The sequence below is a fragment of the Hymenobacter coalescens genome, assembly GCF_054783195.1.
Genome location: NZ_BAAGRA010000003.1, coordinates 1 through 115,343 on the forward strand (window position 1 = coordinate 1; position 115,343 = coordinate 115,343).

Genomic DNA, 115,343 nt, shown 5'->3' on the forward strand with positions numbered 1-115,343 from the left:
CTTCACCAAAAAGTTAATTAGGCATTAAACCGGAGAGCCATAGCAAAACCCCAACACGCTCTAAGTGACAGAAATACAACTTCATCGGATAATTTGTAGGATTATTCCGAAATTATATTTTGCTTTTTCTATTACGAATACTTGACTTGTTATTATTCTAATATATATTTGTACTGTTCCTCCGGAGGGAACCCCACATTTCCCCTCTAACCCCAACGCAACCGATGAAACGTATCACAATTGTACTGGCAGCCCTGCTGGCAGCAGGATTCGCCAATGCCCAGAATAACACGAGCCGTCTGAACCAAACGGGCAACGGCAACGATGCTAACGTAACGCAGACCGGCTTCTCGAACGAGGCCCGCGGCGTGCAGACCGGTGACGATAACCGCCTGACGCAGACCCAAACCGGCCGCTACAACGAGGCCGCCAGCCGCCAGGTAGGCGACGCTAACCGGGCCACGCAAACCCAGGAGGGCCGTTACAACGAGGCCCGGAGCCGCCAGAACGGCGATGACAACCGTTCGGAACAAACCCAGACCGGTTTCTTCCACGACGCCCGCGTTACTTCCACCGGCGACGGCAACCGTTCGGTGCAAACGCAGACTGGCTTGGGCAACAGCGCCGTCGGCACCCAATCCGGCGATGCTAACCGAATCACCCAGGTGCAGGGCCTGCTCGGCGGCAACGAAGCCACGGCCCGCCAGATCGGTGACCGGAACCGGGCCGAGCAAACCCAGATCGGCGAGCTGAACCAGGCTACCATCATCCAAGGCGACGGCACGCCCATGGATGGCGACAACACGGCTACGCAGTACCAGCGCGGCTCGCTCAACCGGGCTTCCGCTCGGCAGCTGGGGGCGCGCAGCACTTCCATTCAGGAGCAGTTGGACGCCCTTGGTGACGAAGCCATCGTGATTCAGGAAGGTGGCGATGACAACTACGCCCGGCAAAGCCAGCGCCGCGTGTCGGAAGGCAACAGCCTCAATTTGACCCGCATTCAGCAAGTCGGTTTCCGTAACCGTGCGGAGCAGGATCAAATCGGCAGCCGCAACGTGTCGAGAGCCCTGCAGGCCGGTGCTGATAACCGGTCGACCCAGACCATCGGCATCGGTGGCTCGGATGACAACGTGGCCCTGGTAGAACAACTCGGCGACCGGAACCGCGCCAGCCAAGTCATCATCAACGATGATAACCGCCAGACCATCGAGCAGGACGGCGACGACAACCGCGCCCGCCAGTACACCGATGGCTTCCGCAACGTGGCTTACATCGACCAGGACGGCGACGACCACCGCGCTACGCAGACGCAGATCGGCAACGATAACACCGCCAAAGTATGGCAAGGTGCCAACGGCCAGACCAGCGTGATTGAGCAGTATGGCAACAGCAATACGGCCAACGTGCACCAGGATCATCCCTAAGCAGCCCGCAGCGAATCAGCTGCCGCAAACCCTGTCCCGGTTTGGCCCCGCGCCACCGGGACAGGGTTTCAGGGTTCCCGATCGGACTGAAATATGAATCTTCTTATGCAAGCTGCCGACCGGCAAATCCCCTGGCAGGCTGATTGGTTAACTCTTAATGGAGCTGCAATGAAACGGCAAATATGCGTGGTGGCAGTGGGCGTGTTAAGCGCCTTGCCGCTTCTGGGACTGGCCCAGGGCGCTGACCGGGGCGAAATGTCCGGCGAACAACAACTCGCGGAGAGCCTCGGCACTGAGCGCCTGCCCTTGAGCGGCGGCGAGCAGTTGCTGGGGCCAAACGCTGTGCGCCTGCTGCAGGAAGGCAGCCGTAACGAGGCCGCCGTGCAACAGCGCTACTCCGGCGAAGCTGCGTTGGGCAACTTGGTGCGGATCGTGCAGGCCGGTGCGGCTAACGTGGTTGGCGTGAGCCAGTACGGCGCCGCCAACCAGACGACAGTCGAGCAGTACGGCATCGGCAACCGGGTGGAAAGCCAGCTCAACGGTACCGGCATCGAATCGGACATCCGGCAGCAGGGCAACCAGAACGTGCTACAGCAGGAACTGAGCTTGGACAACCGTCGCTACCTGGTCGAGCAGCAAGGCAATGGCAATGAGCTGCTGCAGCGCGAAACCAGTGCCGCGCCCGGGCCCGGCTACGAGGTGCGGATGCAGGGCAACGGCATCCGCATCATCATTGAACGCGGACAGGCTTTGCCCTAACGACCTGTCCTGGGCGCAGTCGCGCCCAGGACAGGTTAAGGTTGTTTTCTGCCTTTTTACACTTTATTAATATGTTGAACGCTTCTGTACTGGTCTCGGTGGTAGCCGCGGCCTTGCTCACCACCGCCGACAACCCCGCCTGCCAGGCTCGCCTGGAAGTGCAGCAGGCGGGCGCACAACTTACCGTAATCGGTCATTGCCGCAACGGCGCACCCGACGCGGCGCGCTGGTACTACGAACTGCGTACCGAGAAACAAGGTCGGAGCGGTTCGGCGCAGAACGCACAATCGGGGCGTTTTGTGGCCCAGCCCGGGCAGGATGTAATCCTGTCGAGCACCACGATGAATTTGAGCGCCCAAGACATCTGCCGCCTGCAATTGCGGGTGCTTGATGAGCGGGGCACCGTGCTGGCCATCGATTCGCTGCAACTACCCGCGCCCCGCTGATTCGGGTTGCTGTTGGCGCCTTGCTGCCGCACGCCACGGTGGCGGCAGGGTATTTACTTGTTCACATTCATGCTCTCCACCACATGATTGGAAACCTTACCCGGCCCACCTTATGGGTGCTGCTGTGGGTCATCAGCTTTTGGCTGACGGCCTGCGAAGAAAATACCATTGAGCCGGCGCGCTACGGTGCCCTGAGCGGGGTGGTGCGGGACAGCCGCACCAATTCGCCGCTGAGCAACGCCGTCATTACGACCAATCCGGCCACGACTTCCTTCACCACCGACGCGGAGGGGCGCTTCTCGCTGCCCAACATCGCCGCCGGACCGTACGCACTATCGGTGCGCAAAACCGACTACAAAACCGAAACGCTCAACGTGAGCGTGGCCGAAGGCCCCGCCACCAGCGTGGAGGTGCGGCTGGAAAAATCCACGGGCAACCAGCGCCCGAACGCGCCTGCCCAACCAACGCCCAGCGCCGGAACCACCAATCAGCTCACGGAGCTGACGTTGCGCTGGCGCGGCACCGACCCCGACCGCAGCGACTCGCTCCGCTACGACGTGGTGCTGTATGAAGGCAGCTCGTCGGCGCGGCAGCAAGTGCTGAGCAATAGCCGCGACACCAGCGTGGTCGTCAGCGGCTTGAAGTACAATACCACCTACTTCTGGCAAGTGACCGTGCACGACAAAGCAGGCGAGACAGCGCGCGGGGACGTGTGGACCTTCCAAACCAAACCTTTTCCGGAGTTGCGTTACCTCTTCACCCGTGAGGTTGGCGGCAATACCGATGTCTACGCATCCGATGGCCTCTCCAACGGCGTCGTGTTGCGGCTCACTAGCTCGCCCCACGTTGAAAGCGTTCCTCAGCTAAGCCCGACGCGTGACCGAATTGCTTATACGAGCAATGCCACGGGGCAATTTCAGCTGTATACCATGAACCGGGATGGATCGGATGCCCGCCGCATTACCACCATCCCCGTTGAGGGCTACGCCAATAACGGGCTGGCTTACCGCTGGTCGCCCGACGGGGCCCAGCTGGTTTACGCCCGCTACGATCAGCTCTACCGCATCAACCGGGACGGAACAGGCTTGGTGCTGTTGGCCACGGCGCCGGCCGGCCGGCACTTCCGGGAGCTGGATTGGTCTGCGCTCAGCAATAAAATCGTGGTGCAGACCGTCGGCGCCCAACTTTTCGACGCGGAGCTTTATCAGCTCAACCCCGATGGTACAGGCTTGGCCCAGGTCGTTGGAAACCTGCCCGGGCGCATGGATTCCCCCAGCTACAGCATTGACGGCCGCCAACTGATCTACACCCGTGACATGTCGGGTATTGATGACGCGAGCGGACGCCAGCTCAATGCCCGCATCTTTGTGCAGCGCCCCGACGGATCTGGCCTGCTGGACCTCTCGACCCGCAAGCCGGCCGGTACCAACGACTTGAACCCGCGCTTTTCGCCGGATGGCTCAAAGATTATTTTTGTCAACATGGTGAACGATAACATCTCGCCGCCCGAAGTATGGATGATGGATGCGGCTGATGGCAACAACCGGGTCCGGTTGTTTCAGAACGCGGCGGCACCAGATTGGCGCTGAAATAGAGGAGGGCTTATACCAACGAAGCCGCGGCCATTTCCTTCGGGGAGTGGCCGCGGCTTCGTTGGTATAACCTATTCAGAATACGCCCGTAAAGGGGGCCGAATTTGACCGCAGACCTGGCGTAAAATGCCTCTTAGAATACTCTTCTGTCTGAATATTAGCAACAACTGCTGAAAAGTGGTGCGAACTTTGCCAAGTCTCTGGCTTATCTTTGGCAGGAAATTCAAACGATAGTGGAATAACAATATTGTGGACTTCCTATTATCTATGCGGCTCATCTGCTTACACACCTGCTCACACTCTTAAGAATAAGAAAAACAAATTTTTTTATGGCTATTACGTTCGCACCTTTGTGTGGCACGAAATGTGTTGACGGGCGCCGGCCTCAGGATCAGGGCAAAGACCGATGTAAACTAAAAAAATTACAACAATAAATGTAGAAACCAATCATCCACAGTCCCGGTTTCTGCGTAATGTGCCCCTGAAGGCGATGCCAACGGCCGAGCCTACTCGTTTCTTTCCTTTGTAACCATTCCTTGCTTTTTCATATGAAAAACGCTTACCAAGTCGCCTTGCGTTCTGCCTCCTGGCAGCGCCTGTGCGCGATGCTTTTCACGCTCCTGAGCTTTACGCTCGTTAGTCAGGCCCAAACCGTCACGCTAACTCCTACTCAGGTCGGCAATCCGCAAAACTTTGGCACTGTAGTAGTGGGTCAAGTGTCGGGTAACCGTTCCTTCGTAGTGGAAGGCAATGGCCTCATCGACATTATCAGCGTTGCTGTTCCCACGCGGTTCGAGGCTAGCTTAAGCCCCACCGGACCTTTCAGCGGCACCACATTGGAGTTTAACCCAGATGGCAGCGGTAATGTGGCCCCCACAACGATTTACCTGCGTTTTCGCCCGACTGTTGCGGGCTCCATCAGCCGTCAGTTCGTCGCCACGACCCAGAGTACGGGTGGCGGCACGGAAACCTCGACTCCTCCGATTTCCCTAACCGGCACCGGGCAAGCGGGTACCCCCACCATTACGACCACGCCGAGCCCGGCTACGCTGGGCTTCCCCAACACGGTCATCAACACGCAGTCGGCTCCGCAGTCCGTACAGATTACCGGCAGCTCGCTCGCGGGTCCGATTTCGGTAACGGCCCCGGCCGGCTTCTTGGTGAGCTACAACGGTAGCGCTTACGCCAGCACCACCACGCTGCCTGCTACGGGTGGCCAGCTGGACGTGGTATTCCAGCCGACGGCTGTACAGGATTACGACGACAACATCGCCCTGAGCAGCGGCAGCGCCACGGCTTCGGTGCGCGTGGTAGGTCGCGGCTTGGCTGTTCCGGCCACGCTTACGGTAACGCCCAGCAGCACGCCCCTAAACTTCGGTACGGCTCAGGTGGGTACGGCCACGGCTTCGCAAACCTTTACGGTAAATGCCAGCGGCCTGGGTACCAACAACCTGACTGTAACCGGCACGGCTAATTACCAAGTGCGCGTGGGCTCGAACCCCTTCAGCACCATCGCTACAATTGTGCCGGTGAACGGCACGGTTAACAACGTAACCGTTGACGTACGCTTTACGCCCAGCACCACGGGCACGCTGGCCGAGAACGTGACGGTAGCCGCCGCCAACGCGCCGACGCGCACGGTTGCCGTGACCGGCGAAGGTACGCCTGCTCCGGTAGGGGCTAACCTGAACGTTTCGCCGACTTCCATCACGTTCGGTAACGTAACCCAGAGTGGCTCGGCAGATACCCGCACCCTCACGGTGAGCGGCACCAACCTCGGAACCAACCCCATCACGCTGACACCGAGTGTAGCCAACATTCAGATCCGCAACGTGTCGGCCGGCGGCTCCTTCTCCAGCGCTCCGCTAGTACTGGCTTCGACGAACGGTACGGTTGCGCCGACCACGATTGAGATTCGCCTGGTATCGCCGATTTCCGGTGGGGCCTTCACGCAGCGCATCGACGTGACCAGCCCCGGCGCTACGCCGGTTACGGTTGGGGTAACGGCTACTTCGAACGGCAACGTGTCGGATATCTCCATCACGAACCCGACGAACAACACTTTTACCTTCGCTACGCGCCCCTCCACGTTCTCCCGTTCGCAGTCGTTCCTGCTGGCCGGTACCAACCTGCTGCAGGCGCTGACCGTGGCCCCCGTTGGCCCGAATGCCAGCTACTTCCAGGTGTCGGAAGACAACCAGAACTTCTTCAGCTCGATTTCCTTCACCCCGGACGGCCAGGGTAACGTGACGCAGCGTCCGATCTACGTACGCTTCGTACCGGGTGCCGGTGCCATCACGGTTAACGCCATCATCCGCGCCACCAGCTCGCCGGCTCCCGACCGCGACGTATCCGTAACGGGTATCAGCGAGCCGACCGTGCGCCTGAGCCGCACCATTGGGTTCTTCGGCGACGCCATCGTGAAGAACACGACTTCGGCCCCGGTGAACGTACGCTTGGAAACCTTCCTGCTGACCGGCCCGCTGAGCCTGTTCTTCCCGAATGACACGGAGGATGCCGAGCGTAACCCGCTGCAAACCCCGCAATTCGAATTCTCGACGGACGGCGGTGCTACCTTCGTGAAATCGGATACGCTGATGAACAACTCGGAAGGCAACCGGATTCTGGACCTGCAGGTGCGCTACGCACCAACCCGCGTGGGTAATGCCGTACAGGATCTGACGTTCCGTAACCAAGCACTCGGCACCAACTCGTTCGTGCTGCTCAGCGGTACCGGCCGCGCTTCGGGCTTCGCCATTGCGGAGGTGCCCACGGCCCAGTCGACGGCGCAGGTGATTCGCCCGCTCGGCAGCACCACGGCTACCATCCGCTTTGACCTGAGCAACCCGCCCGCGGGCCAGAGCTTCGGTCAGAACCGTCTGGTAATTGCCTCGACTACCTACCTGCAGCTGCCGGTGAACCTGTTCCCCCGTGCCAAGCAGAACTTTAACCCCGGTGTAACCCAAGGTGGGGCCTACCAGTTCGGTACCGGTACGACCATCGAAGCCAGCTCGGAAACCTTCGTGGTGTTCAGCGGCGCTGCCAACCAGTTCACGGTAGGCAACCTGGATCCGGCCAAGAACTACTACTTCTTCGCTTTCGAATTCAACGACGACGGCCTGCTCAACGCGGAGAACTACCGCGTACCGAACAACCAGCCGCAAGTGCCCTTGCCCGTGGAGCTGATTTCGTTCACGGCTAAGCTCAGCAACGGCCGCGTAAACCTTGACTGGGCTACCGCTCAGGAGAAGAACAACCGCGGTTTTGAAGTGGAGCGCAGCCAGAATGGTGTTGACTTCGTAAGCCTCGGCTTTGTGGGCGGCCACGGCACGACGAGCGTGCGTCACGAGTACAGCTTCGTGGATGCCAAGCCCCTGGCCGGCCTCTCGTACTACCGCCTGAAGCAGGTAGACCTCGACGGCAAAACGATGGACTCGCCGATGGTAGCCGTGAAGAACGGCCGCACCGCCGAAGTAACGGTGTTCCCGAACCCGGTGGTCGACGTGCTGAACGTGCGCCTGGCCAACCCCGGCACCGAAGCCCAGGTAACGGTATCTGACTTGCTGGGCCGCGTGCTGGTGCGTGGTAAGCTTTCGGCCAACGGCACGTTCGACCTGAGCGGCCTGAAGTCGGGCAACTACATTGTCACCATCAGCAACGGTGCCGAGAAGACCAACCACAAAATCGTGAAGCAGTAACCTGCTGCCACGTTCTGGAAAAAGCTCCCCGCACCACGCGGGGAGCTTTTTTTTGTGCCATTGGCAGCAACGAGAAACGCTATAATCCAGTATGAGGCCCGGGGCCCGGCCGCCGCCAAGCCGGGTCCGTTTCCAACATTTGTTTTTTCCACCTTTTTATTACTTACACGCCCGTGAAAACAACCTTTACAACTGGCAAAGCTGGCTTATGGCGTTCGTGCCGTGCGGCGGCTCTGCTGCTGGCTGCTTGGCCGCTGACAACCCAGGCGGCGCCCTTAGCCGTCGGCAACGTGGTGGTAGTCCGCATCGGCGACGGCTCGGCTGCCGTGCCCAACGGGACTGCCGCCGCCGTCTTTCTGGACGAGTACACCACCAACGGCAACCTGGTCCAAAGCGTAGCTCTGCCTACCTCGGGCAGCGGCGCGCAGAAGCAGTTTACGCTGACGGCCAACGCCTCCTCTGAAGGCATGCTGATGATGTCGGCAGACCGGCGCTACATCACCCTGATCGGCTACGACGCCGCACCGGCTACTGCTTCGGTTGTGGGCTCGGCGGCAGCCCGCGTAGTGGCCCGCATCGATGCCAACGGCAACGTGGATACTTCCACCGGCCTGACCGACGCCTTCCTGGCCAGCAACCCCCGTGCCGCCGTGACCGACGACGGCACCCGCTTCTGGGTGGTGGGCAACGGCTCGCCGACGAGCAGTGCGGGCACTCGTTTCGCCACGCTGGGCGCTACTACCTCCACGCAACTGAGCACTACCCCGACCAACGTGCGTTCGGTGGGCATCTTCGGTGGACAGCTGTACAACACCTCCGGCTCGAGTCCCTTCGTGGGCCTCAATGCCGTGGGAACGGGCCTGCCGACCACGGCGGGCCAAACCACGACGCTCGTTATTCCGAGCACGGGCAACAGCCCGTCGCCCTACGGCTTCGTGCTGCTGGACCTGAGCAGCGCCGTACCAGGCCCCGACGTGGCCTACATCGCCGATGACCGCTCCGGCGCCGGCGCTGGCATCAGCAAATACTCCCTGGTAGGCGGTACCTGGACGCTCGACGGCACCATCGCCTCGACCGCCGGCGTGCGCGGCCTCGCCGGCCAAGCGTCCGGCAACGCCGTGACCTTGTTCGCCACGTCGACCAGCACGCTCTACACGACGCTGGACGTAACGGGCTACAACGCGGCGCCGAGCGCCACGGCCGGATTGACCAGCGTGGCGACGGCACCGACCAACACCGTCTTCCGCGGCGTGTCGTATGCACCCATGGCCGCGCAGGCCCCCATCATTGCCAGCTTCTCGCCCAGCAGCGGGCCGGCCGGTACGGTGGTGACCATTCTGGGTAGCAACCTGACCGGTACCACGGCTGTGACCTTCAACGGCGTGGCCGCCACCAGCTTCACGGTGAATTCGGCTACGTCCATTTCGGCCACCGTGCCGACCGGCGCCACCACCGGCACCATTGCCGTAACCAACTCGGCCGGTACCGCTACTTCCAGCAACAATTTCACGGTGACGGCGCCCAACCCGGCGCCAACGCTGACGAGCCTCTCGCCGAACACGGCTGCTGTGGGCAGCGCCGGCTTTACGCTGACGGTGAACGGCTCAAACTTCCTGGGAGGCTCGGTGGTGAATTTTAATGGAGCTCCGCTGCCGACGACCTTTGTAACGGCCGCCCAGCTGACAGCTGCCGTGCCGGCTACGGCCATTACCACGGCCGGCGCTTACAACGTGACGGTGACCAACCCCGCGCCCGGCGGCGGCACCTCGGCTCCGCTCTCCTTTACCGTTACGTCGGCCAACCCGGCGCCGACGATTTCGGGCTTCACGCCGGCCAGCGGGCCGGTGGGCACGGTGGTGACCATCACGGGCACGGACCTGACCGGCGCCACGGCGGTAACCTTCAACGGAGTGGCCGCCACCAGCTTCGCGGTGGTCAACGCCACGACCGTCACGGCCACCGTACCGACGGGCGCCACCAGCGGCGTCATCGCCGTGACCACGCCCAACGGCACGGCCACCTCGGCCGCCGGCTTCTCCGTGACGGTGCCCAACCCGGCCCCCACCATCACCAGCCTCTCGCCGAACACGGCCGTGGCTGGCAGTGCTGGCTTCACCCTGACGGTGAATGGTACGAACTTGCTGAGCACCTCAGTGGTGAGTTTCAACGGTACGGCCCTGCCGACCACTTTCGTCTCGGCCACGCAACTGACGGCTACCGTTCCCGCTTCGGCCATTGCCACGGTGGGCAGCTACGATGTGACGGTGACCAACCCGGCTCCGGGCGGCGGCACCTCGGCCGCCGCTACCTTCACGGTAACGGCCCCGCCGACCCCGGCGCCGACGATTTCGGGCTTCACGCCGGCCAGCGGGCCGGTGGGCACGGTGGTGACCATCACGGGCACGGACCTGACCGGCGCCACGGCGGTAACCTTCAACGGAGTGGCCGCCACCAGCTTCGCGGTGGTCAACGCCACGACCGTCACGGCCACCGTACCGACGGGCGCCACCAGCGGCGTCATCGCCGTGACCACGCCCAACGGCACGGCCACCTCGGCCGCCGGCTTCTCCGTGACGGTGCCCAACCCGGCCCCCACCATCACCAGCCTCTCGCCCAATACCATTCTGGCGGGCAGCACCGGCTTTACGCTGACGGTGAATGGCACGGGCTTCCTGAGCACGTCGGTCATCAACTTCAACGGTACGGCCCTGCCGACGACCTTCATTTCGGCCACGCAGCTGACGGCCCCGGTACCGGCTTCGGCCATTACCACGGCCGGCGCTTACAACGTAACGGTAACCAACCCCGCGCCCGGCGGCGGCACCTCCGCCGCGGCCACCTTCACGGTGACGTCGCCCACGGCTCCGGCCCCGACGGTGGCCAGCTTCACGCCGGCCAGCGGGCCGGTGGGCACGGTGGTGACCATCACGGGCACGGACCTGACCGGCGCCACGGCGGTGACTTTCAACGGCACGGCTGCCACCAGCTTCACGGTGGTCAACGCCACGACCGTCACGGCCACCGTACCGACGGGCGCCACCACGGGCACCATTGCGGTGACGACCACCGGGGGCACGGCTACTTCCACGGGTACCTTCACGGTGACCCCGGCCCCGAACCCGGCCCCGACCATTGCCAGCCTCTCGCCGAACACGGCCGTGGCCGGCAGCACCGGCTTTACGCTGACGGTGAACGGCACGAACTTCGTGTCGGGCTCGGTGGTGAACTTCAACGGCTCCGCCTTGCCGACGACCTTCGTTTCGGCCACGCAACTGACGGCTACCGTTCCCGCTTCGGCCTTGGCTATGGCCGGTACCTACAACGTAACGGTAACCAACCCCGCGCCCGGCGGCGGCACCTCCGCCGCGGCTGCCTTCACGGTAACGCCGGCTCCGGTGCCAGCCCCCACCATTACCGCCGTTTCGCCCTCAACGGGCGCAGTGGGTACGCTGGTGACCATTACGGGCACCAACCTGACGGGTGCCACGGCCGTGGCCTTCAACGGGGTGAATGCGCCGAGCTTCACAGTGGTTAGCGCCACCAGCCTTACCGTAACGGTGCCCGCCGGCGCCACCAGCGGCACCATCACGGTGACCACGCCGGGCGGTACGGCCACCAGCGCCAACGTCTTCACGGTGGTGACGGCTACCGCCGCCGCTTCGGCCAACAAGCTCGACGCGCTGACGGTGTACCCGAACCCGGTAGAGAACGTGCTGAACGTGCGCTTCGCCGGTGCGGTGCCCGCCGCTGAAGTGGTGGTGACCGACCTGCTCGGCCGCACTGTGCTCAGCGGCAAACTCGGCGCCGACGGCCGCTTCGACACCAGCCGCCTGCCCGCCGGGCAGTACCTGGTGAAGTTCGTGACCAAAGACGGCAAAGCCACCCGCAAGGTGACCAAGCAATAGGTCCGCGAGAATGGCAACAAAAAGGCCCTGCCCACCCGGCAGGGCCTTTTTGTTTTAGGCAAATAATGCCAGCATAACAATTCATTAATATTAATCCGGCAGGGTTGGCAGGAGTGAAAAGTACCTTTGTAACTTAGTTCGCCTCAACTCTTTCCACTTCAGCCTGTTTGCATGAACCGAACGTTTACTCTCAGTTTCGCGGGACCCAGCCGATGCCTTCGATGGCTCACGGCGCTGTTGCTTCTCTGCTCGCCACTGGTGGGGTGGGGGCAGGTGGTAACCTATAATATTTCTGCAAATGCAGGAACTGCATCCACGCTTACTGCTACTCCAGCATTGAATGTTAGTGCGACTGATCTAACCAAGGTCAACGTTACTTCCACATCTAGCTCAGGTAATTTTCGCGCATCGGAATGGCCAATCGGAGCAACTACTAGCTCGAATACATTCACTGGCGCGGTTGACCTTAGTAAATACATAGAATTTTCAGTTGGGCCAGCCTCAGGATACACCATAAGTATTACCAGTTTATCTTTTGGTCTGGGAAGAAGTGCAACCGGGCCGCGGCAGTTTCAATGGCGTTCAAGCGCTGACAACTTTGCTGCCCCAATAGCTACTGGTACAGCAGGTACAAGTGTGACATTTGCGAATGGTGTATACACTATCCCAGATCAAAACAGCAATTACACAGGTAACACCATTACACTCAGCGGCAGCTCTTTCACAGCTATTGCTAGCTCTAGAACCTTCCGGTTATATGCTTATAACTCGGAAGGAACAGCCCCTTCGAGTGGCACCGGGGGATTAAGCGGCAATCTTGTCGTAAACGGCAGTGTTACTGCTTCTTCATCTAACACCATCAGCGCCCCGACGCTGAGTCTGACCGAAATCTGCCCCGGCCAAGCAGTGGACGTATCGTTCACGACCAGCGGCACCTTCGATGCCGCCAACTCCTTTACCATAGAATTGTCGAACGGGGCCGGTGTGTTCCCGGCGACCCCCAACGTGCTGGCTACGGCTACCAGCACCACGCCCCAACCCATCCAGGCGACCATTCCGGCGGCCACGGCCAGCGGCACCGGCTACCGGCTGCGCGTGGTGTCGAGCAACCCGGCCGTAACCAGCGCCGCCTCGGCGGCCTTCACGGTAAGCGGGGTTAGCGTCGCACCCCTTGCCACGCAAAACATCCTGACCGGTGCCAACGGCGCGCCGCTCACGGCCACGGAAGTGGGCGCCGCCAGCGCCCGGCAGTGGGCCTACGCCACCACGCCGGGCGGCACCTACACCGCCTTCAGCCCTGCCGCCACGGGCACCACGTTCACGCCCAGCTTTGCGGCGGCCGGCACTTATTACGTGGTGGTGCAGTCGACCTTCGGCTGCGGCACGATTACCAGCCAGGAGGTCCGCTTCAACGTAACCGACCCGGTGCCGGCTCCCACGGTGGTGGGCTTCACGCCCCCGAACGGCCCGGTGGGCACGGTGGTCACCATCACCGGCAGCGATTTCGTGGCCGGCACTACCACGGTGCGCTTCAACGGCATGCTGGCCACGGGCGTCACCGTGGCCTCGGCCTCGCAGCTCACGGCCACCGTGCCCGCGGGCGCCACCACCGGCACCATTTCGGTGAGCACGCCCAACGGCACGGGCACCAGCACCGACGTGTACACCGTCGACAACCCGGCGCCGGTCATCACCGCCCTCAATCCGAACACCCGGCCGGCCGGCGGCACGGCCTTCACCCTGACGGTGAATGGCACGGGCTTCTTGGCGTCTTCGCAGATCAACTTCAACGGCGGTGCCCTGACGACTACCTTCGTGTCGATGACGCAGCTGACGGCAACCGTACCGGCTTCGGCCCTGGCCACGGCCGGCACCTACGACGTGACGGTGACCAACCCGGCTCCGGGTGGCGGCACTTCGGCCGCGGCCACGTTCACCGTCACTGTCGGCGGGGGCATGGAGACCTTTACGCTGCTGCCCATCTCCGGCTCCAGCTACGTTGACGGCAGCTACGTGGGGGACAACGGCATTACTTGGAACTACGTGCGCGGCCGCGGCAGCGTCACGCTCAACGGCAAGGCCATTACCTTGGAGGACGTAGCTTCTTCCACCGTGTACAGCGCCCCGGTGCCGGGCGGCCTGTCGAGCCTGTCGTTTTCGTACAAGCGCGCGTTTTCCAACGACGTCAACGCCGACGTGCGGGTGAACGGGGTATCGGTGGGCACCCTCACCACCACGACCTCGGCCACGCAGACGTTCTCGGTGAGCAACCTCGCTTTTGCGGGCGACGTGGAAATCCGAGTGATTCAGAACGCCAGCGGCAACCAGGTCACCATCGACGACATCAGCTGGGCCGGCTACACGCCGACGGGCCCCGAAATCAAGGTGACGCAGGCGCCGGCTGCCACCAACGTGAACACCGGCGCGACGGTGAGCGTGGCTTCCACGGCCGTGGGCGCCAGCACCGACGTGACGTTTACCATTCTCAACGAGGGCGTGCTGCCGCTTACGCTGGGCACCATCACGGCCTCGAACGCTGAGTTTGCCCTGACCGGCGCCGACCCCTCCGGCAGCAGCCTCGCCGCCAACGGCGGCACAGCCAGCTTCACGGTACGCTTTGCCCCCGCGCAGGCCGGCAGCCGCACCGGCGCCATCAGCATCCCCAGCAACGACGCGACGGGCAACGAGAACCCCTTTGTCATCAACTTCAGCGGCGCGGCCACCGTGGTGTACTACGCCAAGGCCACCGGCGACCTGAACGACCCGGCCACCTTCGGCCTGAACCCCGACGGCTCGGGCGCTGCGCCGGCCGATTTCACCACCGACGGGCAGGTGTTCACCGTGACGGGCACGGGCCGCAGCATCGCGGCCAACCTGACCATCTCGGGCACGGCTTCGCGCCTGGTGCTGGCCCCGAACGCGGAGCTGATCATCCCGGCCACCTTCGGCTACACCGGCCCGCTGGATCTGGGGGCAGGAAGCCTGCTGACGGTGCGCAACAGCACCCTCGGCTACACCCTCGGCGCGGTGGACGCGAGCAGCACCATCGACTACGCCCAGGCGGGCAGCTTCACGGTGCCCATCGTGGGCGGGCCCGGCTACGGCAACCTGAAGCTGACCAACGGCACCAAAACCCTGGCCGGCGGCACCACCACCGTACGCGGCAATTTCACCGTCGACAACGTGAGCAACCTCGGCGGACCGGGCTCTGCGCCCTTCGCCGTGCTGAGCCTGCTCGGCCACTACACCGCGCAGGGCACCGTGACCAGCGCGCCGATTGCCAACGGCTTCACCCTGCTGCTCGACGGCAACAGCCTGCAGACGCTGACCGGCAACGGCAACACGCTGAGCTTCTACCGGCTGATTCAGAACAACCCGGCCGGGGCCGCGCTGGCTACGGCGGGAGGCAGCACCAATGTCGCGCTGGGCAACGCTACGACCGGCAGCAACGGCGGCGGCCTGGTGCTAAACGCGGGCACCTCGCTTACGCTCAACAGCAATACCCTCAGCATCGTGGCCAACGGTACCATCTCGGGTACCGGGCAACTGGCTGGCACCGCCTCCGCCTCCGTGCTGATCAGCAAGACCGGAGCGGCCGAACCGGGCACGCTGTACGTCAATCCGGCCGAGCCACTGGGTACGCTCACGCTGAACTCTTCCGGCAGCGGCGACGAGCTGAGCCTGGGCAGCAGCCTGACGGTAAACAACCTGAACCTAACCAACGGCATCTTGGCGCTGAACGGACAGACGCTGACCCTGAACGGTCCGGTGGCCATGGCGGCCGGCACGGCCGGGCAGCTGCGCGGCTCCGATACCAGCTCGCTTATCTTCACTGGCAGCGGCAGCGTGTCGGCCTTAAACTTTGTCAACACCGCCGCCGCGTCTTCGTTGGCTTCGCTGGTACTGAACCGCTCGGCCAACGTGACCATTCCGCTCAGCTACAGCCTGACAGTGGGTGCCGCCACGCTGACCCGCGGCGCGCTGCAGTTTAGCGGCTCCACCCGCCTGATCGTGTCGGGCACGCTCACCGGCGGCAATGCCGACAGCTACGTGAATGCCCTGACGCTGCCGACGCCCGCCACCGCCACCGCGGCCACGCTTGCCTACCCGCTGGGCGGCGCCCTGGGCTTCTACCGCCCGCTTACCCTCGACCTGACGCAAACCAGCAATGCCGCCGTGACCAACTACACGGCTCGCATCGTGGATCAGTCGGCCAACGCGCGCGGTGTGACGGCGCCGCTTACCAACGTGTCGGCCATCCGCTACTTCACGCTGACCAAGGAAACCGGCGGGGCCTCTTTCGCCAGCGGCACCCTCACGCTCACCTTCGGCACCGACGACGGCGTGAACGATCAGGCTACGCTGCGCCTGGCCCGTTCCTCGGGTGCTTCGGCCTTTGCCGACCTCGGTACACCCGTCGTCAACGGCACTTTCCCCAGCAGTGGATTTGCCTCGGGCACCATCGCGGCCAGCATCGCAGCCCTGGGCGACTTTGCCCTGGCCACCGACGCTGTCACGCCGGGCGTCAACCCGTTGCCGGTAGTCCTGGCGGCCTTCACGGCCCGGCGCCACGCCGATGGCGCCCTGCTGAAGTGGACCACGGCCCAGGAAAGGAACAGCGCCCAGTTTGAGGTGCTGCGCTCTACCGACGGCGGTCGGGAGTTCCGCGTCATTGGTACGGCACTGGCGGCCGGCAACAGCAGCTCAGCCCGTCAGTATTCCTTTGTGGATCCGGCCCTGCCCGCCGGCGCCACGTACTACCGCCTGCGCCAGATCGATCTGGATGGAACAGCGGTGGAATCCGACATTCGAATGGTGGACGCCAGCGCAGCCACCCGGGTACGACTGTACCCAAACCCGGCTACCACCACGCTCAACGTGGCGCTGGCCACACCGGCTAGCGGCTACCGGGTGCTGAACTCGTTGGGCCAGCCGCTGCTGCAAGGCCACGGTACCCCCAGCCGCATTGACGTTTCGGCGTTGCCCAAGGGCGTGTACCTGCTGGAGCTGCACCTGCCCAATGCTGGTCGGTTAGTGCAACGCTTTGTGCGGGAATAATCCACTCCCTATCTTTGTGGGAAGCCCTCGGCTGCGGCAGTAGTCGAGGGCTTTTTTTGCCCATTTCATAATGAATGGATGCAATAAAACGTGCTGATGAACAGGCTCCTGAGCCACGGAGAGTGGGTATTCCTAGGGAAAAATGTAATTGCATTTAAGGCATAAGATATTATCAGTATATTGTTCGGCTTTTAGCTTGTGCTGTCAAGCATCCAAATTCATAGCCACTATATCAGCCTCTCCAAACTGCCTTCACACTTACTCGCGCAACCTTCCAACAAAAGATCATAGAGGATGACCAAACGGTTTACTAGAATTGCAGTGGCCCTGCTTAGCGTTGGCTTTGTCAGCGCTGCTGAAGCCGCAACGGAGCCGACCACCCAACCCTCCGCCAGCTACCATCCGGCTAGCGGCGCCGCGGCCAACACTCCCTCCGCTGTATTTAAGCTTACTGGTGGCGACGGTGGCCGTTACTTGGTGGTGATGCGCTTAAGCACCACTGCCCGTGTAGCACCCGCCGACGGCGCTACCTACAATCCGAGCTCGGTATACGGTACGGCTGGGGCCGGCCGCATCACCGGCACCGGCAACTTTGTGGTGTACGCCGGCACGCCGCCCGTCAGCGCGTCACCGACGCTGAACAAGATTACCGTGACGGGGCTGGCCGCCGGCACTAACTACGTGGTGGACGTGTACGCCTACAACGAGGATTCGTCGACGGATTACCTGCAGACCAACCCGAGTACGGTAGCTTTCCTCGCCCTGCCCACCTATACCTGGAACAACCCCAACTCGACTACTCCCCAGGATTTTGGCACCGCTTCCAACTGGACGCCGGCGCGGACGCTTTCCAACACGACCGGCGCCAACGCCAACCACGTCCTGATCTTCAATGGAATTACCACGGCCAGCCCGGCCGTGCAGATTTCCCGCGGTTTCGGGGGCAACCAAACGCAAGAGCAGATTTTTGGCCAGCTCTACTTGGTCAACAACGTTAATGCCTCGTTCTACGCGCCCAGCACGGCCAACACGGCCGGTACGGTGCAGATCGGCAACGCTACTACGGCAGGCGACGACTTCGTGGAAGAAGCCGGCTCGACGCTGACCATGACCACCGGCTCGAACACAGACAACCGCTACATCGTACTGACCATGCCCACCGGCACAACGGCCAGCCTCAGCGGTACTGTCCAGAACGTACTCGGCACCAGCCTCAACATTCCGCAGCGTTTCGTGGCCGCTGATGCCGGTGCCATTCGTTTCAAAAGCGGTGCGGTCTTCAGCTCGACCGAAGTAGTGGGCCACCCCTTCGGCACCACGGGTACCGAAACGCAGGCCGGCAACAACCCGAACGAAGCATCCGGCAAGGCTGGGGCGGGCTCTGTCGTGTTCGAAGCCGGGGCCACGTTTGTGCAGAACAGCGGCCTAGACCCCTTCGGCAACGGCGCCTCGGCCGTCACAACGTTTCAGAGCGGCAGCACCTACCGCTACTTCGGCGGCACCTTCTCGGAAGCTGCCCGCACCTACGGCAACCTCGACTTCCGCGTTACCTACGCTACGTCGGGTACCTTCGCTACCACCATTCAGAACAACCTGACGGTGACCGGCACGGCCTCCACCTCGCCGGCCGTCAGCCTGAACAATACCGGCGGCGTGAACATCGGCGGCAACATCAGCGTCGACGGCACTTCGGAGTACGGCGCGGCGTTGGAATTCTCGCCCGCCTCGGCAGCCAACGTTACCCTGAACGGTACCTCGGCGGTGCAGACCATCGGCGGGATCAGCCAGCTGACCTTCGGTACCAACGCTACGTTGGTGTTGAACAACCCGCTCGGCGTGCGTCTGCTCAAGGCTATCCGCGTGCCGAAAGCCCTGACCTTCGGAACCCAGAGCGGCCGCCTGTTCACCAGCATGTCGGCCCTTCTGGTAATGCCCACGACGGCTGTGGCCTCGGGTGCCGATGACAACAGCTACGTGGAAGGTCCGGTAGCCCGCCTGACGGCTGGTCCCGGCGTGATTACCTCCACGGCTACTACCGGTCTGTTTTTCCCCATCGGTACCTACAACGGTTACGGACCGGCTACGCTCAACCTGACGCAAGCTGCGGGCACCGCATCCGGCGCCTTCATTGCCACGGCCATTGCCGACCGCGCGCCCGCCTACAGCCTGCCGGCGGGCCCCAACGACCTGCAGCGCGTATCGGGCGTGCGTTATTACACGCTCAGCGCCGACGTGCCCTTTACTGCTGGGCAGCTCTCGCTTGGTTTCCGCGCTATCGACCAGGTAGACGCGCCGAGCACCTTGCGTATCGCGCAGGGCGTAGCCGGCACCTGGACCAACATCGGCGGCGTCGTCACGCCTCCGCAGCCGGATGGTACCACGTTCCTCTCGGGTACCATCAGCAGCAACCCCGGTTTGACTTCGCTCGGCGACTTCGTGCTGGCTACTACGAACCTGAGCAATGCCCCCGGCAACAACCCGCTGCCGGTAGTGTTGACCTCGTTTACGGGTGTGCGCCAGGGCGAAGGCAGCTTGCTGCGCTGGACCACGGCCCAGGAAAAGAACAGCGCCCGGTTTGAGGTGCAGCGCGCCAGCAACGGCAACGCCGAATTCCTGACCATCGGCACGCTGGCCGCTGCCGGCAATAGCAGCTCCGCCCGCCATTATACCTTCGTCGACCGCAACCTGCCGGCCGGTACGGTGTACTACCGTCTGCGCGAGGTCGACACCGACGGCACCGAAACGCTGTCGGAAGTGGTTACGCTGAAAAATACCAAGCAATTGGAGGTAATGGTGCGCCCGAACCCCGTGCACGACCAGCTGCGCGTGGATGCTGGTACCGAGCCGCTGCAGTGGCGCGTGTTGAACCTGCCGGGCCAGACCCTGCTGCAGGGCAAGGCGCCCCAGGGCTCGGCCGTACTCGACTTCTCTTCGCTGCCCGCAGGTAGCTACTTGGTAGAAATCGTATCGGGTCAGCAGCGCACGGTGCGCAAGGTGCAGAAAGCCGACTAAAGGTTCGCTGTTAAGAATGCCCACCAAAAAGCCCCCACAGGTAATGTGGGGGCTTTTTGGTGGGCATTTGCGTAAGCAATTTCCGATAGTATGGGGGCAGGATAATCGGCGTCAGCCTCGCCTCAACATCATCTGCTAACAGGAAAACACCTGGTAAAAAGAATAAACCGGCTGGCGATTGAGCAAGTCCTTATGCCCGGTATCACCAGAGGTTTTAACGCTTTGGGGCGTATAACTTATAAAAATGATAATATTTGCTATTAAAATATAAATATTATATTTTGTCTATAAATACGGCCACAACCAGTTGGCGCAACTGCTTTTACCCGTATGCCTACCGCCGTGTACACCTCCCGACAGCGGCTTCAAACATGGGGCCTGGTACTCAGTGCGTTCTTTTTCTTGCTGCTGCCTGGCAGGCTGGTGGCTCAGCAACGATCTGGCCGGGCAGTTGCAGTAAGCGGCACCCCGCCCGGAGGCGTTGCGCCGGCCAACCATACTTCCGAGCGGCCCATTGCCAGCACCTCAACGCCGGTGTCATTCACGGCCACCGCTTCGTCCAGGGGAGTGGAGCTGAAGTGGCCGCCTGCGGCCACCGGTCGGTACGAAGTAGAACGCTCCGCCGACGGAGTTGCGTTCGAGCAGCTCGGTACGGTACTGGTTCGCAGCCCCGCCAGCTCCGCTGAGTACTTGTTTGTCGATACCAAGCCTGTTACCAGTCCCGTCTATTACCGCCTACGCCACCTCGCAGGCAGCGGGGCGGCCACAACGTCGGAACTGCTGCGGCTGGAACCACGCGCGGCTGATTGGGACGTCACTCCCAACCCCGCCGCCGATTGGGTGTCCTGTGGCGAGGTCACCGGCGAATACCGTATTCTCGACGCGACGGGCCGGATGGTGCTCAGCGGCCGGCTGGCACCCAAGCAGCGCGTGGACATACGGCGCCTGCGCAATGGTCATTACACCTTCGAGCTGAAAAGTGGCGCTGAGCGCAAAACGCGCAAGTTTCTCAAGTACGCCCCGTGATGTTCCTGCCTTTTCACGCAAAAAGCCCCGCCAACGATACAGCGGGGCTTTTTGCGTGGAGCGCATGGCCTTCCGGCTCATGCCGGTTGTTATTTTTCGACGTGGTTGCTGCGCTTCACCATGCGGGCGGCTGACTGAAAGCGGCTCCACAGCGCGGGGTCTTCCTGTTCGTACACGCGGAAGTAGGTGCGCAGTTGCTCGATCAGGCGGGCGTTCTGTTTGATGAGGCGTTCCAGCCCCTGACGGCCCGTAGCAGCTTCGCCGTCGTTGAGGCGGCTTTCGCTGAGGCTGCGCCGCAGCTCGCTGAGCAGGCTTTGGGCCTGCTGGTAATGTTCGGGCATAAAAAAGCGCTTGCTCAGGGCCGCGCTGCGCTCGGGAGCTAGGCTCAGCAGTCGGCGCGCCTCTTCGGTGAAGCTGGTCTCGCCGAGGCGCTTGAGGTTGCTGACCTGGCCCGACAGGGCCAGCAGGCGGTTGTCCTTAGTGCTGGTGGCCTGGGCGTGCAACGCAACCGTGAGCCGACGCAACAGCTGGGTCAGCTGGTGGCGGATGCCTTTCTTGCGCGCGGTAGCGCCGTCGTTATCAGCCGCCAGCACGTCCTGGGCCAGGTTTTGGGCAGCGGCCAAGGCTGCGGCCAACTGCTGCCGCAGGGGAGCCACATCGGTTTCGATGGCAGCATAGTTGGCGGTTTCGGCCGTCAGGAAGCTGCTCAGGGCTTCGTCGCGACGCAGACGGGCTTCCACCAAGTCGTTTTTCATGTGGGGTAGGGTAGGGGTGAAAAAGAGGGCACCAAGGCAAGTAAAAGCTGCGCGGCGCCTGCGCCTGCTGCCGGGGCGGAAGCCACCGACAAGTAGTGTCTGGCCCGGCCCAACTGCACCTGCACTGCCCGTTCCCGGTGCTTGCTGCGTCGGTTCGGCTCTTGGTCGGACCAGTCCTTGGCTTTTCCGAACCGCCGCATCGGGGGGGCAGGCGTAGCCCGCAGCGCGCCGTGGGCTACGGCCTGTTGCAACGCTTAACTAGTGCATACGGCGGTCAACCACGTGGCGGGCTCTGGTGCATGCAGCCACGAAAAACCCCTTCCGCCGCAGGGCAGAAGGGGAGCATATCGAGGAGCGGCTGGTGGCGCTTACACGGAGAAGCTCTCGCCGCAGCCGCAGGTGCGGGAAGCGTTGGGGTTGTTGAAGAAGAAGCCCTTGCCGTTGAGGCCGTCCGAGAAATCCAGCTCGGTGCCGGCCAGGTACAGGAAGCTTTTCATGTCGACCACCACGCGCACGCCTTTGTCCTCAAACTCCTGGTCCATAGGCTTCACCTCGTCGTCGAAGTCGAGTTTGTAGCTCAGGCCCGAGCAGCCGCCGCCCGCCACCGAGGCGCGCAGGCGGAAAGCGTCGGTCAGGCCCGCATCGGAGCGCAGGGCAGCTACTTTCTCTTTGGCCTTGTCAGAAACGGTAATCATGGCTTTTGTTGGTTTGTTGTCGATTGCTGATTGTTAGCCGCCCAGAGCAGCAACAATCAACAACCACCAATCAACAATTAATTACGAAGAAGGATTCAGCACGACGCTAAACACCGTGATGGTGTTCAGGTCGCGGCCGTAGTAAAGTTTGTCCAGCGCCTCATAGGCGTTGTGGGCACGGAAGTAGGAGGTTTGCAGTTCCTTCTCGCCGCGGGCCCGCCACTGAATGGTGTACGAGCCTTCGCTGTCGCGGAAGCTTTGCACGTAGGCCAGCATCTTGCGCAGCGCATCCAGCTTGTCGTAGCCGAGCTCGTAGCGAAACAGGAAGCTCTGCTGGTGCCGCGGGTTGACGGTAATCAAGTCCAGGCGCGTCTGCCCGTCGATCTGCCGAAAGTCGAATACCAACTGATCGGCGGGCAAGCCCAGCGTATCCGCAATCAGCCGCTGAATGCGCGCACTTTCTACGTGCACGTCGGAGGAAACTTCCATTTATTGAGGGGGTGATTGGTGATGGCTGATGGTTAATTGTTTCGGCAACGCCTGAACGTCCAGCAATCAACAATCAGCTACCAACCTTCAATTAATGGTGCGACTTAGCGACTTCCAGCTCCGGCAGGCCGTTTTTCACGCGGTAGTCGTTGATGGCCGCCTTAATGGCGTCTTCCGCCAGCACCGAGCAGTGGATTTTTACCGGCGGCAAAGCCAGTTCTTCCACAATCTCCATGTTGTCGATGTTCAGGGCTTCGTCCACCGACTTGCCCTTCAGCCACTCGGTAGCGAGCGAGGAAGAAGCAATGGCCGAGCCGCACCCGAAGGTCTTGAACTTGGCGTCGGTGATGACGTTGGTGGCTTCGTCCACCTCGATCTGCAGGCGCATCACGTCGCCGCACTCGGGGGCGCCGACCAGGCCGGTGCCTACGTTTTTCTTGCTCTTGTCCAGCGTGCCCACGTTGCGCGGGTTGCTGTAGTGGTCGATTACTTTATCGGAGTAAGCCATGTCGCTTCGCTTGAATTAAGAATGAAGAATTAATAATTAAGAATGAGGGCTGCGAATTATAACCGGCGCTAGAACGGCCAATTGTGCATTCTTCATTCTTAATTATTAACTGATTTTAGTGTTCGGCCCACTCAATCGAGTTCAGGTCGATGCCTTCCTTGAACATCTCCCACAGCGGGGACATCTCGCGGAGCTTGGTAACGGCCTCTTTCACGTGGCCGATGGCGTAGTCGATCTGCTCGTCGGTGGTGAAGCGGGAAAGACCGAAGCGCAGCGAGGAGTGCGCCAGGTCGTCGCTCAAGCCCAGGGCTTTGAGCACGTACGAAGGCTCCAGCGAAGCCGAGGTACAGGCCGAGCCCGACGAAACGGCCAGGTCCTTTACGCCCATCATCAGGCCTTCGCCTTCCACGTATTTAAAGGAGATGTTGGTCACGTGCGGCAGGCGGTGCTCCCGCGAACCGTTCACGTAGCTTTCCTCCAGGGTCAGCAACTCACGCTCCAGCCGGTCGCGCATAGCGGAGATACGAGCCGTGTCCGACTCCATCTCCAAGCGGGCCAATTCGCAGGCCTTGCCCAGGCCCACGATGCCGGGCACGTTCAGGGTGCCGGAGCGCATGCCACGCTCGTGGCCGCCGCCGTCCATCTGAGCAGTTACCTTTACCCGGGGGTTCTTGCGGCGCACGTACAGGGCCCCGATGCCTTTGGGGCCGTACATCTTGTGGCCGGTAAAGGCCATCAGATCAATGCCGTCGGCAATCACGTCCACCGGAACTTTACCCACGGCCTGGGTGGCGTCGGTGAAGAACAGTGCGCCGTGTTTTTTGGCAATGGCCGAAATAGCCCGGATATCCTGCAGCACACCGATTTCGTTGTTGCCGTACATGATGGTCACCAGAATGGTCTGGGGCGTCATGGCGGCTTCCAGTTCCTCCAAGTTGATCAGGCCTTCCTCGTTGACCTGCAGGTAGGTCACGCGGGCGCCTAGCTTCTCGAGGTGCTTGCAGGTGTCGAGCACGGCTTTGTGCTCGGTGGTGGCGGTGATGATGTGGTTGCCCTTCTGGGCGTACATCTCAAACACACCTTTGATGGCAAGGTTGTCCGATTCGGTGGCGCCCGAGGTGAAGATGATTTCCTTCGGGTCGCAGTTGATCAACTGCGCGATTTGCTCGCGGGCGTAGTCCACGGCCTCTTCAGCCTGCCAGCCAAACGGGTGGTTGCGCGAAGCGGCGTTGCCGAAATGCTCGGTGAAATAAGGCAACATTGCTTCCAGCACGCGCGGGTCGAGCGGCGTAGTGGCGTTGTTGTCGAGGTAAATGGGCAGCTTGAGCATAGTGCTTGTTGTTGTCGGGGCAAAGGTAACCAGTAGCCAGCGGATACCAGAAGGAATCCAGTGGAGAATGATTCGCCACTAGAACACGCGGAACGGCCGGGAGGTTTACTTTTGTCCGACAAAAGTAGACACAATCCAAATAACGTGGGCGCGTGCGCCGCCGGCGTTTTTTCCTTTCCCGCAGCATGTTTACCAACCTCGAACACCTCGGCCTGGCCGTGCAAGACCTGACGGCAGCTACCGCGCTGTATACCAAGCTGCTCGGCATCGAGCCTTACAAGCAGGAAACCGTGGAGAGCGAAGGCGTGGACACGGTGTTTTTCCAGGTCGGCGGGTCCAAGATCGAGCTGCTGGGCGGTACTACGGCGGAAAGCGCCATTACCAAGTTCGTGGCCAAGAAAGGGGAAGGCATCCACCACGTGGCCTTCGAGGTCGACGATATCCGGGCGGAGATGCAGCGGCTGCGGGCCGAGGGCTTCGTGCTGCTCAACGAGGAGCCCAAGCGCGGCGCCGACCACAAGCTCGTGTGCTTCGTGCACCCGAAGTCGGCGCACGGCGTACTAGTGGAGCTATGCCAGACCATAAAGAACTAACAATGAGCACCAAGTTTCTGCGCGAAGAGGTCGATGCCGCCGTGGACGCGCTGCTGATGCAGCTGGTTATCCTGTACCCCACCGACACGGTGTGGGGCCTCGGCTGCGACGCGGAAGTGCCGCGGGCGGTGGAGAAAGTGTATCAGCTCAAGCAGCGCCCGGCCGACAAAGCCTGCATCGTGCTGGTGGCCGACGAAGCCATGTTTGCCCGCTACGCCGAGCAGGTACCCGCCAACCTCGCGGAACTGCTGGCCGGGCAGGAGCGCCCGACTACCTACGTGGTGAAAGGCAGCCGCTACCTGGCCCCCAACCTGCTGGCGCCCGACGGCACCGTGGGCCTGCGCGTGGTGCGCGGCGACGAGTTTGTATCCAAGCTGGTGCGCCGGCTGGGCCACGGCGTCGTATCGACGTCGGCCAACGTGAGCGGGCAGCCTACGCCGGCTATCTATAAGGAGATTGACGCGGCCATCGTGCGCGGCGCCGACCACGTGGTGAGCTGGCGGCAGGACGACGAAACGCGCCGCGCGCCTTCCCGCATGGTGCGGGTGCTGCCCGACGGGCAGCTGGAAGTGGTGCGCGAGTAGGAGGTGGCGAAGCCGGCGGGCTTCAGTGCTTTACAAACAGCTCCATGGTGGTGCTCATGCTCGGAAAGCGCTTCCAGCGGTTGGCGGCACCGTAGCGGTACAGGTGCGTGCCGAACGCGGGCATCAGCAGCGGCAGCGCCAGGGCATTGCCGCGGCGTGAGTGGCCGATCCACTCCACCGTCACGGCCACGTCGTCTGTGGCGAAGAGCTGGCAGGGACGCAGGTCCACGTCCACGCGCGCCGAGCCAGGCCGGGTGAGCGTGTGGTAGAGCGGCTGGGTGAGCAGCGGCTCATCCGGTACACCGCCGTGCAGGCGGTACACGTTGATGCGCAGGCGCACCGTATCGAAGGTGTTGGCGCTGAGCACGAATCGGAACCGTTCCAGCCAGGCGCCGCCGCGCGGCAGCTGAAATATGCGCCCGATTTCAGAACCCACGTTCAGGCCCGGCTGCGTGCCCAGGGCGAAGTTGGTTTGCAGGTTGGTGTGGTAGCGCCCGTTGCCGATGCGGGCCGAATCGAGGCCGCGGGCCCGCACACGCACCTCGGGCAAATCGTGCACGGCCTGAGCCAGGGCAACCTGGAGGGGGGTGGCCACCAGCCCACCCACGGGGTACTGCCGGGCCACGTAGCCGAGCAGGGCGAACCGCAGCGTGTCAGTGGGACGCACGGTACCGGCCGGCAGCTCTAGCTGAAAATGCCCCTGCGCATCGGCCACAGTGCCCACGCCCTTGCCCACCACGCCCACGGTGGCGTAGGGCAGGGGCTGGCCGGCGGTGTCGGCAATAAAGCCTTGAAGACGAGGCGGGACGGGCTGCGCGGTGGTGTGCAGGCTGCCCAGGGCCAGCAGGGCCAGCAGGGTGAAGCGAGCCTGCGCGGCACCCGCGGCCGGGCGGCGGTAGCGGCGCACGGCCCGCCCGATGAGGTAGCCCCCCAGGAAGGTAGGCGCCAGCCAACCCACGAGCCCCAGCCAACCCGGCGCCCCAGCCGGCAGCACGTGGCCCAGGTTCACCACCACAAACGCCGTGACAGCCGATATGTACGAGCCGCCCATGCGGGTGAGGTGGCGCAGCAGCCAGGCGCCCTGTGTAGACTGCGGACGCAGCAGGCGCCAGGTGTCTAGGCCGGCAAACACGCACAACAGCAGCCCAAAGAATCCCAGCAGCAGCGCCCCCAGCACCAGGCCGGCGCCCACCATCAGCAGGCCGGTGAGCAACGCCGCCACGGCCAGCAGGCGGTCGGGAAGCGGCAGGTGCAGGGAGCGGCGGCGGGCGGCGCGCCAGCCGGTAAAGCTCAGGTAGAAGCTCAGCACGGCCACGCCGGCCAGAAACAACCGGCTGAAGCGCAGTGGCTGCAGCAGGCACAGCCCCACGGCGGTAAGGGCCACCAGCACCATGCAGGCCGTGTACAGGCGACCGGCCAGTACATGGGCGGAGCCGCCCTTGCGCCCGAGCATGGGCACCAGGCCCGCGAGCAGGGCCGTAGTACCGGCCGCGATGTGAACGAGGAGCAGGAGGCGCACGGGCAGCGCGTCGGCGGGCAGGGCAAATAGCATGGCGGTAGGGCTGGGCGGAGCGTATCCGGGGTAAAACGCTGGCCTAACCTACCGCCCCGCCGCCCCGCCCGCAACGGCAGGTTGCCGGACTGCCGGATGAGCCCGACGAACCGACGGATCGGGGCGCCGAGCCGGGAGCGGCATGGTTGCTTGCGGTTCATTGCCGAACTTTGCGCCATGAAGCCGCCCCAATTGCCCGACCTGCCCCTGTTCCATACCATTGCCGAGGCTGCCCAAGAGCTGGGTTATCCGGCCTACGTCATCGGCGGCTTCGTGCGCGACCTGGCCCTGGGCCGCCCGAGCAAGGACGTGGACGTGGTGTGCGTGGGCGACGGCATCAAGCTGGCGCAGGGCGTGGGCCGGCGCCTGCCGGGCCGCCCCCGGGTGACGGTGTTCAAGAACTTCGGTACGGCCATGCTGCCCACGCCGGAGATTGAGCTGGAGTTTGTGGGCGCGCGCAAGGAAAGCTACCGCGCCGAGAGCCGAAAGCCCGAGGTGGAAGCCGGCACGCTGGAAGAGGACCTGGCCCGCCGCGACTTCACCATCAACGCTTTGGGCCTGAGCCTGAACGCGGACGACTTCGGCACGCTGGTGGACCGCTACAACGGCATGCAGGACTTGAAAGACAAGATTATCCGCACGCCGCTTGATCCGGACATCACCTTTTCGGACGATCCGCTGCGCATGATGCGCGCCATTCGTTTCGCCTCGCAGCTGAACTTCGACATCGACCCCGATACCTTCGACGCCATCGAGCGGAACAAAGAGCGCATCAAGATCGTGTCGCAGGAGCGCATCACCGACGAGCTGAACAAGATCATCCTCTCCAAGAAGCCCAGCTACGGCTTCAAGCTGCTGCTGATCAGTGGCTTGTTGCCGCTGATATTTCCCAAGATGGCCCTGCTGCAGGGCGTGGAGAAGCGCGGGCAGCACGCGCACAAAGACAACTTCTACCACACCCTGCAGGTGCTCGACAACGTGGTGGAGGCCGGCGCCGACCTCTGGCTGCGCTGGGCCGCCATCCTGCACGACATTGCCAAGCCCGCCACCAAGCGCTTCGACCCCAAAGTGGGCTGGACCTTTCACGGCCACGAGGACAAGGGGGCGCGCTGGACGCCCGGCATCTTCGCCGACCTGAAGCTGCCCCTGGGCGAGGAAATGCGCATGGTGCAGAAGCTGGTGCGGCTGCACCTACGCCCCATCGCGCTGGTGAAGGAAACGGTAACCGACTCGGCCGTGCGGCGGCTGCTGTTTGAGGCCGGCGACGACATCGACCGGCTGATGAAGCTGTGCCGGGCCGACATCACCAGCAAGGACCACCAGCGCGTGGCGCGTTACCTGCGCAACTTCGACGTGGTGGAGGAGAAGCTGAAGGAAGTGGAAGAGAAAGACCACCTGCGCAACTTCAAACCCGTCATTACCGGCGAAATCATCATGCAGACCTTCGGCCTTGCACCTTCCAAGGCAGTGGGCGAGCTGAAGGACGCGGTGCTGGAAGCTATTCTGGACGGGCAGGTGCGCAACGAGTTCGAAGAAGCCTACCCGTTTCTGCTGACGCTGGGGCAGCGCAAAGGGCTGACGGTGCAGGCCGACGCCTCGCAGAGCTAGCCTGCCCCAAGCCCCGAGGACGCACACACACGACAAGGGCGGCCCGCTGCTGTAGCGGGCCGCCCTTGTCGTGTGGCTCAAGCACCGGCTGGCTCACCCCGAGTTCGAGGAAACCGGTGCCCTCCGGTTGCAGCTCGGAAAGGCTCTGGTCTCCTCGGGGGCCAACCATTCACTCACCAAAAGGGCCCCTAAACCCAAAGTATCATCGGCGCAGATGCGCGTAAGCCGGACAGGGTTGCTTACGCAGCACGTCGGGTAAGGATGCACCAAGTTGGGAGAGGAGTGGCTGGGTACCACAGAGTAGCACAGGTGCTTGAGCCCGGCGACTACTCCACCCGGCGCACCCGGGAGGCGCCGGATTTGTTGTCGCGCACGTTCTGCGGGTTGCCGCTGTATTCGACCTGGCTGGCCCCCGATACATCGGCCTGCAACTCCTGCTCCACGTTCAGGCGGGCCTGGCTGGCCCCGCTCAACTCCACGTCGGCGCGCTGCACCGGAAACTGGCCGGCCTGCACGCGGCACACGCCGCTGCCGTCGATGGTGAGGCGCTCGGCCCGGCCCTGCAGGGCGGCGTGGCAGGCGCCGCTCAGGTCGAGGACGAGGCTGCGGCCGCTGCCCTGGAAATTCAGGTGGCTGGCGCCCGACTGGTCGATGCGCAGCGTGCCCAGCTCCTCAAACCCCATGACTTTGGCCTGCACGGCGCCGCTCAGGTCCAGGCTCTGCAGCTCGGGCGTTTCCACCACGATCAGGACTCGATTATCGGCGTCGTTGCGGGAGCCAAAGTTGAAGAAGCCGCGGCGGCGCGGGCCGATGTTCAGCTCGTTGCCCGGGCTATCGGCCTCCAGCTGGCGCAGGGCGCGCTCCGAGCCGTACGCTTCCACACGGTACTCGCCGGCGTGGCGTACCACCAGGCGGTAGGCCCCGTCCACGTCCACGTGCTGAAAATCGGTGAAGCGGAAAGTCTGGCGGCCGGTGCCGTAGTCGGCCGGATCGGTGGAGAAGTTCGTGATTTCCTCGTCCACCGATACGCGCACGTCGTCGTGGTCGGTGTCCACGTGCACGCGCATGTCGCCCACGTTTACGTCCACGTCGCCGTCGGAGAAGTCCTCGTCGTTTTCGTCTTCAGGAATGTCGCCGGGGGCGCAGCTGAGGCAGCGCAACTGGCGGCCCACCAGCTCGTAGGTGTGCTTGGCGGGCTCGTTGGGGCGCTGGTTGTCCACGAAGTCCTCGTCGTCGAGCAGGCGCTCAAAGCTGGGCGCGAGGCGGATACGCTTGTTGCGCGGAATGCGCAGGGTCAGGTCCAGCTGCTGGTCGCGGAATACGGCGCCGGGCTTGAAGGTAAACCGGTCGTCGAGCAGCACGGTGGTGTCGCGCACCACGGCGCGGTAGTTCATGCTGGTGCGGGCCAGGGCGGCGCCGATGGCCTCGGTGCGGCCGTGGGCCGAGTAGTCTTCCACCAGCGTGATGGCGTCGCCGCTGTCGGCGGCGGCCAGCGTCAGCTCCGGGCGCATGTCCCAGCCGTTGTAATCAAAGGTGCGGGCGGCCAGCGTCACGGCGGGGCCGGCCACGGTGCCCAGGTTGCGGGTGGCGGTGAAGTAGCCTTCCTCCTGAAACTCCAGCGAGTAGCGCACGCCGCCCACGATGGAGCCCACGATGCCCAGGATCCAGAGGCCCAGCAGCACCAGCGTAAGGGTGCGGCCCAGCAGCCAGCGGCGCAGCAGCAAGCCCACGCCCGAGAAGAGCAGCAGCAGCACCGGGATGCCAGCGGCCAGGAAGCCGCTCACCACAAACCACCACGGCACGCCGGCCAGCACGGCGTAGGCCGGGCCGTCGCCCAGCTGGATGTTCTGCGACTCGGGCATGAGCCCCAGCGCCACGCCGGCCAGCACCAGCAGGCCCATGAGCAGCCCGAAGCCGGTGAGCAGAAACATCAGCCCCACGAAGATGCGCACCACCGTGCCGATGGCGCGGGTGAGCGGGCGGATGGCCCGGCCGGCCTCTTCCAGAAAAGCGCCCACGGGGCGGTTGGCCGCCTGCTGGGGGTTGCGCAGGCTGTTTTCGAGGCCCGAGAGGGTCACGGCTTCACCGCGCATCTGCGCTTTTTGGCTGAGCGTAAGGGCCGGGGGCACCACCATCCACAGAATCAGGTAGAGCAGCAAGCCGCTGCCACCGAAGAGCACCAGCAGCACAAACACGATGCGCACGATGGCCACCTCAATGCCGAGGTAATGCGCCAGGCCGGCTGCCACGCCGCCCACCGAGCCGTTGTCGGTGTCGCGGAACAGCTTGCGCGTCACGTCGTCGTCGGGCATGGGGCGGTTGTCGTCGTAGCGCTTGGGCAAGGCAATCCAGAGCACCACGTAGGAGAGGATGCTGATGGCCGGCAGCGCGCCCACGAAGTCGCCGATGATGGGCGAAAACAGCGTCAGGATGAAGGCCAGGCGAATCCAGAGCGGGTTCACGTTGAAGAAGCGGGCCAGGCCGGCGGCCACGCCGGCCACGCGGCGGTTGCTCATGTCGCGGTACAGGCGGCGGGGCTCCTCCGTGAGGGGCGGCACCGTGCCGGGGCGGGCCGTGGCGCTGCCGGCGTAGGCCTGCTGGGCGCCGCCCAGGGGCTGGCCGTAGCTGGCGGCGTCGGCCACGTCGTCGTCGTCATCGAGGGCGCCGTCCTGCTGGAAGTCCTGCACGCGGCCCATCTTGGCGACCATGGCTTCCACGTCCTCGAAGGTGATGACCTGCTTGGTGGCGGAGGTGCGGGCGGCGAAGATTTCGGCGATACGGCCCTCGATGTCGGCCACGATTTCCTCGTGTCCGCGGTAGGTACTGAAGTGCGCCTTCACGTCCTGCAGGTAGCGCTGGAGTACTTCGTAGCCGTCTTCCTCGATGTGGAAGATGAGACCCTGCAGATTGATGCTGATATTCTTTTTCATCGCAGTGCTGCAACTAAGCGGTGGAGTTAGATAATAGCGTCCGGCAGGGGCGCGGGCGGCACGGAGCTGCCGGCGGGGTCAGCGGAAGCGGCGCCGTTGGGCTTGGCGCGGATGATCTGGATGGAGTCCTCGATTTCCTCCCAGGTCAGGCGCAGCTCGTGCAGGAATTCCTGCCCCACCGGCGTGAGCGTGTAGTACTTGCGAGGCGGTCCGCTGCTGGATTCCTTCCAGGTGTAATCGAGCAGGGCGGCATTTTTCAGGCGGGTGAGCAGGGGGTACAGCGTCCCCTCCACCACAATCATGCGGGCTTGGGTTAGCTCCTCCAGCATGTCGGAGGCATACACCTCGCCCCGCGCAATGATTTCCAGAATGCAGAACTCCAGGATGCCTTTCCGCATCTGCACTTGGGTGTTTTCGACTTTCATGGGCTTGCGGGCGGTAGTCGGTGAAGAATGGTACAAATATAAAAGCAGGTACTTTGTAAAGCAAGGTACTTGGTAAGAATAATTTTGGTTGCACGATATGCCAGGAAAAAAAAGTGGCCGACTGCTTTGATAATCAGTTCACAGCCGTGTGGGCTGCCGCTAGGGGAGGTCATCCGTGGGCGGCTGGGCAGCGGAGCGCAAGAGGCTTCAAACAATATTTCCCCGGAATCGGGCAACTGGCGAGGCGAGGCGGAGGTATGGCACTAAGTTCGCGGCAGTTTTGCGGCGGCGAGCCGCACTATTAATAAGTAACTTGCGTTGTGAAGCCGCTTCCAACGTCTGGCCTCTACTACCTGCTACTCTATGCCACACTTTTTCCGCCGCACCGTCATTGCCTGCTCCGCGGTTTCGTTGTTGGGCTCGGGCGCCGCGTTGGCGCAAGCCCAGCCTGATCCGAACGCCAACCGGGACACCACGCCCAAGTACAGCAACGACTTCCTTTCCATTGGGGTGGGGGGCAGGGCCCTGGCCATGGGCGGCACGCAGGTAAGCCTGGCGCAGGACGCCACCGCCGGCTACTGGAACCCCGCCGGGTTGATCGGGCTAAAAAATAAGTACGATGCTGTGCTCATGCACTCCGAGCTGTTTTCAGGCATTGTCAAGAACGACTACGCGGCTTTCGCCATGCCGCTGGACGAGCGTAGCGCCATTGGCGTGAGCCTGATCCGGGTGGGCGTGGACGACATTCCCGACACGCGGGCGCTGGTCAACGAGTACAACCAGATTTCCTACGACCGCGTCACGTACTTCTCGGTGGCCGACTACGGCCTGCTGCTTTCCTACGCGCGCAAGCTGGAGGCCCTGAACGGCCTGCAGGTCGGTGCCAACGCCAAAATCATCTACCGCAACGTGGGCGACTACGCCGACGCCTGGGGCTTCGGCGTGGACGCCGGGGCGCAGTACGCGCGCGGCAACTGGCGCCTGGCCCTGATGGCCCGCGACATCACCACCACGTTCAACGCGTGGTCGATCAACACCGACAAGTTCCAGCCCACGCAGGACACGCTGGACTTCATTCCCAAGAACAGCACCGAAATCACGCTGCCGCGCTTCGTGCTGGGCGTGAGCCGCTCCTTTAAGCTGCCGGCCGACCTGACCGCCGTGGCCGCTCTCGACCTGGAAATGACCACCGACGGCAAGCGCAACACCCCGATTTCGACCAACGCCGTGAGCATCGCGCCGCACGTCGGGGCCGAAATCGGCTACAAAAACCTGCTGTTCCTGCGCGGCGGGGCCACCAACGTGCAACAGGTGCGTTCCTTCACCGGCAAAGACGAGTGGAAGGTGCAGCCGACGCTGGGCGTGGGCGTGGCCCTGAGCGGGCTGCGGCTCGACCTGGCCCTCTCACGGCTGGCCATCGAGAAGCTGGGGGAAAGCTCCCAGGCCAATTCCATCATGGTTTCCCTCGGCTACGGCTTTAAATAACCGCCGCTTCAACGCGGATACACAACGTGCGTACACGCTTGCCATTACGTCAATTGACTATGAACGAACTATACACCCGCGGATTCAGGCGCTGGTTAGGAGTGCTACTGCTGCTGCTGGGCCTGACGGCTACGGCGCAGGCCCAGTCGGGTCCCTACGGTAACGAGTGGATCAACCCGGCGCAGACCTACTACAAGGTAAAGGTGCTGCGCGACGGCCTTTACCGCCTCGATTACAACTACCTCAACCGCGCCGGCATCACGGGCGTGAGCCCGCAGCGCATTCAGGTGTGGCGGCGCGGCCGCGAAGTGGCCCGCTACATCGGCGGCAACCGCACCCAGCTGGATGCCTCGACCTACATCGAGTTCTACGGCCAGCGCAACGACGGCCTGCTCGACCGGGAGATGTACAAAGCCGCCGCGCACCAGCCCAACAAGCTCTACAGCCTCTTCACCGACACGGCCGCGTACTTCCTGACATGGTCGGCCACGACCAACGGCCGTGACATGGCCGAGCCGGCTACCAGCGCCGCTACTGCCCATGCCAACTGGCAGGGCCAGCAGCTGGATATTTTCAAAGCCAGTTACATGTACGGCCAGATCGACGGGCACACGGCTTACGTGCCGTGGGCCGATGAAGCGGAAGGCTTCATGACGACGATGCGCGGCCGGGTAGACCCCAATATTCCGGACCCCAACGAAATCCTGACGTTGTCGCTGGACTCGCTGGCGCTGGTGGCCAGCAGCGGCGCTTCCCCGCAACTGGAGGTGGTGCTGGTGGGTAGCTCCCCGGTGACGCACAACACCACCATTTCCGTGGGCCCCACGACCACAGCGCTGCGCAGCCTGGGCACCGTGACCTACAACCGCTACGAGGTAAAGCGCGTGGTGTTCCCCATCCAGCGCTCCGATATCGGCAGCAACGGCGTGGTATACGTGCGCTGGGCCGTGACCAACGCGGCCGCTACGCCGACCGACCGGTTCAGAACCCCGCATGTGCGAATCACCTTTCCCCAGCAGCCCAACTGGACGGCAGGGCAGCGCCAACTAGCCTTCCGAAGCGATTCTACCTTGGCCGGACCGGCGTACTACCAGCTCAGCAACGTGCCGGCAACGGTGCGGGGCTTTGACGTAACCGACCCGAACAACGTGCAGCGCGTCACGGGCATTGCCCTGGCGGGCACGCAGCGCGGGTACCTTTTTCCGGCAGCCAATGGCCGTACCCGCCACCTATTGCTCTTCGATGAGGCCCAGTCGTTAGTGCCGCTGCCTGCTCAGCGCGTCCGGTTTCGTGCCATCAACCCCGCCAGCCACAACTTCCTGATTGTTTCGCATGCTCTGCTGATGCGGCCCGTAAACGGGGTGAACCCCGTGCGCGAGTACGCCAAGTACCGGGCTACCGCTGGCCCCAACCACTTGGCGTACGATACACTGGTGGTGACGTCCGACCAGCTTTACGACCAGTTTCACTACGGCGAACGGTCACCGCTGGCGGTGCGCCACTTCGCCAAGTTTATGCTCACGGCGCCGCGTACGGATCGTTACCTGCTGCTGCTGGGCAAAGGCGTGCTCATCACCGAGGACTTGGGCACCCGCGACACCGACCCGGTGTGGCCCCTCACGCTCCCATACCGACGCGAAACGGCGGCCCGGCGGGCAGTCATCCCGGACCTAGTGCCAACCAGCACCCGGGGCGGCTCTGACATTTTCTTCACGGCTGATTGGGAAACCGGTTCTTACATTCCCCGAATTCCGGTCGGGCGCGTGGCCGCCATCCGTGCCGAGCAAGTGCTCAACTACCTGAACAAACTCAAGGAGCACGAAGCCTTAGGCCCAGAACCCTGGCGGAAAAACATCCTACACATGGCCGGTGGCCAGACGCTGATTGAACACGCTACGTTCCAGGCTTTCCTGCGCGACTACCAGCGCAAAGCGGAAGCGCCCTTCTTTGGGGGACGGGTGCAAAACCTCTACAACACGACCACGGGCGGCTCGCCGGTGGTGGTGGACATCACCCCGCAGGTAAATGCCGGCTTGTCGCTCATTACCTACTTCGGGCACGGCTCGACGCGGTACCTGAACCTGATGCCAACGGAGATACTCGATCCGACCAGCACCTACAATAACCGCGGGAAATACCCGGTATTCTTTGCGTTTGGTTGTGCCGTAGGCAGCAGTTACACCATCGGGGGGTACTCGACCATCAACACGCCCAATCCCATTGGCGGATCGATTGGCGAAGACTGGGTGTTGGCGGCCAACAAAGGCGCCGTTGGTTTCTTGGCCGAAACCGATTTTGGTATTGATGGAGAACTGCATCAATACGCGCAGGAACTATACAAGCTGTTGTTCAACGAAGCCAACTGGTACGGCAAACCCATTACGGTGCTTCAGGCCGAGGTCAACCGGCGCTTGCTGGCCACTGGCCTGGCAACCACGAGCCCGTACTACGGCGTTACGATGCTGATGAATACCGCTTGGCAGGGCGACCCGGCCTTGGTGATGTTTGCGCCGGAAGCACCGGACTACCAGTTTGCCCAGAACGCGGCCACCGTGGAGGCCAGTGGCAGCGGGCCGGTGCTGGCCACCTCACCGCGCTTCAACGTGCGCTTGCGCCTGAGCAACCCCGGCAAGATCGAGCGGGTGCCGCTGCGTATCACCGTGGCGCGCACCGTCAATAGCAACCCGCCCGTGACGCTCCCCGTCACGGTGGACACCATTCCGTACTTCCGCCGCGACACCACGGTGGTGATTCAGCTGACGAATCCGGCCAATGTCTCGGTGCTGGGCCGCAACACCTTCACCGTGAAGCTGGACGACCCCAACGTCATCGACGAGTTAAATGAGAACAACAACTCGACGACGTTTGACTTCAACTTCCTCAACGGCGGGGTCACGGCGTTGAACCCGCCGGAGTTTGCCATCGTCAACCGCACCAACGTGCGCCTGGTAGGGCAGAGCAACCTGGCCCAGACGCAGCCGCTGAGCTACGAATTCCAACTGGACACCATCCCCACGTTTGCCGCGCCGCTGCGCTCGGGAACCGTGCAGGGCCTAGATGTCGCCAGCTGGACGCCCAACCTGCCCGCCCCCACGGCCGGCCGCGACTCGGTAGTCTACTACTGGCGTTTCCGTTTCTCGCCCGTCGGGGCTCCGGCTGGGTTGGATGTGTCGTGGGCCACGAGTTCCTTCCGGCTGATCAACAACAGCCCGGAAGGCTGGTCGCAGAGCCACTATGGCCAGATGGCCAGCACGGAAAAGCGCGGCATCAGCCAGGCGGCTCCGTCGGGCCGCTGGGAATTTGCCGAACGCACCGTGCCGGTGCAGCTACTTACGGCTGGCGGGGGTGCTACTGGTACGCCCGCTACCTTCCAGCTGACCTACGGTATTCAGCCCAACGGCAACTCCGTGCGGGTTGACAACTGCGGGGTATGGCGCGGTCTGAACGTTATTGAGCAGGCCAACATCATGGTGGCCGTGTTTGAAGGGCGCAACCTGCGGCAGCTCAACAGCCTGCCGGGTGGTCCTTACCAGACCTGCGGCCAGGTAGGCTCCACGACGTACTTCCACTTCGCCAGCGCCGACTTCCGCGACTTGGCCGACGACGTGAACACCCCCGCGCGTCAGCAGCAGCTGCTGCGGCTGCTGCAGAACGTGCCGGACGGAGCTTATGTGGCCCTGGTTTCGGTAAACCGCGTGAACTTCAGCAGCATGAACCCCGCCGTAAAGGCCGCTCTGGCAGCCATGGGCTCGCAGCTCATCAACACGGCCCAGGACGGCGACCCGCTGGTGATGATGCTGCACAAAGGGTTTCCCAATGACCGCCAGGAAGCAACTTTCGCGGCCAGCAGCTCTACGCCGCGTTACGATCAGGCCATCAGCCTGAACACGACTCTGCGCACCCGCGTGGGCTCGGGCACGGTGGTCAGCACCCGCGTAGGCCCGGCCCAGCAGTGGCAGACGCTGTACCACACCATCAAGAAGCCCGAAGCCGCGGACAGCTACACGCTCCGCCTGATCGGCTACGACCGCAACAACACGCGCACGGTGCTCCAGCAGAACGTCACCAGCTCCAGCTTCTCGCTGGCCGGGGTAAGCGCCACGCAGTATCCGTACCTGCAGCTGGAAGCCGACCTGCGTGACACCACCAACCTCACGCCGCCCCAGCTCAAGCAGTGGCTGGTGACCTACCGGGGCGTGCCCGAAGGCGTGGTGCGCCGCGACCACCCCCGCATCCCGGCCAATGCCTACAGCCCGGCTACGCTCAGCGCCGCCGCGGCCAATTCGGGCGTGCTCTCCATTCCCGTGTATTTCGAGAACGTGTCGAGCGTCGACTTCCCGGCCCTGACCCGCGCGCAGGCCGTCATCACCGAAACCCGCGCCGGCGGGCGGGTGGACACGGTTTCCATCCGTGCGTCACGCGTAGCTGGCTTCTCGCGTCTGCCCCGGGCCGACTCGACGGCGGTGTACAACTTCAGCCTGAACGTGGCGGCGCTGCGTGGCGACGCGACCATTCGCATCATCGCCAACTCGCAAAACCTGCCCGAGTTGGTGACTTACAACAACGAGCTGAACCTGAGCTTCACGGCCCCGACCATTACCGTGGCGCCCGTGCTGGATGTAGCCTTCGACGGGGCGCATATCCTGAACGGCGACATCGTATCGGCCAGCCCGGAAATTCTGGTGGACGTGAAGTACGAAGACGGCCGCCGTCCGCTCACCGACCCGAACAAGGTGCAGGTGTTCCTGACGCGCCCGGGCAGCCAGGTGGCCGAGCAGGTGAGCATGACCAACACCGCGCAGATTCGATTTGTGAACGATGCCGCCGCCCAGCGCAGCCGCGTGTACTACACGCCGGGCACCCTCGACGACGGGGTGTACAAGCTGGAGGTGCAGGCCCGCGACATGAACGACAACCAGGTATCGGCCCAGCGCTACGCCGTCACGTTTGAAGTGGTCAACAAAACCTCGATCAGCAACATCTTCCCGTACCCGAACCCGATTACCAACCGGGCGCGCTTCGTGTTTACGCTGACGGGCACCACGCCCCCGCGCAACATGAAGATTCAGATCCTGACCCTGTCGGGCAAGGTGGTGCGCGAAATCATGCAGGCCGAGCTGGGCAACCTGCGCATCGGCAACAACATCACCGAGTATGCCTGGGACGGCACCGACGAGTACGGCGACCGACTGGCCAACGGCACCTACCTCTACCGCGTGGTGATGGACGATGCGGACAAACCCTACGAGCACCGGGCCACCGCCGCCGACAAGGCCTTCAAGAAAGGCTGGGGCAAGCTGGTGCTGCTGCGCTAGGCCATCATTCGAATAACGCCAAGGGGCCACGACTACCGCAGTCGTGGCCCCTTGCTTTTGTCAGGCTGGTTGGCTGAACCAGACCGGATAGAGTTTGCTTGAAGCGCGGATGCCCGGCCTGCTCCGATGAAGCGTTAGCGGCGCCGCAGGGTGACGAAGCTGAAAGCGTACGCGTGTTTCTCGTCGGGCTCGTGCCGTTCGCGGGCCTCTTCGCGCCATACCTCCGCCGGAAAATCGGGCAGCACCGTGTCGCCTTCCGGGGCGTGGTGCACTTCCGTCAGGTACACGGTATCCACCGCGGGCAGGGCGGCGCGGTAGATTTCGGCCCCGCCGATGACGAACACTTGCTCATTGGTCTGCTGGGCCATTTCCAGCGCACCCAGCACCGAATTCGCCGGTTCCACGCCCTCGGCTTGCCACTCCGGCTGCCGCGTCACCACTATGTTGCGGCGGTTGGGCAGTGGCCGCCCGATGCTCTCGAACGTGCGCCGCCCCATGACCACCGGATGCCCTGAAGTAAGCTGCTTGAAATGACGCAGATCAGCCGGCAGGTGCCAGGGCAGTTGGTTCTGATGGCCGATAACGCCGTTATCGGCCCGGGCTACTACAATGGCGGTCATAGAACAGATGGGAATAGGTGGATGAAGACAGGACGGCAGGGCGGCTCGTGCGGCGGCAGGGCGTTCGGAACCCGGCCTGCCTTTTAGCCATTCAGCGCCGAAGCGTTGAAGCCGCGCAGAAAGTCGGCGACGGGCATGCGTTTTTTGCCTTCCAGCTGCAGGTCCAATAGGTCGAGCTGCCCCTCGGCGGTTTGCACGCGCAGGTAGCTGCGGCCGTCGGTCAGCCAGTGGCCGGGCGGCACATCCTCCGACGGCGCACCGTCCCGGGCCGCGGCGCGGAATACTTTCAGGCCGCGGCCATCGGGCAGGTTGGTGAAGGCCGTGGGCCAGGGCGAGAGGCCCCGGATGAGGTTCACTAAGCTTTGAGCTGGTTGCGCGAAGTCCAGCCGGCCGGTTTCCTTCTGCAGCTTAGGGGCCGGGCGCAGGTCGCCGCGGTCGGGCTGGGGGATGCTCGGGGCCGTGCCGGTCGCAATGGCCTGCACCGTGCGCAGCGCCAGGGCCGCCCCGGCACGTTTCAGCTTCTCGTACACCGAGCCAAAATCGTCGGCGGGCTCAATGGCCACTTCGTCCTGAAAAATCAGGTTGCCGGTGTCGATTTCGTGCTGGAGAAAAAAGGACGTGACGCCCGTGACCTGCTCGCCGTGGATGAGGGCCCAGTTGATGGGCGCCGCGCCGCGGTACTGCGGCAGCAGGGAGGCGTGGATGTTGATGGAGCCCAGGCGCGGCATGCTCCACACCGCCTCGGGCAGCATGCGGAAGGCCACAATCACCTGCAGGTCGGCGGCCAGCTCGCGCAGTTCCTGCTGAAACTCCGGTGCCTTCAGGTTGGTGGGCTGCAGCACCGGCAGTCCGTGGGCCACGGCCGCCAGCTTCACCGCCGACTCAGCTAGTTTCTGCCCCCGGCCCGCCGGCTTATCGGGCGCGGTGATGACGGCCACCACCCGGCAGCCGGACCAGCCCACCAGGGCTTCGAGGGTGGGCACCGCAAACTCGGGCGTGCCCATGAAGACGATGCGGAGGGGAGCAGATTCGGGCATAGACAGCTTGGAAAGGAGCGCGCAAAAGTAAAGAATGGTCATCACGCCGGCCATAAAAAACCCTGGCCGGGCGCACAGCCCGGCCAGGGTTAGGGCACCGCAGCGGCGCTTAAAAGAATTACTCGAAATCCGGGTACAGCAGGTACTTCTTGCGCATCGCCTTGTACTGGCCCAGCACTGGCTCCCATGCCTGGCGGATTTCCGGCTCCGACTTGCCCGCTACAATCATGTCGCGCACCGAGCGGGTGCCCGTGAGCTGCTCGAAATACTTGCCGAAGAACTTGTCCTTGGCGGTGCTCTGCTGGTAATAGTCGATCAGATACCGCAGGGTGAAGCCCATGTCGTTACCCGTTTGCCGCAGGTCCTCGCCGTAGCAGAGCTTGCCGTTTTGCGGGGGCGTGGGCGAGCCGGCATTGGGCCGGGGCGTAAACTTGAAGGGGCGCGTGGCGGGCTGCGTCGGGGCGCCGATAACCTCGAAGGGCGAGTCGGTGCCGCGGCCCACGCTCACGTCGGTGCCCTCAAACAGGCACATGGTGGCGTACAGCGACACGGCGTGCGCGTTGGGGAGGTTGGGGGAGGGGCGGACCGGCAGCGTGTAGCGCGCGGCGTGAGTGTAGCCCTGCACGGGCACCACCGTCAACGGGCATTGCTTACCACCGGCCAGCCACTTTTCGCCGTTGATCATCCGGGCCAGCTCGCCCACGGTCAGCCCGTGCACCACCGGGATGGGGTGCATGCCCACGAACGACTTGTGCTGGGGCTCCAGCACCGGCCCGTCGACGTACCAGCCGTTGGGGTTCGGGCGGTCGAGCACGATGACTTCCTTGCCCTGCTCGGCGGCGGCCTCCATCACGTAGTGCATGGTGCTGATGTACGTGTAGAAGCGGGTGCCCACGTCCTGAATGTCAAACACGAGCACGTCCACGTCCTGCAGCATGTCGGCCGTAGGCTTCTTGGTTGCGCCGTAAAGACTGCGCACCGGCAGGCCCGTGCGGGCGTCCTTGCCGTCCTTGATGGTGGCCCCGTCGGCGGCCTCGCCGCGGAAGCCGTGCTCCGGCCCGAAGATGGCCGTGAGCTTGACGCCCCGGCTCAGCAGCGTATCCGGCAGCAGGGCCCGGCCGACCACCGACGTTTGGTTGACCACCACGCCCACGCGCTTGCCTTTCAGGCGCGGCAGGTACTCATCGAAGCGCGCGGCCCCGACCTGCAGCCCGGCCGGCGCGGGAACGGAAGCCGCAGGGACCGACTTATTTACGGCCGAGGTAGCGGCGGGCGGCAACGTTGCCGGACGCGTTGGCGTACAGGCCGAACCTTGCAGCAGGAAAAGCGCGCTCCAGGCGGGCAGAACCAAAGAAATCATCGTTGACATCGGTGCAGTGACAGAATTCACAAAACTAGCCGGCTTCGCGTAGCTTTACGCCCAGTGAACGTATCGCGGTACATATCCCAGAAGATTGAAGGCTCCGATTCGGGGTCCTTCACCTCGTCGGTAACCAAAATTGCCATTATCAGCATCGCCCTGGGTTTGGCGGTGATGGTGGTGTCGTTTGCCATTCTGGAGGGCTTTCGTAACGAAATCCAGGCCAAGATCTTTTCGTTCGGCGCGCACCTGACGATCAGCAAGTACGACAACAACAACTCCTTGGAGGTGGAGCCCATCAACGGGCCGGAGCTGACGCAGGAGTTGCGGCGCTACGGGCAGGTGAATTCCATGCAGCCGTTTGCTCGCAAAACGGCCATCATCAAAACCCGCGACGAGGTGATGGGCGTGGTGCTCAAGGGCATCGACGAAGAAAACGGCCCCTCGCCGATGCGCCAGAACATGGTGGCCGGCACGTTCCTGACGTTCCCCGATTCCAGCGCCTCCGACCGGGTGCTGCTCTCGCGCAAGATGGCCGACAAGCTGCGCCTGAAGGTGGGCGACGACGCCATTTTCTATTTCATCCAGAACCCGCCGCGGGTGCGCAAGTTCACCGTGGCGGGCGTGTACCAGACCGGCCTCGACGAGTTCGACGAGGTGTACGTCATCGGCGACATCCGCCAGATCCGGGAGCTGAACGCCTGGCCCGATTCGCTGATCGGCGGCTATGAGGTGGTGCTCAAGGACTTCCGTCAGCTCGACCCGGTCTCGGACAACATCCTCAACTCGCTGCCCTACGACCTGAAGCTGGACAAGATTACCGACCAGTACGCCCAGCTGTTCGACTGGCTGCAGCTGCTGAACCGCAACGTCATCATCTTCCTGATCCTGATCATCTTCGTGGCTACCTTCAACATGGTTGCCACCATTTTCATCATGATCCTGGAGCGCACGAACATGATCGGGGTGCTCAAAGCCCTGGGCGCAACGGATAACCAGATCCGGCACATGTTCTTCTTCCGCGGGCTGAACCTGACCCTCAAGGGCATGTTCTGGGGCAACCTGGTGGGGCTGGGCTTCTGCACCATTCAATACTTTTTTCACCCCATTCCGCTCGATCCGGAGAATTACTACATGGACCGCGTGCCCATTTACTGGGACCCGGAAGTAATTCTGCTCATCAACGCGGCCGTGTTCGTGACTTCGCAGCTGGCCGTGCTCATCCCGACCTACCTGATTGCGCGCATCAAGCCGGTCGTAGCCATTAAGTTCGACTGATTACGGATTCTTGCGGATTAGACGGATTTCACGGATTTTGTGGACGATTACTTCGTGCCTTCAATTCGTGAATTATGTTGCTCGATATTCGCCATAACGCGCTAACTCACCGGATAATCGGGTGCGCCATGAGCGTACACCGGGCTTTGGGCAGTGGGTTTCCGGAGGCTATTTATCAGCGCAGTTTAGCTGTTGAATTAGAGGAAGCCAAGCTTGATTTTGCCAGCGAAATACATCTGCCGGTTTATTACAAGAACGTAGAAGTCGGTGCCCGTCGTGTTGATTTTCTGGTAGCCGAAACTGTCTTGGTTGAATTGAAAGCCACCAATGAACTTACAACTGCTCATCACGCCCAAATCATCAATTACCTCCACGCATATAAGCTAGAAGTTGGACTGCTAATCAACTTTGGGCAAGGCAGCCTAGTTTACAAGCGGTTCCTAAAAAACCACGTAACCTAAATGTGAGATAAAAAAAGGCCACGGCTGCAAGCCGTGGCCTTTTCATTGAACAACAATCGTCCACAAAATCCGTGAAATCCGTCTAATCCGCAAGAATCCGTGATTGGAGCACCAGGTTCGGGTCGGGGCACAGCGCGGCCCAATAGGCCTTTTCCTCGGGCAGGGCTACGCCGGGAAAGTCGCCGCTGCGGCCCTGCAGATCGGCCATGAGCTGAAAGTGCAGGTGGGCGGGCCAGTCGCCGTTTTCGGGCCAAGGCCCCACGGTGGCAAAAGCCTCGCCCCGCGCCAGGGGCTGCCCGGCGCGCAGCGGAAGGCATTCGGCCCGGCCGAGGTGGCCGTAAAGCGAGTAGAACGTGGTGCCCTCCAGCTCGTGCTGCAGAATAACGGTGGGGCCGTAGTCGCCGAAGTGGTTGTTGTCGGCCACGCTGTGGATGGTGGCGGCCAGCGGCGCCAGTACGGGCGTGCCGGCGGGCAGCCACACGTCGACGCCGAGGTGCAGGGAGCGGGCCGGCAGGGCCACGTCGCCGAACAGGCCTGGGCTGCGGCGATAGATGACGCGGTTTTCGAGGTAGCCGCCCACCCCGACGCGGGCCTGCCGCGCGGCTAGCAACTGCTGCACCAGCGCGTCGAAGGCGGCCGTATCGCGCAAGTCGGCGTTCAGCAACGCGGGGTTGGCGGCCGTAAAGTCCAGCCGCGTCACGTCGGCAGCGTTCAAATCAACGGGCAGCACGGGGCCAAAATCGGCCGCGTGGCGGCGCAGCAGCTCGGTAAGCGGGGAAACAGTCATGGGAACTTGGTGGTTATGGACGGGATAGGCAAAAGGAGCGGCAAGCAAACGGCTCGTCTTGCGACGCACGGCTGGCCGAACCTGACAACTATCAGCCGCCGCGAAGATGGGGCCGAATTACCCTTTCCCCTGCTTTTGCCGTATTTTGCAGGCCCGCCGTCGCATCGGCGCTGGCACGTTTTTCTTCCCACCGAACCTTAGTTTTCGCCCGCCGGCAGCGCCGGCCGAGAACCGCATGAGCACGAGTCCTTACCTGACCCTGAACGTCGTGGAGCTGACCCGCGAAACCGACGACGCCATCACCATCCACCTGGAGCGCCCCGACCGGCAACCCGTTGCCTGCCAGCCCGGCCAGTTTCTGACCCTCATAGTGCCCTGCGGCTCGGGTAAGCGCCCGGAGCGACGCTCGTACTCCCTGAGCAGCACGCCCAGCGAAGCACCGCGCCTTTCCGTAACGGTCAAGCGCGTGCACGGCGGCCTGGTGAGCAACCACCTGCTCGACACGGTGCGCGTGGGCCAGACGCTGGAAGCCATGGTACCGATGGGCACCTTCACGGTGGAGTGCGACGCGCAGCAGGCCCGTTCCGTGGTGCTGATCGGCGCCGGCTCGGGCATTACCCCGCTGATGTCCATCCTGAAAGCCGTGCTGCAGCAGGAGCCGCAAAGCCACGTGCTGCTGGTGTACGGCAACCGCAACGAGGAAACCGTCATTTTCCGCCGTCAGCTGGAGGCCTTGGAGCAGCAGTACGCCGGGCGTTTTCAGGTTGAGCACGTGTTCAGCCAGCCCAAGCCGGCGGCTAAGTCGGGCGGCATGTTCGGGCGCCTGTTCGGCGGCTCGGCGGCGCCCGAGCCGGCCGCGCACCAGCACACGGGCCGCCTGAACCGCACCATGCTGCTGAAAGTGCTGGAGCAGCGGCACTCCTTTCCGCCCGCGGCAGCCGAGTACTTCATGTGCGGCCCTGAAGGCATGATGAACGAGGCCAAAGCCGCTCTAGAACTGCTGGGCGTGCCCGCCGACCGCATCCGCCGCGAAAGTTTCGTGGCCTCGGCCGACTCGGCCGAAGCCGCCGCTACCCAGCCCGATGGCCACGGCACCGTCACGGCCAACGACACCAACGAGGTAACCGCACGCAAGGTCACCATTCAGTACGAAGGCACCGAGTACGAGGTGGAGGTGCAGCCCCACCAGACCATGCTGGAGGCCGCCCTCGACCAGGACATCGACCTGCCCTACAGTTGCCAGGCCGGCCTCTGCACGGCGTGCCGGGGCAAGTGTCATTCGGGCAAAGTGCACCTGGATGAGCGGGAAGGCCTTTCGGACCGCGAAATCCAGCAGGGCTACGTGCTCATGTGCGTAGGCCACCCGCTGACCGATGACGTGGTCATTGAAATCGATTAGGTAGTTTTTGGGCCCGGTCCCGTACTCTTCCTGGATTTTTTGCGTACGATACAGGTTCTCAACCGCCCGCCTTTCCGCCCGCCGCAAACCAGCCCATGATTCACTCTCCTCTGGAAATTTCCGCCGACGTCACCTCTAGCACCCGGCCGCGTCGGCATTACCTGCCCGAGTCGTTTTCGGTCACCGACTGGGCTGCCATCGAGCCGTTTTTCGTTGAACTGCGCGACCGGACCATCGGCTCCGGCGCCGAGCTGGAGCAGTGGCTGCTCGACCGCTCCGAGCTGGAAGCCGTGCTCAGCGAAGACCTGGCTTGGCGCTACATCCGCATGACCTGCGACACGCAGGACCAGCCGCGGGCCGAGGCGTTTCAGTACTTCGTAAGCGAAATCGAGCCGCAGGTAGCCCCTTACGACCACGCCTTGAACGAAAAGCTGGTGACCTCGCCGTACGCCGGCGAACTGGACCCCGCGCGCTACCGCATCTTCCTGCGCTCCGTGCGCCGCGCCCTGGAAATCTACCGCGCCGAAAACATTCCGCTCAAGACGGACATCAGCACCAAGCAGCAGGAGTACGCCGCCATCGTGGGCGCCATGACGGTGTCGCTCGACGGGGAGGAAATGACCCTGCAGCGCGCCGCCGACCGCCTCAAGGACACCAACCGCGCGAAGCGGGAGCAGGCCTGGCAGGCCATTCAGGACCGCCGCGTGCAGGACGCGCAGAAGCTCGACGCGCTGTTTACCCAGCTCATCGGGCTGCGCCACCAAATGGCCCTGAACGCGGACTTCGCCAATTTCCGCGACTACATGTTTGCCGCCCTCGGCCGCTTCGACTACACGCCCGAGGACTGCTTTGCCTTCCACCGGGCCATTCGCGAGACGGTGGTACCGCTCATCGACGAACTGGACCTGGAGCGACGGCAGGACCTGGCGCTGCCCGAACTGCGCCCCTGGGACCTCGACGTGGACGCCTCCGGCAAAGCCCCGCTGCGGCCTTTCGAAACCGGGCAGGAGCTGCTGGAAAAGACCATCACCGTGTTTCAGCGCCTCGATCCGTTTCTGGGAGACTGCCTCACCACCATGCGCGAAATGAGGCACCTCGACCTCGAATCGCGCAAGGGCAAGGCCCCCGGCGGCTACAACTACCCCTTGGACGAAACCGGCGTGCCGTTCATCTTCATGAACGCCACTTCCTCCCTGCGCGACGTCATCACGATGCTCCACGAAGGCGGCCACGCCGTGCACTCCTTCCTGACGCGCCGCCTGCCCATGGGCGCCGACAAGCACCCCCCAAGCGAGGTAGCCGAGCTGGCTTCCATGTCCATGGAGCTGATTTCGATGGACCACTGGAACGTGTTCTTCAGTGACGAGGACGAGCTGCGCCGGGCCAAGAAAACCCACTTGGAATCGGTGCTTGAAACCTTCCCCTGGGTGGCCACCATCGACAAGTTTCAGCACTGGGTGTACGAGAACCCGCAGCACACGCCCGCCGAGCGGCAGCAGCGCTGGACGGCCGTGTTCGACGAATTCAATCAGCGCACTGTCAGCTGGCAGGGCCTGGAGGCCTACAAGCCCTGGCTGTGGCAGAAGCAGCTGCACCTCTACGAAGTGCCCTTCTACTACATCGAATACGCCATGGCGCAGCTCGGGGCCATTGCCGTGTGGCGCAACTTCCGCCACGACCCGCAGGCCGGGCTGGATGCCTACAAGCGCGCCCTGGCGCTGGGCTACACGGCTACCATCGGTGAGATTTACGAGGCGGCCGGCATCCGTTTCGATTTCAGCACCGACTACCTGCGCAGCCTCGCTGATTTCGTGCGCACGGAAATGGCCCAGCTCTGAGCAGCTGTACTCCTTCAAGCGCCAAGGGCCGGACTGCATGCAGTCCGGCCCTTGGCGTTCAATACCCCTGGTGAAATTATTGCGGCGCGTCGGTTACGCAGTCAATTCGGCCATCCGTCCAGGTATACGCGGCACTGGTGGGCTGCAGCTCGTAGCGGATCAGCAACTGTTGGGGCAGCCTGGCCCCGCGGAGGTTCGGTAAGCCTCCCGGGTAGCGCCAGTAGGCCGTATGCGCAGGCTGTCACCGACAACCAGCAACACGACGGGGTGCAGGGCGCAGGCAGCCATGTTGCAGTCCGGCAGCTCTACTTGGGCTTTAATCGTACAGCTCGGAGTCGGCGTTTCCATGCAGGTCATCGGCACCGTTTGGCAGCTCCAGGCTGCTGTCGCCGCGACCAGTACCAAGCAGGATTGGATGCGACGCATGGCTACCACGGGGCTTGGTTAATTTCCGGAATCGGGAGCTGGTGTACCGCAGCGGTTCAGCTGCTGAACGCACGCCAGCCTGACGCCTGCACCCACCATGCAAATGCTCGGGACGGGGTCGGCGGTGTAGCTAATGGTCACTCGTTCACCGTCGTGCTTGGCGTAGTTTTCCCAAAGGGCACCGTGCGGCTCCAGCCGCTTACCGTTGTCGAGCTCCAGCACGAAACCACAGCCGTCGAAGCCCCTCAGGTCGCGGATAGTAGCCGGGATTTGGCACTCGGGCGCAGGCGTTTCAGCGGCATTCCGGCAGCTGTACGCCAGCGCCAGCACGATAGCAGCAAACAGGAGCAGGAAGCGGCGACGCATCACGAAGGGAAGTAGAAGTAAAGGACAACCAGTAGAGTGCGGCCGGTGGCCTAAGGGTTGCACCAGTGCGCACAGCGCTGCGCCACGGCATAAAGAAGGCCCGCAGAATCCTGCGGGCCGAAGCAAATCAGGAAGCCAGAGCACACTAAGGCTTCAATTCAAACAGTGGTAAGGGCTGCAGCTGGGCATACTTACGGCCCGCCTTTTTCAGCGTCTCGCCGTGCATCTGCAGGTACTGATTGTAACTTTTAGCGGCCTGGTCGTAGCGGACGCGGTAGCCCACCACCTGGCTGTCGGCTTCTTTGATGGTTTCGGTCAGCGCCTGTACCTCTTCGCTGCGTTCCAACTGGGGCTGAACCAAATCGTACACGGCGTTGAGCACTTGGGTCTGCGCGTTGTCGTAAGCGTCGATCTTGGCCGATTCGGCCATGGTCTGTTGGTCGTAACGTAGGCCCAGCAGTTGGTCGTTGGCCTGACGTAATTGGTCGGCTTGGGCTTTGTCGGTGCCCGGCAGCTGCTTCACGGTCTGCAGCACCGCCGTCGTGGCCACCAGCTTTTGGTTGTCGCTGTCCATCATCTGTTTCCAACGGCTGTTCACCGTGTCGCGCAACACCGCCAGCTGGGCCCGAGCGGCTGCCGGCGAAGTAGGGTCGAGTGCCGGCGTGTCGGCAGTTTTGCGGCAAGAGGCCGCCGCCACCAGCATCAGCAGCGGCAAGTAGATCAGCAGTTTTCGCATAGCAGCCATGAAACGCGCCCCCAAGCCAGGATATTCCCAGGGGCGTAGAAAATTTCCGCAAATTTCGGGCCCACGCTGGCGAAGCCTGGGGTAAGGCTACTTACGTACGAAAAACCGTGAGCAGCTGAGCCGTAGCCGCAGTTCGTGCGCGGGCAGCTTGTATAAGCTACTAACGGCGCGAGGGACGTTAGCGAGAAGGAAACGAGAGCAGCAGCAGGACGCCCGGAATACGGGGAAAAGCAGGGGGGAATGCTCATCCAGGCCTCCCGCTGCGCTCAGGTTTATGGTCGGCTCAGCCGGCCGCGAGGCCGCCGAGCAGTTGGTCGGTCAGGCGCTCGGCAATCTGGTCGGGGCCCAGCTTGCCATCGGGCCGGTACCAGTTGGGCAGCCACGTCAGGCTGGCAAATAGCGTGAGGGTGGCAAAAGCCGGGTCGGGAGTACGCAGCGCGCCGTCGGCTACGCCCCGGGCAATCATGTCGCGGAAAGCCGCCTCATAATTGCGCTGCAACTGCCCGAACTCCGACAGGGCCGGCTCGCTCAGGTGGCGCCACTCGTGCAGAAAGACGGCCGAGGCATCGGTGTCGTGAATCAGCACGCGCACGTGGCTGTCAATGGCGCGGCGCAGGTGCGTAGCGGCCGGAGCGGCCTCGTCGGCGGTAGCACTGCGCAGACCGGCCATAAACTGATCCGCTACCCGGAAGCAGATGCGGTGCAGCAGCTCTTCTTTGGAGCGGATGTGCGAGTAAATGCTGCCCGCCTCGATGCCCAGCGCGGCGGCCAGTTCGCGCATGCTCGTGGCCGCGTAGCCGCGCTGCCGAAACAGGGCCGTGGCCGTTTGGTCAATCTGGGCTTTGCGGGAAAGGGTGGGGGAGGAGGTTTCCATCGGGCTAGGTGCAAGCAAATGTATGGTTCCTAACGTTCGTTAGCAAGTGCGTGTTGTGGATTTAAGCGTGTTTACGTTGACACGGCCTGGCATTGTACGACTATCTTTTTCATTTTCACCATTTTTCGCGCCGGTTGGTGTCCTGCCAGCGGATGTAGGGTTTCGCCAAAGCGGATCAGCGAAGACACCGAAGAGCTGGTAGCTTATTAATACTGGTCTATGGCTCCTGAAACGTTGGGGTAAAGGCATTGATTCGTCGACGCCTACGGCTCCTACGCCAGCCGCCGCGGCAGTTCCAGCGACTTGATAAATTCCGCCGGGCCGCGCCCTACCTTTGCGGCCTCGCACCGTAGTGCCATAGTTATGTCCGAACAAGTCACTCCCCTCAATCAAGTCGGCGAAATCGGCCTGATTCGCCTCATTCAAGACACCATTACCCTGCGCCAACCCAGCACCGTGCTCGGCATCGGCGACGACGCGGCCATCCTGGCTCCGCCCGCCGAGCACGAAGTCGTGGTCAGCACCGACCTGCTAGTCGAAGGCGTGCATTTCGACCTCGCGTTCTGCCCCTTGCGGCACCTGGGCTATAAGGCCGTGGCCGTCAACGTGTCAGATATTGCCGCCATGAACGCGCTGCCCACGCAGATTACGGTGAGCCTGGCCCTGCCCAGCCGCTTTTCGGTGGAAGCCGTGCAGGAGTTTTACGACGGCGTGCGTCTGGCCTCGGACGCCTACCGCGTCGACGTGGTGGGCGGCGACACCACCGCCTCGCGCGGTGGGCTGGTGGTATCCGTGACGGCGCTGGGCACGGTGGCCCGCGGGCAGGCGGCCCGGCGTTCCGGCGCGCAGGTCAACGACCTGATCTGCGTCACCGGTGACCTAGGCGCCGCGTACCTGGGCCTGCAGATTCTGGAGCGCGAAAAGCAGGCTTACCTGGCCGACCCCGAAACGCAGCCGAACCTGGAAACCTACGACTACGTGGTGCAGCGGCAGCTGCGCCCCGAAGCTCGCATGGACGTGGTGCACATGCTCCGCGACCTGGACATCAAACCCACCAGCATGATCGACGTGTCGGACGGGCTGGCCTCGGAAATCATGCACCTGTGCGCCGCTTCGGGCGTAGGCGCCACCATCTTCTCCGACCGGCTGCCCGCCGACCAGCAGGTGTACGACGTGGCCGACGAGTTCCGCCTCGACCCGGTGATGTGCATCCTCAACGGTGGCGAAGACTACGAGCTGCTCTTCACCGTGCCGCTGTCGGACTTCGACAAGCTCAAAAACCACCCCGACGTCACCATCATCGGCAAAATCACCGAGGCCTCGGACGGCGCTATCCTAGCCACTAAAGGCGGCAACGCCGTGCCGCTGCGGGCGCAGGGCTGGTCACACTTCGGGCGGTAGTAGAAATGCAATGGTGCCACGGCTTTAAGCCGTGGCACCACTTTGTTTAATCCTTAGATAATACTATTATGATCAACCCATTCGATCCAGCTGCTGGACAATCCATCCGCGGCGTTTTTGCGAAGGTTGCAAGCGAAGGCTCAGCTTTGAGTATAGAAGCACTGGAGTTACAGCTTGAGACACATAGTATTCGGCTGAATATTGATTTTGACACCGACGAAATAATATCCGAGTTATTGGCAACGGGTGTAAGCACTTTGGCCGATCATCCATTGCTTCATTTACAATGGATCATCGGCCAACAGCTAATCGGGATATGGACTGGGGAGAATAACCGCGGGTACTCCGACTTTATGGCGTTTGGAATTGGTGAATTTGTGCCGACCGTAGTCGTATGTGCCATTGCCTCGGAACTCGATATTCGCGTTTTTAATCCTCCGGGTAGGGCACGAAGACGAACTTCGTGAACTCGCCATCCACCACGAACAGGCAGCAGAACTCGTCGGGGTCTTTGTAGGCGCGCTGGAAGTCTTCGATGTGCTCTGCGGCCACCAGGCCCTGCTGCACGAACACGTCGAGGTAGGAGGCCAGCACGTACCACTCGGTGGCTACTTCCTCGGGGGAGAGGAGCAGGGAGCCGAAGGGCACGGGCACGCGCGAGAAGATGAAAATGGGGTATTTGATGTCGTTGCGACGAATCTGGTAGGAGGCTTCCTTCAGCGTATCGGCCACAATGGCGAAGTCCTTGGTGATGGTGCCGAGGTACTTGCCGCTCAGCTCGGGGTCGTTGGCGTAGTCCATGTGGGGGTAAAATTAGGCTGCGGCCAGGTGCTGGTGGATACGGGAAATGAGCCTTTGCAGCATTTTTTTGTTCTGGCCGAACGAGAAAGGAAGCCTCCCTCGGCGGTGACCAATATGTAAAACGTTCAGCAAAACCCTGTTTGGCTGAATTAAGGCAATGCCGACTTGGCTGATGTAGCCGTCGGTAAAAGCCCGTACTACCTGCGGGGTGTTTTGCTGAATATTCCAGTTTAACTCTTCAAAAACCGTTACCATCAGCTGCCAATTGTCCGCAGCGCTCAGTCCGGTTTCCAGGATTGTCAACCGGTTTTCCTGCCACTGGCAGTACACGGCGTAGAAAAACAGCCAGCCCAGAAAGGGGAACAGCAAGAGGGCAATTGTACGGTAAAGGGCGGTGGTGCCGTTCACTGCAAAATACCCGCAGAAGCCCCAATACACCAAGAAAAGCAACGCGGCAAATACCTTGCTGGACCAATTGGGCGGAATGGCCAGCCGGTTGTCGCGAATGGATTCAGCGACCTGCTCGTTGCTTAGGTTGGGGTACTGGAAGCTCATATCTGCCAGAAGCCAGGGCGGGTTGTAAGCTTTAGGACCGGGGTTGCTTCGGCAGCACCCCTCTTAATGAGCTAGAAGAAGTATCCGCCGTTGAGTTTAGGGCCGTTGAAGCGGTCCATCGGGATTAGTTAACAGCCAACTCAATATTCTACTTCAATTTTCTTTAGGCAGCATTGAATGGCAGTTATCAGATGAATCCATTCAGAAAATTCATCGGATGCTTTTACTGACTGTCTTCGTTATCGTTGGCCAAGTCTACATGAAAGTTGGTGTTGCAGCTTAAGTCATATGCAAACCAAACATCAGCTTCTTTATCTGTACCACGCAAGCCTTCTTGGACAATGGCTTCAGCGTCGCGGGTGCATCCGTAGCCGCTGAGCAAGGAAAGCATCGTGAGGACGCCGTCAGTATGGGCTGCCAGCACCAGAAAGCATACGTCATTTCACTTGGGAGGACGTTGGTGTAAGCTACAAATAGCAATTGGCGTTATCAGTACGACAGGGCTTGCATAGACGCGACCAAGCGCTTCAATTTTCGCTGATTAGAGCCAAAATAGAAAGGCAGCCGGCCCTTTATGGTGGCACCGTGCACCACGTTGGCGTACATCCTATCGTCGGCCACCAAGACGGTAGCCGTTTGGCCGGCACCCCACCACGGATTGTTGCTGGCTCCTGCTACAATGGTGTACGGCGAGTGGGAGAAAATCTCCCAGCCAAGCTTCTGCATGACGGACTCGGCTATTTCTCGGTTTTCAGCAGCCGCAAGACCTGTTTGGAGAACCGTCAAGTCGTTTTCGTGCCGCAAGCAATACCCCGCGTAAAGCGGAACACTGAGGGCGACCAGCACCCACAGTATTCCTTTATTGGTTAGGCTGGTTGGCTGAAATAGCAAAAACGTCCAGGTAGCCCAGCCGGCTGATACCATCACGAGCCCGCTGATGTCGGCCACCCAGTCACGTTTGCGCACCAGCACGCCTGTCCGGATAGACGTTGCCCAATCCCGCCGGGTCATGCCTACTTCAGCTCCAGCAGCACCACGTTTTCCACGTGGTGGGTGTGCGGGAACATGTCCACCGGCTGCACGCGGGTGACGCGGTAGGTGTCGGCGAGCAGCTCCAGGTCGCGGGCCTGGGTGGCGGGGTTGCAGCTCACGTACACCACGCGCGGGGCGCGCAGCTCGATGAGGCGGTTGACCACATCGACGTGCATGCCGGCGCGGGGCGGGTCGGTGATGATGACGTCGGGGCGGCCGTGCTGGTCGGTGAAGTCCTTGGTGAGCACGTCCTTCATGTCGCCGGCGTAGAAGCGGGTGTTCTGCACCCCGTTCAGCTCCGAGTTCAGCTTGGCATCTTCGATGGCCTGCTCCACGTACTCCACGCCGATAACCTCGCGGGCCTGCCGGGCCACGAAGTTGGCAATGGTGCCGGCGCCGGTGTAGAGGTCGTACACCAGCTCCTGGCCGGTGAGGCCGGCGAATTCGCGGGCCACTTTGTACAGCTCGTAGGCCTGCTCGGAGTTGGTCTGGTAGAAGGATTTCGGCCCCACGCGGAAGCGCAGGCCTTCCATCTCCTCGTGGATGTAGGGCGTGCCCTTGTAGCACACCACCTCCAGACCATCGAGCGAGTCGTTGCCCTTGTCGTTGAGCACGTAGTTCATCGACGTGACCTGGGGGAACTGCTCCAGCAGGTAGTCCAGAATGGTCGGAATCAGCTGGTGCTGGCGGTAGAACTGGGCCACTACCATCACCTCGCCGGTGCTTTTGGCCGTGCGAATGGTGAGCGTGCGCAGCAGGCCGGTGTGCTTGAAGAGGTTGCCGAAGCGCAGGTTGTTTTCGCGGGCGTAGTCGCGGAAAGCCAGGCGGATCTGGTTCGAGGGGTCGGGCTGCAGCCAGCAGTGCTCGATGTCGATGATTTTGTCGAAGCGGCCGGGCAGGTGGTAGCCGAGCACGCGCCGGTCGTACTGCTTGGTCTCGTCCTTGATCTGCTCCGAGGTCAGCCAGCCTTGGTAGCTGAAGGTGTACTCCAGCTTGTTGCGGTAATAGGTGGTTTCTTTCGAGCCCATGATGGGCTGGATGGGGGGCAGTTCCACCTTGCCGATGCGCTGCAGCGTGTCTTCCACCTGCTGCTGCTTGTACATGAGCTGCGTCTCGTAGCCCAGGTGCTGCCACTTGCACCCCCCGCACACGCCGAAGTGCTGGCAGAAGGGCTGCACGCGCAGCTCGCTGTACTTGTGGAAGAAAACGGGCTCGGCTTCGAGGTAGCTCTTCTTGGAGCGGGTCACGCGCAGGTCCACCACGTCGCCAGGCGCCACGCCCGCTACGAAAATGACCAGGTTGTTGTGGCGCACCAGGCACTTGCCCTCGGCTACCATGTCTTGTATCTCCACGTTGCGGAGGTCTTCCGCCGGGATTTTCTTCGGATTCGGCATTACTGGATTCACGGGTGCAAAGATAGGCCGTGAAGGCGCTATGATGCTGACCGAATCGTCGCGCCGAGGGCAGGCCCGACGTGGCGGCGCGCTCAGCGCCACGACCTATCCTTAGCCCACCAAAATACCCGGAAGGCTAAAGGCCATTAACCTTCGGCTCGTCATGGTTTACAAGCTGACAGTCAGGCAAAGGATAATTAAGCCTGTTGAGAGCCAAAAGAACTTGTTACAGAGGGAGGCCGCAAGGTGGGTGGGCATGTCCGGTTTGCAGTCCGAACGGCGCTGCCAGCCGCGGTACACAAAAAAAGCCGCCCGGCGAAACCGGGCGGCTTTTTAGGAAAATCAGCAACGTGAGGATCTTTTACCGCACGATTTCAAACCACCCCTTGGTCACCTTGCCCGAGGCCTCGGTGAACATGAAGTAGTAGTTGCCGCTGGGCTGGGTTTCCCCGTTCCACGTGTTGCGGTAGTTGCGCGTCTGGTACACCTGCTTGCCCCAGCGGTTGTAGATGGCCATGGTGTTGCCGGGGTAGAGCTCCACGTTCTTGATGGTGAGCGTTTCGTTCAGGCCGTCGCCGTTCGGGGTGAACACGTTGAAGAATTCCAGCGCGTTTTCGAAGGCCCGGCCCGCCTCGTTGGAGTACGAAACCTGGGTGGCACCCACCGCCTTGATGCGGTACTTCTGGTCGAAGCCGGCGGCACTGGTCGCGAAGCTGACGGTGTAATCAGCGGCGGCGGTGGCCGGTACGGTTTGCACCAGCTCCTCCGCGCCGCCATCGGCCTTGCGGTAAACCTCGTAGCGCTGCACCGCGAAGCCCTGGTAGGCATTCCAACGGAGCGAAACTTGGTCCTGGGCCCGGCCCGTGCCGGGCTGCACGCCCGTCACTTCCAGGCGCACCGTGGTGTGGTTGGTGCTGCTGAGGACCGCGCCGCAGCTGTTGAGCAGCTCCAGGCGGTATTCGTAAGCCGTAGCGTCGGCATCCACGGTGGCGTCGTCGTAGGTGGCGGCGGAGTTGGCCACCGTGCCCACCTGCGTGAAGGCGGCCGTGCTGCCGGCGTTGCGCCGCAGAATGCGCACTTGGTTGGCGTTGTTGGCGCGGTCCGCTACGTTCAGGGCCACCGTGATTTTGCGGTCATCCGTGAGGTTGACCGAGGCCGTGTTCAGCGCCACCGTGGCGTTGTCGAGCGGCAGGGTAACGGTGGTAGCCGGGCCGGCGCAGCCAAACTGCGACGTTTCGGTAACGACCACGCTGCGGGCCGCAGAGCCAGCCGCAAAGTTCACCGTGATGCTCCCCGTGTTCTGGCCGCTGGCAATGGTGCCGCCCGTAACCGTCCACTGGTAGGTGCTGGTGCTGGTGGCATTGCTGATGGAGTAAGCCACACCGTTCAGGCCCTCAGGACACACGGTGCGCGGACCGGCGACGGCGGGCGCCACCGGCAGCGGATCAACGGTGAAGGTGCGCGTGGCTACGGGGCTGGTGCAGCCGCCGCTGCTGGTCGCCACCGCCGACAGCGTGTACTGGCCGGGCGCCAGTACCGGCAGCGTGACAGCGCTGGTGGTGACACCGGGCAGCACGTTCGTATTCAGCGTCCACTGGTACGTCGGGTTGATCAAGGACGGTACCGAGAAGGTGGGCGCGGTGCCGGCGCAGAGACGGGCCGGGCCGTTGATGGTCAGGGCGGCCGGCGAAGGCAGCACCGTCACATAGAGCGTATCGGAGGTACCCAGGCAGCGGCCACCGGCCGGGTTGCTGGATTCCGTCACCACAATCTTGCCGATGCCCGGACGCGTCCAGTTCACCACCACCGCCGACTGGTTGGTGCTCACCTGCGTGCCGCCGATGATCTGCCAGCCGTAGGTCGAGCCGGCCGTCAGCTGGGTCTGGTACGTGTACGGACCGTCGGCTTGGCAGACGCGCAGCGGGCCGCTGGGCTTCTGCGTCAGCAGCACCTGGTTGATGCGTACCGGGAAGGTAACCGTGTCGGATGAGCAGCCCGTGGCGGGGTCAAGGCGGAAAGCTTGCACGTACGCCGCAGCGCTGGCCGCGCCCCAGTTAACGGTGATGGAGGCCGTGCCCTGGCCACTGGCCACGGTGCCCCCGTTGACAAGCCACTGGTAAGCGGCCCCGCGCGGGTTGCGAACGGAGTAGGCCACGCCCTGCACCGTGGGGCAGACCGAGGCGGTGCCCTGAATGCTGTCGGTTGCGGGGCGCGGATTCACCCGCACCACCACCGTATCGTTGAGCGAACAGCCTTGGCTGGTGCGCGCCGTCAGCACGTAGGTGAAGGTTTGCGGGGCCGTGGTACTGGAGTTCGTCAGCGTGACGGTGGGCTGGGCGGCGGTGGCGCTGCTCAGGCCCGTGGCCGGGCTCCACTGGTAGGTGTAGCCCGTCAGTGACGCTGCGCCTAGGCGCGTGGATTTACCCGAGCAGATAGCGGCGTCGGTGCCGGCGTTGGCCTGGGCGGCAGGGTTCAGGGTAATGACAACCTGGCTGGTAGCTGAGCACCCTTCCCGCGTGATGGCGGTGAGCGTGTAAGTGAGCGTCTGCGAGGCCGAGCCGGGAGCCAGCGTCTGGTTGAACACCGGTTGAGCGGCCGTAGCGCTGCTCAGGCCCGTGGCCGGGCTCCACTGGTAGGTGTAGCCCGCCAGTGCCGCCGCGCCCAGGGTGGTAGCCTCGCCGGAGCACACGGTGCGGTTGGTGCCGGCCGTGGCCACTACGGCCGGGTTGATGGTCACCACTACCGTGTCGCGGTCCTGGCAGCCGAAGCTGTTGAGCACCGTCACGATGTACTGTTGGGTTAGCGGGGCCGTGGTACTGGAGTTCGTCAGCGTGACGGTGGGCTGGGCGGCGGTGGCGCTGCTCAGGCCCGTGGCCGGGCTCCACTGGTAGGTGTAGCCCGTCAGTGCCGCCGCGCCAATCTGCGTAGCCGTGCCCGAGCAAGCCGTCTGATCAGCGCCGGCGCGGGCATCAGCGGCCGGGTTGACGGTGACGCGCACCGAGTCCCGGTCCGGGCAGCCCTGGGCGTTGCGAACCGTCAGCACGTAGGTGAAGGTTTGCGGGGCAGCGGTGTTGTTGGTCAACGTGACGGTGGGCTGGGCGGCGGTGGCGCTGCTCAGGCCCGTGGCCGGGCTCCACTGGTAGGTGTAGCCCGCCAGCGCTGCCGCGCCAATCTGCGTCGACTGGCCGGAGCATACCGTTTGAGTTGTACCCACCAGGGCATTCGCGGCCGGGTTGACGGTGACGCGCACGGTATCCGCTTTGCTGCAGCCCTGGTCGGTGGTGACGGTCAGGATGTAGTCGATGTTGATCGGGGCGTTACCGTTGTTGGTCACGCTCACGGTAGGCGTCAGGGCGGTGGCGCTGCTCAGGCCCGTGGCCGGGCTCCACTGGTAGGAGCTGCCAGCCACTGCCGAAGTCGCGTCGCCGATCTGGGTGGTTTCACCCGAGCAGATGGCGCGGTCGGTGCCGGCGCGGGCCGTGGCGGCCGGGTTCACCCGCACCCGCACGGTGTCGCGGGCTACGCAGCCGCTGGCTGTGGTGGCCGTCACGATGTACTGCTGTACCAGGGCGGTGCTGCCCGTCGTGAGCGAGACGGTGGGTTGGGCGGCGGTGGCACTGCTCAGGCCCGTGGCCGGGCTCCACTGGTACGTGTAGCCTGCGGCAGCTGCTGCGCCGATGGTGGTGGTGGCACCGGAGCAAATAGTCTGATCGGCGCCGGCACTGGCTTGTGCTACCGGATTGACGGTCACCGTAATCTGCCGGGTCGCGTTGCACACCCCGTCGCCCGACGTAACCGAATAGGTAGTGGTTTGCGTGGGCGTGACGGTGATGCTTGAACCGATAACGGGGGCGCCGCCCCCGCCCGTCCAGGTGTAGGTGGTGCCCCCCGTAGCTGTGAGCGTGGTGGATTGGCCCGCACAAATGGCAGGCGACGACGCCGAAACGGCCAGCGTGCTGGTCGGACGCAGGTTCACGGCGCGGCTCACCGAGTCGCTCTGGCACCCGAAAGGAGACACATTGCGCACCGTGACGCGACCTTGCCCGGTGGTGCTCCACTGCACCTGGATGGAAGCCCCATTGGTGGCGCCTTGGATGCTGCCGCCGCGTACGCTCCAGCTGTAGCCGCCGGCCGGGGCTGGGCCCGCCGCCGTGTAGGTGCGCAGCTGGGCCGCGTCGCAGATGACGCTGTCGCCGGCCAACGACGTGGGAGCCGGCGTCCGCACCACGAAGATCTGGAATACCTCGGCCACCGTTTTGGCGCCGCAGGCTACGTCGGTGGCTGTTACGGCTACGTCGTAGGGGGTGGGGCGCGCATCGCCGCAGCGCGGAGTAAAGACAAACTGCCCGCTGGCGCTGCCGCCGGCGCCCGTCACCGTGACGGTGCCGGTGCCCTGTCCGGGTAACACCGTGCCGGCCTGGCCGGCGAAAGTGGCGTTGAAGTTACCCGGGCCGTCGAGCAAGCCGCTGTTGGCGCGCAGGTTAATGGAGTTGCCGTCCGCATCCGTGGCCGCAATCCCGAAGCTCAGGGTCTGGCCTTCTTCCACCGTAAAGGTGCGTTGCGCGCGCGTGGCGGCCGTAAACTGCGGGCTGATGTTGGGCGTACAGGGACGGGCCACCAACTGAATATCGCGGCGGGTAGTGCCCACCAGTACCTCCACATTGTTGATGCGCCGGTACTCTTTCACGTCCACGGCCACTACATACTTGCCGTTGGCGGTAGCCGGGGCCGCGTAGCGCGCAATGCCGGTGCTGGCGTTGAGGCTCGCAAAGCCGCCGGGCCCAAATGGCTGGGCGAGGCTGTGCACCACCGGGCTGGTCGCGTACGTGACCGGCGCCGGGGGCGGCGTAAAGCTCAGCGTGCTGGGCACGCCCTGATAAGGTGCTCCGAAGGTGTAAATCAACCGGTCACCGTTAGCGTCGAAAGCGTTGTTGATGACCACGCTCGTATCGCCCTGGCAAATCACGACCACGGCCGTATCCGAGAAAGTCGGCGAGGCGTTCGGAATCAGCGGAGGCGCCATTTCCGTGTACAGCGTCATGTTGGTGCCGCCCGGGTTCAGGATGTTGGTAATGTCGACGTTGCGCGCCCCTTCGGTGTACGTGGCATAGTAGCCGTCGAAGGACACGGGCAGGTTTACCGTGAGAATGTACTTGGCCAGCGTGACGGGCACGTTGCCGCCCGGAATGGAGCAGCCGCCGGGCGTGGGCGGGGTGATGAGGGCGGTGCTGGTGCGCAAAATGTTCAGCGCACCGCCCTGCGCCCGCGGGCTGTTGACGCTCGTCAGGTTGATGCGCGCGCCGGCCTGCGACTTGTTGTAGAAGTTGACGTTGATGGACGTCGGGCCTTGGCCGTTGGGCGTGACGGGGCTGTCCTTGTTGATATACAGAATGACCGTAACCTCGTACGTAAACGGCGCCGCCGACGGGCCGTTCACCCCAATGTACCGGTAGTTCATCTCGCCGCCCAGCAAGTGCGTAGCCTGGGCGGTTTGCGGCCCAAACAGCACTAGTAAAGCTAGCAATGCCCCCAGACGGGATAAAAGTTTTAACATAAAAAAGGATGAAAGGAGAAGGGCAAAAGAAGCGCAGCCCCGGCGCGCAACGCGCCGGGGCTGATCAGCGGTGGAATTATTGACGCACGATGCGACGGGTGGCTTGCGCGCCGTTCGGACCCGTGAGGCGCAACACGTACACGCCCTGGGGCAGCGCGCCCAGGTCCAGCGTGGCCGGGGCTGCGGCTGCCAGGCGTAGGGGCTGGCGCCGCAACACCGCGCCGAGCAGGTTTTCCACGGTCACCTCGTAGCTGCCGGCAACGGGTAGCTGCAGCTGCAACCGGCCATCGGGCGTGGGGTTGGGGAAAACCTCGAGGCCTGGTAGGTCCCGCGTACCCGCCGTTGCGTTCGGGTTGACGATGTTCACGGAGTAATCCTCGGTTTCGGCGTTCAGTTGGTTTTGCACGCAGGGGGAGGGCGTATTGGAGCTCAGACGCGCCATCACGCGCATGCGCGTAAAGCCCACCGCGCTGGGTGTATTGGGAACCGTGAACGAGCTGGACCACGTGGACGCCGAAGTGCCCGCCACCACCAGTTCCGACGTTTCAAACGCGCCGTTGCGGTTGTAGTCAATCCAGGCGTTGGTCGAGCGGGTGAAGTTGTTGCCGGTGGCCACGCTCAGGGTGTAAGCCACGCCCATGCGCAGGTCCACGGTGCGGCGGGTGTAGTTGCCGTAGCCATTCGGATCGGCCACGGAATTGTTGACGAAGGGCGTGGCCAGCGAGCCGCCGCTCACCTGCACCGACGTAATCCAGGAGTTCTGGGTAGTGCCCGTGGAAGCGCAGTAGGACACGCACGGCACCGTCAAGGCGATGTACGAGCGTTTGGTGCCCGACTGGTTGCCGAAGTTATTGGTTACAGTTAACGTCACGTCGTACACGCCGGAGCGGGTGTAGGTGTGCGTGGGGTTTTGTTGGGTAGAGGTAGTGCCGTCGCCGAAGTTCCACAGCCAGCTCGTCGGGGCGTTCTGGCTCAGGTCCGTAAACTGCACCGGGTTGGTGCAAGTGGTGGCGTAGTTGGAGGTAAAGTCGGGCGTGGGCGGCAGGGTGTTGGGCAGTACCGTTACGGTGTAGTCTTCGGCCTGCCCGAACTGAATGCCGCCGCAGGCCGTGAACGTGGAGCCGACAAAATCCGACACCACGCGCAGGCGCAGCGGCGTATTCTTGACGACCGTCGCCGGGAGCTGAAACGAGCCCGTGGCCGGGGAAGCATGGTTAAGCACCTGCAACAGCAGCTCACTGGCCGCAAATTGCCCGTCGTTGTTGGCGTCCAGCCAGATGCGCGTGTCCTGGTTGTTAACACCGGTTTGCACCGATACCGAGTACCGGTTGCCTTCTATCAACGACACCCGCCCGCTGCAAGTGAAGTCCTGGTAGCCCCCAATGCCGTCCGTGGAGGCATTGGTTAGCGGCCCCAATTGCACCTGCGTAATGCCGTAGCCGCAGCAGTAGGCAGTAGTGGCGGGCGTACAGCTAGCGGCCACCGGTACCTGGTTGTTGTAGGTAACGTAGTTGGTGCGGGTGCTGCTGTTCGAGCCGGCCGTGTTCGTGGCCGTCAGCGCCACGGTGAAGGTTCCAGCGGTGGTGTAGCACTTGCGCGGGTTCTGCTGGGTGGAGGTGGTGCCGTCGCCAAAGTCCCACAACCAGCTGGTCGGGCCGTTCTGGCTCTGGTCGGTGAACTGCACGCAGCCCGAGCAGGTGGTCGTTTGGTCGGCCACAAACCCCACTACCGGGGCGGTGGTGGATGCCGAAAGGGTCACGCGGTAGTCTTCCGTCTGCGAGTATTGCGGCGTCGAGCACGGCGTGGGCACCGGCACGTTGACGTAGTCGGCTGCCACCCGCAGGCGCAGCGGGACGCCCGTCACCGCCCCCGCATTGATGCGGACGGTACCTGTCTGGATACCACGCCCGGATGAGCTGAAGATCAACTCGCCTCCGCTGCCCTGCGCCGCGGGGTTGAACTGCCCGTCGTTGTTTAAGTCCAGCCACACGCGCACGGCCTCATCAGCGCCGGCGCCGGTTTGCACCTGCAGAGTATAACTCTGCCCGATGGTTAGGGCCGTGCCCACCGTACAGGAATAGTCGCGGTAGCCGTCGGCTACCCCCGCGGAGGTGTTGTTGAGGCTGCCCAAAGTCACATTCAGAATGCCCATGGCAAACGGGAAGGACGAGGCTGGGGCGGAGCCAGGGGTGCAATTGCTGGTGGCGGCCGGGCATTGGGCAGCGGCGATTTGCGCTGAAAACCAGCAGGCTATTCCCAGAAATATTGACGCAAAGCGCCCTAAACGTAAAGGCTTCCTCATAAAATAGTCGAAGAGGGTGGGGATTTCACCGCCTTAAATGTAGCGACTAAATCCAAAGCTGCACAGTGACAATCCAACTTTTCTGGCGCCCGTTAGTTGCCCGGCCAGCCGCACAGCCCGGGACGAAGCGTGGTAAAAGCAGTGCTCGAAAAGCCCGTAGCTTTGCGTCGACCCCGCGGCGGTGGCCGCGGTATTTTCGCGTTCGTATCATGCAGAACAAAGTGGTTCTAATCACCGGCGGCACCTCAGGCATCGGGCAGGCGTGCGCCTTGGTTTTTGGCCAGGCCGGCGCCCGCGTCGCCTTTACCGGCCGCGACACCGCCCGCTTGCAGCAGACACAGGCCCAACTGGAAGCACAAGGAATTCAGGCCCTGGCCATCCGAGCAGATGTAGGGGAGGAGGCGGATTGCCGCCGCGCCGTGGAAGAAACGGTGCAGGCCTTCGGGCGCCTCGACGTGCTGATCAACAACGCGGGTATCTCCATGCGGGCCCTGTTTGCCGAGGCCTCCTTGGATGTCATCCGTCAGTTGATGCAAACCAACTTTTTCGGTACGGTGTACACCACCAAATTTGCGCTGCCGCACCTGCTGAGCTGTCGCGGCAGCGTCGTCGGTATTTCCAGCATTGCCGGCTACCGTGGCCTACCCGGGCGCACGGGTTACTCCGCGTCTAAGTTTGCCATGAACGGTTTTCTGGAGACGCTGCGCACCGAGCTGCAACCCCAAGGCGTACACGTACTGACTGCCTGCCCCGGCTTCACGGCTTCCAACATCCGCAATACGGCGCTGGCCGCCGACGGCTCTGCTCAAGGGGAATCGCCCCGCGACGAAAGCGCCATGATGTCGAGCGAGGAAGTGGCCCGTCACATTCTGCGAGCCGTGCAGCAGCGGCGTCCCACCCTGGTGCTGACGGGTAAGGGCAAGCTCACGGTTTTCCTGAATAAGTGGTTGCCGGCGAGCATCATGGATCGGCTGGTGCTAAACGAATTTCGTAAGGAAAAGGACTCGCCTGTGCGGTAGGCGCATCCTACTCAACGACCAGCAGGTCGCGTTGGCGGATGTAAGCCGTGCGTCCGCGCCAAAGTACTTGGTACCAGATGTCCTGACGTCCCTGTACCAGCAATCGGTCGCCGGCTGCAGCCGTTGTCAACCAGTTGGCCGCCGCGCTGGGGGCGGTCATCAGTACGGCGCGGGGACGGCATACCAAACCCACCGGCGAAGGAGCCAGCACGTTCAGAAACGCCCCGACAACCAGCAGGTAAATACCATACGCCAGCCACCAACCCCGCGCCGCGCCGCGCCGGCGCGCCAGCAGCAGCGTGCCGGCGGCCACGGCTATGGCCAGCAGCGCCTGCAACACGGGAGGGTAATACCGGCGCAGCGTCAGGGCCAGCTGCTGACGCCACGTATCCGGGTATCCGGTTAGCCGGTGTGAAGCCGCTAATTCCGTCATCTTGCGCCAAACCGCCGGGCTGGGGTAATACTGCTGGTACAGATTCAGGTAGTACAGCGCAGCCGGATACTGGTCGCGGCTTTCCTGCAACGCCGCCATGCGCAACAGCGCTTGTCGGCTCACGAGCCGGTGGCGCAGCATCTCCTGGTAATGGTGGTAGGCCTGCTCTGGCCGGCCGGCAGCAAACAGGGAGTCGGCTTTAGCTACGGCTGTTGAAGGAGTTTGAGCCAGAACAACTTGACCGATAATCCCCGTAAACAGCCAGAAAAGCGCAATTTTTTTTGCCGTAATGTTTGGCATTAAATATTCGTCCTACTACTTTTGTGCCACAATCGCCCACAGTGGGTGGTCGAAATACAAAGGAAAGGATTCTGTAGCTCAGCTGGTAGAGCAATACACTTTTAATGTATGGGTCCTGGGTTCGAATCCCAGCGGAATCACAAAACCCTCTTGGTATCGCGCTGAGAGGGTTTTTTATTTTCTGCCAACGGTTGCATTTGGCTATGCGTGCCTGAGGTGCTTGCTGCATATTTAAGCTAAGCGGCGGCTACGGGTTGGGGAGGAGTCAGGAGAAGAGCTAATCATAGAATGAGTTAGTCAGCCTAGCTATACCAACTGGTAGGATGCTTCGCCTTGTTCAGTCCGGCAAAACATGCCCCGCCGTGCAGGTACTAGAACTGGCTAGGCTACCTATGTTTGTTGACTAGGTGTATAGTCCCAGGGTGAGCTGGGTCGGGTCACGGCTGAAGATAGCCGAGTTTTTCTGGTGATGAGCGCAGATGAACTCGTGCGGGGTGAGGCCTCGTAAGGTCTTGAGGCGCTTGGCGTGGTTGTGGGCCAGCAGAAAGGCCTGCAGGTGCTCGTTGAGCTGCTCGGTCGTCTCGTAGTGGTAGCGTAGCACCGTGGCTTCTTTTAGGGTGCGGTTCATGCATTCGACCTGGCCGTTGGTCCACGGGTGAGCCGGCTTGGTGAGGCGGTGCTCCACGCCGAATTCCTCGCAAATGCGGTCAAAGCTGTGCCCGCCGGGAAACCACTGATGGGCTTGCAGGGTGAATTGCACACCGTTGTCGGTGAGCACCGTGTGGGCTTTGTAAGGCAAGACCTGCAGCACGCGGCGCAGGAACGCGGCGGCCAGCGCCCGCGTGGCGCGCGGATGCAACTCGGCAAAGGCCACCTTGCTGGTGCGGTCGATGGCCACGAACAAGTAGACACGTCCCTGCTCGGTGTGCACCTCGGCAAAGTCCACGTGCAGGTAGCCGATAGGGTAGTGCTTGAACTTCTTTTTGGCCGGGCTCTTGCCGTCTACGCTCGGCGGCAAGCGGCTGATGCCGTGGCGTTGGAACAAGCGGTGCAGGGCTGAACGGGTCAGCCGCGGAATGCCGGCTTGCAGCGCGTAGAGGCCGTCGTCCAACGGCAATTGCGTGTGCTGTCGAAACGCCACGGCGGCCGCTTCCTCTTCGGGGCTGAGCACCGTCGAAGCGGGCTTAGGGCCCATCGGCGCGTCCTGCGTGCTGGTGCGTTTGCGCCACTTGGCCACCGTCTTGGGGGCGATGCCATGGCGCTGCGCTAGGCTTTGTAAGCTTTCCTGACTACGCTGGATAGCGCGCCGTACTGCCTGCGTTGTGCGGGCGCTGCCGTGGAGTACTTGTGCCATAGGGCCGTGCGGTAAGTAGCATCAAAAGGTACACCACCACACTTTGGGACTATACAGCTAGCTAGACCCAGCAGGCGTTTTTTTCTGCCCCATGTAGCTGTGCAATTCGCCCACTTCGGCGATGCGCACGGCCTGGGCGGGGGCCTCGGCCGCCTGCTGCTGGGCGCGCTGCCCGTAGGCGCGCATCCAGCGCAACACCGTCACGTTGGACACGTCCCGCACCCACCCGATGGCCCGCAAGCCCATGCCCTCCAAGTACAGCTTGAGCGCCAGCTGCCGTTTCTCGTCCGCATGGGCCACGCCCGTCCCACCCGTATAGTTGTAGCCGCAGGCCACGCACCGATACCGCTGCTTGCCCCGCATCAGCCCGTTTTTGCAGCTCGGCTCGCTGCCGCACCGTGTACATTGCATGCCCCCGAGCTACTGTAATCTACGCACCGTAGCAATGCCGATACCTCCGATACGCTGACTGCTACGCACCAAAGCATGCAGCACGTGGAACACGGCAGGGCCGTACTTTGGCCGGAGCAGAGAGGTACTGGAACACCACATGCTGGTGCACGGCTACCTCAAGCGCCAGCAGAAAAAGCAGCAGCGGAATGCCCTCAACGCCCCACTAGAGGAGCGGCACTCAACCTGGATGCAGCTGTTGGCTAAGTGCATGATGTCGCCTTGCCAAAGCGTCTTGCGGGGGGCTAGCTGATGCCATGCCATACCAGAGCGCCTGCGACGTATGCATTGAGCCGGTGAGCAGTGGTCATGCTGTTAGCTATTATTGATATAAGTCATGAAATAGCGTGGCGTTGCTCATGGCTTTTGCGACCTGGCGGGTGCTTCTTGGCCCCGGTGGATCAAACCCGGCAACCCCATGAATTATGCACGCCCCCCTCGTAACAGCGCGCTTGCACCAAGTGACTAGGCCGAGTTGGCTCCGCTCGTTTGCTTTCCACCTGCCCGAGTAGCCTCCGTGCGCTGGTACTGGCCACCCGGCAAGGTGCGCCGGACTAGCGGCCCAGCTAGGTTTTGCTGGGGTTGGCGCGCAAGCCCAAAGGGGGCGGGGGCAGCCTGAGACCGAAAACGGATTTGTCCGTGGCCGGGCTGGCCGGTGATGTAGCTGGGCTGCACGGCCCTATTTACCGCTTCGATCAAAGTATGTGTCTTGCTTTAAATGATGCAATTGCTACTGCAGGGCCGCAACGAGGCCACGCGGCAACCGGAGCGGCTGGTAAGCCGCTCCGGTTGCCGCCAGCGCGTGCCGCCAACCGCCCCGCTGTCCGACGGCACGGCGTCCTATGCGTACCGCCGTAACCGCAGGCTCACGCTCCGAGGCACGCTCACGGCCCGGGTAAATGTCATACTGTCGACCGGGCGCAGCAGCAGCACGACGCAGAGCAGGGACTCCGGGCCGGGCTCCCGCTGTTGCTCGGCGTCGGCGCCGTTTTGCCCCAGCAGCACCAGACCGAGGCCCAGCAGCTTTCGGACGGACAGCAGCACATTGCCCGGCTGTTTCTGAAAGACTTGCCTGTCATCTGCCTCGACCAGCCCGCAGCCCCGCTCGACGCGCTCAAGCGGGGCCGCACCGTGGTCATCATACCTCACTCGCTGGCCCAAATTATCGGCGCCGATGTGGCCTACGTGCTGAGCAAGGCCGCGTGGTGGAAAGCGGCGCCCGCGAGCTGCTTTATGCCCAGGGCGGGTCCTGCCGTCGCATCTTCGATGCTTCGGCCCGCCGCCTGAACGTTGCCAAAATAGCACATACCTTAACCCTGGGCCACGCGGACGAGTAGCCCGCGGTTTTTCGTTGTTTTTTACCTGCGTCCACCTGCCGATGCTCGTTTATCATAACCACACCCAACACCGAGCCGCTGCGCCACCGGCCAGGGGCGGGGCCAGCCCCGAACGGCAGGACCGGAGCTGCGCGCTGGCTGCCCGGCTTGGCTGCCTGCTGGCGGCGACCCTGCTGCTGGGCGGCTGCCAGCGCAAAGCCGAGCGCATCCGGCCGGTGGTAGCCCCCATTTCCGAGTGCGTATACGCGGCCGGTACCGTCAAAAGCGCCGGGCAATACCAGGCCTTTGCCAGTGTGGGCGGCGTGGTCAGGGAGGTGTACGTGCGCGAGGGCGACTCCGTGCAGGTGGGCACGCCCCTGCTGGCCATTGCCGGCGACGTGCCGCAGCTGGCCGAGCAAAATGCCGCCCTGGCCGCCCGCTACGCCGACGTGGCCGCCAACCAGGACCAGCTCCGCGAGGCCCGGGAACAAATCGACCTTCAGCGCCGCACCCTGCAGCACGAGCAGGAGCAGCTCGCGCGCCAGCGCCGGCTCTGGGCACAGGCCATCGGCACGCGGCAGGGGCTGGAGCAGCGCGAGCTGGCCCACGCCAGCGCCCGCACGGCCTACGCGGCGGCGGTGGCCCGCTACCGCACCCTGCAGCAGAAGCTGGACTTTCAGGCCCGGCAGGCGCGCACCAACCTACGCATTGCCCGGCAGCAGGCCAGCGACTTCGTGCTGCGCAGCCGGGTGCGGGGCGTGGTTTACAAGCTGTACCCGCGGCAGGGCGAGGCCGTGAGCCCGCAGACGCCGCTGGCCCTGCTCGGCGAAGCCCGCCGCTTCGTGCTGGAAATGCAGGTCGACGAGGCCGACATCGTGCGCGTGCGCCCCGGCCAGCGGGTGCTGCTCACCCTCGACAGCTACCCCGACCAGGTATTTCCGGCGCGCGTGACGCGGGTGGTGCCGCTGATGAACGCCAGCAGCAAAACCTTCGTGGTGGAGGCCGCCTTCGGGCGCCAGCCACCGGTGCTCTACCCGCTGCTGAGCTTCGAGGCTAGCATCGTGCTGCGCACCAAGGCCCGGGCCCTGCTGGTGCCGCGCCGGGCCTTGGTCAACGACTCTACCGTGCTCGGCCGCGACGGGCAGCCGCGGCGGGTGCGCACCGGCCTGCGGGATTACCAGATGGTGGAAATCCTCGGCGGCCTCGGGCCCGACGACGAGCTGACCGTGCCCGCCCCATGAGCGCGCCGCTGCTGGTGGAGGTAGCCGTGGCCCTGCTGCGGGCGCGGGGGCGGCAGACGCTGGTGGCTGCCATCGGCGTCACGTTCAGCATCACCATGTTCGTGGCCCTGCTCAGCTTCATGTCGGGCCTGAACAAGCTGCTCGACGGGCTGGTGCTCAACCGCACGCCCCACGTGCGCCTCTACCACGAGTTGCAGCCCGCCGCCCGGCAGCCCGTCGACCGCGCCACCCCGGGCCGCCGGCAGCACAACTTCATCCGCTCCATCAAGCCGCGCTACGAGCTGCCGCGCATCCGCAACAGCGCCGCCGTGCTGGCCGCCATCCGCCGCGATGCGAGGGTGCTGGGCGTGGCCCCGAAGGTGCAGACGCAGGTGTTCTACAACGTGGGCACGCTCACGCTCAACGGCACCGTCAGCGGCGTAGAAGTGGCGCAGGAGGCGTCCCTGTTCGCCTTCCGCGACTACGTGGTGGCCGGCAACTACCTCGATCTGCAAACCGTGCCCAACAGCATCGTGCTGGGCAAGGGCGCCGCCGACCTGATGCTGGTGGGCGTGGGCGACGTGGTGCAGCTGACCACCACCCGGGGCGAGCGGGTGCAGCTCAAGGTGGTGGGGCTGTTTCAGTCGGGGCTGCTCGACATCGACAAGGTGCAGAGCTACACCTCCCTGGCTACCGCGCAGAAGTTGCTGGGCGAGTCGAGTACCTACGTTACCGACATCCAGGTGAAACTCCACGACCTGGCCCAGGCCCCGGCCGTGGCCCGCGAGTACCGGCAGCTGTACGGGGCACAGGCCATGGACATCCAGACGGCCAACGCGGAGTTTGAAACCGGCACGTTTATCCGCACCCTGATTTCCTACGCCGTGGGCGTCACCCTGCTGGTGGTGGCCGGCTTCGGCATCTACAACATCCTGAACATGATGATTTACGAGAAGATGGATACCATTGCTATTCTTAAGGCCGTCGGGTTTGCGGGCCGCGACGTGCAGCGCGTGTTCATCCTGGTGGCCCTGTCCATCGGGGTGTTCGGCGGCGGGCTGGGGCTGCTGAGCGGGTTGGGCCTCTCGCTGCTGATCGGGCAGCTGCCCTTCAACCCGGCCTCGCTGCCGGCCGTGCACACCTACCCGATTGACTACAACCCGCTGTTCTACGTCATTGCGGGCAGCTTCGCGCTGCTGACCACCTTTCTGGCGGGCTACTTCCCGGCCCGCAAGGCCAGCCGCATCGACCCGGTCATCATCATTCGCGGCAAGTAACATGGAGACGCCCGTCCTCGAAGCCCGCGGCATCACGAAGTACTTCGCCGACCCGGTGCGGGTGCAGGTGCTGCGCGACATCAGCTTTGCGCTCGGCCGCGGCGAGTTTGCGTCCGTGGTGGGCAAGTCGGGCTGCGGCAAGTCCACGCTGCTCTACATCCTCTCCACCATGGATACCGCCTACGAAGGCACGCTGCTGCTCGACGGGGCGGTGCTGGGCGGCAAATCCGAAGCCGAGCTGGCGCGGGTGCGCAACGAAAAAATCGGCTTTGTGTTCCAGTTTCACTACTTACTCAACGAGTTTTCGGTGCTGCGCAACGTGATGCTGCCCGGCCAGAAGCTGGGCCGCCTCCCGGCCCCGGAGCTGGAGCACCGCGCCTACGAAAAGCTGCGCATTCTGGGCATTGCCGACGAGGCCCTGAAAAAGCCGCACCAGCTCTCGGGCGGGCAGAAGCAGCGCGTGGCCATTGCCCGGGCCCTGATCAACGACCCGCTCCTCATCATGGGCGACGAGCCCACCGGCAACCTCGACAAGAAAAACGGCGAGGTGGTGTTCGAGCTGTTTCGGGAGCTGGCCGAAACCTACCACCAAGCCCTGCTCATCGTCACCCACGACCCGGACTTTGCCGCCCGTACCCACCGCATCATTGAGATGGAAGACGGCCGCATCATTGCGGCCCCTACGGGGCTTAGCGTTTAGTTTAGGGGTGAAGGGCATCAGCAAACACGGCGGTTCGGATGAAGCCGTAGCTTGGCAAGCATGCAGGGGCGCTAGCACTGGAATGGAAAGCTATGCCAAGGCCAACTTGTCGGCGTTTTCAGGACGATACAATAAGTTGGGATGGTTCAACCAATCTGTCGTGGCTGGTGCAGAACCCGGGGCTAGCAGGTTGTAGCCGGGCGTGGCGTCGCCTTTTCACGTCACCCAGTTGAGGCCCCCTGCCAACGAGCCCCGGATCCACGGTCGTTTCATTTCTCGGAAGAGACGCGCGTACACCTGCTCGATAAATAAGTAACATTGACGCAATGTTTACTCCGGTGCTGAAGGGGCCCGCGTTGACGCGTGTATTGCTTTCCTTCTTGATTTTCCTGTTGGCCCATGGTAGCCGGGCTCAGCTTCGTAACCCAGAGGCCCCGTCTGCTGCGCGCCCGTCGCGTGCAGCAGTGCCCCCAGCGCCCCCGGCCTCGGCGCTCGTGAGTTACCGGTTTGTACTGACCTCTCTGCCGGCCAACACCCCGCAGGATGCCACGCTGTACCTGGTGGGCTCGTTTAACAACTGGCGACCAGCCGATGCCCGTTACCGGTTTCGCCGTCAGGCCGACGGCACGTACCTGGCCACGGTGCCGTCGAGCTTACCCGAGCTGGAGTACAAAGTGAGCCGGGGCAGCTGGGCCTCGGTGGAAGGCGACGCCCACGGCGACGTGCGGGCCAACCGCCTCGTCGGCCGCGCCACGGCCCGGGCAGGTAACATCGAGGTGCGCGTCCGCAGTTGGGAAGACTTAAGCGGCACTTTTCAGTTCTATTCGCTCTACGACCTGCTGCTGCTTTTCTCCTGCTTTCAGGGCGTGCTGCTAGTGGTGGCCATTCCCAGCATCCAGCAAGCCAACCGGGTGGCCAACCGCTGGCTGCTCGCTTTGCTGGCCCTCGGAGCGGCATTCACGCTGCTCAAAGTCGTGAGCAGCTACCGCGACGTGGCCAATGCCTTTCCCACCCTACAGCTCGTGCCCGATCTGATCTGGTTTCTGTACGGGCCGCTGTTTTACTTCTACCTCCGCAGCTTACTCTTCGAGGTCCGCATCGACTGGCAGCGGCGGGCGTATCACTTCATCCCGGCCGGGCTGCAGCTGCTGGTGTACCTGCCCTATTTTCTGCTCGATGGCTACGAGTTCCAACTTAAGCTGGTGAGCCACGACGCGCTGCTGCGGGTGGTGCTGCTCAGCGCCGGGCTGGTGGCGCTGGGCTGTAACGTGGGCTACTGGCTGGCCTGCCGGCGCATGCTGCGGGCTTATACCCGCGCTTACCAAGCCAGCGTGGCCGCCGAGCAGAACCTGACCTACCTGAGCACCGTGCTTGGCATCCAGGCCGTGTGCCTCGGGCTGTGGACGTTTTTGTTCGGGGCCGTGCTGGTGAGCCGGGTGCTGGCCTTCGATGTCTACACCTTGGCCGACCGCAACGTGGATCTGATATGGCTGGTATGTTCCACCATTCCCTACTTTCTGGGCTACATGGCCATTCACCAGCCGGAGGTGTTTAAAGTGGCGCCGGTGCTGCCGAAGGAGCCCACGGCGCCAGCCGCCCCCGCCACGGCGCCTGCTTTGGTCACCGAAGCCGAAGACTTGCCGGCCGTGCCCGCCGCGGCAACCGAACCGGCTCCCGCTACAGCAGTACGTCCGACACCGGCAGCCTCTGCCGAAACGGAGGCCCTGCTGGAAACCGTGCGCCGCTACATGCAGGCGCAGCAACCCTACCTCGACCCCGACCTGACGCTGAATGCGCTGGCCGCCGGGCTGCAGCTCCCCCCGCACGTACTCTCGCGGATCATCAACGACGGGTTTGGGCAGAGCTTCTTCGATTATATCAACGGCTACCGGGTGGAGGCCTTCAAGCGCCGCATGCGCGAACCCGATGCCCAACGGTTTACCATGCTCAGCCTGGCGCTGGAAGTCGGCTTCAACTCCAAAACCGCGTTCAACCGGGCCTTCAAAAAGCAAACCGGCCAGACCCCGCGCGAACATCAGCACAGCCTGGACGCCGCCGGTTAGTCCGTCGCCGGTTGGCTGCCTGGGAGTGGTTTGAGAAGGTGCCGCCCACCCCTAACCGAGACGCCTAACGTGCCACTTTTCGAAAGCGGGACTAGTGCACACATCAATAACGCGCTGGTGGATAGCTTGCTATAACACGGTACTTGTTGGAGCAGGCCACGTGGGAAAGTGGGGCGACCAGGCCGGCCGGGGCTGGTAGGTTTGCCGACTCAATCCTTCCCCTCCCTGCATGAACAGTTGCAAATTCTGGCTGGCCGTTGTGCTGCTGCTATGGACCGGCCCCCTCTGCTTTGCCGCGCCGATACCCACCGGCACCGCGGCGGCCATCAGCCGCGTTGACCCCACCTTTTGGTGGGTGGGCATGAAAAATCCCAAGCTGCAGCTGCTCGTGCACGGGCCCGGCCTGGCCACCAGCCAGGTCACGCTGGCCCGCTACCCCGGCGTCACGCTCGACGGTTTTCAGCGCTTGGAAAGCCCGAATTACCTGCTCGTGAACCTCACGATCAGCCCCGCCGCCAAGCCCGGGAAGCTGCAGCTGGAATTCCGGGGCCCGCGCAAAATCACCCACGCCTACGAGCTGCGGGCCCGCACCACGCCCGGCGACAAGAGCAAGGTGCAAGGCATCAGCAGCGCCGACCTGATCTACCTGCTCATGCCCGACCGCTTCGCCAACGGCGACCCCAAGAACGACGTGGTGAAGGGCAACCGCGCCCCCGGCGTGGCCCGCGACTCGATGTACGCCCGCCACGGCGGCGACCTGCGGGGCATCGAGCAGCACTTCGGCTACTTGAAGGAGCTCGGCGTGACGGCCATCTGGCCCACGCCGGTGGTCGACAACAACATGCCCAGGGCCGGCTACCACGGCTACGCCCTGACCGACTACTACGCCGTGGACCCGCACTACGGCACGAACGAGGACTACGTGCGCTTCGTGGAGCGCGCCCACCAGCAGGGCCTGAAGGTCATTCACGACGTGGTGCTCAACCACGTGGGCTCCTACCACCACCTCTGGCTCGACCAGCCCGCCAAGGACTGGTTTCACCAGTGGTCCACCTTCACGCGCGGCAACTACCGCAACGGCACCGTGAACGACCCGCACGTGGCGGCGCTGGACCGCCAGCTGTTCAGCAATACGTGGTTTGACACGACCATGCCCGACCCGGCCCAGGAAAACCCGCTGGTGGCTACCTACCTGATCCAGAACTTCCTGTGGTGGGTGGAATACACCGGCGTCGACGGCTACCGCGTGGATACCTACACGTACTCCGACCCCAAGTTTCTGATGCAGTGGGGCCAGGCCATCCTGGCGGAATACCCGCAGCTGGGCATGTTCGGCGAAACCTGGATGCAGGAGGCCGAAGGCGTGGCCCAGCAGGCATTCTGGACCCGCAACGTGTTTCCGCCGGTCAACGGCTTCAAGAGCAACCTGCCGGGCGCCATCGATTTTATCCTGCGCCAGGCCCTGCTGGAAAGCCTGACCAAGCCGGCGGGCTTCGCCGAAGGCGTCAGCAAGCTCTACTACGCCGTGCAGGGCGACTGGATGTACGAGGACGCCACCCGCAACGTCATTTTCCTCGACAACCACGACGTCGACCGGGTGTTTTCGGTGCTGGGCGAGGACCTGCGCAAGCAGAAGATGGCCGTGGCCTGGCTGCTCACCGAGCGCGGCATTCCGCAGCTCTACTACGGCACCGAGGTGCTCATGAAGAACTTCAGCCGCCCCGACGGTTTGCTGCGCGAAGACTTCCCCGGTGGGTTCCCCGGCGACCCGCAGAACGCCTTCACGGCGGCCGGCCGCACCCCGGCGCAGCAGGAGATGCACGCGTACGTGCGCAAGCTGGCTAACTACCGCAAAACCCACCCCGTGCTGCACACCGGCCGGCTCACCCACTACGTGCCCGAAGACGGCGTGTACACCTACTTCCGCCACGATGCCCAGGGCCACACGGTGCTGGTGATGATGAACTGCAACCCGGCCGCGAAAACGGTGCCGCTGCGCCGCTTTGCCGAACGCCTGCACGGCTACACCTCGGCCCGCGACGTGCTGACGGACGCCCCCGTACCCGATCTGCAAACGGCCACCGTGCCCGCCTACACCACCCTGGTCTGGGAGCTGCAATAAACGCCGTCACCCCGGCACCCGCTGTTTTTCCTGCTTTCCGTGGCCCACACGCTCATTTTAGGAGGCACTACCTTCGACCACATCGTGACCCTGCCCGAGCTGCCGGCCCCGCAGCCGCAGACCATCCACCGGGCGCCTTTTCACGAGGGCACCGGCTCTACCGGCGCCGGCAAAGCGCTGGCTCTAACCAAGCTGGGCGTGCCCGCAACGCTCTATTCGGCCGTGGGCGACGATGCCTACGGCCGCCACATCGTCGCCGATTTACGGGCGCAGGGTGTAACGGCCCGTTACGTGCTGGACCCGGCCGGTACCGAGCGGCACATCAACCTGATGGACGCCCGGGGCCGGCGCATTTCCCTGTTCGTTACCCAATCCTCGCCCGCGCTGGCGTTTGACCACGCCGAGGTAGCCGGCCTCATCCGCAGCAGCCGCTGCGTGGTGCTGAACATTATTTCCTACTGCCAGCACTTTATTCCGCTGCTGCGCGGCTACCCCCGCCCCATCTGGACCGATCTGCACGACTACGACGGCCAGAACCCCTACCACCAGCCCTTTATCGACGCCGCGCAGTACGTGCACCTGAGCTCCGACAGCCTGCCCGACTACCGGCTCGTGATGGAGCGGCTGCGCACGGCGGGCAAGCGCCTGGTGGTGTGCACCCACGGCGCGGCGGGGGCTACGCTGCTCACCGCCGCGGGCCAGTGGCTGGAGCAGGCCGCCGTGCCCGCGCCCGCCGTGGTGGACAGCAACGGGGCCGGGGACAACTTCTTTGCCGGCTTCCTGCACGGCTTTCTGCGGCAAAAATCCCTGCAGGAGTGCCTGCAATACGGCGCCCTGTGCGGCAGCTGGTGCGTCGGCGCGCCGGGCCTGGTCGACCCGCAGTTGAGTGACTTGCGGCTGCAGCAGGCCTGGCAGCAGCATTTCGGCAACGAATGAGCGTGGCGAACGGCTCAGCTTAGTGCCCCCTCGTCTGTTATTCATTCCGAAAAAGAACGCCGCGAAAACGGGGTGGCTATTGCTGAAGTCTTGGCCCCACTTGCTCGGCGGGCATGGGGTACAGGGACGTGCAAACAGCTGCTTCACCCGAGGGTTGTGGGTAAAAGTTTGGCACAAGAGCTAAACGGACGACTCGGTTTGGGGCCCCATTGGACGGCGAAGGGCGCGTCCGGGTCAAAGCGTAACCAACGTTGACTTCCGTAAAGCCGCACGTGTCGGTCGAGTGGGAATGGTGGACTCGACCGCGTCGTGGCGCAGGCCGCCTCGCGCTCGGAGGCGCTGATCGTGACGGAGCGGAACAGCTGGTGCCGGTCGTCGAGGAAGCCGTAAGGACTCAGGGGTGCCCACGCCGACGCGCTGCAATTCGGATGAGAAATCCTGGCTGGCTCCGTGCTGGGCGTTTCCGGCTGTTCGCGGGGGGCGGTGCTTCACCAATGGAGTCAGTGCTGGATGAGCACGCGGCAACTGCCCACCGGCTTGTCGGCGTTCAGCAGCCGCAGGTGGTAAAAGCCCGCCGGCAAGCTGCGCACGTCCAGCGGCTGTTGCGCCGACGTCACCGCAAAGCGACGCACGAGTATTCCCCGCCCGTCGTACAGGAAGGCTTGCGTGGCAGCCGGGGCCTCTAGCACCACGGTGGCATCCGCCGGGTTGGGGTACACCACGGGCGGCAGGACGGCCGGTCCGTCCGCGGGCGATAGGAGCGTGGGCCGGGAAACGGTACCGGCGGTATCCTGCGGCGCGGCCGTGATGGCGTAGGCCTCGATGCCGGCGACGCAAATACCGCCCGACGTGGTGAGCTTGATGCGGTTGTCGCGCACGGAGATGTTGCGGGCTACGCGCCGGTACCACGTTCCTGCTGATCCGCTTTCGGTGCGGGCCGCCGCCAAGACGCCGTTGACCTTCGCGGAGTAGATCCGGCCGGCATCCTCGGCCCACGTGTAAAACCACACGGTGTACTGTCCGTTAGGGACGTGGGTGAGCACGCAGGTCACGGTACTGCCCTTCACCCGGGAGCGCAGCACCGACTCGCGCGCGGCGCACACACGCGGGCTAAAAGCTACGCTGCCGTTGGTGCCGACGGGCCCGAGCAGGGCAAAGTTCGGGGCCTCGCCGCTTTCCCACGGATGCCCATCCAACGCGGGCAGGGCCGCGCCGTGCAGATTCACGGCCCGGTAGAAGGTAGGGTTGGTGGTGTCCGGGCCTATTTTCCGGGCCATGCGGTCCAGGCGCTGCACCCACAAGGCCCATTCGTTGGCCTCGGTCTGCAGGGTGATGGGGTCGGGCAGTGCAATTTGCAAGGCCGGGTCGACTTGGTGCCGGTTGGTGCTGTCCACGTCTACGTCGCGGCGGTAGCCGCCGTAGTTCATGTAGCCGATAATGTTTCCCTCGACCGTGTGGTTGCCGAAAAAAGCGGCTTGGGAGGAGTCGTTCAGCCACGCCGATAAGCCCGAGTAGGGGGCGCGCAAGGGCACCGTCACCCCGCGAATGCGCGCCGAGCCGCTGTTCACGATGCGGTTGTGACGGTAAGTGATGTGGTGGCCGGCGGCGATGTTCATTCCCGCGTTGCTGGTGCACACCACCACGTTGTGTTCGGCCACGATGTACTGGGTGGCGCCGGCCGCCGTGGAGTCGCTCCCGTCGCAGATAATGCCCGAGCCGGTATGGTCCTGGGTCGTCGGGTCGTCGGGCGGAAACCCGCCGTAGATGTAGTTATCGTGCACCAGCACGGCGCTGGTGGGGGTGCCGCCGGAGTTGTAAAAGTTGATGTTGTCCTCCACGAAGCTGGAGTCGGGGTCGTTGACGATCTGGTTCCACGCCACTTCGGCGCCGACTAAGCCGCGCACCTCGTTAAGAAACAAAAAGCTGACCGCGCCGCCGCCGCCGTTGCGGTAACGGCCGTCGATGTTCTTCACCTTGTTGCCCACCACGGTCAGCGTATTGGCCGCCGTGCCGTTGCCGGACCAATTCTGCAGAAAAATGCCGCTCGTGTGCTCCAGATAATTGTTTTCCACCCGGATGGAACGCGCGTTCATGACCGTCAGGAAGCGCCCGCGGTGTTGGTTGTCGGCCGTGGGGGCCAAGCCGTAACCCCGGCAATTGCGCACCGTGATGTGGTGGGCCGTGCTGTCGGCGTACACCAGTGGCCCGAACCCGGCGAAGACGCAGTTCACCAGCACCACGGAGTCGGCAGTGCGCACCTTCACGCAGGGCACGTTCGGATCCAAGCTGCGGAAATTACCGGTGTAGGTGCCGCCCCGGGTAATTTCAATCGGGCCGCGGTACGCCACGGGCGGGGCCTGCGCCCGCGCGGCGGAGAGCCCCGCGCACAGCCCGGCAGCCAGCAGCAGCAGCAGCGCGGCGGCGGCCCGCCACGCCTTACGCCGAAGTCCATCGAAGGGGAGAGCCTGCCGTTGCAAGCGCAGCAGTACGAAATCCGGCATAAGCACTGGGTTATTAGTTGAAGCGGTAAATTAATATAAATCAACATATTAATACTATTTACTTATGTATTTACACGTGTCCGTTGCGTGGCGTGCACGCGGCAGGCAGTTGAGCTTGGCTGCTTTTAGGGCGGGCCCGGGTGGTTGCGCCGAGACCGGCGCTTTTACCGGCAATTATGGTTTCCGGCAGCAGCAGCGGTTCGCAGCAGCCGGTTGCATGGTCGCAAGCGCCCGCCGCAGCCCCGGTGGAAATTTGCAAAAGCAGCACCCTCTCACGGGGCGTGCGCCTGGGGCGCTGCTGGTTGGAGGCGCCAGTCGTGTTGCGTGAGAAAGGCTTGGGTCGCAAAGGGCACAAACCAGCCGCGGCTTACGATGGCCGCAGGCTTGCGGCCCCGGCGTTGGGCGGCACATGGCCAGGGAAGAGCGGGAACAATCCGGTCCGGCCGGGGACTTGCTCCGCGGCCAGCCGCAGCCGGTGAAAGGCCGCGGCGGCTGGCCGCGCTGTCACGTGGCTAGGACGTGCCCAGCCGAATGCGGAACGTGGCACCCGCGCCCGGCTGGCTGGCTACCTCCACGCCGCCGCCGCTGGCTTCCACGATGCGTTTCACCAGGTACAGCCCCACCCCGGTGCCCGCCGTGTGCGTGTGCAGCCGCCGGAAGAGGTGAAACAGCTCCGCGCCATACTTCGCCGCGTCGAAGCCCAGGCCGTTGTCTTGGACTTCCAGCACGGGCTGGCCCTGGTCCACCCACACCGCGACGTGGATGCGGGCCGGCCGCAGCGGATCGGCGTACTTCAGCGAGTTGCCCAGCAGGTTGAGCAGGATGGTGCGCAGGTTGGCGCGAGCGAAGGACAACGCCGAGCACGCCGCAAAGTCGGTGGTGATGCAGGCCCGGGCCGCCTGCACCTGCGGCTCGAGGGTGCCAACGACTTCTTCTGTGAGTTCGGCCAGCGAAACGAGCTCGGCGGGGGCCTGGCTCAGCTGCTGCGCCTGGCCCAGGGCGGCCAGGTCGTCGATGGTATTGCTCAGCTGCTGCAAGGCCTCCTGCACCATGGGCACCAGCAGCTGTTCCTCGGCGGGGTCGGCAAAGGTGGTGCCGCGGCGCAGCTCGTCGAACAGGCTGGTGAGGTTGTTGACGGGCTGCTTCAGGTCGTGGGAGGCAGCGTACACGAAGTTGTCCAGGTCCTGGTTGGTGCGCCGCAGTTGCTCGTTGGCCTGCTTGAGCTCGGTGATGTCGATGGCCGAGCCCACGTAGCCGTACAGGTCGCCGTTGGGGTAAAAGCTGGGTGCCCCCTGCGCCAGCAACCAGCGGTACTCGCCGTCGTGGCGGCGCATGCGGTGCTCCAGCCGGTACAGCGAACGGGTGCGGATGGCCTCCGTCAGGGTGCGTTGGGCGTGGTCCAGCTCGTCGGCTGGCAGGTATGGCGCCCAGCCCGTGGCCACGTACTGGTCCAGGCTGGTGCCCACAAAGTCCAGGAAAGCCTGATTGGCGTAACGAATGGTCGAATCCGGGTTCACGGCCCACACCTGGTTGGGCGCCGCGTCGGCCATGATGCGGAACCGGGCTTCGCTTTCGCGCACGGCGGCAATGGCCTGCTGCTGCGCCGTCACCTCGAACACGAACGCCAAAATGCCGTCCACCCGGCCGTGCTCGTCGCGGCGCGCCTGGTACACGAAGGTGAAGTAGCGGTCCTCCAGCACCCCATCGGTGGGCCGGGCTACGGGTATGAGCAAGGCCTGCTCCTCGCGCGTTTGCCCGCTGGCGTACACGCTACGCAGTATAGCGGCGACGGGAGTAGCCTCGATTTCGGGCAGGGCCTCAAAAATCGGCCGCCCCAGCAACTCGCGGCCCGGCACCAGCATGTGGTAGCCGGGGTTGACGAATTCAAACACCAGCTCCGGGCCGGCCAGGATGCAGATGCCGGTGGGCGCCTGCTCAAACAGGGTGTAGAACTTGCGCTGCTGCGCCTCGCGGTCTTGGCGGGCCAGGGCCTGTTCGGTCACGTCGTAGGCAAACACGGAGATGCCCCTTATCTGCCCGTTTTCGCGGTAGGCCTGGTACGTGAAGTTAAAGTAGGATTCCCGCTGGGCGCCGTCGGGCTGATCGATGCCGAGCCGCATTTCCCGCCCGAAAAAGGTTTCGCCGGTCTGGTACACGCGGTCGAGCAGGGCCAGGAAGCCTTGCTGGGCAGCGTCGGGCTGAATCTCGGCAATGGTTCGGCCCAGCATCCGGCGGCCGGGAAACAGTTGCTGGTACGCCTCGTTGTGGTACTCCACCCGGTGTTCGGGCCCGCGCAGCAGCACGATGCTGGCCGGGGTTTGCTCGAATACCTGGTAAAAGGTCTCGCGCTCCTCCGCCCGGCGCTCGGCGGCCGCCAGCACTTCGGCCTGCAAAGCCACGGCCTGCTGCCGGGCCGCTACCTGCTGGGTTATCTCGGTGGCCACCACAATCACGCCCGTCACCGCGCCGTGCACGTTGCGCCAGGGCTGGTACACGAAATCAAAATACACCGGCGCCCGCTGCCCGTGGCGTGTCAGGCTGGCCGACAACTCCTTGGCCACATACGGCTCCCCGGTGTGCAGTACCCCCGCCAGCAGCTCCTCGTAGCCGATGCCTTTGGCTTCGGGCAGCGCTTCAAACAAGGGCTTGTCGAGCACGTCCGCCGCGGTTTTGCCCCAGAGCTCCAGGTGGGCCTGGTTTGCGAGTTTGATGATGTGGTCGGGGCCCTCGAAGATGGCAATGGCGGCGGGCGCCTGCTCGAAGATGGCCGTCAACTCCGCGCGCTGTGCCTCGGCCCGTTCCCGATCCGCGCGGGCGCGGGCCTGGCTCTGGCGCAGGGCGGCTTCCACCACGCTGCGGTCTTGCTCCTGGCTGAAGGTAAAGCTGACCAGCAACAGGTGGCCCAGGCGCCGGCCGCTGACGCGGCAGTACGCATCGTGGTCGGGGCCCTGGTAGTTCAGCTCGAAATGACGCGGCTCTTCCGAGGTGTACGCCTCGCAGTGAAACGCAAAAGCCGCAAACGGTGGCAGTTCCGGAAAGACCTCCCGGTACGTCGTCGCGGGCTGGGCGGGCAGGCCCAGCAGGCGCTGGGCCGTGGGATTCAGGTAGGCAAACGCAAAATCCACGATTCGCCCATCCGCGTCGGTCAGGGGCGCGTAGCACACCACCCCGCTGATGGACAGCTCGAGCAGCGCCGGCAACAATACGTCGGGGGGAACGGCGTCGGGAAGCGTATGGGCCACGGCAAGCAACGCTGGCAGCGAAATAGATAGGGAAAAAAGAATGGCCGGCGGCGGGGCGACGGCGGCACCCTGCAAGGTACACTACTTGCTCTGAAGCAGGGAGGCGACGCTGCCCCGGTGGCCGGAAGCAGCAACCCGGGAACCGAGCCTCGGCACGCTCCTCGGGAGCCACCTCAGGCTGCGGCTCGGCCCGCGCGCCACCGGGTGAAGCCCTTGAGGGCCTCGTTGATCAGCAGGGGAACCAGCCCCAAGCCGATGGCCACCAGCCAGCCGCGCGCGTCCAGCAGCTGCAGCTTGAAGGCCCTTTGCAGCGGGGGCGCGGTGAGGGCCAGCAGCTGCAGCAGCAGCCCGAGTACCACGGCGCCGGCGAGGTAGCGGTTGGTGAGCAGCCCCACCTGAAAAACCGACTTGTAGGGGCTGCGAAACGAGAGCGAGTACAGCAGCTGGCAGCAGATGATGGTCATAAACGCCATGGTGCGGGCGTACTCGTGAGCTGCCGCGGGAATGGCCTGCCCGTAGGGATGGTAGCCGTGCTCGTAGTAGCCGTACCAGAAGGCGGCCGTGGTGAGCAGGCCGATGAGCGCGCCGCCCAGCACCACCTGCCGCCCCGCGCCGTGGGCGAAAAAGCTTTCCTGGGGGTTGCGCGGCCGTTCAAGCATCACGTCCGGGTCGCCGGGGTCCAGGCCCAAGGCCACGGCCGGCAAGGAGTCGGTGAGCAGGTTGATCCACAGCAGCTGCGTGGCAATCAGCGGAGCCGGCAGGCCGATGACAAGGCAGAGCACCATCGTCACGACTTCGCCCATGTTGCTGGCCAGTAGAAAGATGACCGATTTCTTGATGTTGCTGTAAATGGCGCGGCCCTGCTCGATGGCGGCAATGATGGTGGCGAAGTTGTCATCGGTCAGGATCATGTCGGCGGCGTTGCGGGCTACGTCGGTGCCGGTGATGCCCATGGCCACGCCGATGTCGGCCGCGCTCAACGACGGGGCGTCGTTGACCCCGTCGCCGGTCATCGATACGATGTGTCCCTGCGCCTGGAAGGCCTTCACGATTCTGACCTTGTGCTCCGGCGATACCCGCGCAAACACCCGGTACTGCGTCACATGGCGCGCAAATTCCTCGTCCGAAAGCCCGTTGAGGTCTTCGCCCGTGACGGCCTGCCCCATGTCAGCGGCAATGCCCAGCTCCCGGGCAATGGCGAAGGCTGTGTTCTTATGGTCACCCGTAATCATGACGGTGGCAATGCCCGCGGCGGCCGCCCGGCCAATGGCGTCCTTGGCTTCCTCCCGCGGCGGGTCGATCATGCCCACCAGGCCCAGCAGCACCAGGTCCTGCTCCATCTGCTCGGGCGCGATGACCGCCTCGACGGGCCTGTGGGCAGCCCCCAGGGTGCGCAGCGCCTGCTCCGACATGGCCTCGGCAGCCCGCAGCACCTGCACGCGGTGGGCGTCGGTAAGGGGCACCACCCGGCCGTTTTCGTGCACGTGGGTGCAGCGCGGTAGCAAGCTGTCGATGGCGCCTTTGGTAAACACGCGCAGCCCGCTGCCGTTGGCCGTGAGCGTGGACATGAGCTTGCGGTCCGAATCGAAGGCCCGCTCGCCCACGCGCTGCTCGGCCGCCGCCAGCGCGCGGCGGTCCAGGCCTAGCTGGTCGCCGAACACGAGCAGGGCAATTTCGGTGGGGTCGCCGGTGCCTTCGCCGTTTTCGTAGGTGGCGTCCGAGCACAGGATCATGGCTTCGGCGAGCCGGCAGGCGGCTTCCGGTGCCCCGGCGCCCGCGGCTTCCACGGCGGCCTCGCCCAGGCCCGGCAGGTAATACCGCGTGACGGTCATCCTGTTTTGCGTCAGCGTGCCGGTCTTGTCGGTGCACACGATGTTCACCGACCCCAGCGTTTCCACGGCGGGCAGCTTGCGGATGATGGCGTGGCGGCGGGCCATGGCCGTCACGCCCACCGACAGCACCACCGCCACGATGGCCGTCAGGCCCTCGGGAATGGAGGCCACGGCCAGCGACACGGCCAGCAGAAACGTGCTGGCCAGGTCGTGGCCCCGCAGCACGGCCAGCGCGAACATGGCCACGCACACGCCGACCGCCAGCTTGCCCAGCGTCCGGCCCAACTCGTCGAGCTTCTGCTCCAGCGGCGTCTTGCCTTCCTGCTGCTCGCCGAGCAGGCCCGCGATTTTGCCGACCTGCGTGTTCATGCCGGTGGCCACCACCACGCCCGTGCCGCGGCCGTACGTGACCAGCGTCGACATAAACGCCGCGTTGGCCTGGTCGCCAAGCGGAGTCTGCGGGTCGTCGCAGGTGGCGTGCGCATCCTTGGTCGTGGGCACCGATTCGCCGGTCAGGGCTGATTCCTCGATTTGCAGGTTGGCCGATTCCAGCAGCCGCAGGTCGGCGGCCACTAGCCGGCCGGCGTCGAGCAGCACGATGTCGCCCGGCACCAGCCCTTCCGATTCCACCTCGTGGACCTTGCCGCCGCGCCGCACCAGCGCCCGCGGCGTGGCCAGCTGCTGCAGCGCCTCGATGGCGTTGCCGGCTTTTACCTCCTGCACCACGCCCAGCACCGCATTGAGCATGACAACGCCCAGGATAATGAGCGCATCCACGTACTCGCCCATGAAGACGGTGATGGCCACGGCCGCCAGCAGCACGTAAATCAGCGCGTCGCGGAGCTGCGCCAGGAGCAGCTGCAGAACGGTTTTCTTTGGGCGGCCCTGCAACCTGTTGGGGCCGACCCGGGTGAGCCGCGCGGCGGCTTCCTGCTCGGAAAGCCCGGTGGCGGGGTCGACGGCCAGTTCCTGCAGCACCTGTTCTACCGGCGTGGAAATCTGCATAAGCTTAGCCTGCTGTTCTGGAAAGAATGGGACAATCGGTTTCGGGCACAGCGGGTCGGTGATGCGCCGCCCGGGTGCAAGTAACGCACTGCGCCCTTGCCGTGCAGGTTTGGGGTTTGTCCCGCCTCGATGCTGGCGGAAGCTACAGGCGGCCCCGGTCAAAGAAAATGTTACGTCGGCTGTAACGATGCCGGCATTTGCCGGTACTCCCCTCAACCAACCCGCAAACCCAACCCCCGGTGGCCGACCATTACCCGAGCGACGATGCCTTGATGGCCCAGGTGCAGGCCGGCGACCTGGACCAGCTCAGCGTGCTGTTTGACCGCTACCAGCTGCCCATTTTCAACTACCTGCTGCGCCGCACCAACAACGACCTGGAAACCGCCGAGGACCTTACCCAAACCGTGTTTGAACGCGTGCTGAAATACCGCGCCAGCTACCACCCGAGCCAACAGTTTCGGGCCTGGATTTACCAGTTGGCCCGCAACGCCCACGCCGACCACTGGCAGCGCCAGCAGCGCATGCGCACCTTCGAGGTGCAGGAAGTGGAGCAGCACGGCGGGTTGGGCGCCACCGCCTTTGCCGCCATGACCTCCACCGAACGCGAACAAAACCTGCACGAAGCCCTGGCGCTGCTGCCCGACGCGCAGCGCGACATTCTGGTGCTGCACCGCTTTCAGGGGTTCAGCTACGAGGAAATCGGGCAGCAGCTGGCCTGCAGCGCCGGCGCCGCCAAAGTGAAAGCACATCGGGCCCTGCAAGCCCTGCGAGCCATCTATTTCGCGTCTTAGCCATGCCACACCGCCCTTCGCCATACGACTGTTTCACCGTAGCCGACCTGCTGGTCGACTACGCCGACCAAGTGCTGCCGCCCGACCAAGCCGAGCGCGTGGCCGCTCACCTCAGCCAGTGTGCCGCCTGCCAGGAGCAGGTGGCTCAGCTCCGGGCGCTGGCCGTGCAGATGGAGGCTGTGGAGCCGGCCCGGCCCACGCCCGCCCTGCGCAGCCGCTTTCTGCAGCAGTTGGAGCAGGAGAAGGCGGCCCAGGGCACGCCGGTGGTATCCGCGCCCCCCGGGCCGGAAGCCCGCGTGCGGCCGATGTGGCCGGCCGAAGCAACCCGCTGGACCCTGCGCGTGGCCGCCGGCGTGGCCCTGCTGGTGATGGGTATGATGCTGGGGCAGTGGTGGCGGCCTACCGAAGCCACCACGGCCGCTACCGCCCCGCCGGCGGCTACCACCAAACACGCCATGCAACTGGCCAGTGCGCTGTCAGGGGAGGCGTCGCAGCGCCTGTCGGCCAGCGACCGGATTCAGCTGGTGAGCAACGCGGCCGCCGCTGCCGATACCACCGGCGACCCGGTGGTGCAGGTGCTCATCAACACCCTGAACTTCGACCCCAACGCCAACGTGCGCCTGGCCGCCGCCAGCGCCCTGTACCGCCTGCGGGCCGACCCGCGCGTGGGCGAAGCCTTCACCCAGTCGCTGACCATCCAAACCGACCCCAACGTGCAGATTGTGCTCATCGAGCTGCTGGTGAACATGCGCGAGCGGCGGGCGGCGGCCCAGCTCGAGGAGCTGGCCCAGAAATCCGACGCCCTGCCCATCGTCCGCCAACAAGCCGAATACGGCCTTGGCACCCTGCTCTAGCCCTTTTCCTCTTCTTGCTTCTCTCGGCCCAGGCCGTGGGCGCCGCGAACGTGGCGGCGCCGGCCTGGCCCGACGTGTACTTCCCCTTCTGACATGAAAAAGTCTCTGCTCCTTACGTTCAGCTGCCTGCTGCTGGCGGCGCCGGCCCTGCGGGCCCAGGAATTCAAACTCAAGCTCGGCGGCAAGGACCGCAAAATCGAGCTTGACATGCAAAGCAGCGCCGTGACGCTGGAAGGCTACAACGGCGACGAGCTCGTCATTCGCGGCAACGGCTACGAGCCCCTGCCCAAGCGCGCCGAGGGCCTGCGACCGGTGTACAACGTGGCCGAAGACAACACCCGGCTGGGCCTCTCCGTGACCCAGAAGGACAACGTCGTACGTATCGTGCAGGCCTCGCGCAAAGACGCGAACTACCTTATCCGGGTACCGCGCTCGGCGTCGGTGGTGCTGAACCAAGCCTCCTACAACGGCGGCAGCATAGAAATGCGCGACCTGGATGGCAACGTGGAGCTGAAGCTCAAGAACGGCGACGCGAAGCTGCTGAACATGGGCGGCGGCGTGGTGGCCAACTCCGTGAGCGGCAGCATCACCGTGCGCTACGCCGACTTAAACAAAGCCCCCAGCTCCATTTCCTCGGTGAGCGGCGACGTGGACGTGACCATGCGCCCGGCCAGCAAGGCCACGCTGCAGCTGCGCTCCATTTCGGGCGAGGTCTACACCGATTTTGACATCTCCATGAGCAAGGCCCCCGGCGACACGCGCCGGGTGGGCGGCCAGCTGGTGCAGGGCACGGTGAACGGCGGCGGCACCAGCGTGACGCTCCAATCGGTGAGCGGCGACGTGTTCGTGCGCAAAGCCAAGTAACGGGCCGGTTCGCGGCATTTCCTCTCCTTCCTATTCTGCTTCTGCCATGAAACTCTTTCGGTTCCTTCTCTTCGTCTGCGGTGCCCTGCTGCTGCTGCCCGCCGCCAACGCCCAAAAAATCATTGAAAAAAGCGCCCCGGTAGGAGCCGGGCAACGGGTCGTGCTCGAGTTGCCCCAGGCCACCAGCATCAAAATCCGCGGCGGCTCCGGCCAGCAGCTGCGCGTGCGGGCCGCCGTCACCATTAACCAAAACAAGCTGAACGACGCCCTGCTCATGACCCTGAACACCGACGGCAGCCAAATCACCCTGAAATCGGCCTTCGACGAAGCCCTGCTGCGCACCGGGCAGCCCGGCGACTGCCCCGCCGGCAAGGACCACACTTCCTGGACCTCGGGCGACAACGGCCGCGACGGGTACCGGGTGTGCAGCAACGTGGACGTGGAGATTGAAGTCCCCGCCGGCGTGGCGCTGCGCGTCAATACCATCAGCGGCAACATCGAGGCCACGGGCTTGACCGGGCAGCTCGAAGCCAAATCCATCAGCGGGTACGTCGACGTCACCTGGCCGCCCGCGCAAGGCGCCGAAGTAGCCTTCAAGACCATTACCGGCGAGGTGTACACCGACCAGGACATTGCCTTTGCCAACCGCAAGCCCGGCGTGCCCATGGTGGGCTACGAGGTGCGCGGCTCCCTGGGCAAGGCCGGGCCCTCGGTGCGGCTGGAGTCGATCAGCAACCATGTGTATTTCCGCAAGCGCAAGTAGGAGGGAGGCCGCTACTTTCCCTGCCCGACCGCGCCGTAGCGCGCCGCTGCTCCGCAAATTAGGTTTGCTACGCTGCCGAAAGCCCGATCTGCCCGCAGGTCGGGCTTTCGGCGCTAGTTGGAGTAGGGGGCAGTTGGCTAGGCGCCGCCGGCACAGTTGGTGAGACGGGAATATTTCAACCGATGAAACTATGTATGTACATTAAATGTATATACATTTGAACGCGGCAGCTGATTGCGCAGCCAGCTAGGCCGCTCGTTTTTCACCTGCGCCTCCTTTCGTCCTTTGTTATGAAAAAGCTCCTCTTCCCCCTGCTGCTGGCCGCCACCGCGCTGTCGGCGCCCCTGCACGCTGCCAACGGCCCGGCCGCTGGCACTCCGGCCACGACGACCAAAGCCGCCGTGGAAACCTACAAGGTGCAGCCGCAGCTGAGCACGCTGGGCTGGCTGGGTAAAAAAGTAGGCGGTCAGCACAACGGCACCATCGGCCTGCAGGGCGGCACGGTGCAGGTGAAGGGCAGCCAACTGACCGGCGGCACCTTCGTGGTGGACATGGCCTCGCTCAAGAACACCGACCTGACCGACGCCGATTACAACGCCAAGCTCGTTGGGCACCTCAAGTCCGAGGACTTCTTCGGCGTGGCGCAATACCCCACCGCCACGTTCGTCATCACCTCGGTGAAGCCGATCAAAGCCGACGCGCAGGGCAACAACGCCCAGGTGGCCGGCAACCTGACCATCAAGGGCAAGACGCACCCCATCAGCTTCCCGGCTAAAGTAGGCGTGAAAAACGGCGTGGCGTCCGCTTCGGGCGTGGCCACCGTGAACCGCACCAAGTACGACGTGAAGTACGGTTCGACTCTGTTTGGCGCCGCCGCCGACAAGGCCATCGACGACACGTTCACGCTCAGCTTCAACGTCATTGCCAAAGCGAACGGCGTAGCCGCCCGCTAAGGCCGGTGCGCCGCTACTTTCTTCCTGCCTCCTTCTTCTTATTCCACTCTCAACTGCCATGGAACCCCGCATCTTAGGCCTGCACCACATCACGGCCATTGCCGGCAACGCCCAACGCAACCTCGACTTTTACACCAAAGTTCTGGGGTTGCGCTTCATCAAGAAGACGGTCAACTTCGACGACCCGGGCACCTACCACTTCTATTATGGCGACGAAGCCGGTTCGGCCGGTACCATCCTCACGTTCTTCCCTTGGGAAGGCATGCAGCCCGGTCGCCGCGGCACGGCGCAGGCCACCGAAATCGGCTATTCCGTGCCCGAGGGCAGCCTGGCCTTCTGGCTGAAGCGCTTCGAGCAGTACGGCGTGACCTACAACAAGCCCAGCGAGAAGTTCGGCGAGTCGTACCTCACGTTCCTCGATCCGGACGGGCTCAAGCTGGAATTGGTGGTGTCGAAGAATCCTGATCCGCGCACGCCCTGGACCACGGCCGAGGTCGGGGCCGACGTGGCCACCAAAGGATTCCACCACGTGACGCTGACCCTGGCCGACATCAAAGGCACGGCCGACGTGCTGACCGACATCTTCGGCTACACGCTGGTGGAGCAGCACGTAAACCGCTACCGCTTCGCCACCGACACGGTGCTGGGCGCGCAGCTGGTGGACTTGGTGGAAGCGCCGGGCGAAAAGCGCGGGCAGGTTGCGGCCGGCTCGGTGCACCACGTGGCCTTCCGCGTGCCCGACGACGCGGCGCACCAGCACTTCCGCCAGAAAATTGCCGCCAAGGGCTTCAACGTCACCCCGCAGATCGACCGCGACTACTTCCGCGCCATCTACTTCCGCGAGCCGGGCGGGGTGCTCTTCGAAGTAGCCACCGACAACCCCGGCTTCACCGTGGATGAGCCACTCGGCGAGCTGGGTACGCACCTGATGCTGCCCCGCCAGCACGAGCCCCTGCGTGCCCAACTCGAAAACCACCTGCCCAAACTCACTTACTGAGCCGCGCCATGAACTACCAACCCTTGCATTACCTCTACCAGCCGGCCACGGCGGCCCCCACGGGCCAGACGCTGCTGCTGCTGCACGGCACCGGCGGCGACGAGCGGGACCTGCTGCCGCTGGCCGCGCGCTTCGGGGCGGGACTGAACGTGCTGAGCGTGCGCGGCAACGTGCTGGAAGGGGGCATGCCCCGCTTTTTCCGCCGCCTGGGCATGGGTATTTTCGACGAGGACGACGTGCGCTTCCGCACCCACGAGCTGGCGGCGTTTCTGCAGCGGGTAAGCCAGCAGGAAGGCTTCGAAGCCACGCAGGTGGTGGCCGCGGGCTACTCCAACGGGGCCAACATTGCCGGCAGCCTGCTGCTGCTCTACCCCGAGCTGCTGGCCGGCGCGGTGCTCTGGCGCCCCATGCAGCCGCTCACCCGCGAAGTGCCCGCCGTGTACACCACGCGCCGCCCGCCCGTGTTCTTTAACCCCGGCACCCGCGACCCGACCGTGGACCCGGCCGCCACGGAGCGCTACGCCGCGCTGCTCACCGCCGCCGGCTTTCCGCTCACCCGCCAGGATACGCCCGCCGGCCACAACCTGACCCAGACCGACGTGGACGCGGCCGTGGCCTGGTTTCAGCAGCACTTTGCCGCCGCTGCCACCTCGTAAACGCGCAACGTAGCGCGCCTTGGGAATGGTAATTTCCAGGCAAGCCGAAAGCCCCGTCGACACCACTCTACCGAACAACGAAGCGGTAGAGAGGCGTCGACGGGGCTTTTCGCTGGACGTTTCTTCCGACTCACCGTGCATGCGGCCTTTGGTGAGCAACCAAGCGGCAGGCTACGAGCTGCCGGCTAGCTGACGGGCGCTTTGTTCCAGTGCTGCAGGATGTCGGGGAAGCTGACTTCGACCCAGTCGGCCAGGGCGCGCACTTTCTGGGCGGCCTGCTGGCCCAGGGGCGTCAGGCTGTACTCCACGTGCGGCGGCACCACCTCGTAGGCCACGCGGTTCACCAGGCCGTCGGCTTCCAGCCATTGCAGCGTCTGGGCCAGCATCCGCTCACTCACCCCGTCGATCAGGCGGCGCATTTCGCTGAAGCGGCGGGTGTGGCCTTCCAGCACCATCAGTACCAGCACGCCCCAGCGGCTGGTGATGTGCTTGAGCACCGTGCGCGACGGGCAGTTGGCCGACAGCAGGTCGCCGCGCCCGAGCCGCTCCGACAGCGTGGCCGCGGCTTCGGCCACGGGCAGCGAATCTTTTTTCATACTTACCTTTTTGTACGTACTTACTTTGCGTAAGTAAAGGTAATAGCTTTGCCCCGTCATCTACTTAACCGACCCGAATATGAGCATTGCTATTACCGGCGCCACGGGCCACCTCGGCCGTCTCGTCATCGAAAAGCTGAAAGCCCGCGTGCCCGCCGACCAGCTGGTGGCCCTGGTGCGCACCCCGGCGAAAGCCGCCGACCTGGGCGTGGAAGCGCGTGAGGCCGACTACACTCAGCCGGCCACCCTCAGCGCGGCCCTGCGCGGCGTAGATACGCTGCTGCTGATTTCGTCGAGCGAGGTGGGCCAGCGGGCCGTCCAGCACCACAACGTCATCGAAGCCGCCCGGCAGGCGGGCGTCAAGCGCCTGGTGTACACCAGCGTGCTGCACGCCGACCGCTCGCCGCTGAGCCTGGCCGAAGAGCACCGCGCCACGGAAGCCGAGCTACAGGCGTCGGGCCTGGCGTACACGCTGCTGCGCAACGGCTGGTACACCGAAAACTACACCGGCTCGGTGCCCGGCGCCTTGGCCGGCGGGGCCTTCATCGGCAGCGCCGGGGAGGGCAACATCAGCTCGGCGACCCGGGAAGACTTTGCAGAGGCTGCCGCGGTGGTGCTCACCAGCGCCGGCCACGAAGGGCAGACTTACGAGCTGGCCGGCGACGACGCGTACACGCTGACCGAGCTGGCCGCCGAAGTTTCGCGCCAGACCGGCAAGGACATTCCCTACCGCAACCTGCCCGTGGCCGACTACGCCGCCGCGCTGGCGGGTTTCGGCGTACCCGAGGGCTACGCGCACGGCATTGCCAGCTGGGATGCCGACGCCGCCGGCGGGGCCCTCTTCGACGACAGCCGCCAGCTCTCCAAGCTCATTGGGCGCCCCACCACGCCGCTGGCTACGGCCGTAGCCGCCGCCCTGCGGTAAGCACGCCGCCTGTTCGGCTTTGCCGGGCCCGCCGCGCACACCCCTGTCCGGGAGGGTGCACGGCGGGCCCGTGGCGTTGCCGGCGCTTGCCCGTTTTCTGCTGAACTTGCCGGCATGAACCGTAAGACCCTTTCCCAGTGGCTGCCCCTGGCCCTTTTTGCCCTGGTCATGTTCACCGACCTGCGGCCCATCGTGCTGGGCGGGCTGCAGCGCGGGCTGCTGGCTACCGGGCTGTGGAAAGCTGCGGCGCCGGTGTCGCCCGTGCCTCGGCCGGCCATCGTCGCCACCGGGGGCGCGGCGTACCCGCACGACTTGCCGCTCTTCACCCTGGATGGCCAGCGCACCAACCTGAGCGCGCTGCAGGGCAAAGTGGTTTTCGTGAACCTGTGGGCCAGCTGGTGCCCGCCCTGCGTGGCCGAAATGCCCGGCATCCACGGCCTCTACCAGAAAACCGACAAGTCGAAGGTGGCCTTCGTGATGATTTCCCTCGACGAGAAGCCCGCCAAAGCCCAGGCCTTGCTCCGGCGCCAGGGCTACACGTTCCCCGTGTACTTTCCCGCCGGTCCGCTCGCCCCGCCCTTCGATTCCAACTCCATTCCGTCGACGGTCATCCTGACGCCGGACGGCCTGGTGGCGGCACGCCACGAGGGCATGGCCGATTACGACACGCCCGCGTTTAAAGCGGCGCTGGAAAAGCTGGCGGCAGAGTAGCCGCCCCGGTGTGCATAAGGTGCAGGGGCCGGCGAGCTGTACCAAGCGTAGCCTCAGCGGCCGGAGTGGCGTCTGGCTTCATCGGGCCTGCCTGGGTCGATGCCTGACGCCTTTTGCATCGGCACCGGATAGCGGTGTGACGCGCCGCCGTTTAAGGTCGGCCCCGGGTTACGGTCGCCGCAGGTATTTGCGCAGGGCCGGCCGGTGCAGGGCGCGCAGGCCCTCGGCCACCACTTCTGCGTTCAGCCGGGCGCCCGCCTCAAGGGTGTGCGTGTGGTCGGTGGCGTTGAAGTAGCTGCGGCGCACGGCGTCTTCGCCGGTTTGGTCGTAGCGGTCGGCAATGCGCTGGTTGAGGTCGAGGAACGGCACGCCTTCCTGCCGGGCGGCCGCGGCCGCCCAGGCCGCGTAGCCGGTGGCGGCGCGCTTGACTTGGCCGGCCGTCCACTGGTTGCGCGGCACCGGCGAGCAGACAATGGGCGTGGCGCCTTTGGCCTTGACCTCGGCGATGAACTGGCGCAGGTACCAGCCGTAGGTGTGTACCGTTTCGGATCGGCGGGTGAGCAGGTTGGTGATGGCCTCGGTTTCGGGACCGTTGCCCGGCAGCGTGCCGCGGGCCCGCAGCGTGTCGTTGACGGGGCTGCTGTCGTTGTGGCCAAACTGCAGGAGCACGAAGTTGCCGGGCTGCAGGCGGGCCTGCACCCTGGCCCAGTGGCCTTGCGTGCGAAACGTGCGGCTGCTGGTGCCGCCCAGGGCGTGGTTTTCCACCCGCAGGCGCGTCGTGTCGACGTGCGGGGCCAGAAAAGAGCCCCAGCCCCACAGGCCCCCGTCGCCGCGGCCCTTGCCGTTTTTTACCGTGGAATCACCGATCAGGTACAGCGTCGGCCGGCGCTTGGCGGGGCTGGTCAAGGCCATGAGCAAGGCGGCCAGCACGGCCAGCCCCAGCAGGGGCCACCCACGGCGGATGGGTTGGCGCGCCAGCAGCGCCGGCACGCGAAAGAACGGGAAAGCGGGCATGGACAGCGGGGATAAGAGGGGCAATTTCAGCAAGGAGGGCGGTTCCGGCATCCTGCACCTACCTGCGCCGCCCGGCCGCGTTACGGGCTCTGCTCAGGCCGCTGCTGGCCAACGACGCCTTGAGTCACCCCGCCCCGCCGGCGCCTGCGAAACAGCCAACGGCTTGGTGAAGAGTATCACAGCCAATAAACGGGGCCTGATACCGTATGGGTTGGACGTCGCGCCGGCCTGCAGCCCGCCCCCTGGTGCGCGGCCGACAGCCCCTGCCGCGCCGTGGCCCGGCCCGACGGAAACCAACGGTCTGGACTCGGGGCGTGTGCTTCCAGGCTGACCGGTGCGGGCCCGGCTACGGCCGGCGGCCAGACCGCCGGCCGGTTTTTGCGTCGGCGCTTGGCCCTGCGGGCGCACAGAGGCGCTATTTCGGAAGTGCCGGATAGCCGGGGAAGGCGTACTTTGCGTAATGCCTCGGTGAACTGGCCTTACGCTCGGTGGCGTATTCTCTCCGCGTAGATCCGATATGACGAGCTTTCCGGCCCTGCTGTCCGCTTTCAATGCCCTGCCGGGCGCCTACGTGTTGCTGACGGCTGACCTGCGGATTGAGGCCGTCAGCGACGCGTACCTGACCGCTACGCTCACCCGGCGCGAGCAGCTACTGGGCGAGTACATGTTCGACGCCTTCCCCGACAATCCTGCGGTGCCCGAAGCCCGGAGTGTCCGCAACCTGCAGGCTTCGCTGGCGCGGGTGCTGGCCACGGGGCAGCCACACGAAATGCCCCGGCAGCACTACGACGTGCCCGACCCCGCGCACCCGGGCCGATTTGTGGAGCGCTACTGGCTCGTGCGCAACATTCCTTTGCCGGACGAGCAAGGGCAAACCAGCCACATTTTGCACGTGGCGCAGGACGTAACGGCGCAGGTGCAGGCCGAAACCTCCCTGCAGGACCGCCGGCAGGGCGAACTTGCGGCCCAGGCCGAAGCCGAGGTGCAGCGCGCCCGCTTGCACGCCCTGCTGACGCAGGCCCCGGTGCCGATGGCCAGCCTGCGCGGGCCGCAGCACCGGGTGGATCTGGCCAACGAGCGTTTCCGGGAATTGTTCGGAAACCGGGCCATGGTGGGGCTGCTCTACGAAGAGGCGGTGCCGGAGCTGAAATACCAAGCGTTTTTCGACCTGCTGGACGAGGTGTACCGCACCGGCGAAACGTACCACGGCAGCGAGCAGCTGGCCTACATCGACCGCACCAACTCGGGCCGGCCAGAACCGCTGTACTTCACCTTCATCTACCAAGCTACCCGCGACGTGGGCAATAAGGTGACGGGCATCGTCATCGTGGCCCACGACGTGACCGAGCAGGTGGAAGCCCGCCAGCAGGTACAGGCGCTGAACCAGGAGCTGGCCGCCGCCAACGAAGAGCTGCAGGCTGCCAACGCGGAATTTTGGGCCAATAACGCGGAGCTCATCAGCACCCAGCAGCAACTGCACCGGCTCAACGGCCAGCTGGAGGCCCGCGTGCTGGAGCGCACCGACGCGCTTCAGCAGGCCCGGGCCGAAACCGAACGCCAGCGCCAGCGGCTGGAAAGCCTGTTTATGCAGGCCCCCGCGGCCATTTGCATCCTCGAAGGCCCCGAGCTGGTGTACCGGCTCGTCAACCCCGGCTACCAGCAGCTGTTTCCGGGGCGGGTGCTGCTGGGCCGGCCCCTGCTGGCGGCCCTGCCCGAAATTGCCGGTCACGAAGTGTACCGCACTTTCCGCCGGGTGTACGAAACCGGCCTCACGCACCGGGAGCGGGCCATGCTGATTCCGCTGACCCGCCCTGACGGCGGCGCCCTGGAAGACCGGTATTTCGACTACATCCAGCAGGCGCGCTACGACGAGCAAGGGCGCATCGACGGCGTGCTGGTCTTCGCCTTCGAGGTGAGTGAGCAGGTGCGGGCCCGCCAGGCCAGCGAAGCCGCCGCCCAGCAGCTGGAGTTGCTCACCGACGCGCTGCCCGTGCTCATCAGCTACGTAGACCGGGCCCACACCTACCGATTTGCCAACCGGGCCTACGAAACGTGGTTTGGCCTCACGCCCGAGCAGCTGGTGGGCCGCCCGGCGCGGGAAGTCATCGGCGAGGCGGCCTACGGCCGGGTGGCCGGCTACATGGCGCGGGCCCTGGCCGGCGAGTGGGTGGACTTCGAGGCGACCATGCCTTACCGCGAGGGGTTCACCCGCCACATCCACACCAGTTACGTGCCCGATATGCGCGACGGCGTGGTCGGGGGCTTCTACAGCCTGGTGGCCGACGTGACGGAGCAGGTGGAGGCGCGCCAGCAGGTGCAAGCGCTGAACGAGGAACTGCGGGCCTCCAACCGCGAGCTGCGCCGCCACCACGCCGAGTTGGCCCGCAGCCAGCAGGCCGTGCTCGATGCGGCCCAGCGCCGGGCGCAGGAGCGCGAAACGCTCTACCAGGTGTTTGAGCAGACGCCGGCCTGCATCGCGCTGCTGCGCGGGCCCGAGCATCGCTTCGAGTACGTCAACGCCGCGTACCAGCAACTGTTTCCGGGCCGGCAGCTGGTTGGGCTGCCCCTGGCCGAGGCCCTGCCCGAAACCACGACGCAAGGCTTCCTGGCCTGGATGAACAAGGTGTACGAGACGGGCGAGACGTTTTTCGGCAACGAGCTGCTGCTGCGGGTGCAACAAGCCGACGGCCGGCCGGCGCAGGACGTGTACTTCACCTTCACCTACCAAGCCTACCACGAAAACGGCACCGTCGTCGGCATCTCCATTTTCGCTTACGACGTGACCGAGCAGGTGCTGGCCCGCCAGGAGCGCGAAACCGAGCGGCAGCGGCTGCACGGGCTGTTTATGCAGGCCCCGGCCGGCATCTGCATTCTGAACGGCCCCGAGCTGATATTTGAGTTCGTCAACCCCGGCTACCAGCAGCTGCTGCCCGGTCGGACGCTGGTGGGCCGCCCCATTCTGGAAGCCATGCCCGAAATCAGCGGCACCCAGGTCGAAACGCTGCTGCGCCGGGCCTACGACGAAGGCCAGACCCACGAAGCCCAGGGCCTGCTCATTTCCCTGGCCCGCGGGAGCGACGCGGAGCTGGAGGACCGCTACTTCACCTTCGTGTACCAGCCCCGCCGCGACGCCCAGCAGCGCGTCAACGGGGTGCTGGTGTTCGTGTTTGAGGTGAGCGAGCAGGTGGCGGCCCGCCGGGCCGCCGAAGCCAGCGCCGAGCAGGCCCGGGCCCTGGCCGAGGAGCTGGGCGCCACCAACGAGCAGCTCACGCGCACCAACGTCGATCTGGATACCTTCATCTACACGGCCTCCCACGACCTCAAAGAACCCATTACCAACCTCGACGGGCTGGTGCGCGAGCTGCAAAGCCAGTTGCCCGAAGCGGCCGCGCACCCCTTGGTGCCCCGCCTGCTGACCATGATGCAGGACGCGGTGAAGCGCTTCCAGCTGACCATCGCCCAGCTCACCGACCTGGCGCAGCTGCAGCAGGCCCGGCCCGAGCCGGCGGAGGTCGTCGACGTAGCGGCCGTCGTCGAAGCCGTGAGCCTGGACCTGGCGGCGTCCTTGGCGGCGGCCGAGGCCCGCCTGCAGGTAGAGGTAGCTGCCGGGCTCACCGTTACGTTTGCGCCCAAGCACCTGCGCAGCATCGTGTACAACCTGCTCAGTAACGCCGTCAAATACCGCTACCCTGGCCGGCCACTGTTGGTGCAGCTGCGCTGTTTCCGCGCCGCCGGCGACACCGTGCTGGAAGTGCAGGACAACGGCCTGGGCCTCCACGAGTGGCAGCGCGCCAAGTTGTTCAGACTGTTTCAGCGCCTGCACGCCCACGTGGAGGGTTCGGGCATGGGCCTCTACATCCTTAAGCGCATCGTAGACAACGCCGGCGGCCGCATCGAAGTGGACACGCAGCCGGCCATCGGCTCCACGTTCCGCGTGACCCTGCCGGGCTGAGGCCGGCGCGGCGGGTTCCGGGCCTGCCGGTCAGCGCGGGGCGGCAGCCGTCGGGCTTGGCTACCCCGGTCGATTTACTTATATTGGAGATGCCCGTTCCCCGCCAGGGCCACCGCCATGAAGCGCTTTGTTTCGACCAACTGCCAAGATTGCCCGGCCTGGTCTCGCTCGCCGCTCGCCTGCTGCCCGGGCGAAGCGCCGGAACTGGCGGAGCTCAGCAAGACGTGCCAGCAGTACCAGCGCGGGCAGTTCATCTTTCGCGAAGGCAGTCACCCATTGGGCATGTACTGTGTGCACAGCGGCTCCCTGAAGGTCCGCAAGGTGGGCGGCGACGGCAAGGAACACATCGTGCGGCTGGCCAAGGAAGGCGACGTGCTCGGCTACCGCGCGCTGCTGGCCGGGGAGGCCCATTCGGCCGACGCTGTGGCCCTCGACGACGCGGTGGTGTGCCTGCTGCCGCGCGCGGGCTTTTTCCGGCTCGTCGAGCACCACGCGCCGTTTGCGTCCGCGATGATGAAGTTGTTATCCAGTGCTTTGGGCGAGGCGGAGGAGCGCATGCTGCACCTGGCTTACAAGCCCGTGCGCGAGCGGCTGGCCGAGGCCCTGCTGCTGCTGCTGCGCACCTACAGCCACCCAGCCAGCCCCCAGCTCATCTCCGTCACCCGCGACGACCTGGCGGCCCTGGTGGGCACGGCCAAAGAAACGGTGAGCCGCTTCATGGCGGAGTTGAAGAACGAGGGCGTGCTCCGCACCAAAGGCCGGCAAATCACCGTCCTGAACCCAACGCGGCTGGTGGAAATTGCGACGCTTTACGAGTAGGCCCGTCGTGCCGCAGAACCGGCAGTAGCCCGAACGCCCGGCGCGGGAGCAAGACGGTGGGACGTTAACCGCCGCAGGATTGAGCTTCCGAGCGGAGCCAGGGAGCCAGGGGCCCGGCTACGAAATACAACCGCTCGGTGCCTTGCTGCCGGACCAGCAGGGCCCAACGCGGGTAGTACAGGCCCAGGGGCGTAGGCACGCTGAAGCCGGCGGGCAGCTCGGCAAACAGCTGGATTGGCCCGGCAGGGCCGGGCGCCGTTCCGTCCCTTTGCCGGTGCTCCGTCAGCTCCTGCGGCCCGCACAGTTTCTGCACGTAAGACGACCCCGCCCGCTCGTAATGGATGCCCGCTGCCAGCGCCCGGCGCTGGCAGCGGTTCAGCAGCGGGCCCACCTGCTCGATAAAGAGGCGGGGCGCCAGCTGAAAATCGGGCAGGCGGTGGCTGGCGGTCAGGATGCGGGCCAGGCTACGGCGCGTCAGCTGGGTGCGCTCCTGCAGCTCGGTCAGCACGTCGGGCAAAGGGGTTGGGGCTTCGTCAGGGGCATCAGCAGCTGCGCCATCGGGGCCGGTGGAAGGGCCAGCCAGGCTGACGTGCGCCGGCGTGGGCACTACGGAAGGCATCTGCCGGACGGCCAGCACGCAGGCCTGGATCAACGGCTCATCGTCGAACTCGGCGCGGAAGAGGGTATGCTGGCGGATGCGGTGCCACACGGCCTCCAATTCGGGCGGCAAGCCAACGGCCTGGGCCTGCGCGGGCGCCGGCAGCTGCGCGTCCGCGTTGCGCAGGCCCAGGCCGTTGGCCCGCTGGCGCAGCAGCGCCGCCACGGGCTCCTGCCAGGCGGCCAGCGGCGCGGGCAGCACCAGCGTGTGCTCGCGCAACGCCGTGCGCAGGGCAGCCAGCACGCGGTTTTTGGCGTCGAGGTAGCCCTGGGCGCGCAGCCACTGCCACATCGCCTGTGCCGGCTCCGGGCCCAGCGCCCTGGCCTCGCCGGTAGCCACGTCCACGGCTTGCAGGCCCGCCAGCTGGTGGGCTTCCACCACGCCCAGGCGCAGGCCCGTGTCGGCCTCGGTTTCGCGCTGCAGGTGGTCGGCAAATTCCTCGTAGCTCTCGGAAGCCACCACCGTCAGCGTGTTCACGGCCGCGTCGCGCACCCGCTCGCCGTGCTGGTTTACGCACAGGCGCAGCCCGCGGCCAATGGTCTGGCGCCGCTCCCGCTCCGAGCCCATGTCGCGCAGGGCGCACACCTGAAACACGTTGGGGTTGTCCCAGCCTTCGCGCAAAGCTGAGTGCGAGAAGATGAACCGCAGCGGGGTGTCGACGCTGAGCAGCCGCTCCTTGTCGCGCATGATCAGGCTGTAGGCCCGCTCGGCGTTGTCGCGGCCGGCCTTGTTGTTTTCGGCCGTATCCGTCCAGCCGCCCTTGCGGTCCACTGAGAAGTACCCGGCGTGCGCGGCCGCGGCGTGCGCGGCCCAGTCCGGCTCGGCGGCTGGCCAGAGGGCGCGGTAGCGGGGCTGCCGGATCAGCTGGCAGTACTCCTGCTCGAAGACGCGGGCGTACTCGCCGGGCTGCGCGGTGCGGTCCGGCCCGAAGCGGCGGTAGCGCTCCACCGCGTCGACGAAAAACAAACTCAGCACCTTGATGCCCAGCGGGAGCAGGCGCAGCTCCTTGTCGAGGTGCGCCTGGATGGTGCGCCGGATCATGCGCCGCTTCACCTCCGCCGGATCGGGGCCGCCCACGGGCCGGTCGGGCAGCAGCCACGCCGCGCCGCGGGGCCCGAGCAGCTCCAGCCGCTGGTCTTTGCGCCCGGCGCGGATGGCACCCACGCGGTAGCCGGCGTACACCGCGCGGCCGGCGAGCGGCTCCAGCTCGGCGCCGGGCAGCAGCCAGTGCGCCTGGCGGGTGCGGCGGCCGGCCAGCTCGGTTTCCACTTCCACCAGGGCGCTGGGCTTTCGGCGCCGGCTGCGGGTGGCCAGCAGCTTCACGTAGGCCGCATCGGGCGGGCCCGTCACGGCCAGGGCGGCCACCTCGATCTGCTTGACCAGCTGCCGTTCGTAGGCATCCACCGCGTCGAGGCGGTACACCATGTGGTGCTTGTCGGCGTGGGTCGCGGAATAGCGCAGCGTGCACAGCGGCGCCAGCCGTTCGATGGCGCGCCGGCCCTGCCCGCTGAGCCCGCCGTCGACGGACTGCGGCTCGTCGATGATGACCACCGGCCGGGTGGCCCGGATCAGGTCGACGGGCCGCTCGCCGCCGGTTTTGTCGTTGGGGCGGTAGAGCACGTTGGCGGTGGGCCGGTCGGTGGCGGCCTGCTGCGCGGCCCGGGTTTCGTCGCCGAACTTGTTGATGGCGCCCACCGTCACGATCATCACCTGGATGTGCGGGCTGGTGGCGAAGCCGCGCACCTGCCCCAGCTTGCCCGAGTCGTAAATGAAGTACTCGCAGGGCACGCCCGCGTACAGGCCGCGGAAGTGCTCAGCGGTGATTTGCAGGGTTTTATAAACGCCTTCCTTGATGGCCACCGAAGGCACCACCACCACAAACTTGCTGAAGCCGTAGCGGCGGTGCAGCTCGAAGGCCGTGCGCAGGTACACGTAGGTTTTGCCCGTGCCCGTCTCCATTTCCACCGTGAAGTCGGCCGAGCGGAGTTGCTCGGCGGCCGGCAGGCCGTGGCGCAGCTGCACCGCGCGCAGGTTGGCCAGCAGGGCCTTGGGGGCGAGCCGCAGGCAGTTGCCTACGCCCAGCTCGGCCGGGGCGGCGCCGGGCTGCTCCTCGTGCGGGGCCGCGGCCACCGTAAACTCGTTGCGGCCGGTTTCCTGCCCCCGAAACAGGTCGCACACCGCGTCGACGGCGGCCTGCTGGTAGTCGAGGTGGGATTCGAAGTGGAGTTTCATGCGGGAGGGGAGTAGCCTGCCGGCAGCCGCGCGGGCCGCGGGAAGCCGGCTTACAGGCTGCGGATCAGGCGGCGCTCGAAGCCGGCCTGCACCAGAATGGCGGTAAAGTTGGCTTTGGCTGCTTCGGAGCGGAAGGCGCTGTCGCGCAGCACCACCTGCGTCTCGCCCTCGGGGGCCAGCTCGGCGCGCCAGGCGGCCAGGTTCAGGGCCAGCGCCTCCACCTCGGCCGGGCCGATGCGCGCCGAAAGGCAGGCCAGCAGGGCGCCGCCGGCCACGGCGTACAGCGTGTGGCCGGCCACGGCGCGCGCCTGCACCGGGGCCGTGAGCGGCAGCCCGCGCTTCAGGGCCAGCTCGGTGAGCAGGTCCTGGTCGGTGCGGCCGGGCTTCAGCTGGTCCTGGGCCGCCAGCAGCTCGGCTTCCAGGTCGGCGGGGCTGGGGTCCCAAGCGCGCAGGTTGCTCGTGTCGAGGCGGTACACGCGAAAACCCAGGTCGCCGCGAAAGGCGGGGTGGTCGGCCTGCACCTTGCGGGCGGCGCGGCGCAGGCGCTCCTTGGTCAGCTCGGCGATGGTGCGCGGGCGGCCGAGCCGGTCGCAGTAGGCAGCGGCGGCTTTCTGGTGGCGGTTGGCGGCGCGCAGCGGCTCGGGCAGCTGCACCAGCAGGTAGCGGCGCGAGCCGCCGTCGGCCGCGTTCTGGGCCATCACGGCGTGGCCGGTGGTGCCCGAGCCGGCGAAGAAATCCAGGATCAGGTCGTTCGGCTCGCGGGCCCAGAGCTGCAGCATGCGCTCCACCAGCTCCACGGGCTTGGGCGTGTCAAACACGTCGGCCTGCATCAGGGCCTTGAGGCGGGCCGTGGCCGTGGCCGTGTAATACTTATCGTCCCACCAGGTGGTGTCGGTTTTGCGGGCCTGCTCGGAGTCGCGGCGGTAGTGCTTCTGCTGCAGGCCCTTGCCGGCCTTCACGATCAGGCCCTGCTCGTACATGGCCTGCATGCGCTCCTGCGAGTAGCGGAAGTAGCCCGTCACGCCCAGAAACGTGTAGTGGGGGTTGCCCTTGGCCGCCCCGCCCGGCCCATCCACGGGCACGTGCTTGTAGGGGCCGCGCTCGTCGCTGAGCTTGAAGCCCTTCAGGTCGGGCGGCAGGCCGAAGGCGGCGCGCCGGCCGAAGATTTTCGCCTGGTCCTTGGCGTAGAGCAGGATGAAGTTGTGGTTGGCGGAAATGATTTTGTCGTTCGAGACGGACGCGCGGGCCTTGTGGCAGATGATGGCCAGGCGGTTTTCCTCGCCGAAGATTTCGTTGAGCAGCCGGCCCGTGTTTTCCACCTCGTGGTCGTCGATGGACACGAACAGCACCCCGTCGTCGCGCAGCAGGTGGCGGGCCAGGTGCAGGCGCGGGTACATCATGTTCAGCCAGTCGGTGTGGAAGCGGCCCGAGGCTTCGGTATTGGCGGCGAGCTTGCGCCCCGCGCCGGCCGCGGGCTGCCCTGTCAGCTCCTGGTAGCGGCGCAGGCTGTGCTGAAAGTTGTCGGGGTACACGAAGTCCTTGCCCGTGTTGTAGGGCGGGTCGATGTAGATGAGCTTGACTTGCCCGGCGTAGCTTTTCTGCAGCAGCTTGAGCACCTCCAGGTTGTCGCCCTCCAGCACCAGGTTCTGGGTGGTGTCCCAGGCCACGCTGTCTTCGGGGGCGGGGCGCAGCGTGGCGGTGCTCGGCTGCAGGGCCAGCTGCCGGGCGCGGCGCTTGCCGTGCCAGGTCAGGCCGTACTTCTCTTCCTGGGTTTCCACGTTGTCCTCGCCCAGCAGCTGCCGCAGCACCGCCAGGTCCACCTTGCCATCGGTAAAGGCCTCCGGCAACGCGGCGCGGAGCCGGGCCAGGTGGGCGGCGGCGAGGTCGGCCGAGCGGGCCAGCGGGTCTTGGGCGGTGATGGGGTCCACGAAAAAGCAGTGGGAAGCGGAAAACAAAGCAGCGCGCGGCGCCGGCAGGGGAGAAGCTGGCCGCGGCAAACCCCGCTGCGCTGCGCAAAGACCACGAAAGTAGCCCCGCCGGGCGGGTTATCCTAATGACGACCGGGGCCGCGCCGCCCCAAAGATACCCAGCCGGCGGGCGCCGGCCCGGGCCCGGCCGCGCGCGGTTTGGCCGCGCACCGCACAGTACAGGAGAGTTGCCCGCGCGGGGTTTTGTCTCTTGGGGCAACGTTACTGCTCCGTTTCGATGTCCCTGGCCCGCCGTTTTCCGCTTGTTCCCCGCCCCGCGCTGCCGGGGCTGCTGGCCCTGCTGGGGCTGGCCGCAGGCGGCGCCACGGCTCCGGCGCGGTCGGTGCCGGACCGGCTGGTGGTGCTCACCTTCGACGACGCGGCCCTCAGCCACGCCACCTACGTGGCGCCGCTGCTGAAGAAGTACGGCTTCGGGGCCACCTTCTTCGTGTGCGAGTTTCGCCAGCCCGCCTTCGCCGACAAAACCCACTACATGAGCTGGGAGCAGATCCGCGGGCTCGACCGGCAGGGCTTCGAAATCGGGAGCCACACGCTCACGCACCGGCACGTGAACAAAATGACGGCCGCCGAGCTGGGCGCCGAGCTGGACTCCATCGAAGGGCGCTGCCGGCGCTACGGCATCCGGCGGCCCGTCAGCTTTGCCTACCCCGGCTACGACACGCACCCCACGGCCCTGCAGGTGCTGCCCGCTCGCGGCTACCGCCTGGCCCGCACCGGCGGCCCGAAAAACAACCTGACCCGGGCCTACGACCCGGCGGCCGATTCGCCGCTGCTGATTCCGAGCTTCTCGACCAGCGGGCCCGACTCGGCGGCCGTGTTCGGGGCGCTGCGCCAGGCCAAGGACGGCCGCGTGGTGGTGCTCACCCTGCACGGCGTCCCCGACACGGCCCACGACTGGGTGAGCACGCCGCCGGCTCACTTCGAGGCCTACCTGCGCTACCTGCACCGGCACCGCTACCGCGTGGTGGCCCTGCGCGACGTGGCCCGCTACCTGCCCCCGCCCACGGCCGCGTCGGCCCCCTGACGTCCCCGCGTTCCAACCTTTCCAACCCACCCGAATATGTTCGCAGCAATCAGGAATAGCGCCTTCGGACCCGCCCTGCTCGGCGGGCTGCTGCTGGCCGGCAGCGCCCAGGCGCAGGCCCGGCTGGCCACCGGCAGCCAGCAGCCCATGCCCGCCGAGTGGCTCGATGAGGACACCGGCCACAAGGTGGTGCGCCTCACGCCCGCCGACGGCGCCAACGCCAGCTTCTACTTCCACAACCGCCCCTTCGTGAGCGGCAAGGAGGGCACCCGCATGGTGTATTACCACTCCGACGAGAAGGGCAAGCAGCTGCGCACCATCGACCTGAAGACGCGCGCGGTGGTGCCGCTCACGCGCTATTTCCAGCAGGTGCAGGGCGAAATCGTGGCCCCGAAGCGGCGGGAGGTGTTTTACCAGACCGGCGACTCGGTGTACGCCACCCACGTGGACACCCGCCAGACCCGGCTGGTGTTCGTGTTTCCGGCCGACTTTAAGGCCAGCATCACCACCCTGAACGCCGACGAAACCCAGCTGGGCGGCGCCTGGGGCTCGGACGCGGAAAAGGAAATCTACCGGCAGTACCCGGAGAAAAAGGACTACTTCCGCCGCATCTACGAGGCCAAGCTGCCGCGCACGCTCTTCACCGTGAGCACCGAGGGCCGGCAGCTCACCAAGCTCTTCTCCGACAAGGCCTGGCTGAACCACGTGCAGTTTTCGCCCACCGACCCGCGCCTGCTCATGTTCTGCCACGAGGGGCCCTGGGAGCTGGTGGACCGCATCTGGACCATCGACACGCAGACCAAGCAGGTGAAGCTGGTGCACAAGCGCACGATGGACCGCGAAATTGCCGGCCACGAGTGGTTCGGGGCCGACGGCAAGACCATCTGGTTTGACCACCAGCTGCCCCGCGGCGCCACCTTCTTCGTCACGGGCACCGACCTGAAAACGGGCAAGGAAAAGAAGTACGAGCTGACCCGCGACGAGTGGTCGGTGCACTACACCTCCGCACCCGACCAGAAAACCTTTGCCGGCGACGGGGGCTACCCCACCTCGGTGGCGCACTCGCCCAACGGGCACTGGATCTACCTGTTCCGGCCCGACGGCGACCGGTTCAAGTCGGAAAAGCTGGTGAACCTGGGCAAGCACGACTACAAGCTGGAGCCCAACGTGCACTACTCGCCCGACGGCAAGTGGATCATCTTCCGCGCCAACTTCGAGGGCCAGAGCCAGGTGTACGCCGTCGAAATAGCCAAGGCCGCATCCTAAGCGCCGGCGGCGGCATATTTGCCGACCCCGGCCGGCCCCGAACCGATTCCATCAACCACGTTCGCACCCTTACGGCCGCCCGCAGGCGGCTTCCCACCCCATGAACGCACCCTCCCTGACCAGCCCCCTGAGCCGCCGCGCCTTCGCCCAGAGCCTGGGCGTGCTCGGCGCCGGCCTGCTGCTGCCCAGCTGGGCCGCCGCGGCTCCTTCCACGGAACTGCCCAAGAAAAAGGCCATCCTCAAGAAGATGACCCTGGCCAACCGCTACTTCATGCAGCAGTGGCCCGACGCGGGCAAGTCCATCACCACCAACAAAACCCGCCCCAGCAACATCTGGACGCGCGGCGTGTACTACGAAGGCCTGATGGCGCTGTACGGCGTGGACCCGCAGAAAAGCTACTACGACTACGCCGTGCAGTGGGGCGACAAGCACAAGTGGGGCCTCAACAACGGCATCCAGACCCGCAACGCCGACAACCAGTGCTGCGGCCAGACCTACCTGGCCCTCTACGAAATCGACCCCCGGCCCGAGCGCGTGCGCGACATCAAGGCCAGCATCGATCTGATGCTGGAAACGGACAAGGCCGACGACTGGTGGTGGATTGATGCCCTGCAGATGGCCATGCCCGTGTTTGCCAAGCTGGGCGTGATGTACCAGGACAACCGCTACTTCGAGAAGATGTACCAGCTGTACAACTACTCCAAGACCGTGCACGGCGGCAACGGCCTCTACAACCCGCAGGACCAGCTCTGGTGGCGCGACAAGGACTTCGTGCCGCCCTATAAGGAGCCCAACGGCGAGGACTGCTACTGGAGCCGCGGCAACGGCTGGGTGGTGGCCGCCCTGGTGCGCACGCTCGAAATCCTGCCCCCGGGCGCCCCGCACCGCGAGGAGTACGAGCAGATGTACCTGGCCATGGTGAAGGCCCTGCCCGCCCTGCAGCGCCCGGACGGCTACTGGAACGTGAGCCTGCACGATGCGACGCACTTCGGCGGCAAGGAGCTGACCGGCACCGCCCTGTTCACTTACGGCATGGCCTGGGGCATCAACCACGGCCTGCTCGACGCCAAGCAGTACCAGCCCATCATTGCCCGGGCCTGGAACGCCATGGCCACCGAGTGCGTGCACAAAAACGGCTTCCTGGGCTACGTGCAGGGCACCGGCAAGGAGCCCAAGGACGGGCAGCCGGTGAGCTACACCAGCAAGCCCGACTTCGAGGATTACGGCCTGGGCTGTTTCCTGCTGGCCGGCACCGAGCTATGCAAATTGCTGGACGGCGGCGCCAAAACCACCGCCCGGACTTAACCTTCCCACGACGTTTACCCGGGGGGTAAATCGGCCTCTGCGCCGAGCCGCAAACGCAATCAACACGTGCCGCTTGCTCGGGCGTCCGCGCCGCCGAAGCACGACGGCTGCCCGGTTTCAGCCACCCCGACCCCGCCTCTGCGGAGGCAGGGCGCCAGCCTTACCCCCGGCCCAGCTGCCGAACTCTGCCTTCCCATGAAAAAGACCCTCACCCTCGGCCTGCTTTTCGCCGCCGCGCTGGCCCACCACCCGGCCGCGGCGCAGGCCCCGAAGTGGCCCGCCATTACCCAGCAAGCCAAGCCCTGGACGCGCTGGTGGTGGCAGGGCAGCGCCGTCAACCAGCAGGACCTCTCGCGCCTGCTCACGCAGTACCAGCAGGCCGGGCTGGGCGGCGTCGAAATCACGACCATCTACGGGGTGAAGGGCGCCGAAAACCAGTTCATCGACTTTCTCTCGCCCAAGTGGGTGGACATGCTCACCTACACGCTCGGGGAGGCCGGGCGCCTGGGCATGGGTGTGGATATGGCGCAGGCTTCCGGCTGGCCCTTCGGCGGACCGTGGGTGAGCCCCGACGACGCCTGCAAGTACGTGGCCTACCAGAGCTACACGGTGAAGGGCGGCGAGCAATTGGCCGAGCCGGTGCGCTACGTGCAGAAGCCCATGCTGCGCGCCGTGGGCCAGCCCATCGACATCAAGCAGTTGAAGGAGCCGGTGGCCGCCAACCCCAACCTGCAGCTGCACGCCTTCGACCAGGTGCGTTTCGAGAAGCCGATGCCGCTGCAGGCGCTGATGGCCTACTCCGACAAAGGGCAGACCCTGGATTTGACGAGTAAGGTGGCAGCCGACGGCAAGCTGAGCTGGACCGCGCCCGCCGGCACTACCTGGACGCTGTACGGGCTGTTTCAGGGTTGGCACGGCAAGCAGGTGGAGCGCGCCGGCCCCGGCGGAGAGGGCGACGTCATCGACCACTTCTCCAAGCAGGCCACGCAGAACTACCTGCAGCACTTCGACGCCGCTTTCAAGGGCCGCGACATCAAGGCCCTGCGCGCCTTTTTTAACGACTCCTACGAGGTGGACGACGCCCAGGGTGAGGGCAACTGGACCCCGCAGATGCTGGCCGAGTTTCAGCGCCGCCGCGGCTACGACTTGCGCCAGCACTTGCCCGCGCTGTTTGGCAAGGCCGCGGAAGACCAGAACCAGCGCGTGCTCAGCGACTACCGCGAAACCGTGTCGGAGCTGCTGCTCGAAAACTACACCCGCACCTGGAGCCAGTGGGCCAAAACCCACGACGCGCTGATCCGCAACCAGGCGCACGGCTCGCCGGCCAACATCCTCGACCTGTACGCCGTGACGGACATTCCCGAGACGGAAGGGGAGGATCTGCTGCGCCTGAAGTTTGCCTCCTCGGCCGCCCACGTGACGGGCAAGCCGCTGACTTCCTCGGAGTCGGCGACCTGGGAAAATGACCACTTCCTTTCCACGCTCACCGACGTGAAGAAGGCCATGGACCGCATGCTGCTCGGCGGCATCAACCACACCTTCTACCACGGCACCAACTACTCCCCGCAGGCCGCCGCTTGGCCCGGCTGGCTGTTTTACGCCGCCGTGCATTTCAACCCGAACAACTCCTTCTGGCAGGACTTTGGGCAGCTGAACCGCTACGTGGCGCGCTGCCAGAGCTTTTTGCAGGCCGGCCAGCCCGCCAACGACGTGCTGGTGTATCTGCCCATCTACGACTCCTACATCCGCCCGGGCAAGGTGCTGCTGCAGCACTACGACGGCATCGACCATGGCTTCAAGGGCATGCCGGTGGGCCAGACCGGTGAGGCGCTGCTCAAGCGCGGCTACGGCTTCGACTTCATCAGTGACCTGCAGGTGCAGGGCGTGAAAACGGCCGGCAAGGGCCTGCAAACCAGCGGCGGCACCGCCTACCAGACCATCTTGGTGCCCGACGCGCGCCTGATGCCGCTCGGCACCCTGCAGCAGCTCCTGAAGCTGGCGCAGGGCGGAGCCACCGTGGTATTCCAGAACCAGCTGCCCCAGGATGTGCCCGGCCTCGGCACGCTCGACGCGCGCCGCGCCGCCTTTAAGAAGCTCATCGGGCAGATCAAGCTCGACGCGGCCACGGGCGGCGTGCAGAAAGCCAGCGTCGGCAAGGGCACGGTGCTCGTCGGCCCGAACGTGGACCAACTGCTCATGGCGGCCGGCGTGAAGCGGGAAAGCATGGTGGACAGCGGCCTGGAGTTTGTGCGCCGCCGCCACGCCAAGGGACATTACTACTTCGTGGCCAACTGGGGCCAGAAGGCCGTGGAAGGCTGGGTGCCGCTGCAAACGGCGGCCAAGTCGGTGGCCCTCTACAACCCCATGAACGAGAAGCTGGGCCTGGCCGCCACCCGCACGGGCGCCCAGGGCCGGCCCGAGGTGTACGTGCAGCTGGCGCCGGGCGAAACCTGCATCCTGGAAACCAACGAGGCCGGCGTATCGGCCCCGGCCTACGCTTACCTGCGCCCGGCCGGCGCGGCGCAGCCGCTCACCGGCGCCTGGCGCATCAGCTTCGTGTCGGGTGGCCCGGCGCTGCCGGCCCCGGTGGAAACCCGGGAGCTGGCGTCCTGGACCCAACTGGGCGAGGCCGCGCAGAAGTTTTCGGGTACGGCCGCGTACGCCACCACCTTCGCCATGCCCAGCGGCGCGGCCGAAGGCTGGCTGCTCGACCTGGGTCGCGTGGCCGAAAGCGCCCGCGTGCAGCTCAACGGCCAGGACCTGGGCACGCTCATCGGCCCGACTTACCAAGTGTTTATTCCGAAGGAACAGCTCAAGGCCACCAACACGCTGACCGTGCAGGTGAGCAACGGCATGGCCAACCGCATCATCGACCTGGAGCGCCGCGGCGTGGAGTACCGCAACTTCTACAACATCAACATGAGCTCCAAGCTCAAGGAAAACCGCAACGAGAAGGGCCTGTTCACGGCCGCCAAGTGGGAGCCGAAGGAATCGGGCCTGCTGGGCCCGGTGACGCTGACGCCCACCACCACGCGGGCCGAAAAGCTGCAGTAAAGCCTCGCCTATGCTCACCCGCCGCACTTTCCTTGCCGGCCTGGCCCTGGCGCCGTTTGCGCGGGCCTGGGCCGGCTTCGTGCAGGACGAAAAACCATCCTTGCTGCTGCCCAAACGCAGTTTCGCCAAGTTCAGCAAGCACCTGCGGCCCGTGGGCCGCATGCTGGAAATGGAAGACTACTTCGTGTGGTGCAACAGCCCCATCTACGGGCCCGACGGCCGGGTGCACGTATTCTTTTCGCGCTGGCCGAAGAGCAAGGGCATGGGCGGCTGGCTCAACAGCTGCGAAATAGCCCGCGCCGTGGCAGATACGCCCGAGGGGCCCTTCGTGTACCAGGAAACCGTGCTGGCCCCGCGCGGCTCCGGCCACTGGGACGCCACCACCTGCCACAACCCGCACATTCAGCTCGTCGACGGCAAGTACTGCCTGTTCTTCATGGGCTGCTCCAACGGCAAAACCGACACCAAGCGCATCGGCCTGGCCACGGCCGACCGCCTGGAAGGCCCCTGGACGCGCCCCGACGCGCCGCTGCTTGAGCCCGGCGAAACGGGGGCCTGGGACGACCACTGCACCACCAACCCGGCCTTCGTGCGGCACCCCAACGGCGAGTACTGGCTGTACTACAAGTCGTGGAACACGCAGGAGTACCAGACGTCTACGCACCCCAGCATCCGCGGCAACCGCAAGTACGGCCTGGCCGTGGCCCGGCAGTTGGAGGGCCCCTACGTGAAGCACGCCGCCAACCCCGTTATCGACTTCAGCAAGCTGGGCGACAACGCGGAAAACAAGCAGTTCGAAGACGCGTTTGTGTGGCACCAGGACGGCCGGTTTCACCTGCTCGCCCGCGACATGGGCGTGTACAACCACGAAGTCGGGCTGTACCTGAACTCGAAAAACGGCACCGACTGGGCCTACCCCAAAGTGGCTTACCTGCCCATCCGCGACTACGGCGTGCAGGAGCCGCCCGCGCCCAAAAACCTCAAGCGCTACGGCCGCCTGGAGCGCCCGCAGCTGCTCATGCGCCACGGCAAGCCCGAGTACCTCTTCGGCGCCTCGCAGGGCGGCCGGTTCATGACCGCGTCGGGCTTCGTGTTCAAGATGGTTTAGCTGCCCCACAACTGGCCTACAGCCCCTGCGTCACTCCTTCATGCCCCACCGCCGACTTCTGCTTGCTGCGCTGACTTCCTTGCTGAGCCTGCGCGCCCAGGCCACCATCACCCTGCCCAAGCTGCTGGCCGACCACCTCGTGCTCCAGCAGAAAACCACCGTGGCACTCTGGGGCTGGGCCGCGCCGGGCGAGCAGGTAACCGTGCGGGCCAGCTGGCGCCAGCAGCCGGTGCAGACCACCGCCGATGCTCAGGGCGACTGGCTGGTGCGCGTGCCCACGGCCAAGGCCGGCGGGCCCTACACGCTCACGTTCGAAGGGCTGCAAAACAAGCTGACCGTGCAGGATGTGCTGCTGGGCGAGGTTTGGCTCTGCGGCGGGCAGTCCAACATGGTGTTTCCGGTGAGCAAGCGGCCCAATAGCGGCTCGTATTCGGGCATCGTCAACGAGGCGGAGGTGAAGCCCCGGGCCAACTACCCGCTGATGCGCATGTTTACGGTGCAAAACCAGGTGGCCGACGCGCCGCAGCCCGACGTGCCCGGCGGCAGCTGGGCCGTGTGCAGCCCCGCGACGGTGGGCGAGTTTTCGGCCGTGGCCTACTTTTTTGCCCAGGAAATCCACGAGCGCACCAAGGTGCCCATCGGGCTGATCAACGCTACCTGGGGCGGCACGCCGGCCGAGTCGTGGACGCGCCGCGAGGTGCTGGAGCAGGACCCCGAGCTGCGGCCCATCCTGGAGCGCTACCAGCGCGGCCTGGAAACGTACCCGCAGGACTACGCCGCCTACCAGGCCGCGCTGCAGGCGTACCGGCAGGCCAAAGCCGCTGACCCCACCATTCGGCGGGCCGCGCCCAAGGAGCCGTTTGGGCCCACCAGCAACAAGTCGCCCTGCAAGAACTACAACGCCATGATTCACCCGCTGGTGCCCTACACGCTGCGGGGCGTCATCTGGTACCAGGGCGAGTCGAACGTGGACCGCGGCTACCAGTACCGCCGCCTGTTTCCGGCCCTGATCGGGAGCTGGCGGCAGGAGTGGGGCCAGCCCAAGCTGCCGTTTTACTTTGTGCAGATTGCCCCGCACGGCTCGGCCAACCCCGAAATCCGCGAGGCCCAGCTGCTGACCATGCTCTCGGTGCCGCGCACCGGCATGGCCGTCATTACCGATGCCGGTGACTCCACCGACATTCACCCGCGCAACAAGCAGGTAGTGGGGCACCGCCTCGCGCAGTGGGCCCTGGCCCGGGAGTACGGCGAGAAAAAGCGGCCAACCTCGGGCCCGATCTACGAGCAAATGCGGGTGCAGGGCGGCCGCGTGCGCCTGCGCTTCCGGCACACCGACGGCGGCCTGGTGGCGCGGGGCGGGGAGTTCCTGCGCGAGTTCACCGTGGCCGGCCCCGACAGCGTATTCCGCCCCGCGCAGGCCCGCATCGAGGGCCGGCACGTGGTGGTGTGGAGCGACGAAGTCAAGCAGCCCGTGGCCGTGCGCTTCGCCTGGAAGCACACGCCCTTCCCCAACCTCTACAACGGCGCCAGCCTGCCCGCCTCGCCCTTCCGCACCGACCAGTGGCGCACGCCCACGCAGGGCAAGCGCTAAGACGGTAGCGCGGGCTTTAGCCCGCGTCGGCCAGTTAGTAATTCATAACCCAGCCGGCTCGATTTGCGGCGCGCAGCATCGTGCAGGCCAACGCGGACTGAAAGTTCGCACTACACTCATGGAAACCCTCGCCTTCACCATGCAGCTGCGGCCCGGCACCCAGGCCGAGTACCAGCGCCGCCACGACGACATCTGGCCCGAGTTGTCGGCGGCCCTGCGCGCGGCCGGCATCCGCGACTACTCCATCTTTCTGGACGAAGCCAGCGGGCGGCTGTTTGCGGTACAGAAGCGCCTGCCCGGCCACGCCGCCGAGGCGCTGCCCACGCTGCCCGTGATGCAGCGCTGGTGGGCCTACATGGCCGATTTGATGGAAACCAACCCCGACCACTCCCCGGTGGTGCAGCCGCTCACGTGCGTCTTCCACGCCGACTAACAACCGGCCGGGCTCGTCGGCGGCCCCGGGAGAAAATCCCCGATAGCAGGAGGGTGCGGGAGGGTGCCGGCACGGGTAAGGCGCAAATTGGCACCGTGGGAATTGTTCTGGCTGGTGCTGCGAAGCCGCACCGGAGCTGAGCGGCAGCGTCACCTGCCTTCAGCATTCGGTCCGGTCCTTCGGGCACCAGCCAGATCTGCCCGCCGCCCGTTCCTTCCCGCTACCTACTTCCTCCCGGCCATGCATTCCCTGCTGACCCTCTTGCTGCCGCTGCTGGCCTGGCTCGGCAGCCACACCGCGCCGGCCCCCGCGCCCGCCTTCGACGAGAACTGGACCAAGAACGTGGGCGCCAAAACCCGGCCCGCCGGCACGGCCACGTTCGCGGTAGCCAAGTACGGAGCCGTAGCCGACGGCAAAACCCTCAACACCCGGGCCATTCAGCAGGCCATTGACGCGGCGGCCCGCAAAGGCGGGGTGGTCACCTTCGCGCCTGGGCAGTACCTGACGGGCTCCATCTTCCTGAAAAAGGGCGTGACGCTGCAGATCGACAAGGGCGTGACCCTGCTCGGCAGCCAGAACCTGCAGGATTACCCGGAAATGCCCTCGCGCATTGCCGGCGTGGAAATGACCTGGCCCGCCGCCCTCATCAACGTCGTCGACCAGGACAACGTGGCCATCACCGGCGCAGGCACCGTGGACGGGCAGGGCCAGCCCTTCTGGGACAAGTACCGGGCCATGCGCAAGGAGTACGACCCCAAGGGCCTGCGCTGGATCGTCGACTACGACGCCAAGCGCCCGCGCACCCTGCTCGTGTCGAACTCCACCAACGTGACGCTCTCGGGCATTACCCTGCAGCGCGCCGGCTACTGGACGGTGCACATCCTCTACTCGAAAAACGTGACGGCCGACGGGCTCGTCATCCGCAACAACATCGGCGGGCACGGGCCGAGCACCGACGGCATCGACATCGACTCGAGCAGCTACGTGCTGGTGCAGAACTGCGACATCGACTGCAACGACGACAACTTCTGCCTGAAAGCGGGCCGCGACTGGGACGGGCTGCGCGTGAACCGCCCCACCGAGTACATCCTGATTCAGAACTGCGTGGCCGGCGCCGGCGACGGGCTGTTTACCTGCGGCTCCGAAACCTCCGGCGGCATCCGCCACGTCATTGCCCGCGGCCTCAAGGCCAAGGGCACCAAGTACGGCATCCGCCTCAAGTCGGCCACCAACCGCGGCGGCACGGTGGAAGACATCCTGGTGGAGAACATCGAGATGGACGCGGTGCGCGTGCCCATCATCATGACCATGAACTGGAACCCGGCCTACAGCTACTCCACGCTGCCGGCCGGCTACACCGAGGCCACCCTGCCCGAGCACTGGAAGAAGATGCTGGCCAAGGTGGAGCCCGCGCGCGGCACGCCGCGCTTCCGCCACGTGACCATCCGCAACCTGCGCGCCACCGGAGCGGGGCAGGCCATTTCGGCCGAGGGCTTGCCCACGTCGGTGCTCGAAAACTTCCGGCTGGAGAACATCACCATGACCGGCGCCAAGGCGGGCAAAATTGACCACGCCAAGGGCTGGAGCATCAAAGGGCTC

At 64.6% G+C, this 115,343-nt stretch carries 79 protein-coding genes and 1 tRNA gene (1 of these 80 running past the window's edge); 48 read left to right on the forward strand and 32 right to left on the reverse strand.

The window, feature by feature from the left end; genetic code table 11:
• Positions 1-224 precede the first annotated feature (224 nt).
• The 9 genes from ACYVKQ_RS02245 to ACYVKQ_RS02285 all read left to right on the forward strand — a co-directional run bounded on the left by ACYVKQ_RS02245 (position 225) and on the right by ACYVKQ_RS02285 (position 20,920).
• Positions 225-1,424 (forward strand): hypothetical protein, encoded by a 1,200-nt coding sequence (locus ACYVKQ_RS02245; protein WP_460575182.1) that lies wholly within the window; start codon positions 225-227, stop codon positions 1,422-1,424.
• Positions 1,425-1,592: 168 nt separating this feature from the next.
• Positions 1,593-2,183: a hypothetical protein gene (locus ACYVKQ_RS02250; protein WP_460575184.1), complete on the forward strand. Its 591-nt coding sequence runs from the start codon at positions 1,593-1,595 to the stop codon at positions 2,181-2,183.
• 71 nt (positions 2,184-2,254) lie between these two features.
• Positions 2,255-2,629, forward strand: a complete 375-nt coding sequence (gene csgH / locus ACYVKQ_RS02255) for a curli-like amyloid fiber formation chaperone CsgH (RefSeq protein WP_460575186.1) — start codon at positions 2,255-2,257, stop codon at positions 2,627-2,629.
• An 83-nt stretch (positions 2,630-2,712) separates the two neighbouring features.
• Positions 2,713-4,218 (forward strand): carboxypeptidase regulatory-like domain-containing protein, encoded by a 1,506-nt coding sequence (locus ACYVKQ_RS02260; protein WP_460575188.1) that lies wholly within the window; start codon positions 2,713-2,715, stop codon positions 4,216-4,218.
• Positions 4,219-4,769: 551 nt separating this feature from the next.
• On the forward strand, positions 4,770-7,919 hold the full coding sequence (locus ACYVKQ_RS02265) for a T9SS type A sorting domain-containing protein (RefSeq protein WP_460575190.1): 3,150 nt from the start codon (positions 4,770-4,772) through the stop codon (positions 7,917-7,919).
• A 173-nt stretch (positions 7,920-8,092) separates the two neighbouring features.
• Complete coding sequence (locus ACYVKQ_RS02270; protein WP_460575192.1) at positions 8,093-11,824, forward strand: IPT/TIG domain-containing protein; 3,732 nt, start codon at positions 8,093-8,095, stop codon at positions 11,822-11,824.
• A gap of 906 nt (positions 11,825-12,730) precedes the next feature.
• On the forward strand, positions 12,731-16,882 hold the full coding sequence (locus ACYVKQ_RS02275; protein ID WP_460575194.1) for a T9SS type A sorting domain-containing protein: 4,152 nt from the start codon (positions 12,731-12,733) through the stop codon (positions 16,880-16,882).
• Between the two features lie 483 nt (positions 16,883-17,365).
• Positions 17,366-19,894 carry a T9SS type A sorting domain-containing protein gene (locus ACYVKQ_RS02280; RefSeq protein WP_460575196.1) on the forward strand — a complete coding sequence of 843 codons (2,529 nt, stop codon included), beginning with the start codon at positions 17,366-17,368 and terminating at the stop codon, positions 19,892-19,894.
• Positions 19,895-20,428: 534 nt separating this feature from the next.
• Entirely contained in the window at positions 20,429-20,920 is a 492-nt protein-coding gene (locus ACYVKQ_RS02285) for a T9SS type A sorting domain-containing protein (protein ID WP_460575198.1), read from the forward strand.
• An 89-nt stretch (positions 20,921-21,009) separates the two neighbouring features.
• Here ACYVKQ_RS02285 and ACYVKQ_RS02290 read toward each other — a convergent pair whose 3' ends face one another.
• The 5 genes from ACYVKQ_RS02290 to ACYVKQ_RS02310 all read right to left on the reverse strand — a co-directional run bounded on the left by ACYVKQ_RS02290 (position 21,010) and on the right by ACYVKQ_RS02310 (position 24,697).
• Positions 21,010-21,675 (reverse strand): TraB/GumN family protein, encoded by a 666-nt coding sequence (locus tag ACYVKQ_RS02290; protein ID WP_460575200.1) that lies wholly within the window; start codon positions 21,673-21,675, stop codon positions 21,010-21,012.
• 368 nt (positions 21,676-22,043) lie between these two features.
• Positions 22,044-22,370, reverse strand: a complete 327-nt coding sequence (locus tag ACYVKQ_RS02295; protein ID WP_460575202.1) for a HesB/IscA family protein — start codon at positions 22,368-22,370, stop codon at positions 22,044-22,046.
• Positions 22,371-22,451: 81 nt separating this feature from the next.
• A complete protein-coding gene (locus tag ACYVKQ_RS02300; protein WP_460575204.1) occupies positions 22,452-22,859 on the reverse strand; it encodes a hypothetical protein in 408 nt (135 codons plus the stop codon).
• Between the two features lie 91 nt (positions 22,860-22,950).
• Complete coding sequence (gene iscU, locus ACYVKQ_RS02305; RefSeq protein WP_460575206.1) at positions 22,951-23,367, reverse strand: iron-sulfur cluster assembly scaffold protein; 417 nt, start codon at positions 23,365-23,367, stop codon at positions 22,951-22,953.
• 115 nt (positions 23,368-23,482) lie between these two features.
• Positions 23,483-24,697, reverse strand: a complete 1,215-nt coding sequence (locus ACYVKQ_RS02310; RefSeq protein ID WP_460575208.1) for a PLP-dependent aminotransferase family protein — start codon at positions 24,695-24,697, stop codon at positions 23,483-23,485.
• 185 nt (positions 24,698-24,882) lie between these two features.
• Between ACYVKQ_RS02310 and mce the strand changes: the two genes are divergently transcribed.
• Both mce and ACYVKQ_RS02320 read left to right on the forward strand, forming a co-directional pair.
• The gene (gene mce / locus ACYVKQ_RS02315) at positions 24,883-25,290 is read left to right on the forward strand and encodes a VOC family protein (protein ID WP_460575210.1); all 408 of its coding nucleotides are present in this window, start codon (positions 24,883-24,885) and stop codon (positions 25,288-25,290) included.
• Positions 25,291-25,292: 2 nt separating this feature from the next.
• Positions 25,293-25,874, forward strand: a complete 582-nt coding sequence (locus ACYVKQ_RS02320) for an L-threonylcarbamoyladenylate synthase (RefSeq protein WP_460575213.1) — start codon at positions 25,293-25,295, stop codon at positions 25,872-25,874.
• A gap of 22 nt (positions 25,875-25,896) precedes the next feature.
• Here ACYVKQ_RS02320 and ACYVKQ_RS02325 read toward each other — a convergent pair whose 3' ends face one another.
• Positions 25,897-27,426: a DUF2306 domain-containing protein gene (locus ACYVKQ_RS02325; protein ID WP_460575215.1), complete on the reverse strand. Its 1,530-nt coding sequence runs from the start codon at positions 27,424-27,426 to the stop codon at positions 25,897-25,899.
• Positions 27,427-27,603: 177 nt separating this feature from the next.
• Between ACYVKQ_RS02325 and ACYVKQ_RS02330 the strand changes: the two genes are divergently transcribed.
• On the forward strand, positions 27,604-29,034 hold the full coding sequence (locus ACYVKQ_RS02330) for a CCA tRNA nucleotidyltransferase (protein ID WP_460575216.1): 1,431 nt from the start codon (positions 27,604-27,606) through the stop codon (positions 29,032-29,034).
• A 326-nt stretch (positions 29,035-29,360) separates the two neighbouring features.
• Here the strand turns inward: ACYVKQ_RS02330 and ACYVKQ_RS02335 are convergent, their stop codons facing one another.
• On the reverse strand, positions 29,361-31,964 hold the full coding sequence (locus tag ACYVKQ_RS02335) for a PspC domain-containing protein (protein WP_460575218.1): 2,604 nt from the start codon (positions 31,962-31,964) through the stop codon (positions 29,361-29,363).
• Between the two features lie 26 nt (positions 31,965-31,990).
• Positions 31,991-32,389, reverse strand: a complete 399-nt coding sequence (locus ACYVKQ_RS02340; RefSeq protein WP_460575220.1) for a PadR family transcriptional regulator — start codon at positions 32,387-32,389, stop codon at positions 31,991-31,993.
• Positions 32,390-32,752: 363 nt separating this feature from the next.
• Here ACYVKQ_RS02340 and ACYVKQ_RS02345 point away from each other — a divergent pair, with 363 nt between their 5' ends.
• Both ACYVKQ_RS02345 and porU2 read left to right on the forward strand, forming a co-directional pair.
• Positions 32,753-33,874, forward strand: coding sequence for a PorV/PorQ family protein (locus ACYVKQ_RS02345; protein WP_460575222.1), 1,122 nt, complete (start codon positions 32,753-32,755; stop codon positions 33,872-33,874).
• A 59-nt stretch (positions 33,875-33,933) separates the two neighbouring features.
• Entirely contained in the window at positions 33,934-39,189 is a 5,256-nt protein-coding gene (gene porU2 / locus ACYVKQ_RS02350) for a putative type IX secretion system sortase PorU2 (RefSeq protein ID WP_460575224.1), read from the forward strand.
• A gap of 134 nt (positions 39,190-39,323) precedes the next feature.
• Here porU2 and ACYVKQ_RS02355 read toward each other — a convergent pair whose 3' ends face one another.
• The 3 genes from ACYVKQ_RS02355 to ACYVKQ_RS02365 all read right to left on the reverse strand — a co-directional run bounded on the left by ACYVKQ_RS02355 (position 39,324) and on the right by ACYVKQ_RS02365 (position 42,206).
• The gene (locus tag ACYVKQ_RS02355) at positions 39,324-39,809 is read right to left on the reverse strand and encodes a dihydrofolate reductase (RefSeq protein WP_460575226.1); all 486 of its coding nucleotides are present in this window, start codon (positions 39,807-39,809) and stop codon (positions 39,324-39,326) included.
• Between the two features lie 83 nt (positions 39,810-39,892).
• A complete protein-coding gene (gene fmt / locus ACYVKQ_RS02360; RefSeq protein WP_460575228.1) occupies positions 39,893-40,846 on the reverse strand; it encodes a methionyl-tRNA formyltransferase in 954 nt (317 codons plus the stop codon).
• Positions 40,847-40,964: 118 nt separating this feature from the next.
• Positions 40,965-42,206 carry an exo-beta-N-acetylmuramidase NamZ family protein gene (locus tag ACYVKQ_RS02365; RefSeq protein ID WP_460575230.1) on the reverse strand — a complete coding sequence of 414 codons (1,242 nt, stop codon included), beginning with the start codon at positions 42,204-42,206 and terminating at the stop codon, positions 40,965-40,967.
• Between the two features lie 63 nt (positions 42,207-42,269).
• Between ACYVKQ_RS02365 and ACYVKQ_RS02370 the strand changes: the two genes are divergently transcribed.
• Positions 42,270-43,484, forward strand: a complete 1,215-nt coding sequence (locus ACYVKQ_RS02370; protein ID WP_460575232.1) for an ABC transporter permease — start codon at positions 42,270-42,272, stop codon at positions 43,482-43,484.
• A gap of 74 nt (positions 43,485-43,558) precedes the next feature.
• Complete coding sequence (locus ACYVKQ_RS02375) at positions 43,559-43,945, forward strand: GxxExxY protein (RefSeq protein WP_460575234.1); 387 nt, start codon at positions 43,559-43,561, stop codon at positions 43,943-43,945.
• Between the two features lie 82 nt (positions 43,946-44,027).
• Here the strand turns inward: ACYVKQ_RS02375 and ACYVKQ_RS02380 are convergent, their stop codons facing one another.
• Positions 44,028-44,732 carry an aminotransferase class III-fold pyridoxal phosphate-dependent enzyme gene (locus ACYVKQ_RS02380; protein WP_460575236.1) on the reverse strand — a complete coding sequence of 235 codons (705 nt, stop codon included), beginning with the start codon at positions 44,730-44,732 and terminating at the stop codon, positions 44,028-44,030.
• Between the two features lie 235 nt (positions 44,733-44,967).
• Between ACYVKQ_RS02380 and ACYVKQ_RS02385 the strand changes: the two genes are divergently transcribed.
• A complete protein-coding gene (locus ACYVKQ_RS02385; protein ID WP_460575237.1) occupies positions 44,968-46,131 on the forward strand; it encodes a 2Fe-2S iron-sulfur cluster-binding protein in 1,164 nt (387 codons plus the stop codon).
• A 95-nt stretch (positions 46,132-46,226) separates the two neighbouring features.
• On the forward strand, positions 46,227-47,969 hold the full coding sequence (locus ACYVKQ_RS02390; protein ID WP_460575239.1) for a M3 family oligoendopeptidase: 1,743 nt from the start codon (positions 46,227-46,229) through the stop codon (positions 47,967-47,969).
• Between the two features lie 444 nt (positions 47,970-48,413).
• Here the strand turns inward: ACYVKQ_RS02390 and ACYVKQ_RS02395 are convergent, their stop codons facing one another.
• The 3 genes from ACYVKQ_RS02395 to ACYVKQ_RS02405 form a co-directional block, all read right to left on the reverse strand.
• Positions 48,414-48,761, reverse strand: coding sequence for a hypothetical protein (locus ACYVKQ_RS02395; RefSeq protein WP_460575241.1), 348 nt, complete (start codon positions 48,759-48,761; stop codon positions 48,414-48,416).
• A 145-nt stretch (positions 48,762-48,906) separates the two neighbouring features.
• Positions 48,907-49,497, reverse strand: a complete 591-nt coding sequence (locus ACYVKQ_RS02400; RefSeq protein WP_460575243.1) for a LemA family protein — start codon at positions 49,495-49,497, stop codon at positions 48,907-48,909.
• A gap of 292 nt (positions 49,498-49,789) precedes the next feature.
• On the reverse strand, positions 49,790-50,380 hold the full coding sequence (locus ACYVKQ_RS02405; protein WP_460575245.1) for a TetR/AcrR family transcriptional regulator: 591 nt from the start codon (positions 50,378-50,380) through the stop codon (positions 49,790-49,792).
• A 363-nt stretch (positions 50,381-50,743) separates the two neighbouring features.
• Here ACYVKQ_RS02405 and thiL point away from each other — a divergent pair, with 363 nt between their 5' ends.
• Positions 50,744-51,781, forward strand: a complete 1,038-nt coding sequence (thiL, locus tag ACYVKQ_RS02410; protein ID WP_460575247.1) for a thiamine-phosphate kinase — start codon at positions 50,744-50,746, stop codon at positions 51,779-51,781.
• 68 nt (positions 51,782-51,849) lie between these two features.
• Entirely contained in the window at positions 51,850-52,248 is a 399-nt protein-coding gene (locus tag ACYVKQ_RS02415; RefSeq protein ID WP_460575248.1) for a DUF6334 family protein, read from the forward strand.
• On the opposite strand, the gene ACYVKQ_RS02420 is transcribed toward ACYVKQ_RS02415, so the two are convergent.
• The 7 genes from ACYVKQ_RS02420 to ACYVKQ_RS02450 form a co-directional block, all read right to left on the reverse strand.
• Positions 52,211-52,582: a hypothetical protein gene (locus tag ACYVKQ_RS02420; protein WP_460575250.1), complete on the reverse strand. Its 372-nt coding sequence runs from the start codon at positions 52,580-52,582 to the stop codon at positions 52,211-52,213. The genes ACYVKQ_RS02415 and ACYVKQ_RS02420 overlap by 38 nt on opposite strands.
• A gap of 12 nt (positions 52,583-52,594) precedes the next feature.
• Complete coding sequence (locus ACYVKQ_RS02425) at positions 52,595-53,137, reverse strand: hypothetical protein (RefSeq protein ID WP_460575252.1); 543 nt, start codon at positions 53,135-53,137, stop codon at positions 52,595-52,597.
• 223 nt (positions 53,138-53,360) lie between these two features.
• Positions 53,361-53,528 carry a hypothetical protein gene (locus tag ACYVKQ_RS02430; protein WP_460575254.1) on the reverse strand — a complete coding sequence of 56 codons (168 nt, stop codon included), beginning with the start codon at positions 53,526-53,528 and terminating at the stop codon, positions 53,361-53,363.
• Positions 53,529-53,626: 98 nt separating this feature from the next.
• On the reverse strand, positions 53,627-54,109 hold the full coding sequence (locus ACYVKQ_RS02435) for a hypothetical protein (protein WP_460575256.1): 483 nt from the start codon (positions 54,107-54,109) through the stop codon (positions 53,627-53,629).
• A 41-nt stretch (positions 54,110-54,150) separates the two neighbouring features.
• Positions 54,151-55,563, reverse strand: a complete 1,413-nt coding sequence (gene rlmD, locus ACYVKQ_RS02440; protein ID WP_460575512.1) for a class I SAM-dependent RNA methyltransferase — start codon at positions 55,561-55,563, stop codon at positions 54,151-54,153.
• Between the two features lie 361 nt (positions 55,564-55,924).
• Positions 55,925-61,117 carry a T9SS type B sorting domain-containing protein gene (locus tag ACYVKQ_RS02445; protein WP_460575258.1) on the reverse strand — a complete coding sequence of 1,731 codons (5,193 nt, stop codon included), beginning with the start codon at positions 61,115-61,117 and terminating at the stop codon, positions 55,925-55,927.
• A gap of 76 nt (positions 61,118-61,193) precedes the next feature.
• Complete coding sequence (locus ACYVKQ_RS02450; RefSeq protein WP_460575260.1) at positions 61,194-63,269, reverse strand: GEVED domain-containing protein; 2,076 nt, start codon at positions 63,267-63,269, stop codon at positions 61,194-61,196.
• 359 nt (positions 63,270-63,628) lie between these two features.
• Here ACYVKQ_RS02450 and ACYVKQ_RS02455 point away from each other — a divergent pair, with 359 nt between their 5' ends.
• A complete protein-coding gene (locus ACYVKQ_RS02455) occupies positions 63,629-64,438 on the forward strand; it encodes an SDR family oxidoreductase (protein ID WP_460575262.1) in 810 nt (269 codons plus the stop codon).
• Between the two features lie 7 nt (positions 64,439-64,445).
• Here ACYVKQ_RS02455 and ACYVKQ_RS02460 read toward each other — a convergent pair whose 3' ends face one another.
• A complete protein-coding gene (locus ACYVKQ_RS02460; protein WP_460575264.1) occupies positions 64,446-65,012 on the reverse strand; it encodes a hypothetical protein in 567 nt (188 codons plus the stop codon).
• A gap of 226 nt (positions 65,013-65,238) precedes the next feature.
• On the opposite strand from ACYVKQ_RS02460, the gene ACYVKQ_RS02465 reads away from it, so the two are divergent.
• Positions 65,239-65,311: transfer RNA gene (locus ACYVKQ_RS02465), tRNA-Lys, on the forward strand.
• A gap of 263 nt (positions 65,312-65,574) precedes the next feature.
• On the opposite strand, the gene ACYVKQ_RS02470 is transcribed toward ACYVKQ_RS02465, so the two are convergent.
• Positions 65,575-66,525, reverse strand: a complete 951-nt coding sequence (locus tag ACYVKQ_RS02470) for an IS481 family transposase (protein WP_460575266.1) — start codon at positions 66,523-66,525, stop codon at positions 65,575-65,577.
• 57 nt (positions 66,526-66,582) lie between these two features.
• Positions 66,583-66,936 carry an IS1/IS1595 family N-terminal zinc-binding domain-containing protein gene (locus ACYVKQ_RS02475; RefSeq protein WP_460575268.1) on the reverse strand — a complete coding sequence of 118 codons (354 nt, stop codon included), beginning with the start codon at positions 66,934-66,936 and terminating at the stop codon, positions 66,583-66,585.
• Between the two features lie 1,029 nt (positions 66,937-67,965).
• Here ACYVKQ_RS02475 and ACYVKQ_RS02480 point away from each other — a divergent pair.
• The 7 genes from ACYVKQ_RS02480 to ACYVKQ_RS02510 all read left to right on the forward strand — a co-directional run bounded on the left by ACYVKQ_RS02480 (position 67,966) and on the right by ACYVKQ_RS02510 (position 76,609).
• The gene (locus tag ACYVKQ_RS02480; protein WP_460575270.1) at positions 67,966-68,262 is read left to right on the forward strand and encodes a hypothetical protein; all 297 of its coding nucleotides are present in this window, start codon (positions 67,966-67,968) and stop codon (positions 68,260-68,262) included.
• A gap of 91 nt (positions 68,263-68,353) precedes the next feature.
• On the forward strand, positions 68,354-69,532 hold the full coding sequence (locus tag ACYVKQ_RS02485; RefSeq protein WP_460575272.1) for an efflux RND transporter periplasmic adaptor subunit: 1,179 nt from the start codon (positions 68,354-68,356) through the stop codon (positions 69,530-69,532).
• Positions 69,529-70,788 (forward strand): ABC transporter permease, encoded by a 1,260-nt coding sequence (locus tag ACYVKQ_RS02490; protein ID WP_460575274.1) that lies wholly within the window; start codon positions 69,529-69,531, stop codon positions 70,786-70,788. The genes ACYVKQ_RS02485 and ACYVKQ_RS02490 overlap by 4 nt, the downstream gene beginning before the upstream one ends.
• 1 nt (position 70,789) lies before the next feature.
• Entirely contained in the window at positions 70,790-71,488 is a 699-nt protein-coding gene (locus ACYVKQ_RS02495) for an ABC transporter ATP-binding protein (protein WP_460575276.1), read from the forward strand.
• Between the two features lie 494 nt (positions 71,489-71,982).
• Complete coding sequence (locus ACYVKQ_RS02500) at positions 71,983-73,551, forward strand: helix-turn-helix domain-containing protein (RefSeq protein ID WP_460575278.1); 1,569 nt, start codon at positions 71,983-71,985, stop codon at positions 73,549-73,551.
• 229 nt (positions 73,552-73,780) lie between these two features.
• Positions 73,781-75,673 (forward strand): glycoside hydrolase family 13 protein, encoded by a 1,893-nt coding sequence (locus ACYVKQ_RS02505; protein WP_460575280.1) that lies wholly within the window; start codon positions 73,781-73,783, stop codon positions 75,671-75,673.
• 39 nt (positions 75,674-75,712) lie between these two features.
• A complete protein-coding gene (locus ACYVKQ_RS02510; RefSeq protein ID WP_460575282.1) occupies positions 75,713-76,609 on the forward strand; it encodes a carbohydrate kinase family protein in 897 nt (298 codons plus the stop codon).
• Between the two features lie 500 nt (positions 76,610-77,109).
• Here ACYVKQ_RS02510 and ACYVKQ_RS02515 read toward each other — a convergent pair whose 3' ends face one another.
• The 3 genes from ACYVKQ_RS02515 to ACYVKQ_RS02525 all read right to left on the reverse strand — a co-directional run bounded on the left by ACYVKQ_RS02515 (position 77,110) and on the right by ACYVKQ_RS02525 (position 85,189).
• Positions 77,110-79,110 carry a T9SS type A sorting domain-containing protein gene (locus ACYVKQ_RS02515; protein ID WP_460575283.1) on the reverse strand — a complete coding sequence of 667 codons (2,001 nt, stop codon included), beginning with the start codon at positions 79,108-79,110 and terminating at the stop codon, positions 77,110-77,112.
• A 512-nt stretch (positions 79,111-79,622) separates the two neighbouring features.
• On the reverse strand, positions 79,623-82,352 hold the full coding sequence (locus ACYVKQ_RS02520; RefSeq protein ID WP_460575285.1) for a PAS domain-containing sensor histidine kinase: 2,730 nt from the start codon (positions 82,350-82,352) through the stop codon (positions 79,623-79,625).
• A gap of 173 nt (positions 82,353-82,525) precedes the next feature.
• On the reverse strand, positions 82,526-85,189 hold the full coding sequence (locus ACYVKQ_RS02525; protein WP_460575287.1) for a cation-translocating P-type ATPase: 2,664 nt from the start codon (positions 85,187-85,189) through the stop codon (positions 82,526-82,528).
• 239 nt (positions 85,190-85,428) lie between these two features.
• On the opposite strand from ACYVKQ_RS02525, the gene ACYVKQ_RS02530 reads away from it, so the two are divergent.
• From ACYVKQ_RS02530 to ACYVKQ_RS02560, 7 genes are all read left to right on the forward strand, one after another.
• Positions 85,429-85,980 carry an RNA polymerase sigma factor gene (locus tag ACYVKQ_RS02530; protein WP_460575289.1) on the forward strand — a complete coding sequence of 184 codons (552 nt, stop codon included), beginning with the start codon at positions 85,429-85,431 and terminating at the stop codon, positions 85,978-85,980.
• Positions 85,981-85,982: 2 nt separating this feature from the next.
• Entirely contained in the window at positions 85,983-86,834 is an 852-nt protein-coding gene (locus tag ACYVKQ_RS02535) for a HEAT repeat domain-containing protein (RefSeq protein WP_460575291.1), read from the forward strand.
• A 93-nt stretch (positions 86,835-86,927) separates the two neighbouring features.
• Positions 86,928-87,698, forward strand: coding sequence for a DUF4097 family beta strand repeat-containing protein (locus ACYVKQ_RS02540; protein WP_460575293.1), 771 nt, complete (start codon positions 86,928-86,930; stop codon positions 87,696-87,698).
• Between the two features lie 46 nt (positions 87,699-87,744).
• A complete protein-coding gene (locus ACYVKQ_RS02545; protein WP_460575295.1) occupies positions 87,745-88,461 on the forward strand; it encodes a DUF4097 family beta strand repeat-containing protein in 717 nt (238 codons plus the stop codon).
• Between the two features lie 290 nt (positions 88,462-88,751).
• Positions 88,752-89,414, forward strand: a complete 663-nt coding sequence (locus ACYVKQ_RS02550) for a YceI family protein (RefSeq protein WP_460575297.1) — start codon at positions 88,752-88,754, stop codon at positions 89,412-89,414.
• Between the two features lie 58 nt (positions 89,415-89,472).
• Entirely contained in the window at positions 89,473-90,411 is a 939-nt protein-coding gene (locus tag ACYVKQ_RS02555; RefSeq protein ID WP_460575299.1) for a ring-cleaving dioxygenase, read from the forward strand.
• Positions 90,412-90,419: 8 nt separating this feature from the next.
• Positions 90,420-91,067, forward strand: coding sequence for an alpha/beta hydrolase (locus tag ACYVKQ_RS02560; protein ID WP_460575301.1), 648 nt, complete (start codon positions 90,420-90,422; stop codon positions 91,065-91,067).
• Between the two features lie 185 nt (positions 91,068-91,252).
• Here the strand turns inward: ACYVKQ_RS02560 and ACYVKQ_RS02565 are convergent, their stop codons facing one another.
• Positions 91,253-91,663, reverse strand: coding sequence for a winged helix-turn-helix transcriptional regulator (locus ACYVKQ_RS02565; RefSeq protein ID WP_460575303.1), 411 nt, complete (start codon positions 91,661-91,663; stop codon positions 91,253-91,255).
• Positions 91,664-91,742: 79 nt separating this feature from the next.
• Here ACYVKQ_RS02565 and ACYVKQ_RS02570 point away from each other — a divergent pair, with 79 nt between their 5' ends.
• Positions 91,743-92,588 carry an SDR family oxidoreductase gene (locus tag ACYVKQ_RS02570; RefSeq protein WP_460575305.1) on the forward strand — a complete coding sequence of 282 codons (846 nt, stop codon included), beginning with the start codon at positions 91,743-91,745 and terminating at the stop codon, positions 92,586-92,588.
• A gap of 114 nt (positions 92,589-92,702) precedes the next feature.
• Positions 92,703-93,299, forward strand: a complete 597-nt coding sequence (locus tag ACYVKQ_RS02575; protein WP_460575307.1) for a TlpA family protein disulfide reductase — start codon at positions 92,703-92,705, stop codon at positions 93,297-93,299.
• A 168-nt stretch (positions 93,300-93,467) separates the two neighbouring features.
• Here ACYVKQ_RS02575 and ACYVKQ_RS02580 read toward each other — a convergent pair whose 3' ends face one another.
• Positions 93,468-94,313: a rhamnogalacturonan acetylesterase gene (locus ACYVKQ_RS02580; RefSeq protein ID WP_460575309.1), complete on the reverse strand. Its 846-nt coding sequence runs from the start codon at positions 94,311-94,313 to the stop codon at positions 93,468-93,470.
• 517 nt (positions 94,314-94,830) lie between these two features.
• Between ACYVKQ_RS02580 and ACYVKQ_RS02585 the strand changes: the two genes are divergently transcribed.
• Positions 94,831-98,265 carry a PAS domain-containing protein gene (locus tag ACYVKQ_RS02585; RefSeq protein WP_460575310.1) on the forward strand — a complete coding sequence of 1,145 codons (3,435 nt, stop codon included), beginning with the start codon at positions 94,831-94,833 and terminating at the stop codon, positions 98,263-98,265.
• A gap of 117 nt (positions 98,266-98,382) precedes the next feature.
• A complete protein-coding gene (locus ACYVKQ_RS02590; protein WP_460575312.1) occupies positions 98,383-99,084 on the forward strand; it encodes a Crp/Fnr family transcriptional regulator in 702 nt (233 codons plus the stop codon).
• Between the two features lie 64 nt (positions 99,085-99,148).
• On the opposite strand, the gene ACYVKQ_RS02595 is transcribed toward ACYVKQ_RS02590, so the two are convergent.
• Together ACYVKQ_RS02595 and ACYVKQ_RS02600 are read right to left on the reverse strand one after the other, a co-directional pair.
• Positions 99,149-101,974, reverse strand: a complete 2,826-nt coding sequence (locus ACYVKQ_RS02595; RefSeq protein ID WP_460575314.1) for a DEAD/DEAH box helicase family protein — start codon at positions 101,972-101,974, stop codon at positions 99,149-99,151.
• Between the two features lie 50 nt (positions 101,975-102,024).
• Positions 102,025-103,902, reverse strand: coding sequence for a site-specific DNA-methyltransferase (locus ACYVKQ_RS02600; RefSeq protein WP_460575316.1), 1,878 nt, complete (start codon positions 103,900-103,902; stop codon positions 102,025-102,027).
• A gap of 277 nt (positions 103,903-104,179) precedes the next feature.
• Between ACYVKQ_RS02600 and ACYVKQ_RS02605 the strand changes: the two genes are divergently transcribed.
• The 8 genes from ACYVKQ_RS02605 to ACYVKQ_RS02640 form a co-directional block, all read left to right on the forward strand.
• Positions 104,180-104,986, forward strand: coding sequence for a polysaccharide deacetylase family protein (locus ACYVKQ_RS02605; protein WP_460575318.1), 807 nt, complete (start codon positions 104,180-104,182; stop codon positions 104,984-104,986).
• Between the two features lie 36 nt (positions 104,987-105,022).
• The gene (locus ACYVKQ_RS02610; protein WP_460575320.1) at positions 105,023-106,252 is read left to right on the forward strand and encodes an oligogalacturonate lyase family protein; all 1,230 of its coding nucleotides are present in this window, start codon (positions 105,023-105,025) and stop codon (positions 106,250-106,252) included.
• A 100-nt stretch (positions 106,253-106,352) separates the two neighbouring features.
• The gene (locus ACYVKQ_RS02615) at positions 106,353-107,558 is read left to right on the forward strand and encodes a glycoside hydrolase family 88/105 protein (protein ID WP_460575322.1); all 1,206 of its coding nucleotides are present in this window, start codon (positions 106,353-106,355) and stop codon (positions 107,556-107,558) included.
• A gap of 195 nt (positions 107,559-107,753) precedes the next feature.
• Positions 107,754-110,612: a glycosyl hydrolase family 2 protein gene (locus ACYVKQ_RS02620; protein ID WP_460575324.1), complete on the forward strand. Its 2,859-nt coding sequence runs from the start codon at positions 107,754-107,756 to the stop codon at positions 110,610-110,612.
• A gap of 10 nt (positions 110,613-110,622) precedes the next feature.
• Entirely contained in the window at positions 110,623-111,720 is a 1,098-nt protein-coding gene (locus ACYVKQ_RS02625; RefSeq protein ID WP_460575326.1) for a glycoside hydrolase family protein, read from the forward strand.
• Between the two features lie 40 nt (positions 111,721-111,760).
• On the forward strand, positions 111,761-113,311 hold the full coding sequence (locus ACYVKQ_RS02630; RefSeq protein ID WP_460575328.1) for a sialate O-acetylesterase: 1,551 nt from the start codon (positions 111,761-111,763) through the stop codon (positions 113,309-113,311).
• A 118-nt stretch (positions 113,312-113,429) separates the two neighbouring features.
• Complete coding sequence (gene rhaM / locus ACYVKQ_RS02635) at positions 113,430-113,744, forward strand: L-rhamnose mutarotase (RefSeq protein ID WP_460575330.1); 315 nt, start codon at positions 113,430-113,432, stop codon at positions 113,742-113,744.
• A 240-nt stretch (positions 113,745-113,984) separates the two neighbouring features.
• Positions 113,985-115,343, forward strand: partial view of a glycoside hydrolase family 28 protein gene (locus tag ACYVKQ_RS02640; protein WP_460575332.1) — the 5' portion only. 63 nt of this gene lie beyond the right edge of the window; the window shows 1,359 of its 1,422 coding nt (coding positions 1-1,359); its start codon is at positions 113,985-113,987; its stop codon lies beyond the right edge, outside the window.

Coding starts and splice junctions, on each gene's coding strand:
- ACYVKQ_RS02245 (WP_460575182.1), top strand. CDS start 225: ATGAAACGTATCACAATTGTACTGGCAGCCCTGCTGGCAGCAGGATTC.
- ACYVKQ_RS02250 (WP_460575184.1), top strand. CDS start 1,593: ATGAAACGGCAAATATGCGTGGTGGCAGTGGGCGTGTTAAGCGCCTTG.
- csgH (WP_460575186.1), top strand. CDS start 2,255: ATGTTGAACGCTTCTGTACTGGTCTCGGTGGTAGCCGCGGCCTTGCTC.
- ACYVKQ_RS02260 (WP_460575188.1), top strand. CDS start 2,713: ATGATTGGAAACCTTACCCGGCCCACCTTATGGGTGCTGCTGTGGGTC.
- ACYVKQ_RS02265 (WP_460575190.1), top strand. CDS start 4,770: ATGAAAAACGCTTACCAAGTCGCCTTGCGTTCTGCCTCCTGGCAGCGC.
- ACYVKQ_RS02280 (WP_460575196.1), top strand. CDS start 17,366: ATGCGCTTAAGCACCACTGCCCGTGTAGCACCCGCCGACGGCGCTACC.
- ACYVKQ_RS02290 (WP_460575200.1), bottom strand. CDS start 21,675: ATGAAAAACGACTTGGTGGAAGCCCGTCTGCGTCGCGACGAAGCCCTG.
- ACYVKQ_RS02295 (WP_460575202.1), bottom strand. CDS start 22,370: ATGATTACCGTTTCTGACAAGGCCAAAGAGAAAGTAGCTGCCCTGCGC.
- ACYVKQ_RS02300 (WP_460575204.1), bottom strand. CDS start 22,859: ATGGAAGTTTCCTCCGACGTGCACGTAGAAAGTGCGCGCATTCAGCGG.
- iscU (WP_460575206.1), bottom strand. CDS start 23,367: ATGGCTTACTCCGATAAAGTAATCGACCACTACAGCAACCCGCGCAAC.
- ACYVKQ_RS02310 (WP_460575208.1), bottom strand. CDS start 24,697: ATGCTCAAGCTGCCCATTTACCTCGACAACAACGCCACTACGCCGCTC.
- mce (WP_460575210.1), top strand. CDS start 24,883: ATGTTTACCAACCTCGAACACCTCGGCCTGGCCGTGCAAGACCTGACG.
- ACYVKQ_RS02320 (WP_460575213.1), top strand. CDS start 25,293: ATGAGCACCAAGTTTCTGCGCGAAGAGGTCGATGCCGCCGTGGACGCG.
- ACYVKQ_RS02325 (WP_460575215.1), bottom strand. CDS start 27,426: ATGCTATTTGCCCTGCCCGCCGACGCGCTGCCCGTGCGCCTCCTGCTC.
- ACYVKQ_RS02330 (WP_460575216.1), top strand. CDS start 27,604: ATGAAGCCGCCCCAATTGCCCGACCTGCCCCTGTTCCATACCATTGCC.
- ACYVKQ_RS02335 (WP_460575218.1), bottom strand. CDS start 31,964: ATGAAAAAGAATATCAGCATCAATCTGCAGGGTCTCATCTTCCACATC.
- ACYVKQ_RS02340 (WP_460575220.1), bottom strand. CDS start 32,389: ATGAAAGTCGAAAACACCCAAGTGCAGATGCGGAAAGGCATCCTGGAG.
- ACYVKQ_RS02345 (WP_460575222.1), top strand. CDS start 32,753: ATGCCACACTTTTTCCGCCGCACCGTCATTGCCTGCTCCGCGGTTTCG.
- porU2 (WP_460575224.1), top strand. CDS start 33,934: ATGAACGAACTATACACCCGCGGATTCAGGCGCTGGTTAGGAGTGCTA.
- ACYVKQ_RS02355 (WP_460575226.1), bottom strand. CDS start 39,809: ATGACCGCCATTGTAGTAGCCCGGGCCGATAACGGCGTTATCGGCCAT.
- fmt (WP_460575228.1), bottom strand. CDS start 40,846: ATGCCCGAATCTGCTCCCCTCCGCATCGTCTTCATGGGCACGCCCGAG.
- ACYVKQ_RS02365 (WP_460575230.1), bottom strand. CDS start 42,206: ATGATTTCTTTGGTTCTGCCCGCCTGGAGCGCGCTTTTCCTGCTGCAA.
- ACYVKQ_RS02375 (WP_460575234.1), top strand. CDS start 43,559: ATGTTGCTCGATATTCGCCATAACGCGCTAACTCACCGGATAATCGGG.
- ACYVKQ_RS02380 (WP_460575236.1), bottom strand. CDS start 44,732: ATGACTGTTTCCCCGCTTACCGAGCTGCTGCGCCGCCACGCGGCCGAT.
- ACYVKQ_RS02385 (WP_460575237.1), top strand. CDS start 44,968: ATGAGCACGAGTCCTTACCTGACCCTGAACGTCGTGGAGCTGACCCGC.
- ACYVKQ_RS02390 (WP_460575239.1), top strand. CDS start 46,227: ATGATTCACTCTCCTCTGGAAATTTCCGCCGACGTCACCTCTAGCACC.
- ACYVKQ_RS02395 (WP_460575241.1), bottom strand. CDS start 48,761: ATGCGTCGCCGCTTCCTGCTCCTGTTTGCTGCTATCGTGCTGGCGCTG.
- ACYVKQ_RS02400 (WP_460575243.1), bottom strand. CDS start 49,497: ATGCGAAAACTGCTGATCTACTTGCCGCTGCTGATGCTGGTGGCGGCG.
- ACYVKQ_RS02405 (WP_460575245.1), bottom strand. CDS start 50,380: ATGGAAACCTCCTCCCCCACCCTTTCCCGCAAAGCCCAGATTGACCAA.
- thiL (WP_460575247.1), top strand. CDS start 50,744: ATGTCCGAACAAGTCACTCCCCTCAATCAAGTCGGCGAAATCGGCCTG.
- ACYVKQ_RS02415 (WP_460575248.1), top strand. CDS start 51,850: ATGATCAACCCATTCGATCCAGCTGCTGGACAATCCATCCGCGGCGTT.
- ACYVKQ_RS02420 (WP_460575250.1), bottom strand. CDS start 52,582: ATGGACTACGCCAACGACCCCGAGCTGAGCGGCAAGTACCTCGGCACC.
- ACYVKQ_RS02425 (WP_460575252.1), bottom strand. CDS start 53,137: ATGAGCTTCCAGTACCCCAACCTAAGCAACGAGCAGGTCGCTGAATCC.
- ACYVKQ_RS02430 (WP_460575254.1), bottom strand. CDS start 53,528: ATGCTTTCCTTGCTCAGCGGCTACGGATGCACCCGCGACGCTGAAGCC.
- rlmD (WP_460575512.1), bottom strand. CDS start 55,563: ATGCCGAATCCGAAGAAAATCCCGGCGGAAGACCTCCGCAACGTGGAG.
- ACYVKQ_RS02445 (WP_460575258.1), bottom strand. CDS start 61,117: ATGTTAAAACTTTTATCCCGTCTGGGGGCATTGCTAGCTTTACTAGTG.
- ACYVKQ_RS02450 (WP_460575260.1), bottom strand. CDS start 63,269: ATGGGCATTCTGAATGTGACTTTGGGCAGCCTCAACAACACCTCCGCG.
- ACYVKQ_RS02455 (WP_460575262.1), top strand. CDS start 63,629: ATGCAGAACAAAGTGGTTCTAATCACCGGCGGCACCTCAGGCATCGGG.
- ACYVKQ_RS02460 (WP_460575264.1), bottom strand. CDS start 65,012: ATGCTGCGCCACCGGCTCGTGAGCCGACAAGCGCTGTTGCGCATGGCG.
- ACYVKQ_RS02470 (WP_460575266.1), bottom strand. CDS start 66,525: ATGGCACAAGTACTCCACGGCAGCGCCCGCACAACGCAGGCAGTACGG.
- ACYVKQ_RS02475 (WP_460575268.1), bottom strand. CDS start 66,936: ATGCAATGTACACGGTGCGGCAGCGAGCCGAGCTGCAAAAACGGGCTG.
- ACYVKQ_RS02485 (WP_460575272.1), top strand. CDS start 68,354: ATGCTCGTTTATCATAACCACACCCAACACCGAGCCGCTGCGCCACCG.
- ACYVKQ_RS02490 (WP_460575274.1), top strand. CDS start 69,529: ATGAGCGCGCCGCTGCTGGTGGAGGTAGCCGTGGCCCTGCTGCGGGCG.
- ACYVKQ_RS02495 (WP_460575276.1), top strand. CDS start 70,790: ATGGAGACGCCCGTCCTCGAAGCCCGCGGCATCACGAAGTACTTCGCC.
- ACYVKQ_RS02505 (WP_460575280.1), top strand. CDS start 73,781: ATGAACAGTTGCAAATTCTGGCTGGCCGTTGTGCTGCTGCTATGGACC.
- ACYVKQ_RS02515 (WP_460575283.1), bottom strand. CDS start 79,110: ATGCCGGATTTCGTACTGCTGCGCTTGCAACGGCAGGCTCTCCCCTTC.
- ACYVKQ_RS02525 (WP_460575287.1), bottom strand. CDS start 85,189: ATGCAGATTTCCACGCCGGTAGAACAGGTGCTGCAGGAACTGGCCGTC.
- ACYVKQ_RS02535 (WP_460575291.1), top strand. CDS start 85,983: ATGCCACACCGCCCTTCGCCATACGACTGTTTCACCGTAGCCGACCTG.
- ACYVKQ_RS02540 (WP_460575293.1), top strand. CDS start 86,928: ATGAAAAAGTCTCTGCTCCTTACGTTCAGCTGCCTGCTGCTGGCGGCG.
- ACYVKQ_RS02545 (WP_460575295.1), top strand. CDS start 87,745: ATGAAACTCTTTCGGTTCCTTCTCTTCGTCTGCGGTGCCCTGCTGCTG.
- ACYVKQ_RS02550 (WP_460575297.1), top strand. CDS start 88,752: ATGAAAAAGCTCCTCTTCCCCCTGCTGCTGGCCGCCACCGCGCTGTCG.
- ACYVKQ_RS02555 (WP_460575299.1), top strand. CDS start 89,473: ATGGAACCCCGCATCTTAGGCCTGCACCACATCACGGCCATTGCCGGC.
- ACYVKQ_RS02560 (WP_460575301.1), top strand. CDS start 90,420: ATGAACTACCAACCCTTGCATTACCTCTACCAGCCGGCCACGGCGGCC.
- ACYVKQ_RS02565 (WP_460575303.1), bottom strand. CDS start 91,663: ATGAAAAAAGATTCGCTGCCCGTGGCCGAAGCCGCGGCCACGCTGTCG.
- ACYVKQ_RS02570 (WP_460575305.1), top strand. CDS start 91,743: ATGAGCATTGCTATTACCGGCGCCACGGGCCACCTCGGCCGTCTCGTC.
- ACYVKQ_RS02575 (WP_460575307.1), top strand. CDS start 92,703: ATGAACCGTAAGACCCTTTCCCAGTGGCTGCCCCTGGCCCTTTTTGCC.
- ACYVKQ_RS02580 (WP_460575309.1), bottom strand. CDS start 94,313: ATGCCCGCTTTCCCGTTCTTTCGCGTGCCGGCGCTGCTGGCGCGCCAA.
- ACYVKQ_RS02585 (WP_460575310.1), top strand. CDS start 94,831: ATGACGAGCTTTCCGGCCCTGCTGTCCGCTTTCAATGCCCTGCCGGGC.
- ACYVKQ_RS02590 (WP_460575312.1), top strand. CDS start 98,383: ATGAAGCGCTTTGTTTCGACCAACTGCCAAGATTGCCCGGCCTGGTCT.
- ACYVKQ_RS02595 (WP_460575314.1), bottom strand. CDS start 101,974: ATGAAACTCCACTTCGAATCCCACCTCGACTACCAGCAGGCCGCCGTC.
- ACYVKQ_RS02605 (WP_460575318.1), top strand. CDS start 104,180: ATGTCCCTGGCCCGCCGTTTTCCGCTTGTTCCCCGCCCCGCGCTGCCG.
- ACYVKQ_RS02610 (WP_460575320.1), top strand. CDS start 105,023: ATGTTCGCAGCAATCAGGAATAGCGCCTTCGGACCCGCCCTGCTCGGC.
- ACYVKQ_RS02615 (WP_460575322.1), top strand. CDS start 106,353: ATGAACGCACCCTCCCTGACCAGCCCCCTGAGCCGCCGCGCCTTCGCC.
- ACYVKQ_RS02620 (WP_460575324.1), top strand. CDS start 107,754: ATGAAAAAGACCCTCACCCTCGGCCTGCTTTTCGCCGCCGCGCTGGCC.
- ACYVKQ_RS02625 (WP_460575326.1), top strand. CDS start 110,623: ATGCTCACCCGCCGCACTTTCCTTGCCGGCCTGGCCCTGGCGCCGTTT.
- ACYVKQ_RS02630 (WP_460575328.1), top strand. CDS start 111,761: ATGCCCCACCGCCGACTTCTGCTTGCTGCGCTGACTTCCTTGCTGAGC.
- rhaM (WP_460575330.1), top strand. CDS start 113,430: ATGGAAACCCTCGCCTTCACCATGCAGCTGCGGCCCGGCACCCAGGCC.